Origin of the sequence: Flavobacterium sp. I3-2, assembly GCF_013389595.1 — a bacterium.
GTDB lineage: Bacteria > Bacteroidota > Bacteroidia > Flavobacteriales > Flavobacteriaceae > Flavobacterium.
In genome coordinates this window covers 2,133,549-2,248,891 of record NZ_CP058306.1, presented here as the reverse complement: position 1 = coordinate 2,248,891, position 115,343 = coordinate 2,133,549, and the positions used below count along the sequence as shown (strand labels likewise).

115 protein-coding genes, 3 tRNA genes, 3 rRNA genes and 1 pseudogene (2 of these 122 cut by a window edge) are annotated in these 115,343 nt (G+C 31.0%); 51 read left to right on the top strand and 71 right to left on the bottom strand.

Annotation, left to right across the window (positions count from 1 at the left end; genetic code table 11):
- The 3 genes from HW119_RS10630 to HW119_RS10620 form a co-directional block, all read right to left on the bottom strand.
- Positions 1 to 2,398, bottom strand: the 5' portion of a protein-coding gene (locus HW119_RS10630; RefSeq protein WP_177764222.1) for a bifunctional aconitate hydratase 2/2-methylisocitrate dehydratase. 365 nt of this gene lie to the left of the window's left edge; the window shows 2,398 of its 2,763 coding nt (coding positions 1-2,398); it begins with the start codon at positions 2,396 to 2,398; its stop codon lies off the left edge, out of view.
- Positions 2,399 to 2,780: 382 nt separating this feature from the next.
- Complete coding sequence (locus HW119_RS10625) at positions 2,781 to 4,148, bottom strand: peptidylprolyl isomerase (RefSeq protein WP_177764220.1); 1,368 nt, start codon at positions 4,146 to 4,148, stop codon at positions 2,781 to 2,783.
- 92 nt (positions 4,149 to 4,240) lie between these two features.
- Positions 4,241 to 6,196 carry a peptidylprolyl isomerase gene (locus HW119_RS10620; RefSeq protein WP_177764218.1) on the bottom strand — a complete coding sequence of 652 codons (1,956 nt, stop codon included), beginning with the start codon at positions 6,194 to 6,196 and terminating at the stop codon, positions 4,241 to 4,243.
- A 180-nt stretch (positions 6,197 to 6,376) separates the two neighbouring features.
- Between HW119_RS10620 and HW119_RS10615 the strand changes: the two genes are divergently transcribed.
- Positions 6,377 to 7,969: a peptide chain release factor 3 gene (locus HW119_RS10615; protein WP_177764216.1), complete on the top strand. Its 1,593-nt coding sequence runs from the start codon at positions 6,377 to 6,379 to the stop codon at positions 7,967 to 7,969.
- A gap of 49 nt (positions 7,970 to 8,018) precedes the next feature.
- On the opposite strand, the gene HW119_RS10610 is transcribed toward HW119_RS10615, so the two are convergent.
- The 8 genes from HW119_RS10610 to HW119_RS10575 form a co-directional block, all read right to left on the bottom strand.
- Positions 8,019 to 9,989, bottom strand: coding sequence for a M4 family metallopeptidase (locus HW119_RS10610; protein ID WP_177764214.1), 1,971 nt, complete (start codon positions 9,987 to 9,989; stop codon positions 8,019 to 8,021).
- A gap of 56 nt (positions 9,990 to 10,045) precedes the next feature.
- Positions 10,046 to 10,732: a DUF4919 domain-containing protein gene (locus HW119_RS10605; RefSeq protein ID WP_177764212.1), complete on the bottom strand. Its 687-nt coding sequence runs from the start codon at positions 10,730 to 10,732 to the stop codon at positions 10,046 to 10,048.
- Between the two features lie 11 nt (positions 10,733 to 10,743).
- Entirely contained in the window at positions 10,744 to 11,127 is a 384-nt protein-coding gene (locus tag HW119_RS10600) for a hypothetical protein (RefSeq protein WP_177764210.1), read from the bottom strand.
- 60 nt (positions 11,128 to 11,187) lie between these two features.
- Entirely contained in the window at positions 11,188 to 11,640 is a 453-nt protein-coding gene (locus HW119_RS10595; RefSeq protein WP_177764208.1) for a PepSY-like domain-containing protein, read from the bottom strand.
- Between the two features lie 55 nt (positions 11,641 to 11,695).
- On the bottom strand, positions 11,696 to 12,979 hold the full coding sequence (locus tag HW119_RS10590; RefSeq protein ID WP_177764205.1) for a sensor histidine kinase: 1,284 nt from the start codon (positions 12,977 to 12,979) through the stop codon (positions 11,696 to 11,698).
- A gap of 1 nt (position 12,980) precedes the next feature.
- Positions 12,981 to 13,652 carry a response regulator transcription factor gene (locus HW119_RS10585; protein WP_177764203.1) on the bottom strand — a complete coding sequence of 224 codons (672 nt, stop codon included), beginning with the start codon at positions 13,650 to 13,652 and terminating at the stop codon, positions 12,981 to 12,983.
- A gap of 88 nt (positions 13,653 to 13,740) precedes the next feature.
- Positions 13,741 to 15,501, bottom strand: coding sequence for an AMP-dependent synthetase/ligase (locus HW119_RS10580; protein ID WP_177764201.1), 1,761 nt, complete (start codon positions 15,499 to 15,501; stop codon positions 13,741 to 13,743).
- A gap of 90 nt (positions 15,502 to 15,591) precedes the next feature.
- The gene (locus HW119_RS10575) at positions 15,592 to 16,176 is read right to left on the bottom strand and encodes an NUDIX hydrolase (protein ID WP_177764199.1); all 585 of its coding nucleotides are present in this window, start codon (positions 16,174 to 16,176) and stop codon (positions 15,592 to 15,594) included.
- Positions 16,177 to 16,183: 7 nt separating this feature from the next.
- Here HW119_RS10575 and pyrE point away from each other — a divergent pair, with 7 nt between their 5' ends.
- Together pyrE and HW119_RS10565 are read left to right on the top strand one after the other, a co-directional pair.
- Positions 16,184 to 16,825: an orotate phosphoribosyltransferase gene (pyrE, locus tag HW119_RS10570; protein ID WP_177764197.1), complete on the top strand. Its 642-nt coding sequence runs from the start codon at positions 16,184 to 16,186 to the stop codon at positions 16,823 to 16,825.
- Between the two features lie 18 nt (positions 16,826 to 16,843).
- Positions 16,844 to 17,236: an SRPBCC family protein gene (locus HW119_RS10565; protein WP_177764194.1), complete on the top strand. Its 393-nt coding sequence runs from the start codon at positions 16,844 to 16,846 to the stop codon at positions 17,234 to 17,236.
- 62 nt (positions 17,237 to 17,298) lie between these two features.
- Here the strand turns inward: HW119_RS10565 and gcvT are convergent, their stop codons facing one another.
- The 6 genes from gcvT to HW119_RS10535 all read right to left on the bottom strand — a co-directional run bounded on the left by gcvT (position 17,299) and on the right by HW119_RS10535 (position 26,736).
- A complete protein-coding gene (gene gcvT, locus HW119_RS10560; RefSeq protein ID WP_177764192.1) occupies positions 17,299 to 18,381 on the bottom strand; it encodes a glycine cleavage system aminomethyltransferase GcvT in 1,083 nt (360 codons plus the stop codon).
- A 136-nt stretch (positions 18,382 to 18,517) separates the two neighbouring features.
- Entirely contained in the window at positions 18,518 to 21,313 is a 2,796-nt protein-coding gene (locus HW119_RS10555; RefSeq protein ID WP_177764190.1) for a gliding motility-associated C-terminal domain-containing protein, read from the bottom strand.
- A gap of 81 nt (positions 21,314 to 21,394) precedes the next feature.
- Positions 21,395 to 23,797, bottom strand: a complete 2,403-nt coding sequence (locus tag HW119_RS10550; RefSeq protein ID WP_177764188.1) for a heavy metal translocating P-type ATPase — start codon at positions 23,795 to 23,797, stop codon at positions 21,395 to 21,397.
- A 129-nt stretch (positions 23,798 to 23,926) separates the two neighbouring features.
- A complete protein-coding gene (locus tag HW119_RS10545; protein WP_177764186.1) occupies positions 23,927 to 24,643 on the bottom strand; it encodes a T9SS type A sorting domain-containing protein in 717 nt (238 codons plus the stop codon).
- A gap of 69 nt (positions 24,644 to 24,712) precedes the next feature.
- A complete protein-coding gene (locus tag HW119_RS10540; protein WP_177764184.1) occupies positions 24,713 to 25,426 on the bottom strand; it encodes a T9SS type A sorting domain-containing protein in 714 nt (237 codons plus the stop codon).
- 65 nt (positions 25,427 to 25,491) lie between these two features.
- Complete coding sequence (locus tag HW119_RS10535) at positions 25,492 to 26,736, bottom strand: PKD domain-containing protein (RefSeq protein ID WP_177764182.1); 1,245 nt, start codon at positions 26,734 to 26,736, stop codon at positions 25,492 to 25,494.
- A gap of 108 nt (positions 26,737 to 26,844) precedes the next feature.
- On the opposite strand from HW119_RS10535, the gene HW119_RS10530 reads away from it, so the two are divergent.
- Positions 26,845 to 27,108 (top strand): hypothetical protein, encoded by a 264-nt coding sequence (locus tag HW119_RS10530; RefSeq protein WP_177764180.1) that lies wholly within the window; start codon positions 26,845 to 26,847, stop codon positions 27,106 to 27,108.
- Between the two features lie 48 nt (positions 27,109 to 27,156).
- Here HW119_RS10530 and HW119_RS10525 read toward each other — a convergent pair whose 3' ends face one another.
- Complete coding sequence (locus tag HW119_RS10525; RefSeq protein ID WP_177764178.1) at positions 27,157 to 27,813, bottom strand: HAD family hydrolase; 657 nt, start codon at positions 27,811 to 27,813, stop codon at positions 27,157 to 27,159.
- Between the two features lie 128 nt (positions 27,814 to 27,941).
- Between HW119_RS10525 and HW119_RS10520 the strand changes: the two genes are divergently transcribed.
- Both HW119_RS10520 and HW119_RS10515 read left to right on the top strand, forming a co-directional pair.
- Entirely contained in the window at positions 27,942 to 29,156 is a 1,215-nt protein-coding gene (locus HW119_RS10520) for an RsmB/NOP family class I SAM-dependent RNA methyltransferase (RefSeq protein ID WP_177764176.1), read from the top strand.
- A 19-nt stretch (positions 29,157 to 29,175) separates the two neighbouring features.
- A complete protein-coding gene (locus HW119_RS10515; RefSeq protein ID WP_177764174.1) occupies positions 29,176 to 30,231 on the top strand; it encodes an endonuclease in 1,056 nt (351 codons plus the stop codon).
- A gap of 39 nt (positions 30,232 to 30,270) precedes the next feature.
- Here the strand turns inward: HW119_RS10515 and HW119_RS10510 are convergent, their stop codons facing one another.
- The 4 genes from HW119_RS10510 to lpxK form a co-directional block, all read right to left on the bottom strand.
- Positions 30,271 to 30,993 carry a hypothetical protein gene (locus HW119_RS10510; protein WP_177764172.1) on the bottom strand — a complete coding sequence of 241 codons (723 nt, stop codon included), beginning with the start codon at positions 30,991 to 30,993 and terminating at the stop codon, positions 30,271 to 30,273.
- A gap of 179 nt (positions 30,994 to 31,172) precedes the next feature.
- Complete coding sequence (locus HW119_RS10505; protein WP_177764170.1) at positions 31,173 to 31,607, bottom strand: hypothetical protein; 435 nt, start codon at positions 31,605 to 31,607, stop codon at positions 31,173 to 31,175.
- Positions 31,608 to 31,820: 213 nt separating this feature from the next.
- Positions 31,821 to 32,633 (bottom strand): purine-nucleoside phosphorylase, encoded by an 813-nt coding sequence (locus HW119_RS10500; protein ID WP_177764168.1) that lies wholly within the window; start codon positions 32,631 to 32,633, stop codon positions 31,821 to 31,823.
- Positions 32,605 to 33,630 (bottom strand): tetraacyldisaccharide 4'-kinase, encoded by a 1,026-nt coding sequence (lpxK, locus tag HW119_RS10495; RefSeq protein ID WP_177764166.1) that lies wholly within the window; start codon positions 33,628 to 33,630, stop codon positions 32,605 to 32,607. Before lpxK ends, HW119_RS10500 begins: the two co-directional genes overlap by 29 nt.
- A gap of 57 nt (positions 33,631 to 33,687) precedes the next feature.
- Between lpxK and HW119_RS10490 the strand changes: the two genes are divergently transcribed.
- On the top strand, positions 33,688 to 34,782 hold the full coding sequence (locus HW119_RS10490) for a Nif3-like dinuclear metal center hexameric protein (protein ID WP_177764164.1): 1,095 nt from the start codon (positions 33,688 to 33,690) through the stop codon (positions 34,780 to 34,782).
- Between the two features lie 2 nt (positions 34,783 to 34,784).
- On the top strand, positions 34,785 to 35,564 hold the full coding sequence (locus HW119_RS10485; RefSeq protein ID WP_177764162.1) for a zinc ribbon domain-containing protein: 780 nt from the start codon (positions 34,785 to 34,787) through the stop codon (positions 35,562 to 35,564).
- A 72-nt stretch (positions 35,565 to 35,636) separates the two neighbouring features.
- On the opposite strand, the gene HW119_RS10480 is transcribed toward HW119_RS10485, so the two are convergent.
- Positions 35,637 to 36,695 carry an acyl-CoA reductase gene (locus HW119_RS10480; protein ID WP_177764160.1) on the bottom strand — a complete coding sequence of 353 codons (1,059 nt, stop codon included), beginning with the start codon at positions 36,693 to 36,695 and terminating at the stop codon, positions 35,637 to 35,639.
- A gap of 71 nt (positions 36,696 to 36,766) precedes the next feature.
- Between HW119_RS10480 and HW119_RS10475 the strand changes: the two genes are divergently transcribed.
- Positions 36,767 to 37,117 (top strand): 4Fe-4S dicluster domain-containing protein, encoded by a 351-nt coding sequence (locus tag HW119_RS10475; RefSeq protein ID WP_177764158.1) that lies wholly within the window; start codon positions 36,767 to 36,769, stop codon positions 37,115 to 37,117.
- 160 nt (positions 37,118 to 37,277) lie between these two features.
- Here HW119_RS10475 and HW119_RS10470 read toward each other — a convergent pair whose 3' ends face one another.
- From HW119_RS10470 to rocD, 3 genes are all read right to left on the bottom strand, one after another.
- A complete protein-coding gene (locus tag HW119_RS10470; RefSeq protein WP_177764156.1) occupies positions 37,278 to 37,751 on the bottom strand; it encodes an adenylyltransferase/cytidyltransferase family protein in 474 nt (157 codons plus the stop codon).
- A 175-nt stretch (positions 37,752 to 37,926) separates the two neighbouring features.
- Entirely contained in the window at positions 37,927 to 38,406 is a 480-nt protein-coding gene (locus tag HW119_RS10465; protein WP_177764154.1) for a hypothetical protein, read from the bottom strand.
- A 19-nt stretch (positions 38,407 to 38,425) separates the two neighbouring features.
- A complete protein-coding gene (gene rocD, locus HW119_RS10460; protein WP_177764152.1) occupies positions 38,426 to 39,664 on the bottom strand; it encodes an ornithine--oxo-acid transaminase in 1,239 nt (412 codons plus the stop codon).
- Between the two features lie 166 nt (positions 39,665 to 39,830).
- Here rocD and rlmD point away from each other — a divergent pair, with 166 nt between their 5' ends.
- The 3 genes from rlmD (at position 39,831) to HW119_RS10445 (ending at position 42,524) form a co-directional block, all read left to right on the top strand.
- The gene (gene rlmD / locus HW119_RS10455) at positions 39,831 to 41,243 is read left to right on the top strand and encodes a 23S rRNA (uracil(1939)-C(5))-methyltransferase RlmD (protein ID WP_177764150.1); all 1,413 of its coding nucleotides are present in this window, start codon (positions 39,831 to 39,833) and stop codon (positions 41,241 to 41,243) included.
- Between the two features lie 83 nt (positions 41,244 to 41,326).
- A complete protein-coding gene (locus tag HW119_RS10450) occupies positions 41,327 to 41,839 on the top strand; it encodes a DUF6452 family protein (RefSeq protein WP_177764148.1) in 513 nt (170 codons plus the stop codon).
- Positions 41,820 to 42,524: a DUF6048 family protein gene (locus tag HW119_RS10445; RefSeq protein WP_177764146.1), complete on the top strand. Its 705-nt coding sequence runs from the start codon at positions 41,820 to 41,822 to the stop codon at positions 42,522 to 42,524. Before HW119_RS10450 ends, HW119_RS10445 begins: the two co-directional genes overlap by 20 nt.
- Positions 42,525 to 42,596: 72 nt before the next feature.
- Here the strand turns inward: HW119_RS10445 and HW119_RS10440 are convergent, their stop codons facing one another.
- Positions 42,597 to 43,583 carry a lipoate--protein ligase gene (locus tag HW119_RS10440; RefSeq protein ID WP_177764144.1) on the bottom strand — a complete coding sequence of 329 codons (987 nt, stop codon included), beginning with the start codon at positions 43,581 to 43,583 and terminating at the stop codon, positions 42,597 to 42,599.
- 267 nt (positions 43,584 to 43,850) lie between these two features.
- Between HW119_RS10440 and HW119_RS10435 the strand changes: the two genes are divergently transcribed.
- From HW119_RS10435 to HW119_RS10425, 3 genes are all read left to right on the top strand, one after another.
- Positions 43,851 to 44,111 carry a hypothetical protein gene (locus HW119_RS10435; protein ID WP_177764142.1) on the top strand — a complete coding sequence of 87 codons (261 nt, stop codon included), beginning with the start codon at positions 43,851 to 43,853 and terminating at the stop codon, positions 44,109 to 44,111.
- 411 nt (positions 44,112 to 44,522) lie between these two features.
- A complete protein-coding gene (locus HW119_RS10430; RefSeq protein WP_255497860.1) occupies positions 44,523 to 45,335 on the top strand; it encodes an RHS repeat-associated core domain-containing protein in 813 nt (270 codons plus the stop codon).
- The gene (locus HW119_RS10425; RefSeq protein ID WP_177764140.1) at positions 45,304 to 45,798 is read left to right on the top strand and encodes a hypothetical protein; all 495 of its coding nucleotides are present in this window, start codon (positions 45,304 to 45,306) and stop codon (positions 45,796 to 45,798) included. The genes HW119_RS10430 and HW119_RS10425 overlap by 32 nt, the downstream gene beginning before the upstream one ends.
- A gap of 206 nt (positions 45,799 to 46,004) precedes the next feature.
- Here HW119_RS10425 and rrf read toward each other — a convergent pair.
- The 7 genes from rrf to ribD form a co-directional block, all read right to left on the bottom strand.
- Positions 46,005 to 46,116 (bottom strand): 5S ribosomal RNA (gene rrf / locus HW119_RS10420).
- A gap of 141 nt (positions 46,117 to 46,257) precedes the next feature.
- Positions 46,258 to 49,141, bottom strand: a 23S ribosomal RNA gene (locus tag HW119_RS10415).
- Between the two features lie 227 nt (positions 49,142 to 49,368).
- Positions 49,369 to 49,445, bottom strand: a tRNA-Ala gene (locus HW119_RS10410).
- A 121-nt stretch (positions 49,446 to 49,566) separates the two neighbouring features.
- Positions 49,567 to 49,640 (bottom strand) — tRNA-Ile (locus tag HW119_RS10405).
- A 59-nt stretch (positions 49,641 to 49,699) separates the two neighbouring features.
- Positions 49,700 to 51,215 (bottom strand): 16S ribosomal RNA (locus HW119_RS10400).
- The 16S, 23S and 5S rRNA genes sit together here with 2 tRNA genes alongside, the layout of an rRNA operon.
- A gap of 850 nt (positions 51,216 to 52,065) precedes the next feature.
- The gene (locus HW119_RS10395; RefSeq protein ID WP_410503992.1) at positions 52,066 to 52,677 is read right to left on the bottom strand and encodes an IMPACT family protein; all 612 of its coding nucleotides are present in this window, start codon (positions 52,675 to 52,677) and stop codon (positions 52,066 to 52,068) included.
- The gene (gene ribD, locus HW119_RS10390; protein ID WP_177764138.1) at positions 52,677 to 53,714 is read right to left on the bottom strand and encodes a bifunctional diaminohydroxyphosphoribosylaminopyrimidine deaminase/5-amino-6-(5-phosphoribosylamino)uracil reductase RibD; all 1,038 of its coding nucleotides are present in this window, start codon (positions 53,712 to 53,714) and stop codon (positions 52,677 to 52,679) included. The genes HW119_RS10395 and ribD overlap by 1 nt, the downstream gene beginning before the upstream one ends.
- Before the next feature lie 63 nt (positions 53,715 to 53,777).
- Here ribD and prmC point away from each other — a divergent pair, with 63 nt between their 5' ends.
- Entirely contained in the window at positions 53,778 to 54,626 is an 849-nt protein-coding gene (prmC, locus tag HW119_RS10385; protein WP_177764135.1) for a peptide chain release factor N(5)-glutamine methyltransferase, read from the top strand.
- Between the two features lie 57 nt (positions 54,627 to 54,683).
- On the opposite strand, the gene HW119_RS10380 is transcribed toward prmC, so the two are convergent.
- The 3 genes from HW119_RS10380 to HW119_RS10370 are packed head-to-tail and all read right to left on the bottom strand — an operon-like array spanning position 54,684 to position 57,619.
- A complete protein-coding gene (locus HW119_RS10380; RefSeq protein WP_177764132.1) occupies positions 54,684 to 55,421 on the bottom strand; it encodes a tyrosine-protein phosphatase in 738 nt (245 codons plus the stop codon).
- Positions 55,422 to 55,439: 18 nt separating this feature from the next.
- Entirely contained in the window at positions 55,440 to 56,546 is a 1,107-nt protein-coding gene (locus HW119_RS10375; RefSeq protein WP_177764130.1) for a DUF4105 domain-containing protein, read from the bottom strand.
- Entirely contained in the window at positions 56,546 to 57,619 is a 1,074-nt protein-coding gene (locus tag HW119_RS10370; protein ID WP_177764128.1) for a PorV/PorQ family protein, read from the bottom strand. The genes HW119_RS10375 and HW119_RS10370 overlap by 1 nt, the downstream gene beginning before the upstream one ends.
- Positions 57,620 to 57,742: 123 nt before the next feature.
- Here HW119_RS10370 and HW119_RS10365 point away from each other — a divergent pair, with 123 nt between their 5' ends.
- The gene (locus HW119_RS10365) at positions 57,743 to 58,480 is read left to right on the top strand and encodes a CDP-alcohol phosphatidyltransferase family protein (protein ID WP_177766625.1); all 738 of its coding nucleotides are present in this window, start codon (positions 57,743 to 57,745) and stop codon (positions 58,478 to 58,480) included.
- A gap of 138 nt (positions 58,481 to 58,618) precedes the next feature.
- Here HW119_RS10365 and HW119_RS10360 read toward each other — a convergent pair whose 3' ends face one another.
- The 11 genes from HW119_RS10360 to HW119_RS10310 form a co-directional block, all read right to left on the bottom strand.
- On the bottom strand, positions 58,619 to 58,921 hold the full coding sequence (locus HW119_RS10360) for a DUF3861 domain-containing protein (protein ID WP_177764126.1): 303 nt from the start codon (positions 58,919 to 58,921) through the stop codon (positions 58,619 to 58,621).
- A gap of 74 nt (positions 58,922 to 58,995) precedes the next feature.
- Positions 58,996 to 59,514 (bottom strand): GNAT family N-acetyltransferase, encoded by a 519-nt coding sequence (locus HW119_RS10355; RefSeq protein ID WP_177764124.1) that lies wholly within the window; start codon positions 59,512 to 59,514, stop codon positions 58,996 to 58,998.
- 405 nt (positions 59,515 to 59,919) lie between these two features.
- Positions 59,920 to 60,507, bottom strand: a complete 588-nt coding sequence (locus HW119_RS10350; protein ID WP_177764122.1) for a hypothetical protein — start codon at positions 60,505 to 60,507, stop codon at positions 59,920 to 59,922.
- Between the two features lie 25 nt (positions 60,508 to 60,532).
- Positions 60,533 to 60,922, bottom strand: coding sequence for a hypothetical protein (locus tag HW119_RS10345; RefSeq protein ID WP_177764120.1), 390 nt, complete (start codon positions 60,920 to 60,922; stop codon positions 60,533 to 60,535).
- A 3-nt stretch (positions 60,923 to 60,925) separates the two neighbouring features.
- Positions 60,926 to 61,441: a hypothetical protein gene (locus HW119_RS10340; protein WP_177764118.1), complete on the bottom strand. Its 516-nt coding sequence runs from the start codon at positions 61,439 to 61,441 to the stop codon at positions 60,926 to 60,928.
- 220 nt (positions 61,442 to 61,661) lie between these two features.
- Entirely contained in the window at positions 61,662 to 61,982 is a 321-nt protein-coding gene (locus HW119_RS10335) for a hypothetical protein (RefSeq protein WP_177764116.1), read from the bottom strand.
- Positions 61,983 to 62,312: 330 nt separating this feature from the next.
- Positions 62,313 to 62,549 carry a type II toxin-antitoxin system HicA family toxin gene (locus tag HW119_RS10330; RefSeq protein WP_177764114.1) on the bottom strand — a complete coding sequence of 79 codons (237 nt, stop codon included), beginning with the start codon at positions 62,547 to 62,549 and terminating at the stop codon, positions 62,313 to 62,315.
- A 5-nt stretch (positions 62,550 to 62,554) separates the two neighbouring features.
- Positions 62,555 to 62,935 (bottom strand): hypothetical protein, encoded by a 381-nt coding sequence (locus HW119_RS10325; RefSeq protein WP_177764112.1) that lies wholly within the window; start codon positions 62,933 to 62,935, stop codon positions 62,555 to 62,557.
- A gap of 247 nt (positions 62,936 to 63,182) precedes the next feature.
- On the bottom strand, positions 63,183 to 63,743 hold the full coding sequence (locus HW119_RS10320; protein ID WP_177764110.1) for a DUF4276 family protein: 561 nt from the start codon (positions 63,741 to 63,743) through the stop codon (positions 63,183 to 63,185).
- Positions 63,744 to 63,746: 3 nt separating this feature from the next.
- Positions 63,747 to 64,922, bottom strand: a complete 1,176-nt coding sequence (locus HW119_RS10315; protein WP_177764108.1) for an AAA family ATPase — start codon at positions 64,920 to 64,922, stop codon at positions 63,747 to 63,749.
- Between the two features lie 75 nt (positions 64,923 to 64,997).
- Entirely contained in the window at positions 64,998 to 65,651 is a 654-nt protein-coding gene (locus HW119_RS10310; RefSeq protein ID WP_177764106.1) for a helix-turn-helix transcriptional regulator, read from the bottom strand.
- A gap of 376 nt (positions 65,652 to 66,027) precedes the next feature.
- Between HW119_RS10310 and HW119_RS10305 the strand changes: the two genes are divergently transcribed.
- The 3 genes from HW119_RS10305 (at position 66,028) to HW119_RS10295 (ending at position 67,235) form a co-directional block, all read left to right on the top strand.
- Positions 66,028 to 66,103 (top strand) — tRNA-Leu (locus HW119_RS10305).
- A gap of 14 nt (positions 66,104 to 66,117) precedes the next feature.
- Positions 66,118 to 66,270: a hypothetical protein gene (locus HW119_RS10300; protein WP_177764104.1), complete on the top strand. Its 153-nt coding sequence runs from the start codon at positions 66,118 to 66,120 to the stop codon at positions 66,268 to 66,270.
- A 380-nt stretch (positions 66,271 to 66,650) separates the two neighbouring features.
- On the top strand, positions 66,651 to 67,235 hold the full coding sequence (locus tag HW119_RS10295; RefSeq protein WP_177764102.1) for a hypothetical protein: 585 nt from the start codon (positions 66,651 to 66,653) through the stop codon (positions 67,233 to 67,235).
- On the opposite strand, the gene HW119_RS10290 is transcribed toward HW119_RS10295, so the two are convergent.
- A complete protein-coding gene (locus HW119_RS10290; protein WP_177764100.1) occupies positions 67,192 to 67,464 on the bottom strand; it encodes a hypothetical protein in 273 nt (90 codons plus the stop codon). The two genes, HW119_RS10295 and HW119_RS10290, sit on opposite strands and share 44 nt — an antisense overlap.
- 101 nt (positions 67,465 to 67,565) lie before the next feature.
- Here HW119_RS10290 and HW119_RS10285 point away from each other — a divergent pair, with 101 nt between their 5' ends.
- Positions 67,566 to 67,883 carry a hypothetical protein gene (locus tag HW119_RS10285; RefSeq protein WP_177764098.1) on the top strand — a complete coding sequence of 106 codons (318 nt, stop codon included), beginning with the start codon at positions 67,566 to 67,568 and terminating at the stop codon, positions 67,881 to 67,883.
- On the opposite strand, the gene HW119_RS16935 is transcribed toward HW119_RS10285, so the two are convergent.
- Positions 67,816 to 68,040: a helix-turn-helix domain-containing protein gene (locus HW119_RS16935; RefSeq protein ID WP_177764096.1), complete on the bottom strand. Its 225-nt coding sequence runs from the start codon at positions 68,038 to 68,040 to the stop codon at positions 67,816 to 67,818. The two genes, HW119_RS10285 and HW119_RS16935, sit on opposite strands and share 68 nt — an antisense overlap.
- Before the next feature lie 112 nt (positions 68,041 to 68,152).
- On the opposite strand from HW119_RS16935, the gene HW119_RS10275 reads away from it, so the two are divergent.
- From HW119_RS10275 to HW119_RS10140, 28 genes and pseudogenes are all read left to right on the top strand, one after another.
- Positions 68,153 to 68,296: a hypothetical protein gene (locus tag HW119_RS10275; protein WP_177764094.1), complete on the top strand. Its 144-nt coding sequence runs from the start codon at positions 68,153 to 68,155 to the stop codon at positions 68,294 to 68,296.
- Position 68,297: 1 nt separating this feature from the next.
- The gene (locus HW119_RS10270; protein WP_177764093.1) at positions 68,298 to 68,588 is read left to right on the top strand and encodes a hypothetical protein; all 291 of its coding nucleotides are present in this window, start codon (positions 68,298 to 68,300) and stop codon (positions 68,586 to 68,588) included.
- 390 nt (positions 68,589 to 68,978) lie between these two features.
- Entirely contained in the window at positions 68,979 to 69,197 is a 219-nt protein-coding gene (locus HW119_RS10265) for a hypothetical protein (RefSeq protein WP_177764091.1), read from the top strand.
- 11 nt (positions 69,198 to 69,208) lie between these two features.
- Positions 69,209 to 71,233 carry an AAA family ATPase gene (locus HW119_RS10260; RefSeq protein WP_177764089.1) on the top strand — a complete coding sequence of 675 codons (2,025 nt, stop codon included), beginning with the start codon at positions 69,209 to 69,211 and terminating at the stop codon, positions 71,231 to 71,233.
- A gap of 44 nt (positions 71,234 to 71,277) precedes the next feature.
- Positions 71,278 to 71,568, top strand: coding sequence for a helix-turn-helix domain-containing protein (locus HW119_RS10255; protein WP_177764087.1), 291 nt, complete (start codon positions 71,278 to 71,280; stop codon positions 71,566 to 71,568).
- Between the two features lie 9 nt (positions 71,569 to 71,577).
- Positions 71,578 to 72,468 (top strand): recombinase RecT, encoded by an 891-nt coding sequence (locus HW119_RS10250; RefSeq protein ID WP_177764085.1) that lies wholly within the window; start codon positions 71,578 to 71,580, stop codon positions 72,466 to 72,468.
- A gap of 2 nt (positions 72,469 to 72,470) precedes the next feature.
- On the top strand, positions 72,471 to 73,205 hold the full coding sequence (locus tag HW119_RS10245; RefSeq protein WP_177764083.1) for an MBL fold metallo-hydrolase: 735 nt from the start codon (positions 72,471 to 72,473) through the stop codon (positions 73,203 to 73,205).
- A 184-nt stretch (positions 73,206 to 73,389) separates the two neighbouring features.
- Positions 73,390 to 73,779, top strand: coding sequence for a hypothetical protein (locus tag HW119_RS10240; RefSeq protein WP_218620352.1), 390 nt, complete (start codon positions 73,390 to 73,392; stop codon positions 73,777 to 73,779).
- 11 nt (positions 73,780 to 73,790) lie between these two features.
- A complete protein-coding gene (locus HW119_RS10235; RefSeq protein WP_177764081.1) occupies positions 73,791 to 74,054 on the top strand; it encodes a helix-turn-helix domain-containing protein in 264 nt (87 codons plus the stop codon).
- 2 nt (positions 74,055 to 74,056) lie between these two features.
- On the top strand, positions 74,057 to 74,863 hold the full coding sequence (locus HW119_RS10230; RefSeq protein ID WP_177764079.1) for a hypothetical protein: 807 nt from the start codon (positions 74,057 to 74,059) through the stop codon (positions 74,861 to 74,863).
- Positions 74,832 to 75,683: a hypothetical protein gene (locus tag HW119_RS10225; protein ID WP_177764077.1), complete on the top strand. Its 852-nt coding sequence runs from the start codon at positions 74,832 to 74,834 to the stop codon at positions 75,681 to 75,683. Before HW119_RS10230 ends, HW119_RS10225 begins: the two co-directional genes overlap by 32 nt.
- 2 nt (positions 75,684 to 75,685) lie before the next feature.
- A complete protein-coding gene (locus HW119_RS10220; protein WP_177764075.1) occupies positions 75,686 to 75,847 on the top strand; it encodes a hypothetical protein in 162 nt (53 codons plus the stop codon).
- Between the two features lie 19 nt (positions 75,848 to 75,866).
- On the top strand, positions 75,867 to 76,922 hold the full coding sequence (locus tag HW119_RS10215) for a nucleoid-associated protein (RefSeq protein WP_177764073.1): 1,056 nt from the start codon (positions 75,867 to 75,869) through the stop codon (positions 76,920 to 76,922).
- A gap of 150 nt (positions 76,923 to 77,072) precedes the next feature.
- The gene (locus tag HW119_RS10210) at positions 77,073 to 77,315 is read left to right on the top strand and encodes a hypothetical protein (RefSeq protein ID WP_177764071.1); all 243 of its coding nucleotides are present in this window, start codon (positions 77,073 to 77,075) and stop codon (positions 77,313 to 77,315) included.
- Positions 77,316 to 77,358: 43 nt separating this feature from the next.
- Complete coding sequence (locus HW119_RS10205) at positions 77,359 to 77,742, top strand: PcfK-like family protein (RefSeq protein ID WP_177764069.1); 384 nt, start codon at positions 77,359 to 77,361, stop codon at positions 77,740 to 77,742.
- Positions 77,739 to 79,022, top strand: coding sequence for a PcfJ domain-containing protein (locus tag HW119_RS10200; protein WP_177764067.1), 1,284 nt, complete (start codon positions 77,739 to 77,741; stop codon positions 79,020 to 79,022). Before HW119_RS10205 ends, HW119_RS10200 begins: the two co-directional genes overlap by 4 nt.
- Position 79,023: 1 nt before the next feature.
- Positions 79,024 to 79,398, top strand: coding sequence for a helix-turn-helix domain-containing protein (locus HW119_RS10195; RefSeq protein WP_177764065.1), 375 nt, complete (start codon positions 79,024 to 79,026; stop codon positions 79,396 to 79,398).
- 3 nt (positions 79,399 to 79,401) lie between these two features.
- A pseudogene (locus HW119_RS10190) lies at positions 79,402 to 79,665 on the top strand (DUF3127 domain-containing protein); the annotation flags it as partial.
- A 92-nt stretch (positions 79,666 to 79,757) separates the two neighbouring features.
- Positions 79,758 to 79,991 (top strand): hypothetical protein, encoded by a 234-nt coding sequence (locus HW119_RS10185; protein WP_177764061.1) that lies wholly within the window; start codon positions 79,758 to 79,760, stop codon positions 79,989 to 79,991.
- A gap of 91 nt (positions 79,992 to 80,082) precedes the next feature.
- Positions 80,083 to 80,385, top strand: coding sequence for an ASCH domain-containing protein (locus tag HW119_RS10180; protein ID WP_218620350.1), 303 nt, complete (start codon positions 80,083 to 80,085; stop codon positions 80,383 to 80,385).
- A 32-nt stretch (positions 80,386 to 80,417) separates the two neighbouring features.
- The gene (locus HW119_RS10175) at positions 80,418 to 80,600 is read left to right on the top strand and encodes a hypothetical protein (RefSeq protein ID WP_177764059.1); all 183 of its coding nucleotides are present in this window, start codon (positions 80,418 to 80,420) and stop codon (positions 80,598 to 80,600) included.
- 32 nt (positions 80,601 to 80,632) lie between these two features.
- Positions 80,633 to 80,773, top strand: coding sequence for a hypothetical protein (locus tag HW119_RS10170; RefSeq protein WP_177764057.1), 141 nt, complete (start codon positions 80,633 to 80,635; stop codon positions 80,771 to 80,773).
- A gap of 62 nt (positions 80,774 to 80,835) precedes the next feature.
- Positions 80,836 to 81,216, top strand: coding sequence for a hypothetical protein (locus tag HW119_RS10165; protein WP_177764055.1), 381 nt, complete (start codon positions 80,836 to 80,838; stop codon positions 81,214 to 81,216).
- Between the two features lie 219 nt (positions 81,217 to 81,435).
- Positions 81,436 to 81,861 (top strand): hypothetical protein, encoded by a 426-nt coding sequence (locus HW119_RS10160; protein ID WP_177764053.1) that lies wholly within the window; start codon positions 81,436 to 81,438, stop codon positions 81,859 to 81,861.
- 256 nt (positions 81,862 to 82,117) lie between these two features.
- A complete protein-coding gene (locus tag HW119_RS10155) occupies positions 82,118 to 83,662 on the top strand; it encodes a T9SS type A sorting domain-containing protein (protein WP_177764051.1) in 1,545 nt (514 codons plus the stop codon).
- Positions 83,663 to 83,670: 8 nt separating this feature from the next.
- Positions 83,671 to 86,538: a hypothetical protein gene (locus HW119_RS10150; RefSeq protein ID WP_177764049.1), complete on the top strand. Its 2,868-nt coding sequence runs from the start codon at positions 83,671 to 83,673 to the stop codon at positions 86,536 to 86,538.
- A 5-nt stretch (positions 86,539 to 86,543) separates the two neighbouring features.
- Complete coding sequence (locus HW119_RS10145) at positions 86,544 to 89,993, top strand: DUF6443 domain-containing protein (RefSeq protein ID WP_177764047.1); 3,450 nt, start codon at positions 86,544 to 86,546, stop codon at positions 89,991 to 89,993.
- Between the two features lie 64 nt (positions 89,994 to 90,057).
- Entirely contained in the window at positions 90,058 to 90,708 is a 651-nt protein-coding gene (locus HW119_RS10140) for an HpaA family protein (protein WP_218620348.1), read from the top strand.
- 214 nt (positions 90,709 to 90,922) lie between these two features.
- Here the strand turns inward: HW119_RS10140 and HW119_RS10135 are convergent, their stop codons facing one another.
- The 7 genes from HW119_RS10135 to HW119_RS10105 form a co-directional block, all read right to left on the bottom strand.
- Positions 90,923 to 91,402: a hypothetical protein gene (locus tag HW119_RS10135; RefSeq protein ID WP_177764043.1), complete on the bottom strand. Its 480-nt coding sequence runs from the start codon at positions 91,400 to 91,402 to the stop codon at positions 90,923 to 90,925.
- Positions 91,403 to 91,412: 10 nt separating this feature from the next.
- Positions 91,413 to 92,000, bottom strand: coding sequence for an N-acetylmuramoyl-L-alanine amidase (locus HW119_RS10130; RefSeq protein WP_177764041.1), 588 nt, complete (start codon positions 91,998 to 92,000; stop codon positions 91,413 to 91,415).
- Positions 91,990 to 92,448 carry a holin gene (locus HW119_RS10125; protein WP_177764039.1) on the bottom strand — a complete coding sequence of 153 codons (459 nt, stop codon included), beginning with the start codon at positions 92,446 to 92,448 and terminating at the stop codon, positions 91,990 to 91,992. Before HW119_RS10125 ends, HW119_RS10130 begins: the two co-directional genes overlap by 11 nt.
- A gap of 115 nt (positions 92,449 to 92,563) precedes the next feature.
- Positions 92,564 to 93,067 (bottom strand): HIRAN domain-containing protein, encoded by a 504-nt coding sequence (locus HW119_RS10120; protein ID WP_177764037.1) that lies wholly within the window; start codon positions 93,065 to 93,067, stop codon positions 92,564 to 92,566.
- Between the two features lie 386 nt (positions 93,068 to 93,453).
- On the bottom strand, positions 93,454 to 95,856 hold the full coding sequence (locus HW119_RS10115; RefSeq protein ID WP_177764035.1) for a pyocin knob domain-containing protein: 2,403 nt from the start codon (positions 95,854 to 95,856) through the stop codon (positions 93,454 to 93,456).
- Between the two features lie 20 nt (positions 95,857 to 95,876).
- Positions 95,877 to 96,599, bottom strand: coding sequence for a hypothetical protein (locus HW119_RS10110; protein ID WP_177764033.1), 723 nt, complete (start codon positions 96,597 to 96,599; stop codon positions 95,877 to 95,879).
- 4 nt (positions 96,600 to 96,603) lie between these two features.
- Positions 96,604 to 97,389 (bottom strand): hypothetical protein, encoded by a 786-nt coding sequence (locus tag HW119_RS10105; RefSeq protein WP_177764031.1) that lies wholly within the window; start codon positions 97,387 to 97,389, stop codon positions 96,604 to 96,606.
- Between the two features lie 158 nt (positions 97,390 to 97,547).
- On the opposite strand from HW119_RS10105, the gene HW119_RS10100 reads away from it, so the two are divergent.
- Positions 97,548 to 99,221, top strand: coding sequence for a T9SS type A sorting domain-containing protein (locus HW119_RS10100; RefSeq protein ID WP_177764029.1), 1,674 nt, complete (start codon positions 97,548 to 97,550; stop codon positions 99,219 to 99,221).
- Positions 99,222 to 99,252: 31 nt separating this feature from the next.
- On the opposite strand, the gene HW119_RS10095 is transcribed toward HW119_RS10100, so the two are convergent.
- Both HW119_RS10095 and HW119_RS10090 read right to left on the bottom strand, forming a co-directional pair.
- A complete protein-coding gene (locus tag HW119_RS10095; protein ID WP_177764027.1) occupies positions 99,253 to 101,241 on the bottom strand; it encodes a hypothetical protein in 1,989 nt (662 codons plus the stop codon).
- Positions 101,241 to 103,439: a hypothetical protein gene (locus tag HW119_RS10090; RefSeq protein ID WP_177764025.1), complete on the bottom strand. Its 2,199-nt coding sequence runs from the start codon at positions 103,437 to 103,439 to the stop codon at positions 101,241 to 101,243. The genes HW119_RS10095 and HW119_RS10090 overlap by 1 nt, the downstream gene beginning before the upstream one ends.
- Positions 103,440 to 103,584: 145 nt before the next feature.
- On the opposite strand from HW119_RS10090, the gene HW119_RS10085 reads away from it, so the two are divergent.
- Positions 103,585 to 104,073, top strand: coding sequence for a lipocalin family protein (locus tag HW119_RS10085; RefSeq protein WP_177764023.1), 489 nt, complete (start codon positions 103,585 to 103,587; stop codon positions 104,071 to 104,073).
- Positions 104,074 to 104,103: 30 nt separating this feature from the next.
- Here HW119_RS10085 and HW119_RS10080 read toward each other — a convergent pair whose 3' ends face one another.
- From HW119_RS10080 to HW119_RS10025, 12 genes are all read right to left on the bottom strand, one after another.
- Positions 104,104 to 107,976 (bottom strand): phage tail tape measure protein, encoded by a 3,873-nt coding sequence (locus HW119_RS10080; protein ID WP_177764021.1) that lies wholly within the window; start codon positions 107,974 to 107,976, stop codon positions 104,104 to 104,106.
- Between the two features lies 1 nt (position 107,977).
- Positions 107,978 to 108,574 (bottom strand): hypothetical protein, encoded by a 597-nt coding sequence (locus HW119_RS10075; RefSeq protein WP_177764019.1) that lies wholly within the window; start codon positions 108,572 to 108,574, stop codon positions 107,978 to 107,980.
- Positions 108,571 to 109,038, bottom strand: coding sequence for a hypothetical protein (locus HW119_RS10070; protein WP_177764017.1), 468 nt, complete (start codon positions 109,036 to 109,038; stop codon positions 108,571 to 108,573). The genes HW119_RS10075 and HW119_RS10070 overlap by 4 nt, the downstream gene beginning before the upstream one ends.
- Positions 108,986 to 109,189, bottom strand: a complete 204-nt coding sequence (locus tag HW119_RS10065) for a hypothetical protein (RefSeq protein ID WP_177764015.1) — start codon at positions 109,187 to 109,189, stop codon at positions 108,986 to 108,988. Before HW119_RS10065 ends, HW119_RS10070 begins: the two co-directional genes overlap by 53 nt.
- Positions 109,189 to 110,067 carry a hypothetical protein gene (locus HW119_RS10060; protein WP_177764013.1) on the bottom strand — a complete coding sequence of 293 codons (879 nt, stop codon included), beginning with the start codon at positions 110,065 to 110,067 and terminating at the stop codon, positions 109,189 to 109,191. The genes HW119_RS10065 and HW119_RS10060 overlap by 1 nt, the downstream gene beginning before the upstream one ends.
- Positions 110,068 to 110,069: 2 nt before the next feature.
- Positions 110,070 to 110,573, bottom strand: a complete 504-nt coding sequence (locus HW119_RS10055) for a hypothetical protein (protein WP_177764011.1) — start codon at positions 110,571 to 110,573, stop codon at positions 110,070 to 110,072.
- Positions 110,567 to 111,148, bottom strand: coding sequence for a hypothetical protein (locus HW119_RS10050; protein WP_177764009.1), 582 nt, complete (start codon positions 111,146 to 111,148; stop codon positions 110,567 to 110,569). The genes HW119_RS10055 and HW119_RS10050 overlap by 7 nt, the downstream gene beginning before the upstream one ends.
- A complete protein-coding gene (locus HW119_RS10045; RefSeq protein WP_177764007.1) occupies positions 111,148 to 112,440 on the bottom strand; it encodes a major capsid protein in 1,293 nt (430 codons plus the stop codon). Before HW119_RS10045 ends, HW119_RS10050 begins: the two co-directional genes overlap by 1 nt.
- 7 nt (positions 112,441 to 112,447) lie before the next feature.
- On the bottom strand, positions 112,448 to 112,834 hold the full coding sequence (locus HW119_RS10040) for a hypothetical protein (RefSeq protein ID WP_177764005.1): 387 nt from the start codon (positions 112,832 to 112,834) through the stop codon (positions 112,448 to 112,450).
- A 16-nt stretch (positions 112,835 to 112,850) separates the two neighbouring features.
- Complete coding sequence (locus tag HW119_RS10035; RefSeq protein ID WP_177764003.1) at positions 112,851 to 113,462, bottom strand: hypothetical protein; 612 nt, start codon at positions 113,460 to 113,462, stop codon at positions 112,851 to 112,853.
- Positions 113,463 to 113,542: 80 nt separating this feature from the next.
- On the bottom strand, positions 113,543 to 114,958 hold the full coding sequence (locus HW119_RS10030) for a phage portal protein (RefSeq protein ID WP_177764001.1): 1,416 nt from the start codon (positions 114,956 to 114,958) through the stop codon (positions 113,543 to 113,545).
- Positions 114,959 to 114,960: 2 nt separating this feature from the next.
- Positions 114,961 to 115,343, bottom strand: partial view of a phage terminase large subunit gene (locus tag HW119_RS10025; RefSeq protein WP_177763999.1) — the end only. The gene runs 1,063 nt beyond the window's last position; 383 of the gene's 1,446 nt are visible here — the last part of the coding sequence; its start codon lies beyond the right edge, outside the window; the stop codon is at positions 114,961 to 114,963.

The following is a 115,343-nucleotide window of genomic DNA, read 5'->3' as shown; positions in this document are numbered from 1 at the left end:
TTAACTCATCGATGATGTTGTACGTTGGAGCAGCAACAACTAAAGGTGCGTTGAATTTAACTTCACCATTTTGCTTTTCTACATTACGTAACATTTGAGAAACGATTTTTAAATCGTCTTTATGAACCATACAAGAACCTACGAATCCTAAATCAACTTTCTTATCACTTCCGTAGTAAGATAATTCACGGATTGTATCGTGCGTATAACGCTTAGAAACATCCGCATTGTTTACGTCTGGATCAGCAATCATCGGTTCTTCGATTAAGTCTAAATCGATAACAACTTCAGCGTAATATTTAGCATTTGCATCTGGAGTTAAAGCTGGTTTATCACCCGATTTAATTTCCTCGATACGTTTGTTTGCTTTGTTGATTAATCCTTGTAAAACTGCATTGTGATTATCCATACCTTTATCAATCATGATTTGGATACGAGATTTAGCAATTTCTAACGATTGGATTAACGTATCGTCTTGAGAAATACAGATAGAAGCTTTCGCTTTCATTTCTGCAGTCCAATCTGTAAATGTAAACGCTTGGTCCGCTAATAAAGTTCCGATATGAACCTCAATGATACGACCTTGGAATACGTTTTCACCATCGAATTGTTTTAACATCTGAGCTTGTGTCGCGTGAACCACATCACGGAAATCCATAAATGGTTTCATTTCACCTTTGAAAGTAACTTTTACAGACTCTGGAATTGGCATAGAAGCCTCACCTGTTGCTAAAGCTAAAGCTACCGTACCTGAATCGGCACCGAAAGCAACACCTTTAGACATACGTGTATGTGAATCACCTCCGATAATGATAGCCCATTCGTCGATTGTGATATCATTTAATACTTTGTGGATAACGTCAGTCATTGAATGATAAACTCCTTTAGGATCACGTGCTGTGATTACACCAAAGTCATTCATAAATTTCATTAATTTAGGGATGTTTGCTTGTGCTTTTTTATCCCAAACTGATGCTGTATGACATCCCGATTGATATGCTCCGTCAACAATTGGAGAAATAACTGTAGCAGCCATTGACTCTAATTCTTGCGCTGTCATCAAACCTGTAGTATCTTGAGAACCTACGATATTAACCTCAACACGAACGTCAGAACCTGCATGTAATACTTTACCGTCTGCAACACCAACTGCATTTTTGTTGAAAATTTTCTCCACAGCAGTTAATCCTTGACCTTCGATAGAAACTTCTTTAGAAGGAGCGAAAACTACAGGAGCAGTAACACCTAAAGTTTTAGCTGCAAACGTTTGTATTTTTTTACCGAAAACAATCGCATAAGATCCACCAGCTTTGATAAACTCCATTTTTTGAGGAGTCAAAGCTTTAGAAATATCGATTAATTCTTCAGTTCCGTTATATAATTTTTTTGTTTTTGTATTGATTGTTAAAACCGTTCCAGTTGCAACCGAATATACTTCTTCTAAAACTGGATCACCAGCTTCGTTACGAACTACATCACCGTTAGCATCTGTTTTTTTAACCCAGTTTTTAAGGTCTAATCCAATACCACCAGTTACATCAACTGTAGTTAAGAAGATTGGAGAAATTCCGTTTGTACCTGCAACAATTGGCGCGATGTTCACGAAAGGAACATAAGGAGAAGCTTGTTTACCTGTCCATAAAGCCACGTTGTTAACACCTGACATACGAGAAGAACCAACACCCATTGTCCCTTTTTCAGCAATTAACATTACTGAAGCCTCTGGATGTAATGTTTGTAACGCTTTGATTTCAGCCTGAGCTTCTGGTGTAATCATACATTTACCGTGTAATTCACGGTCAGAACGCGAGTGCGCTTGATTTCCTGGAGATAATAAATCTGTTGAAATATCACCTTCAGCGGCTACAAAAGTAACTACTTTAATTTCTTCGGCTACGGCTGGTAATTCAGTAAAGAATTCAGCTTTTGCATAGCTTTCTAAAATATCTTTTGCGATAACATTATCCGCTTGGTAAGCTTCTTTTAAACGATCCATATCTGCATCGTATAAGAAAACTTGTGTTTTAAGAACTTTAGCAGCTTGCTCTGCTATTGCCACATCATTTCCTAAAGCTAAGTCTAAAAGAACCTCGATTGATGGTCCACCTTTCATATGAGATAATAACTCAAATGCATAAGCTGGTGTAATCTCTGCTACAGCAACTTCGCTTAAAGCGATTTCTTTTAAAAATTTAGCTTTTACACCTGCTGCAGGAGTTGTACCTGGTAACGTGTTGTAGATAAATAATTTTAAAGATTCTGCTCTATCTGCATTATTAACATCTTTAATTTGTGCAATAATTTCTGATAATAATTCTGCACCATCAATTGGTTTTGGGTGTAAACCTTGACCTTTTCTCTCTTCGATTTCGTTTAAATAATCCTTGTAAAGGTTCATAATTGTTTATTTGTTGTTTATGTAGTTAACGATAAAGTAGGTCCTCAACCATTAACCGTAAAATTATTTACTTCAGTTATAAATTCAATTTTAAACTTTAGAAAAAAACCAGAAACTAATTGTTTAAAAAATTGTTCTAATCTTTTACGAGTGCAAAATTATAAAAAGTAATTGAGATTTAAAAATTTTTAATAAAACCTTAGTTTAAAAGAATTATTAATTACAATACTCACATTTCTATACTTATTATATAATTTTTTTAGACCTATAATTATTGATAATTAAAAAATTTATTGTTTTTTTAACTATTAAATATTAGATGGTTACTCTTTTTATGAAAATAAAAAAAGTCACCAAAATTACATGGTGACTTTTCTAAAATTTATTTTATCCAATTTGCTGATAATTCACAATTTTTATAATCATCGGCAATTTTAATGTAGGTATCTTCTATGACACTTTCAACCCATTTATCAACAGCTTCTTTCTTTTTATTTCTTAAAGCTACTTCACGAATTTTCATATAATCCAAAGTATAATCTGCTGGATGTTCTTCAAACTTATCCGTTACTTGGATGATTCTATAATAATCTCCAGTTGACCCTGGTCTATCTGCAACAAACCTAGGAAGTGAAATCTCATTAACTTCTAAATTAGAAACCATTGAATAAAAAATAGGATCTTCAATACGATTGATTTCAAATTTTGGGTCTCCTGTCGATGGGTTTGTAACTAAACCTCCGTTTAATCTATTTTCTTTTTTATCTGAAACAGTTAACGCTGCTTCTGCAAAAGTCATTTCTTTATTTAGGATACTATTTCTAATCTTTTCGATTTTTTCTTTTGCTTCTACAACTGCTTCTGCACTTGCTTTTGGTGTAATTAAAATATGACGTAATGTCAATTTTGGACCTTCAATTTTTTCTAAATAAATAATGTGATATCCAAATTCTGTTTCAAACGGCATAGAAATCTCGCCTTCTCTCAAACTAAAAGCAACTTCTTTAAATTCTTTTACAAAAGGATCTTTCTTTGTCATGGTCATTAAACCTCCTGTAGAAACCGAACCTGTATCTTCTGAATAAGCAATTGCTTTGTTATGAAAACTAGATCCATATTGAATAACATCGTCTCTAATTTCATTTAAACGATCTATTACCTTTTGTTTTTCTGCTTTTGAAATTTCAGGTTTTATAATAATCTCTGCAAGTTCAACTTCTTTACCAACAACAGGTAACTCATCTTTTGGAATTCCGTTATAAAAACGTCTTACTTCTTCTGGTGTAATCTGAATATCTTTAACGATTTCATTTTGCATTGCTTCTGCTAACTTATTTGTACGAACTATATCAAAAAAATAAGCTCTAAAATCTTCATATGATTTTTTGTTGTAAGCTTTCAATGTATTTTCCATCGAACCGAAATTCTCAACCATTCGATCAGCTTGAGTATCTATAAATGCATTAACTTCAACATCTGTTACTACCAAACTATCTTGAATTGCTTGATGTGCCATCAATTTACTTTCTAATAGAATATTAAGAAAATAACATTTCGACTTATCTGAAACATCAACGCCTGATGCTTTTGCTTGGATGTATCCCTGCTCGATATCAGATTCTAAAATAAAATTTTCACCTACTACAGCTATAACTCCATCGATGCGTTTTTTTTCTTGAGCGGAAAGTGAATTTATCACCAAACCAAAGAATACTGCAATAAGAGCAATATTTTTATTAATTAAATTCATATTCTATTTCTTAATTCTTTTTCTTATTTGAATAATGTACAAAGATACACGAGGATTTGGTTTCTTAACTTGTTTTTTGATTTTATTAAGAATTAATTCTGATTATATTTTGCTTTTAGTTGTTCTAAAACAGCTTTATTGATTTCGACCTTAGCATTTTCTTTCAAATCATTTGTCCATTGATTTTCATAAACTTGCTGATATTCGTAAATCACATTTTGTTTTACATCCTCTAAATTTTCATAACCTTCAGGAATATACTTATCTGCAACCACAAAATAATATTTTCCGTCTTGTTCAAAAATTTCAGAAATTCCTTCTTTAAGAACATAATTCTTAGGTAAACTTTTATCGCCTTTTTTAAATTTACCACTTTTAGAAACTAATAAATCTACATGAAACATTCCTTCAATTTCTTCAGGCTTTTTTCCAAAATGTTTAGTGTAAAACTTTAAAGCTTTTTTAATATCCGATTTTTTTTCTGCTGAATAAACAACACCTTCAATAGTTTCTTCTTGTTTGAAATTATTTAAATGTGTTTGGTAATAATTTGAATAACCTAGAGTATCTGTTTTTACCTTTTGCCAAACTTCATTTTCCATCAAATCAAACAGAAGTAAACCTTCTTTAAATTCTTTGGTTGTATTTTTAAATTCAGGAAATTCATTTTCTAAATTTTCGTTATAATAATTTAATATTTTTTCTGAAACAAAATCATTAAACACATGGTTTACACCATTAATTATTGGAGAAATAGCAGCGAAATTCACTCCTTTTTCTGTAATAAATTTTGAGAAATCTTGTTCAGTAATTTTTTGATTGGCGAATTTTGCTAATTCATTATTCGTTTTTAAACCATTTAAATATTCTGGTTTTGCGACATTCTTTTCCACAAATTTCACAAAATTCAAATAGTTTTTTTGATTTTCTTTAAATTTATATTGCTGTTTTAGATGCGCAACTAATTGTTCATTGATAATTCGTGAACGGCTATCAGATTGAACTTTTCGTTTATAGAAAATTTTTCTTTCATCAAAAGTTGGAATTCTATCTTCAGAAAGCAATTTAACAATATGCCATCCATATTGACTTTTGAATGGTTTCGAATAATCTCCAGCTTTCTTTAATTTATAAACTTCGTCATCTAAATGTTCAATACCTATAATTCCTGGTTCATAATTTCCGAATTTCCCTTTATTTGTTTTACTCGTCTGATCATCTGAAAACTGCATCACCAATTCTTCAAAATTTTCTCCGTTTTGAAGTCTTTTATAAATGTTATCAATAATCACTTTGTTTGAATCCATCAATTCTGAAGATTCATTATTCAAAATAACGATTTGAGCAACTTCTTGCTTTCCGCGACGTAATCTTTTATCGTCAACTTTAATCAAATGATACCCAAATTGCGAACGAATTGGCATAGAAACTTGTCCAATTGGCGTATTATAAGCTCCTGTTTCAAACGGATAAACCATTCGTAAAACAGAAAAATAACCTAAATTTCCCTTATTAGTTTTAGCTGTTGGATCTTCTGAAAATTCAATTGCTGCTTCGCCAAAATCTTTACCGTTTATAATTTGATTGCGAATTTCGATTGCTTTATTATACGCTTTTAAAGAATCTGCTGGAGTAACAAATTCATCTGCTAATACAATGATATGTGAAGCGTTTACTTCGTATAATGATCGTTCGTAAGCTTCTTTAGCCAAACGTTCAAGCGTTTCTTCGTTTGTTAAATATTGCTCAGCTAATTGTTTTCTGTGTGAGTCGAATTCATTTATATGAGCTGTTCTCTTATCTAAACCCAAATCATAAGCTTTAGCAACTTTTAATTTATATAATACAAATAAATCTAAATAATTTTCGATGTTTTTTTGTTGATTATCCTTTATAAGGTCTAAATTTTTGGTATAAATACGCTCAAATTCTCCAACAGTATAAGGAATATCATTAATTTTTAAAAGTTCGTCAGTAGCATTTTGTGCATTTCCGTTAAAAGAAGCAAATCCAAATAACGAAAAATAGACAAGTGATTTTAAGTTCATAATTTTTTATTTTAAAAAACTAAATTAAATATTCTAAACAAAAATAGCAATTTCAAAATTCTATTTATGTTCAAAAATCATACTTAACAAAATATTATCGCTTTTTTATCCAAATCTACTTTGAAAGTATTTATTATCTGAAATAAAAAGTACTATTTTTGCAGTCCTAATTACAAGATAATGAGTTTTAAAAACGAAATATTACGCAGAAGAACCTTTGGTGTTATTGCGCATCCAGATGCCGGTAAAACTACTTTAACAGAAAAATTATTATTATTTGGTGGAGCTATTCAAGAAGCTGGAGCCGTAAAAAGTAATAAAATTAAAAAAGGAGCAACTTCCGATTTCATGGAAATTGAACGTCAAAGAGGAATTTCTGTTGCTACTTCTGTCTTAGCTTTTAATTATAAAGATAAAAAAATAAACATCCTGGATACACCAGGTCACAAAGATTTTGCCGAAGATACTTTTAGAACTTTAACCGCAGTTGATTCGGTAATTGTTGTTGTTGACGTTGCTAAAGGTGTTGAAGAGCAAACCGAAAAATTGGTTGAAGTTTGTAGAATGCGTAACATCCCAATGATTGTTTTCATTAATAAATTAGACCGTGAAGGTAAAGACGCTTTTGAATTACTTGATGAAGTTGAGCAAAAATTAGGTTTACGAGTTGCTCCTTTATCTTTCCCAATTGGGATGGGTTATGATTTTAAAGGAATTTACAACATTTGGGAAAAGAACATTAACCTTTTCTCAGAAGATAGTCGTAAAAATATCGAAGATGTTATCACTGTGTCTGATTTACAATCTAATGAATTAGACCAATTAATTGGAGAAAAACCTGCAAATCGTTTACGTGAAGAATTAGAATTATTAGAAGAAGTTTATCCTGCTTTTAATAGAGACGAATATATCAATGGAGATTTACAACCGGTTTTCTTTGGATCGGCTTTAAACAATTTTGGAGTTCGCGAACTTTTAGATTGTTTCATAGAAATCGCTCCATCGCCAAGACCAAAAGAATCTGACACACGTTTAGTTCAACCTGATGAAAATAAATTCTCTGGTTTTGTATTTAAGATTCACGCTAACATGGACCCAAAACATCGTGACCGTTTAGCTTTTATTAAAATTGTTTCTGGAACATTTGAACGTAACAAACCATACACACACGTTCGTTTAGGAAAGAATTTAAAATTCTCATCGCCAAATGCTTTCTTCGCTGAGAAAAAAGAAATTGTAGATATTTCGTACGCAGGAGATATTGTTGGTTTACACGATACCGGAAACTTTAAGATTGGAGATACATTAACTGAAGGAGAAATTATGCATTACAGAGGAATTCCAAGTTTCTCACCAGAACATTTCCGTTATATCAATAATGCCGATCCTTTAAAATCAAAACAATTAGAAAAAGGTATCGACCAATTAATGGACGAAGGTGTAGCGCAGTTGTTTACTCTTGAAATGAATGGTCGTAAAATTATCGGAACCGTGGGTGCTTTACAATACGAAGTTATTCAATATCGTTTAGAACACGAATACGGAGCTAAATGTACCTACGAAAACTTCCCTGCTTTTAAAGCTTGTTGGGTAAGACCGGAAAATCCAAAGAACGAAGAATTTGCTGAATTTAAACGTGTAAAACAAAAATTCTTAGCAAAAGATAAATCGGGACAATTGGTTTTCTTAGCAGATTCTGAATTCTCAATTCAAATGACGCAAAGCAAATATCCAACAGTTAAGTTAGACTACGTTTCGGAAAGAATTTTATAAACAAAAAAACGACCAGCTGGTCGTTTTTTTGTTACTATCTTATATAGAATTAATTTTTAATAAGTTTTTCTGTATGAGTTTTTCCTTCTGATTTGAACACTAAAAAGTAAATTCCATTTGATAAATTAGGAATATCAATTTGATTTGAACCTTGTTGTAAAGAAAAAACAGAACTTACTTGCTTACCTAACAAATCATAAACCTGAACAGTTGTATTTCCTTCTAATTGAGATTCGATATTTAGCTTTCCGTCTTTTGTTGGATTTGGATAAACCGATAAGTTAACTTTTAATTCATTTTTATCAACACTTAACAACGATGGTCCAACTCCAACTGCATACCAAGCATTGACTAATTGATTATGCTCGTTAGAACCCGGTCCATAAAGTGCCAAAGCTGCTTGTCTTGTTGCGTTATAAGCATCAAAATATGTTGCAGAAGGAGTCAAACCTTCCATTAATGCTTTGTAAACTATTTTTTCTGCTTTGTTAATTCCGATCCCTTGAACACTATAAGCATTTCCTAAATCATTTGTTCCTGTGTGTAACGTTTGATCACTTAATAAATAAAACCAAAAATTACCAACCCCACTGTTTATGTGAACTCCACCATTATCAAAATCGAAATCCGTTGGATCAGCCCAATATGTTCCTGTATATGTATCGGGTTGTTGACTTTCTAACATATCAGAAACATCATTTGGATTAGACATATTTCTTAAATAAGATGGGGTTATAAACGGTTTTACAACTCCTTCTCCAATGGTCCAATTGGGACTTAAATTAACATAAAACTCAATCGAAGTTCCAAAGATATCAGCAAATGACTCGTTTAAAGCACCCGATTCCCCTAAATATTCCAATCCACCATTTCCGTTTCTTCCAATCACAAGATGAGAAAATTCATGACCTGCTACATCAATTCCTACAACAGGATTAAAAATATTTCCTCCGATTCCGAAGAACATAGCAACTTGATCTCCAAAATCTGCTGCAAAGGCATTTTGTGGATCTTCAAAATCCTCTGGAAAATTATAATAATTAGTGATAATTGAACCTAATCCATCATAACTATTTCTGTTATGAACATTTTTATAATAATCATATGTTTTTGACATTCCCCAATGAACTTCAACAGCTGGTCGCATCGGAATTGCAGTAAAAGAAGTAGATGTATTTAAAAAATCCTGACTTCCGGAAATTTCCCAAGTAAATTCATCAAAATATAAATTTGCAGCATTTAGTGTATGTATATTTCGAAAATTATCTTTTAAACGATATTGTCCATTAAAACTATCAACTGTAAAGTTTTGAGTTCCTCGATAATAAGTTGTTCCTGAACCTGGAAGATCGGCGGTATGAATGGCTTTGTATTTTTTTACAATTTCCCCTTTTGGATTTATGAAATAAAAATAGCTTTTAATTGGTTTAAACGAATTCAGTTTAACTTTTTTAGTTGCTATTATTTCAACTCCTTTTTCAGAGGGAATTTTTGTTATTACCAATTCTATTTCAGAATTTTTTACTTTTGAATTTACATTAAAATCAGTGATTGCAATATTTAAAAATTCTTCGTCTGTTAAATCAAACGATATATCAAAATCATAAAAGCGAACCATTTGACCGTTTGCTGAAGTTACTTTTCCTGATTTACTATGTACAAAAACTAAGTCATTTTCTACTTTTAAACCTTTATAAATATGTTGAAAGGTTTCATGTTTATAACCAATTTCGTCTACAAATTCTCTCACTTTCTCGAAACTATGGTCAGAATCTAAATCAAACCATTGAATCAATTGATTATTAAAATTTTCGGTAGTAATATTATAATTTGACAATTCTTCATAGAAAGTTCCCAAACTATTTTGGTAAATAGGTTTTGGTAAATTATTCTTATTTATCGTTTGAGCGAACTTTACTGAACTTGCGTACGAATTTTGAAGTGTTCCAATAAAAAAAGTAGTAGATAAAATAAAAACTCCACACGAAGTTTTTATAATAGAATTAAATTTTCTTGACATAATTGGTTAAATAGATAAATGTGTGAAATCACAAATAATAAAAAACCAAAGATACACTATTCCGAAAACATTTTTCCAAAAAATATTTCAATATCAAAATACAAACCGTCGATTTTTAATTCTTTGTTTGGATCAGCTAAATGTAATAAATCACAAGGTCCTTCAACCAAACTTTGTCCTTTTACATTCAATCCAAATGTGTCTAAAATGATATATTCGTCTGAAACAGAGATAACCTTGAAACCTGACATACAAGATAAACCGTCGCCACTTGAAATAATTGCTTCAATGATTCCGTTGAATCTCATGATTAACTGTTCCGTTTCTGTTTTTTTATCTAACGAATCCGAAACATAAATCAAAAGACGTAACATTTTTAAATTAAATGGATTATCTTGTAATACTTCTTTTAATTTGACTTCAAGTTTATTAAAATCTTTAGTTGATAAGTCTGTTTTTTTATTTAATGTTTTTAAAATTTCATCCTCAAAATCGTGTGTTTTATAACCTGAATAATTTGATTGTTTTGTAAATCCGTAATACAAAAAACGATAATCTAAAGTGGTTAACGTTTTATCAAAATCGTCAAAACGTTTCATCAATTTAGGGTAATAATTTATCGAATTCTCATCCGCAATTTCAGTTGCTATGAATTCCATATTGACAGGTAAAACAAAAGCTTCATCTTGAGCAACACCGTGGAAACAAACAAAAAAACAAATTGCTAAAAAAATCTTTTTCATATTAAAATTATTTAATTTAAAGACATCGGAAAATCACCAAATAATTCATCGTTAGCTTCATCATCATCTTCATCAAACTCATCATCAAATTGCATTTCGTCATTAATAAAATGAAAATCTAATTCATCTTCAGTAATTTTATTTTTTTTAATTAATGCTTCAATTTCATCCTCGATTTTCTTATAAACTTCTACCAAACGAATTAGATTTGGATCAGTAGAATTTTCAAACATTGAAATATTGAAATCTAATATATATCCATTTTCAAAATCTTGTCTTAAATTAGGATATTCATTTTGAGATGCTAAATTTAAAATTTGAGCAAATAAATTCCCTGAAGTTTCTTCTAGAAACAAAATAGTCTTCATTAAAAAATCTCTGTATGATTCGTCCATGTTTTTATTTTCAATATACAAAAAAAGCAGACAAAATTGCCTGCTTCCTGATTTTTATTATTAATCGTCAATTCTTGTAAAATTTCCTTCAGAATCAAAAAGTAATTCTAATCCGTTCGAAAGTTCTACTTCATATTTCCATCTCGATTTTTCGATTTTTGTTACAAATGTATTCGGAAAACTTTTGGTACAATAACTCAAGATATTTTTAGGTATAAAGTTCGTTTTTAAAGCTTGTGTTTTATTCGAAACTTCTTTCCAATTTCCTTTCGAATCAAATTCAATTTTTGTTCCATTTCCCAAAACTACTTTATATTCATCAACCGTTAAAAACTCTTCTTCTTTTACAACATAACTAATATTTTCGTTTTTAAAATTTTGATTGATAAACGTTTTAGCAATTTCTGGTAATTGATTGATTTGAATTTGAGTTTTCTGAGCAAATGATTGAATTGAAAAACCTAAGGTCATTACTAAAATTAAAACGGTATTTTTTAAATTTAAAGTCTTCATAATTTCTATTTTTTAAAATTTATAGTACAAATTTCAAAAATCAATTAGGAAAGATTTAGGAATTTACACGAACAATTTTAAAATGATGTTTATTTTTTGTGAATTGATATTGTATCAACAAATCATCATATTGTTTAATGATAGATTGAACAATCGAAAGTCCCAATCCGCTTGAAGTTTCATCGGTTTCGGCTTTGTAAAATCGATTGTAAATATAATTAGGATTCAAAGCAATTTGATTTCCTGAATTTTGAATTTCGAACGAATTTTCAGAAATATGTACAACAATTTCTTTCTCTTTTCCGATATATTTGATTGCATTTCGAAGCAAATTGGAAAGTAAAATCTCAATCAAATATAAATTTGCTTTGGTTTCAAAAATGCCATTTTCTTTTAACTCAAACTGAATTTCTTTAAACGAAATCACATCTTCAAAATCTTGAAAAACTGTTTTAAAAACTTCGTTCCAATTTACAAGTACTTTATCTTCAAACTGATTATTTTCGATTTTAGAAAGCATCAAAAGCGACTTATTTAAATTTTTCATTCGCTTTAAAGACTTTTTAATTTCTTCAAAATCTGTTACCGTTTTCGCATCCAGATTTTCATTCTCTAAAACCAAATCAATTTTATTTAAACTAATTGCTAAAGGCGTTTGCAATTCGTGTGAAGCATTTTCGATAAAACTTTTCTGTGATTCAAACATGTGTTCGTTACGTTGAACCAAAGTTTGAAGTTCGTTCTGAAGTTCATAAAATTCTACAATTTTTTGATTATTATCTTTTAAAGAACGTTTACTACCAAATTGATATTGATTCATTCGTTGTAAAATATCGTAAAATGGAGCCCAAACACGGTCTAAAACAACTTTATTAATAAAGAAAATTCCGATTATGATAAATACATAAAGTACAAAGAGTGCAATTAATAGATTGATTCCAAAATCATCTTCTTCAACAGTCGATGTTCTAATTTCGAGTTTTCGATAATCACCATCTTTGTCGATAAAACCAGTAGTTAAAACACGATAAGGTTCATATTCACCATCATATTCCATAAAAACCATTTGGTTAACAATCCTATTTAACGGTTCATAATCAGCAGAATCTATTTTTGTTATTCGAAATTGGTTGATGCCGAATTCATTTGTATTTAAAATCGAATCGTCGATATAAGCTTCACGAATAATATGAATTTTTTGGTCTTTTAAACCGTCATCAATATTATCGTTTACTTCATCTAAAATAAAAGCGTAAAATATAGCAGACCAAATAGCAATTACAGCCAAAAGTGCAATGATTAAATACTTTAAAGTATAATTTTTTAACGAAACACGCATCCTAAATAAGTTTATATCCAATTCCGTAAACAGCCTGAAAATCAATATCTGCTTGACTTTGTTTCAGTTTTTTACGCAGGTTTTTTATTTGCGAATAAATAAAATCTAAACTATCGGCATCTTCAATATGGTCACCCCAAATACTTTCTGCCAAAGTTGTTTTTTGTAATGTTTTTCTAGGTCGAATCATAAAATAATACAACATATCATATTCTTTACGATTTAAATTTATCAGATTATCATTCACAAAAACACTGCGTTCTTCTGGATTTATTTTTACGTTTTTAAAACTAATAAATTTTTCGCCATTTTGATTATTTCGTCTCATAATCGAATTGATTCGTGCATGTAACTCAGCCAAATGAAACGGTTTAGCTAAATAATCATCGGCACCTAAATTTAATCCCAAAACTTTATCATCTACAGAATCTTTAGCCGAAACAATAATAACGGCATCTTGCTTGTGAAGTTTTTTAATTTCGCGAAGTAAATCCATACCATTTCCGTCTGGTAGATTAATATCTAACAAAATACAATCGTAATCAAAACTTATGATTTTATCTAAAGCAGATTTGAAATTATTTGCTGATTCAACTAAAAACTTTTCTTTTTCTAAAGCTTGTTGAACTACTTTTTGTAATTCGATTTCGTCTTCAATAATTAATATTTTCATTGAAATTTTGTTTTAATAAACAAATTTACGTTTAAAGTTAGGAAGGATTTAGGAATAAAAAAACCTTTCTTTACAGAAAGGCATTTTATTAAGCATATATTTTTTGGAAAAGTGTTTTATATTTTTCGATAATCACTTTACGTTTCATTTTTAAAGTTGGCGTTAATTCACCAGTTTCTATCGTAAATTCATCTAAAATTAATTCATAACGTTTGATTTGTTCCCAATTTCCAAAATGAATATTCATATTATTTACTTCTTCTAAAATTTTATTGGTGATAATTTCATTTGCAAAAAACGTTTCTTTATCTAAATTATAAATATCAAAACCATTTGATTTAGCCCAATCTTTTAGATTTATATAAGATGGAACAATGAACGCTGCAGGAAATTTTTGATTTTCGCCAATAACCATCATTTGTTCAATAAAAGGAGATTCTACAAACTTACTTTCTATTTGTTGCGGCACAACATATTTACCACCAGATGTTTTAAACATTTCTTTTTTACGGTCGATGATTTTTAGATATTTACCATCAATCCACTGACCGATATCACCAGTATGCAACCAACCGTCTTTTAAAACTTCGTTCGTAGCTTGTTCGTTTTTATAATAACCTTGCATAATATTATCTCCTTTGGCCAGGATTTCGCCATCTTCTGCAAGTTTAATTTCGATATTAATTAATGGAACACCAACCGTACCAATTTTCATTCCACGTTTATAACAGTTCACTGCTAAGCAAGGTCCGGCTTCGGTTAATCCGTAACCTTCAAAAATGGGAATTCCGGCAGCTAAGTACAATCGGATTAGTTTTTGCTGTAAAGCAGCACTTCCAGAAGCAATACCAAGGATTTCGCCACCGATTGCTTCGCGCCATTTTGAAAAAATAATTTTGCGTGCAATATTTAATTGAAAATCGTACCAAGCCGAACGATTTTCTAATTCATATTTCTCACCTAATCCAACAGCCCAAAAGAATAACTTACGTTTAATCCCTGTTAGTTGCTCGCCAGTAGCCATAATTTTTTCGTAAACCTTTTCTAAAACTCGAGGAACAGCAGAAAAAATATGTGGTTTAACTTCTTTCATATCTGCACCAATGGTTTCCATCGAACCTGCAAAATAAATCGTTAAACCTTTATAAATATAAACATAATGAAAAACACGCTCGTAGGCATGACAAACAGGTAAAAATGTTAAAGCACGTTGTCCTTCACTAACCGGAAATGAATATTCGCTACTCATCACATCGGCTAATAAATTTTTATGCGAAAGCATTACACCTTTTGGATTTCCGGTTGTTCCAGAAGTATAAATTAAAGTAGCTAAATCATCTGTTTGAATTGCATCTTTTCTTATATCAACTTCAGATTGATTAACATTAGATGCTAACTCAAGAAAAGATTTCCAATTCGGATAATCTGAATAAACGTTAATGGTATAAATGTCTTTTAACGAATCGACCTCATTTTGTATACTGATAATTTTATCATATAAAACATCTGTACTCAAAAAACATAGTTTTATCGAGGCATCGTTAAAAATAAATTTGTAATCATTTTCAGAAATATTTGGATAAATTGCCACCACTACTGCCCCAACCTGCTGAATTGCAAAATCTAAAGCATTCCATTCCCAACGATTTTCTGAGATTAAACCAATTTTATCATCTGGCTGAACTCCATAAGCAATTAACGCACGTGAAATTTGATTTACTTTTTCAATAAAATCAACAGTTGGAATGGTTTTCCAAGATTCGTTTTCTTTATATCCGAACAAATCAATGTTAGGAAATTTTTCTTGTTGGTAGTAAATTAAATCAAAAACGCGATAAGGCTTATTCATAGATGGGATTTTTACAATTTTAATTTACAAAATTCAAAACAATTATCAATAAAAAAATGATAATTGTTTTGATTGTTTTTAAAAATATATTTATTCAAACAGTAGTTTAATATTTTCGTAAGAATTTTCAAGAGCTGCTGGAATTTCTTTAGGTTTTAACCAAACAACTTTTTCAATTCCTTCTTCGATTTGACCATGAAGTGGACCATCATAATCCGTAAACATTTCAAACCAGTGCGTGATTTTTAATTTATACTCACCATTTCGTTTAAAAATATGGTATGTTTTTTGAAGCTTTTGTACTATTTTCAAGTTTTTACAACCGGTTTCTTCTTCTACCTCTCGAATAGAAGTTTCTTCGATGGTTTCATGTTTTTCGATTCCACCTTTAGGTAAATCCCATTTATCGTTTCTGTAAATAAAAAGAATTTCGCCTTTTTTATTCTTCACTAAACCACCTCCTGCTTTATTAACTGGAATTTTTTCTTTCAATTTTTTTAAAATTTCCTTTTCATCAGGATGATATAAAATAGCCTTATCAATTTTATTTTGATAGTATTTTAAAATAATTTTATTAATGTCAGCACTTTCTAACAAGAAAAGTTGAAAATCAGTTTCTTTTTCAATCTCATTTGTCAAAAAAAGTGGTTTGTCGTTTATAAAAACTTTATACATTTGTAATATGATTTTTAATGACAACACAGCACAGAAAACGGCCGAATTGCTTTTACAAATAAACGCAATTAAATTAAATCCTAAAAGTCCTTTTACTTGGGCGTCAGGATGGAAATCGCCAATATATTGCGACAATCGCATAACTCTTTCATTTCCAGAAGTTCGTAAATTTCTACAAAATGAATTTGCTACAAATATAGTAGAAAAATTTGGTAAACCAGATGTAATTGCTGGAGTTGCAACCGGAGCCATTGGAATTGGTTTATTGGTAGCAGAAGCTTTAGATTTACCTTTCGTTTATGTTAGACCAGAAGCTAAAAAACACGGGCGTCAAAATCAAATTGAAGGACATTTTGAAGCAGGACAAACCGTTGTAGTAGTTGAAGATTTAATTAGTACTGGAAAAAGTAGTTTACAAGCTGTTGAAGCTTTAAACTCTGGAGGTGCAAATATTTTAGGTATGGCTGCAATTTTTACTTATGGATTTGATGTAGCTTCTGAAAACTTCAAAAATTCAGGAATTGAATTAATGACTTTAAGTAATTATCCTACGTTACTAAAAACAGCAATTGCTAAAAAATACATTGCAGAAGAAGACCACGAAACATTAAAAGTTTGGAGTTCAAACCCATCTGAATGGGGAATTTAATTAATAAAAACATAAATTATGAATTTAGAAAGTTCTAAAGTTACCGTTTCAAAATCGGCAGCATATCTTTTTAATGCTTTAATAGATATTAAAAATTTTGAAAAATTAATGCCAGAAAATATTGCAAAATTTGAAGTAATTGACGAAAACTGCTTTATGTTTGCTTTATCTGGAATGCCAGAAATTAAATTAGTCAAAAAAGAAGCACATCCAAATTCAAAAGTAGTTTTAGGTGCAGCAAGTAGTAAATTACCATTTACATTAACTGCAAATATTGGAGAAATTTCTGAAAATGAATGCTCAATAAAATTAGATTTTGAAGGTGAATTTAATGCAATGATGGCCATGATGATAAAAGGGCCAATCAGTAAATTCATTGAAACTTTAGCAACTAACATGAATAAATTATAATAAAAATAAATAAAGGCTTTTCTCACGAAAAGCCTTTATTTATTTTTATTCATCTAAACAATTTATTTTTTATAAAATGGAGTTTTAACCACTTTTGCTAAAACATCGTTTTTACGAATTCTGATGAAAATTTCACTTCCTTCAGCAGCAAATTCTTTTGGAACATATCCCATTCCAATTCCTTTTCCTAGAGATGGAGACTGTGTTCCAGACGTAACTTTACCAATTACATTACCATCTTTATTTACGATTTCATAATCATGACGAGGAATTCCTCTATCGATTAACTCAAATCCGATTAATTTATTTTTAATTCCAGCTTCTTTTTCAGCTTTTAAGTTTTCTGAATTTACAAAATCTTTAGTGAATTTAGTAACCCATCCTAAACCAGCTTCCAAAGGAGAAGTTTCGTCTGTGATTTCGTTTCCGTATAAACAGTAACCCATTTCTAAACGTAAGGTATCACGAGCAGCTAAACCAATTGGCTTAATTCCCCAAGCTACACCTGCTTCAAAAACTTTATTCCAAATAGTTTCTATGTCTTCGTTTTTAGCATAGATTTCGAATCCTCCAGAACCTGTATATCCTGTTGCAGAAACAATAACGTTTTCAACACCAGCAAAAGTTCCAGTTTCAAAATGATAAAATTTAATGGCTGCTAAATCTAAATCAGTTAAACTTTGCATAGCTTCAACAGCTTTTGGACCTTGAATAGCTAATAAAGAATAAGCATCTGATAAGTTTTCCATTGTCGCGTTTACATCATTTTTAGATGTAACCCAATTCCAATCTTTATCAATGTTTGATGCATTAACTACCATTAAAAACTCTTGGTCATTAACTTGATATGTGATAATGTCATCAACAACTCCACCATTATCGTTAGGGAAATAACTATATTGAGCTTTACCATTGATTAGAGTAGAAGCGTCATTTGAAGTAACTTTTTGAACCAAAGCTAAAGCATTTGGTCCAGAAATTTTGAACAATCCCATATGAGATACATCAAAAACACCAACACCATTTCTAACTGTATCGTGTTCTATATTTACGCCTTCATATTGAACTGGCATATTAAATCCTGCAAAAGGAACCATTTTTGCACCTAAAGCTTCGTGTACGTGGTTTAAAGCAACTTGTTTCATTGTGTTGTTAACTTAAATTTTGAAAGCGAATGTAAGTCTTTTTTTAGATTTTTAAAAATTTTAAATTCTAGTTAATGTGAATCTTTTTTGAATTAAAAAAAACGGTTTCCAAAAAATGAAAACCATTAATTTTATATTATTTTTCTCTTACAATTTGTATCCAACCTGTAATCAATTCTCTTGGTGTTTGAATGGCGTAAAAATAAGTACCGCTTGGTAATTGATTTCCATTTTTATCTTGACCTACCCATTCGTTTCTATATCCATGACCGAATACATAAACTTCTTTTCCATATCGATTAATCACTTTCAATCCCAGAACTTCCAAATTATTCAAAACAAAAGCATCATTTAAACCATCTCCGTTTGGAGAAATTCCTTTAGGAATCAAACAATTTACATCTGCCAAATCTATTGAAGTCGTTTGTGTACAACCTTCCGGAGTTGTAACTTTCACATTATAACGTCCATCTTTATCAACAAAAAATTCATTTTTCGTTGAATTTAATCCATTTCCAGACCATTCGTAAGTTAAATTATTCCAAACACCGTTTTCACTAATATCTAAAATTGAAAGTAAATATTTATTCTCAAAACAACCACCTTGAATTACAATATCAATATCACGAGTAATTTTTATGTTCGTTTCAAACTCTTTAGATTCGCCACATCTTGGTTCAGCTACAGTATATTTATATTTAACAACGTAATCACCAGGTTCAGATAATTCAACATTAATTTCACCTGTTTGTGCGTTGATTTCTAACCCTTCAGTACTGCTAAAAATTCCACCAAAAGAAAAATCATTGGGTAAGATTGGAGAAATTTTATCATGGTTACTTTTACAAATTGGATTTTGATAAGCAAAATTTACAATCGGAATTTCAAAAGCTTTAAAATTTAAAACTATTGGTGCAATGGTAACACAATTTGTAAATCCTACAGTTGAAATTCTTACATAAATGGTTTTCGATTGCGTAATTGTATAATTCTGAATATCAATTGGACTTAGATTATCGATTGCATTTTGATTTGTATTGAAATAAGTTACTTGATAATTAGCTAAATTTTGAGTTGAAATAAACGTATTTGTTAACGCTTGAAAATCTACTTGTTGAATACCATCAGGTTCTAAATCACAAACTAAAAAAGGACTTGAAATTTGTGTAGCATCAAATGGATCAATAAATTTAACCTCTATTTCATCGCTGATACTCGGTTGTGTACAATTATCTTTTTCAATAACAATTTTGTATGTACCCGATTCTGTAACATTGATATTTAATGTATTATAAAGATTTACATCCATCAAAATATCATTTTTAAACCACTGAATCGAAGTAATTGCTCCATCACCTACAGTATCCACTTGTCCTGATAAATTAACACTAGCGGTATTACAAACGGTAATGTCTTCTCCTAAATCAATTTCGCAAAGAAAATCACAATTTGTTGAACCTGAACCTGGTGCATTCGAATTGGTTTGTTCTAATTTTATAAAACCAGGAAGTCCATCCCAATTCGCAATTAATACGGCATATATTTGTCCAACTTGAGCATTTGGAATCGATAATGTTTCAATAGCCGCTGGACTTGGACTACAATCAACAATATTTCCAAAAGGATAAAAGTTTGGATTAACACTTCCTGGATCAACAACTTGTAAATAACCTGGGCAAGTAGAACAATATTCAATTTCAATATTTGAGCAAGCTTGATCTAATGAATTGAAAGGTCCAAAAGCAACATAATCAACATCTAATGGAATTCCTACTGGATCACCATTGACATTAAATTGTGTGTTTTGAACAATATTAAATTCTAAATTTCCAGGAGTATCAACTTCAAAATAATACCAAATGGCATTTGGAGTAAATCCTAAACAACCAATTGGACCGTAACCAGAAGTATTACTTGAACCGAAATTATTTTGAAATACAATTGCACCAGAATCTCCACAAAAAGGATTTGCTTGTACAGCACTAGGAATGGTTTTAAAATATTCTGGTGTCCAATTACTTTTTGAATTTGGTCCACAAATAGCCCGAACCCAAACTGTGTACCATGTATCTGCAGTTAATCCCGTTGTTGAAAAACTTGCTGTCGTTGTAGTTGTACCCGCTGGTAAAGGTGGTAAACCAGCACTAACAATACAATATTCCCACTGCGTTTCATTTTGTCCAGTATTCCAACTAAAATCAACAGAAGTTTGATTTACACATGAAACCAGATGAGTGATATCTTTACAAGTTGGCTTTGCATCAATAATTACATCGTCTAAATAAACTCCTCTTCCTAATGGATAACTATTTCGATTTACATGAAATCCGACATTTATTACACCTGTCAATGGAAGATTGGTTTGAATATTTACCAAATCCAATTTAACCTCAACATAAAAATCATTTTGAAATGTTTTTCCTGGATGAATTGTTGATGTAAAATTTGCTAAATTGGATCCTCCGGTTGTTGAAACAGCAACTTTAACTACTTGGTCAACTTGCCAATTTCCATGTAAATGTGGAGATAATTTCACATAAAATTTTAATTCTTTTGTTCCAGGTATTGCATCTAAATTTATATTTGGAGAAATCAACCAATCGTTTGTTGAACCAAAAGTCAAATTATGAACAGGTAATTGCTTACATCTATTACCTTCGTAAGTATTTGTCTGGCTATCAATCCAAGAAACGTTATCATTATTCAAATTAAATGCATTCCAACAATTGGCTGATGTTGAAGTAGTATTAAAAGTTTCATTAAAAGGAACTGGAAAAATTGTTGAACATTGGTCAAAAGCTCTCATTTCAGCAATTTGTCTTTTAAATGATTCAAGTAAATTGTTATCATTTGTAATCTTATCAGAAGCAAAAGCCTTCAAACAAAATAAAGATATTATTAGAAATATTATTAATAAAGTAGTTTTTTTCATGTTAATCGATTTGTTTTCTGATTTAAAAATTGCGATTGCCATAAAAATAGCTAAAAATACTTAAATATACTTTTTTTACTTCTATAATTTTAATTGTTTTAATCGTAGTGCATTCGAAATTACTGAAACCGAACTTAAACACATTGCCAATGCAGCAATCATCGGAGAAAGTAATAAACCTGTTGTTGAATACAAAACACCTGCAGCTACAGCAATTCCAATAATATTATAGATAAACGCAAAGAATAGATTTTGCTTGATGTTTTTAATAACTTTTTCACTCAACTTAATAGATTTTTCAACATTAGAAAAAGCATTATTTAACAACGTAATTTTAGAAAAATCTTGAGCCAAATCAGAGCCACTTCCCATGGCAATTCCAACGTCTGCTTTTGCTAAAGCAGGAGCATCGTTAATACCATCGCCAATCATGGTAATAATTTTTCCGTCGGATTGGATTTGTTCAATCATTTTTAATTTATCTTCAGGAAGTTGAGAAGCAAACACCTTATCAATTCCAATTTGATTAGCGATAGCTTGAGCTGTTTTTTGATGGTCGCCAGTTAACATGATTACTTCAATATTTTTTGAATGTAAATACGAAATAGTTTCTGCAACATCAGGTTTTATCGCATCATGAATAACCGCTAAACCTACAATTTCGTTGTTTACAGCTACATAAGAAACGGTTTTACCTAGGTCTTGAATTTCTGTAACACGATTTTTAATTTCGTCAGAAACCTGAATATTATTCTGATTTAAAAGCGCTTCGTTTCCTAGCAAAACCTTTCTAGAATCAATCATTCCTTGAATTCCTTTTCCAGCGATATTCGCAACCAATTTCGAGGGTTTAATTTCTAAATCTAAATGTAGGGCTTTTTCTTTAAATGCTTTTGCAATCGGATGTTCACTTCTTGCATTTAATTGCGCTGTTAAGTAAACCAATTCGGTTTCAGATAAATCGGTTAACGAAATTATCGTTTCTAATGATGGTTTACCTTCGGTTAAGGTTCCGGTTTTATCGGTGATAACTACATTTGTTTTTTGTAACAATTCTAAAGCTTCTGCTTTTTTTATTAAGATTCCGTATTGAGCACCTTTTCCAATTCCCATCGAAATAGAAACTGGCGTTGCTAATCCCAAGGCACACGGACAAGCGATAATTAAAACTGCAATGGCATTTTGTAAACCAAATAACCATGAATTTTCTAAAGAAAAATAAGTCCAAAAAATAAAAGTCAACACAGCAATTGCTACGACGACCGGAACGAAATATCCCGAAATTCTATCGGCTAATCGTTGAATTGGCGCACGAGATAAACTTGCTTTATTTACCATTTCGATAATTTGCGCAATGGTTGTTGTTTGTCCGATTCGTTCTGCTTTCATGGTAAACGATTGGTCGGTATTGATGCTACCAGCTAAAACTTTATCGTTCGTTGTTTTTTCGACAGGTAAAGGTTCGCCAGTTAATAAAGCTTCGTTTACTGAAGTTGTCCCAGATAATATAATGCCATCAACTGGAATTTTTTCACCTGGTTTTACTAATAATTCGTCGTGAACTTGAACTTTATCAATATCGATTTCAGTTGTTGTACCGTTTACTAAAAGTGTTGCTTTTTGCGGAATTAGATTTAATAAATGCTCTAAAGATGATTTTGTTTTTTGATGTGCTTTAGCTTCTAACCATTGTCCTAAAATCATTAAGGTAAAAATCACTGCTACACTTTCAAAATAAATGGGAAGATGCGCCGCTGTGTGAAAAGCATGCGGATTTAGTAAAACGTAAAACGAAAATAGATAAGCTGCAATTGCTCCTAATCCAATTAAAGAAAACATATTTAAATTCCAAGTTTTAAAAGAAATCCAAGCGCGTTTCAAATAATTTTTACCTAAATACAAAACTGCTGTTGCGCCCATAAATTGCAACCAAAGTCCTAATTGAAAAGGAATAATTTTATAGATAAAACTATCGTGACTCATACCAAACATGGCAATAACAAATACGGGAATTGTTACAAATAGCGATTGATAAAATAGTTTTTTTAGATGATTTACTTCTTCGTTATCAGACGGATTTGCACCGATTTTTACCAAATCCATTCCACAAATTGGGCAACCTACATTTGAGTCGTAAACTTTATCACCTTCACACAACATTGGACAATAATATTTACCTGCCAAATGTTCTAAGTTTTTTGGAGTTTCGTTGTGTTTATCTGAGCTGTGAATGGCATCATGAGCAATTTCTGAATACGTTTCTGTGCCATCGGAATTTTCGATAATTTCTTGAATGGTGTACGGACCTTTGTGCGAAAGTGCGTGTTGAAGTTCTTCTAAAGGAATTTTCTTTTTAGATTCGATTATTGCTTCCGCAGGATTTAAATGCACTTCGATATTTTCTGTAACCGATTGCAATGCCTGTGTAACTTTAGCTTGACAACCGCTACAAGTCATTTCATTGATTTTATATCTCGTTTTCATATTTGTACCTTTTAATATGGTAAAATTACAAGGCTTTATGCTAATTAAAGTTATATAATTTCTGAAATAATTTACATAATTTCAGAAAAGTAAAAAATAAAGGCAGTGAAAATATCCACCGCCTTTGTTTTATTTTTTAATAAACTTCAAACTTTCTGTTTGATTGTCTTTTGAAATCTGTAAAATATAATTTCCTTTTGCTAAATGTTGAATGTCAATTTGTGTTTCTTGTGCATTCGTATTAAACTTCGTTTCGATTCGTTTTCCTTGTATATCAAAAATCAAAATTTTATCTAAGTTCCCAATTGATACATTTAAGAAATCGGTACTTGGGTTTGGATAAATTTTTAATAATTGGCCATTAAACGATTTTGTATTTGCTGTAGCCTCATTGTAATAAAAAGCTTTGTTTCCGTTTGCTCCCGTCAAAACTAATTGTAACAAATCATTTTCGGATGTAATAGTATATTGAAAATCAAATTCCATATTATTCCAAAAAACATCCGTATTTAAAGTTGCGAAAAAGATTTCTAAATCAAGATTTGGACACATCATTGCTGTGACTGCAAATTGTGAAATATGTAATGTATTTTCAGTTAAAAACGCATAAGAACCACCAGCTCCATTCATACATTGACCTTGAGAAAAACTTATATTTCCGTCGTTTTGGAAATGTTGAAAAGAAGAATATTCTGTTGATTCTTCAAATGGTGGAAAAATCATTTCATCATCTACTTCAATTTTAGCTAAAAACCAAGTGTTATTTAAAAGTGTTTGTTGATTTGTTTGAGCTTGAACTCCAAAATTTGTCAAAATGTATAACAAGATAAAAGTAATTTTTTTCATAATGATTTATTTTTGATTTTTATAAAGATAAAAAAAAAGCATCTAATTTAATCTAGATGCTTCATTTTCTTAATTTTTGATGAACTTCAAACTTTCTGTCTGATTATCATTTGAAATCTGTAAAATATAATTTCCTTTTGCTAAATGTTGAATATCAATTTGTGTTTCTTCTGCATTGGTTATAAACTTCGTTTCGATTTGTTTTCCTTGTATATCAAAAATCAAAATTTTATCTAAGTTTCCAATTGAAACATTCAAGAAATCGGTACTTGGGTTTGGATAAACTTTTAATAATTGGCCATTAAACGATTTGATATTTGCAGTTGCATTGTTATAATAGGTTGCTTTGTTTCCATTTGCACCAGCAATAACCAATTGTAAATTACCGTTTGAAGAAGTCACGGTAAAATCAAAATCACTACCAATGTTAAAGCCAAAAATATCTCCAACATAAGAGGTGAAATACGCTCCTAAATCCATATCGGTACATGAATCAAAAGGAAAAGTAAAAGATGTGAAATTTATTGAATTATCATCTACGAGCGTAAAATATCCGACTGAATTTCCATTACATTGAGTTTGAGTAAAATATCTGTTTCCATCAGTTATGTAATGTGTAAGTACATAACTAGTAGAAGTTAAACTTGATAGTTCAAATTCTTCGTTATTAATTTCAATTTTAGAAAGATACCAAATATTATCTAAAAATTGTTGTTGATTCGTTTGTGCAAAAATTCCAAAATAAATGAAAATGCAAAAAATAAGGGTTGTAATTTTTTTCATGATGATTATATTTATAATTAATTACATAAATATAAACAAAAAATGTTAAAAATATTGTATTAGTTTTATTTTTTTGTGAATTTAAAATTTTCTGTTTGATTATCTTTTGAAATCTGTAAAATATAATTTCCTTTTGCTAAATTTTGAATGTCAATTTGTGTTTCTTCTGCATTGGTTATAAACTTCGTTTCGATTTGTTTTCCTTGTATATCAAAAATCAAAATTTTATTTAAGTTTCCAATTGATACATTCAAGAAATCGGTACTTGGGTTTGGATATAATTTAATTTGATTTTTAGCAAACGTATCATTAGATAAAGTCGAAATTGTAATTTCTTTTGCTTTTGTATAAGTTTTACCACAAGATGTAACAGTTAAAGTTACATTGTAAGTTCCTGCAACAGTAAAAATATGTGTTGGATTTTGTTGATTTGAAGTTGTTCCATCTCCAAAATTCCACTGAAAGTTTGAAGCATTTGTTGATGAATTTGTAAATTGAAAATTTGTTCCAGATGTATTATTGAATTCAAAATTTGCAAAATTATCGTTTACATCTACATAAAAATTCTCTAAATTATTATAAACAATAGTTTTTATAGCATTTTTTAAAGTTGCAGCGGTTGTAGCATTTAAACTCGAATTAAAAGTAATTAAAGTAGGATCTTTTCTATAAATAACAGTATAAAAAGTATAAGCTGCTGCCATTGAACCCGCTAAAGAAGGATGCGAATTATCTGAATCATATAACTCAATTGTTGGATGATTTTCTCTTATATATCGCCAAACTTGAGAAACAGGAGAAATTACGCCCTTATTTGTATCTGCCATAGTTCGATAACGTTGTTGTAATAAATCATCCATTACTTCATAAGTACATTGACCATTTTGACAAATTTGCGGATCTCCATTTTTTTTACCCCACGTAGTGTAAAACAAAGGAACCGAACAAGCATAGTTTTGTTTAATAAGATTTGTCAATTGAATCGCATAAGGAAAAACGTATGTATTTACATAACCAATCGGAAATGCAGGTTTTTGACTTTGATCTTGCAAAACCACATAATCCCATTGATTTCCGTTGATTTTTGTTAAACTTGTTTGATTTGAAGCGTGTTGTTCTAAACTATAACCACCAATTAAATTGCTATCATGAATCAAAACATCATTTGTTGACGTTGCAGATTGAGCGACTAAACTTGGTAAATTATTATATTGAGAATAACTATTTCCTAGAAAAAGAACTTTTTTAGTTGTTTGTGCATTTATTGAAAAAGATGCAAGTAATAAAAACAAAAAGTATTTATTTTTCATTAAATATCAATTAAAGATTAATAAAAGTTGTTTTCTCAAACGAAGTTGTGAATATATTATTTTTTTTTCGAAGTTAAAATTAAAATTTACTTTTGTAAAAAAATTACCATGAAATTCAATCTTGAAGAAACACAAATCCTATTGCAAATTCTAAAACACAAACTTGAATCACCAAATTTAATTGAGATCAATAAAGAAACAACTTATCTAAATTTGATAGAAAAGCTTGAAAACGGAGAATATATAAAAGGTCGGTTATTAAATTTTTTACAAATTGAAATTACCAATTCAGATTTCAACGTTAATTCTTTAAATAAAATAATAGTTGAAACAATTTTAAAGAAAGTAAAATTTAAAGCAACTCCGAGATAAAACAAAAGCCAAATGAAATAAATCAACTGGCTTTTTTAGTATTATCAACTATTTTAGTTTTTTTATAAAATGAGCATCAATCTCATTAAAATCATTAACTAAAATACTTGCTCCTTCTAAATTTTGAAGTTTGGAATTTTCGCTATTATAACCCAAACAATAAATTCCAGCACCAACAGCAGCTTTTACACCATTTGTACTATCTTCAATTACGATGCATTCGTCTTTTGGATTTTTAGATAATGAAGCTGCATGAATAAAAATAGTTGGATCTGGTTTTGATTTCGGAAAATCTTCTCCACTCACTTTATGGCTAAAAAATTCATTTAATTTAAAACGATTGAAAACACGCTCAATAGTTCCTTTTGAAGCCGATGATGCCAAAATTAATTCTACATCATTTCTATGTAAATCAACGATTAAATCATAAACTCCTGAAATCAATTCCAAATCTGGTTTGGTATCAAAAGCATCGTTAAATAAACTTCTTTTTCTAAGTATTAAATTTTCAACTTCTTCTTGTAATTGAAATTTATCCTTTAATTTTTGAAAAACATTTCGAGTAGAATTCCCTGTAAAAGTAGCATAAAGTTCTTCTGTTACATCAATTCCTAATTCTTGAAAATGTTTAAAATAGGCATATTTATGAACTGGCTCTGTATCAACAATTACGCCGTCCATATCGAAAATTACCGTTTTAATCATGAGTTGTATTGTTTGTGCAAAATTAGAATTATTGTGCTTCAAAAAAAAATATTATTAAACCAATATCAAATCAAATAACTTTAAATTAACATAATAATGCGTTATCTTTGCAGACTGATTTAACAAAAATGAGATTACACAGAAACTTAGTTTTTACAGTTATCGATTCGCTAATGGCGATTTTTAACGAAGGACAATATGCAGATAAAGCAGTTGCTTTTGCACTAAAAAAGGATAAAAGATGGGGAAGCAGCGATAGAAAATTCGTTGCCGAAACAATATATGAAATGGTTCGTTGGAAAAGACTTTACGCCGAAGTTGCTGAAGTCAAAGACAATTATGACAGAGATGATATTTGGAGAATGTTTGCGGTTTGGGCAGTTTTAAGAGGAATAAAATTACCTGATTGGAAATACTTTGAAGGAACACCAGAACGTAAAATAAAAGGTCGCTTTGACGAATTATCTAAAATCAGACGCGTAAAAGAATCTATTCCGGATTGGATTGATGAGTTAGGTGAAAAAGAATTAGGAACAGAAGTTTGGAGTCAAGAATTAAAAGCACAAAATCAACAAGCAAAAGTTGTTTTACGCGTAAATCGTTTAAAAACAACTAAAGAAAAGTTACGTGCACAATTGATGGATTTAGAAATCGAAACGGATTTCCATGAACAATATCCAGATGCTTTAATTTTACGTGAACGCGCCAATGTTTTCATGACCGATTTATTTAAAGAAGGTTTATTTGAAGTGCAAGATGCTTCGTCACAAAAAGTAGCTTTCTTTTTAGATGTAAAACCTGGAATGCGCGTGGTTGATGCTTGTGCTGGAGCTGGTGGAAAAACACTTCACATTGCATCTTTAATGGAAAACAAAGGTCAAATTATTGCGATGGATTTGTACGAAAGTAAACAACGTCAGCTTAAAATTAGAGCAAAACGTAACGCTGCTTTCAATATTGAATATCGAATTATTGATACTACAAAAGTGATTAAAAAATTACACGATAAAGCAGATCGTGTTTTGATTGATGCACCTTGTAGCGGTTTAGGTGTTTTAAAAAGAAACCCTGATAGCAAATGGAAACTTCAACCTGAGTTTATTGAAAACATCAAAAAAACACAAGAAGAAGTTTTAGCTAATTACTCTAAAATGGTTAAAGTTGGTGGTAAATTAGTTTATGCAACTTGTTCAGTTCTTCCATCAGAAAACCAAGAACAGATTGAAAAATTCTTAAAAACAGAATTTGGACAAAATTTCGAGTTCATAAAAGACGAAAAAGTTTTAGCTAAAGATTCTGGTTTTGATGGATTTTATATGGCTTTATTAGAAAGAAAGAAATAAATTATTACTCTTAATTATTATGAAAAAAATCGTTACTGGTTTTACATTATTATTTGCTACAATCATAGGTTTCGCCCAACCTCAAGCTTATTATAATGGTATTGATTTTGACCTAAATGGTCAACCGTTAAAGAATGCCTTAGCAACAAAAATTACGAATACACATTCAAACCAAATTTCATATAATGGGGTTTGGACAGCGTTAAAAGCAACAGATGTAAATCCAACAAACAACAATCAAGTAATGTTGATTTATGGACATCAAAACGTTACAACTGGTAAATATTCTCGTATACGTGCTAAGAATGACAACGGTGGGAATAACGGTGATTGGAACAGAGAACATGTTTATGCACGTTCACTTGGAACACCAAATCTAGAACAAACTGCGGCAAATTCAGACGCTCATCACTTACGCGCTTCTGATGTACAATTAAATGGAGATCGTGGAAACAAAAAGTTTGCTGCAGGTTCAGGTAATTCAGGTTCAGTTGGTTCTAACTGGTATCCTGGAGATGAATGGAAAGGTGATGTTGCTCGTATGATGATGTATATGTATTTGAGATACCCAAGTCAGTGTATACCTACAAATGTAGCAGTCGGATCAGTTTCAAGTTCTTTTGATCAAATGATAGGTTTATTCTTACAATGGAATGCTGAAGATCCAGTTTCTGATGTTGAAATTCAAAGAAACACATACTTAGCAAATGCTTCAAACAGTGCAGGTCAAGGTAATAGGAATCCATTTATTGACAATCCGTATTTAGCAACTAAAATTTGGGGTGGACCAATCGCACAAGATCGTTGGGGATTAACGTTATCTAATGACAAATTTGATAAAATTGAATTTGGAATTTATCCTAATCCTGCGTACGATAGCAAAGTTTATATTCAAACAACTGAAATAGTAAATACAATTTTGATTCACTCAATCGACGGAAAATTAATTCAACAAATTAATAATCCTCAATTTGACAACAATCAATTTGAAATTAATAACTTAAATTCAGGTTTTTATATCATCACACTTAAATCCGACAACAAATCAACAGCTAAAAAGTTGATTGTGGAATAATAAAAAAATACCGTTTCAAATTTCGAAACGGTATTTTTTTTACACCTTAATTAACTCTCTTTCAGAAATTAATGCTTTATCCCCATTAACAAGTTTATATTTTTTTGTCCAAATACAATCTGAATTATATTCATAAAAATAAAAATCAGATTCATTCTTAGTTTCGCCTCCAATAATCACAATCGGATATGCTCTTTTGGGATTTGATTTTCTAGTTATTTGAATGATGTTTTTACAATCATCGTAAATATAATTTTCAATTTCAATTTGAAATTGCTTATTTAAATAAGTGGATTTTTCTAATTGGATTAAGCTACCCGAATCATCATAAATATATTTTTCTGACCAACCTTTTTTACCTTTCCATTCTTCAAAAACATCTAAATATTGCCGAATTAATTTTCCATTATTATCATATTCAAAGTGAATATTATTTTGAGCAACTAACTGACCTAATTCATCATATTTTAATTTATTTTTAACTTCAACTCCATTCATTTTAATTTTCTCTAAATTAGATTTATCATAATAACTAAAATAATTTTCAGACCTTAATTCATTATCAAAATAAGTTTTTAAAACACTTATTTTTCCATTTTTTAAATCATATACAAAACTCCAAGATTGCTTCTTTTCGGGATGTTCTTTTTCTATTACTTTTTGATATTTATTCCAATTAGAATTTTCTTCAAGTTGACGAAATTGATCATTTAGATTGATTGAAGTACAAAACAGTACAATTAATAAAGTATAGTTTTTCATAAATAACATTTTAATGGTAGAATTAAAAAAATTAACAAAAAACACACCAAACTAGCAGCACAAAATTATGAAACAAAAAAATCCATTTCATTAACGAAACGGATTTTCAAAAGATTTGTTTGTTGTAAACTGTTGCAATAAAATTCAAAAATTATATAAAATGTGCTATGTAATAATATTTATGATTTTAATTTGATGGCTAAAACACCAAAATGTTGTTTATCTTTCCACAATATTTTCGGATTGAAAAATAAATTAAGACTGTACAATAATGCGAATGATAAATAAATGATAAGAAAAATTAATGAGGCTGTTGAGGGGAAATTATTTTCGATATTCCATTTTAATAAAGCTAATCCTCCAACCAAAAAATGGACCATATTTCCCAGATAAATTGCTCTCCCGTATATTCCACCAATAAGAATTGTTCTTGAAGCCCAATTCGTAATTGAAAAACCAAGAAATAATCCTCCAAGAATTTGCATCATTAAGATAACGTAATCATTATTTGGTATTTCAAATAATTTCAATGCTAAATCTGGAATCAATATACAAAAAAAAGCAATTATTCCTAAAAAAACACTACTAATCGATTGTATTAATCTTGTATTCATAATGTGAATGTTTTAGATATATTATTTAAAAAGAATTCAAAACCATTAATAACATTCGCAATTTAATTCATATTTCAGTAAAAAAAACTAAGGGTAAACCCTGAATTTCAAATATTTAAAATTTAGCACTTCAAATGATTTTTTTTATTTAAATAAAAAAAAAAAGAAGCCTTGAAAAGCTTCCTTTGTAATTTTGGATCAAATAAAAACTAATTACAAATCAATAATTAATTCATTTATCAATTTTCGAAGTTTAGGTTCAGTAGCATTTACAGCAGCTAAAACTTCATCGTGATTTACATCCTTAATAGATTCTTCGTTTCCCATATCAGAAATAACAGAAACACCAAAACAATCCAAATTCATGTGTTTGGCAACAATTACTTCAGGCACGGTTGACATTCCTACGCAATCTGCGCCGACTTTATAAATCATTTTATATTCAGCCAAGGTTTCAAAAGTAGGTCCACTTAAACCGTAATAAATTCCATTTTGAACTTTTATATCTAAATCATTTGCTAATTGATTCGCTTTATCTAAAATTTTAAAACTATACGGTTCACTCATATTTAAAAAACGTGGGCCAAATCGTTCGTCATTAATTCCGCGTAAAGGATGTTCCGGAAACATATTGATATGGTCTTTAATCAACATAATATCTCCAACCTTAAAATTCGGATTTACACCTCCAGAAGCATTAGAAACAATCAAGGTTTGAACACCTAAATATTTCATTACTCGAATCGGAAAAGTAACTTGTTTCATATCATAACCTTCATAATAATGAAAACGACCTTGCATGGCAACAACCTGTTTCCCTCCTATTTTACCGAAAATTAAATTTCCTTTATGGCCTTGAACCGTTGAAACTGGAAAATTGATAATTTCTGAATAAGGAATTGAAATTTCAATTTCCATATCATCTACTAAATTTCCTAAACCAGAACCCAAAACAATTCCAATTGATGGTTTACCTTTTATTTTATTCTGAATTTGCTTAACTGTTTCTTGAACTTTTTCCCACATAATTTAAAATTTTTGCATTGAAAGAATCGGCTTTGTTCAAAAATTGCGTTTTAATAGGCAAATAATATAATTGTTCTATTGGCAATTTTCCTTTTAAACGCACAAAATCTTTCTCTGTAGTTATGATTTTTTTACCATCGGCTCTCTTCAAAATTAAATCAATATCTTTTTCAGAAAAATGATGATGGTCAGGAAAAGTTACAAAATTATTACTTAATACATTTAAATATTTATAGAAATATTCGGGTTTAGCGATTCCAGCAACAGCGAAAAAGGAATTGTTATCTAATTCGTTAAATGTAATAAAATCAGTTCCGTTTGTAATTTGTTTATCGTATCCAATTGTAGTAAAATAAACATCTTGATTTGGTTTAAGATTTAATTTTTGCTTGATTTTATTTTGATTTTCCAAACTCAAATCCATCGGACATTTAGTAACCACAACCACATCGGCACGGTTTGCTCCCGATTTAAATTCACGTAAATTACCTGCTGGTAAAACCAAATCGTCAGAATAAAGTTCATCAAACTTGGTCAAAAGTACATAAAAACCTGCTTTTATGTGACGATGTTGAAATGCATCATCTAAAAGAATGACTTCTGTTTGAGGTAATTTTTTCAAAATCGTTTGAACACCATTAACTCGTTTGGCATCAACAGCCACGTGAATATTCTTGAATTTAGAAAAGTATTGAAAAGGTTCGTCACCAATATCTTCCATTTTTGTGGAATCATCAGCCAAATTAAAGCCTTCTGTTTTACGTTTATATCCACGACTCAAAATTACTGTTTGAAATTTATTATTTAGCAAACGAACTAAATATTCAATTTGAGGAGTTTTTCCTGTTCCGCCCACGCTCAAATTTCCTACACAAATTATAGGCAATTCAAACGAAGTCTGTTTTTTCCAACCAAAGTCAAACATTAAATTACGAATAGCCGCAATGCCACCGTAAATAAGTGAAAACGGAAATAATATTTTTCGAAGCCTTTTCATGTTACGAAAATAGCTATTTTTTCTATCTTTGAAGATATAAATCTGAAGCAAAATTGTATGAAAATTTCAAATGTAATTCAAATTTTAGAAGAATTAACTCCACTCGCTTACGCAGAAGATTTTGACAACGTAGGTTTGTTAGTCGGAAACAAAAATAACGATTGTACCGGAGTTTTAGTTTGCCACGATGCATTGGAAGAAGTGATTGATGAAGCAGTTACTAAAAATTGCAATTTGGTGGTTTGCTTTCATCCTATTTTATTTTCGGGTTTTAAGAAAATCACCGGAAAAAATTATGTCGAACGTTCGGTTATTAAAGCGATTAAAAATGATGTAGCCATTTTTGCGATTCATACCGCTTTGGATAATCATCGCGAAGGCGTAAATCAAATTTTTTGTGATACGTTGGGATTAATCAATTCTAAAATTTTGATTCCTAAACAAAACTTCATTTATAAACTAACCACTTTTGTTCCGAAAGAACATGCCAAAAATCTACAACAAGCTTTGTTTAAAGCCGGTGCAGGTTCGATTGGAAATTATGACGAATGCAGTTTTTCTTCAGAAGGAATTGGTTCTTTTAAAGGCAATCAATACAGCGAACCGGTAATTGGAAAACCTCATATTTACGAAGAAATTGAAGAAACGAAATTAGAATTTACTTTTGAAAAACATTTGAAAGGAAGCATATTAAAAGCTTTATTTGAAAATCATCCGTACGAAGAAGTTGCTTACGAAATTATTAAAACAGAAAACGAACTTCAGAATGTTGGAATGGGAATGATTGCGGAACTTCCGACAGCAATGGATGAAAAAGATTTTCTTTTAATGGTTAAAGAAAAAACACAAACAGGAGGAATTCGTCATAGTAACTTTATAAATAAAAAAATTAAGAAAGTTGCAGTTCTTGGTGGCTCGGGAAGTTTTGCCATTGGCGCTGCAATTGCTCAAAAAGCAGATGCATATATTACTGCTGATTTAAAATATCACGATTATTATCAAGCAGAAAATGCGATACTTTTGGCAGATATCGGACATTTTGAAAGTGAAAGATATATAAAAAATTATATTGTTGATTATCTTACGAAAAAAATTACTATTTTTGCAATTATTTTATCTGAGATAAACACAAATCCAGTTAACTACATATAGATATGACAAATAAAGCAGAACTTACTGTAGAGGAAAAATTGAGAGCATTGTACGATTTGCAATTGATTGACTCAAGAATTGATGAAATTAGAAACATGAGAGGTGAGTTACCTCTTGAGGTAGAAGATTTAAAAGACGAAGTTGCTGGACTTACAACTCGTTTAGAAAAATTAAATACGGAGGTTGAGGCTATTAATGAGCAAATCAAAGTAAAGAAAAATGATATTGATAGTTTCAAAGAAGCAATCAAAAAATATACAGAACAACAAAAAGATGTTCGTAACAATAGAGAATTTAACTCTTTGACTAAAGAAATTGAATTCCAAAATTTAGAAATTGAATTAGCTGAAAAACACATTAAAGAGTTTAAAGCTTCTATTGAACATAAAAAAAGCGTAATCGAACAAAATTCAGAAAAATTAGATGGCAAAAAAGAACATCTAACTCATAAAGAATCTGAATTAAATGGAATTATGGAAGAAACTAAACGTGAAGAAGAAATTTTGTTAGCAAAATCTGAAGAATTTTCTGCTTTAATCGAAGAACGTTTAGTTACTGCTTACCAAAGAATTAGAAATGGAGTTCGTAATAAATTAGCTGTTGTTTCTATCGAACGTGGAGCTTCTGCTGGTTCTTACTTTACAATTCCACCTCAAGTTCAGGTTGAAATCGCTGCTCGTAAAAAAATCATTACAGATGAGCACAGTGGTCGTATCTTAGTTGATTCTGCTTTAGCTGAAGAAGAAAGAGAAAAAATCAATGCATTAATTGCAAGTTTATAAAAAATAAAGTCTCGAATTAAAACGGGATTTTTTTTGTATAAAAAAACGAGATAGTTTTCTATCTCGTTTTTGTTATAATGAAAGTAAAAATTTCATTGTATCGATTCCATCAGCGTAATCCCATAATTGAGGATTTTGTGTTTCACCAAACGCAATTTTATTTTCGATGGGTAAGTTAGAAACTACACATTGAATTTTTTCATGATCGTTTTCTAATTTTTTCATCAACTGATTTTCGTTATCATAAAATTCATAAAAAACAGACGAAATTGGTGAAGCGTAACTTGTATCTTCACGAATGGTTAAAAATCCGTTGTCTAAAATTTTGAAATTACTCATCAAATATACCGCTTTATTATAGTCGTAATTATTTGCATAACGTTCGTATTTGATTACTTCGCTATATTCATACATGGCTTCAAAAAATGCTGTGAAATTATAATCAGTCGGAACGAATAATTTAGAAATACTTCTACATCCTAATCCATAAAAAGTAAAAATATCTCTACCTAAAGCTTGTAATTCTTCTTTAGATTCATTTCCGGTTAAAACGGCAACTGAATTTCTGTTTTTACGAATAATATTAGGTACTTTTCCGAAATAATATTCAAAATAACGAGCCGTATTATTACTTCCTGTTGCAATAACGGCATCAAAATTTTCAAATCCTTGTTTTGTAAATCCAATTCTTGATTCGAACTCAGGTTCAACAGCAACAAGATATTTTAATAAAAACGGAATAATCAATTGATCGTTTGATGAAGTTTTAATCAATGCTTTGTTTCCACTAATTAAAACCGAAATCACATCGTGAAATCCAACCATTGGAATATTTCCTGCTAATATTAAACCAACCGTTTTCAGAGGTTCAACATTTAAATTATAGTTAGAAAGCCATTGATTTAAATTCGTTTGCGTTAATGCATTTGACCAAGAATTCAGAGCAAAAACAACTTGATCTTTTGTAAACCAGCCGTTGTGATTTTGAGCTTGTTCAATAATCATTGCGAAATTCGAAAAGAATTCTTCATTTTTTAAAACATCGTTATTATATTCGAAATCTTCTGTAGCAAATTGTCTGATAAAATCACCTAAAGCTACAAATGCGTTTTTTTTCTGTTCTAAAATCATATAGATTTGTTTGTAATTTCTTTAAATCGTACTTTTGTACAAAGTTACTATTAATAAAATAAATATTAGCTATGGCAATCATAATAACTGATGAATGTATTAATTGCGGTGCTTGTGAACCAGAGTGCCCAAATACTGCGATATATGAAGGCGCTGACGATTGGCGCTATAAAGACGGAACTGCTTTAAATGGTAAAATTGTTTTACCAGATGGAACTGAAGTAGATGCAGATGCTGCGCAAACACCAATTTCTGACGATTTATACTATATTGTTCCTAGTAAATGTACTGAATGTAAAGGTTTTCATGAAGAACCTCAATGTGCTGCTGTTTGTCCTGTAGATTGTTGTGTACCTGATGACAATCATGTTGAAAGTGAAGAAACACTTTTAGAGCGTCAAGCTTTTTTACATAATGAATAATTAAATTATTATAAAACTGAGTTCAAATATATTATAGAACTCAGTTTTTTGAATTATAAAAAATTTTAAACAACTCAATTTAAAAAAGGGATAACTCCAAAAAGTCATCCCTTTTTATTTAAATTAATACTTTATTTATATTCTTTACATAATTAAAAATTTATTTTTCTTTTTTTAACTCAAGAACGGCAACTTCTTTTCGCAAACTTGAGCTTGAAAAACGATGATCTCTTGTATTAAAATAAAAATCAATTCCTTTTTCTTCGCAATACTGTCTTCCTGTAAATTCTTTATCTGCATATTCATCTCCTAAAATACGTACATCAATTTTAAACGAACGTAAAATATCTTCTAAATCTTGCTCGGTAGCATACGGAACAATTTCGTCAACAAACTTGCATCCTTTAAGTTGAATATAACGTTCAACAACAGTTTGCGAAGGTTTATTCTTTTCAGGACGATCAAGAGTCGGATCGGTTTGTAAACCGCAAATCAAGTAATCGCACTGACGTTTTGCTTCTTCTAACATCTTGATATGCCCAGCATGCAGCAAATCAAAAGCGCTAAAAGTAATCCCAACTCGAGGATGAATTTTAATGCTATTTTCTATATTGTTAATTATTTTATTTTCCATGTTTTTAAATCAATAACCTATAAAAAAGTTTCTAAGCGAAACTAAATTATATAAAAAGTATTTTCAAATTTAATAAAATTAATTAGTGTATCAAAATGATATATTAAATCCCAAAAGAACAAAAAAGCACTTCAAAATAAAATGAAGTGCTTAAATTTATTTGAAATTTTATCAATTAATTCATTGCTGCAGCCGCCATTCCTCCAATAATAGATATAATCATCATCAAAATATAGAATGAAAAAACAATAATCATCAATATTCCAATATATTTATAATGTGCCTTTAATTTTAAAATAGCATCATTAAACAGCATTTGATCTTGGATTTCAAATGCTTTTTTAACTTTCGTAGAAAAATCATACAAATATTTAATTGGAAAATAATAGATTAATGCTATCGCTAAATATAGTATGACAAAAAAAACTCCTCCTATCATCCCAAAAGGATTAGGTGTATTACTATAACTACTTAATGAACCTAGAGAACTCATTATTGCTCCCATAAAAAATCCCATAATCACCATTATCCCCATTCCTACAAAACCTAAAATAGCCAAAAACTTAGCCCATTTTGCGGTTTCTAAGAAAACTAATTTAGTCACATGAGTAATCTCTAGATTTTTTTGATTTGAATTTGAAAATTCAGTATTCATATTAATTTATTTAAGTTTATTATTTTTCGAATTCGGCTAAAGTTTTAGTTATTATTGCAACACATTCTAATAATTGTTCTTCTGTCATGACTAACGGCGGAGCAAAACGAATGATATTTCCATGAGTCGGTTTTGCTAATAAACCATTATCTCGCATTCTTAAACAAATTTTCCAAGCTGTATCACTATCTTCAGTATCGTTGATGATAATTGCATTTAATAATCCTTTTCCACGAACTAAAGTACAAATGTTAGAATTTTGAATGTACTTATTCAATTCAAAACGGAAAATTTCTCCTAAAACTTCAGCATTTTCAGCTAAATTTTCATCTAAAACCACATCTAAAGCTGCCATCGCAACTGCTGCTGCAATTGGATTACCACCAAAAGTTGATCCGTGTTGACCTGGTTTAATTACATTCATAATTTCATCGTTAGCTAAAACAGCCGAAATTGGGTACATTCCGCCAGAAAGCGCTTTTCCTAAAATCAAAACATCAGGTTGCACATTTTCATGATCCACTGCTAACATTTTTCCTGTTCTTGCGATTCCTGTTTGAACTTCATCAGCAATAAACAAAACATTGTTAGCTTTACAAAGTTCTTTAGCTTTAGCTAAATAACCTTCAGTTGGAACATAAACACCTGCTTCTCCTTGAATCGGTTCTACCAAGAAACCTGCAACATTTTTGTTTGTAAGAACTTCTTCTAGAGCTTGTAAATTATCGTATGGAATTCTAACAAATCCGTCGGTATAAGGACCGTAACTTTTTCTTGCATCCGGATCGTTAGAAAACGAAATGATTGTAGTTGTACGTCCGTGGAAATTATTTTCGCAAACTATTATAATAGCTTCATTTTCTGGAACACCTTTTACTTCGTATGCCCATTTACGAGTTAATTTCAAAGCCGTTTCCACAGCTTCAGCACCCGAATTCATAGGAAGAACTTTATCAAAACCAAAAAGTTCAGTTATTTTTTTCTCGTAAACACCTAGTTTATCGTTATAAAAAGCGCGAGAGGTTAATGCTAAAGTTGATGCTTGTTTAGAAATTGCTTCGACTAATTTTGGATGACAATGTCCTTGATTTACAGCAGAATAAGCCGATAAAAAATCGAAATACTTTTTGCCTTCAACATCCCAAACATAAACACCTTCACCTTTAGATAATACAACAGGTAATGGATGGTAATTGTGAGCACCGTATTTATTTTCTAATGCAATAGCTTCTGTAGAGGTTAATTGTGAATTTGACATTTTTGATGGTTTAATATTTTATTTTCAGTAATTCCTACTTAAAAAACGGAGAGAAATCATCCATTCACGAAATTACACATTTTACATAATAAAAAAAATTAAAATGAAAACATTCTAAATAACATATTAAGATACAATTAGAAAAAACTATTATTATTTTTGCGTCATGGCAAGAAAAAAAACAGACAGAATCGTATTCGAAAACGTAGAAGTCCTTGATGCAGGTGCAAAAGGCGTTTCGGTTGCGAAAGCTCCAGACGGAAAAATTATTTTTTTACCAAATGTGGTTCCTGGAGATGTAGTTGATGTACAAACTACTAAAAAACGTAAAGCTTATTTTGAAGGAAAAGCAACCGTTATTCATAAATTTTCTGAACATCGTGTAGATCCAATTTGTGAACATTTTGGAGCATGTGGTGGATGTAAATGGCAAAATATGTCTTACGACAGACAGTTGTTTTACAAACATCAAGAAGTTTATAACAACTTAAAGCGAATCGGAAAGATTGAACTTCCTGAATTTGAACCCATTTTAGGTTCAAAAGAACAGTTTTTTTATCGTAATAAAATGGAATTTTCGTTCTCTAACGCTCGTTGGTTAACTGAAGATGAAGTTAAATCTGATGCGGAATTAGTACGTGAAAATGCTTTAGGTTTCCATATTCCAAAAATGTGGGACAAAATTCTTGACATCAAAAAATGTCACTTACAGCAAGATCCTTCAAATGCAATTCGAAACGAAATCAGAACTTTTGCGAATGCAAATAATATGGAATTTTACAATCCGCGTGAAGCTTCAGGATTCTTAAGAACATTAATGATCAGAACAGCTTCTACTGGAGAAATCATGGTTTTGATTCAGTTCTTTAAAGAAGATAAAAAACAACGCGAATTGTTGTTGGATTTTTTAATGGAACGTTTCCCTGAAATTACTTCATTACAATATGTAATCAACGGAAAAGCCAACGATACTATTTATGATCAAGATGTAAAACTTTACAAAGGTAGAGATTACATTTTAGAAGAAATGGAAGGTTTAAAATTCAGTATCAATGCGAAATCATTCTACCAAACAAACTCAGAACAAGCTTATGAATTGTATGCAATTACAAGAGATTTCGCAGGTTTAACAGGTGAAGAATTGGTTTATGATTTATATACCGGAACAGGAACTATTGCGCAATTTGTTTCTAAAAAGGCGAAAAAAGTAGTTGGTGTAGAAGCTGTTCCTGAAGCAATTGCTGATGCTAAAGTAAATGCAGAACGTAACAATATTACAAATTGTGACTTCTTTGTTGGAGATATGAAAAATGTCTTCAATGACGAATTTATCGCACAACACGGACATCCAGATGTAATCATTACCGATCCGCCACGTGATGGAATGCACAAAGATGTCGTTGAACAAATCTTAAAAATTGCTCCAAAACGTGTGGTTTATGTAAGTTGTAATTCGGCAACTCAAGCACGTGATTTAGCTTTGATGGATGAACTTTACCAAGTGGTTCGAGTTCGCCCAGTTGATATGTTCCCGCAAACGCATCATGTTGAAAATGTGGTTCTTTTAGAACTTAAATAAATATATAAAAGCAATGTTTCTTTAGCATTGCTTTTTTTATGAAATATCTTTGTATTTTTGAAGTATTAATTGAATACAACTAAATGATAAATTTAAAAAAAACATATCTGATTGCATTTGTAGGTATTGCATCTTTTTTTTCATGTGAGAAAGACGACATTTGCGATGGACAAGCAGTTACACCAAACGTTAGAATCGAATTATATGATAAAGCAAACAGTACTGTTTTAAAACCTTTCTTTAAAATTGAATGTTTTGTCAGTCCTGAAATTGAGAATGACTCTATAAAAGTTATCGAATATTTTAATAAATCAGAAATTCAGTTACCTTTAAACATAGCTTCAAATAAAACTATTTGGAATCTTAAATTATTTGAAATAGTTAATAACGATACGATAATAAAAACGAATCAATTAACGTTTAATTACACACCAAAAACAGAATATGTTTCTAAAGCTTGTGGATATAAAACAGTTTTTGAAAACGTTTCAACAACAGTTAATAATAATGAAGTTGACTATTGGATAACAAATTATACTCCTTTGACAAACAACATCACTAACGAAGAAAATCCGCATGCCAAAATATATTATTAGTTCTATTTTCCTTTTTATTGGATTCATAACTCAAGCTCAAGATACCATAACCAAACCGAAATATTTAGATACGTACGGTTTACGAATTGGAACCGATTTAATTAAAGCTTCAAGAAATTTTTGGGATAAAAATTATACAGGTTTTGAAGTAAGTGGAGATTATCGCTTGGACAAAAAAAAATATATAGCCGTTGAATTCGGAATAGAAGATAAATTTACTGAAGAGGATCAACTTTCTTTTACTACAAAAGGAATGTTTATTAGAGCTGGATTGGATTATAATGTTTATGAAAATTGGTTAGATATGAACAACATGATTTTCGTTGGCGGAAGATATGGATTTGCAAGTATGTCACAAACTTTGAATTCATATAACATTTATGAAACAAGTTCATATTTTCCAAATCAAACAATATATCCAAATACAACAACAAATGCATTGTCTGCACATTGGTTAGAATTTGTGGCTGGAGTAAAAGCCGAAGTTGCCAAAAATCTTTACCTTGGATTTACCTTCAGGATGAAGTTATTATTGGCGCAAAAACAACCAGAAGATTTTGAAAATTTATATATTCCAGGTTACGGAAAAAAATTTAGTGGAAATATTGGTGCAGGTTTTAATTATTCTGTTTCATACAACATTCCTCTTTTCAAAAAATACAATAAAAAAGAACCTAAAGAATAAACTACTTGCAAAAGTTTAGAAAGTTTACAAATAAATAATCATAAAAATGAGTCCGAAAAAATCGGACTCATTTTATTTAAAAACAGTTAAAATTTCATCTATCGTAACTTTTCCAAAAAATTCTGTAACATCTACTGATTCTAATACAGCACGTATATCGTTTAGATTATGATTTTTTCCGATAAATAAAACTTCAAGTTCTTCAATTGGTTTCGAAGCAAAAAAATCACCAAAGATTTTAACTTTTTCAATCGTTCCACCACGAAGAACATCTAAATGTAATTCGATAAAACCAGCAGGAATCTTAATAGCATTCTGAAAACTATATTTAGGAGAAAAACCAAAATTCCAATCCCAAGTTGCATATTTTTCTGAAATTAATTTTTGAACATCTTCAATATCTTCAGTAGATAATTCATAAATAAAAGAAGATGCATTTGTTTTCAACATTTCATCAATCAAAGTTTGCTTTAAATCGTCCAAAGTCATTTCTTTAGGCAAAACATCTTTCAGATTAATAACTCTAGCACGATTCGATTTTATAGCTTTATCATTATATTTCAATGGATTTATCTTTAGAGCATCTCCAAGAATTGACATATTCGAATCAAATAAAATTGTTCCATGCTGAATCATTTTACCATTACGAGACAATTTTGCATTACCACTAAATTTTTTTCCATCAACCAACAAATCATTTCTACCTTCAAGTTTAGCAGGAACATTCAAATCGTTTAAAACTTTCAGAACTGGCTTTGTAAATTGAGAAAAATCCATAAAATCATTTTCTCCAAGTAAATTATGAAACGAAAAATTCAGATTTCCTAAATCGTGATAAACTGCACCACCTCCAGACATCCTGCGCACAACTTTTATCTTGTTTTCGCTTACATAATCCAAATTAATTTCAGCTAATGTATTCTGAAATTTTCCAACAATAATAGAAGAAGAATTTACATACAAAAGAAAGATAGATTCCGTTGGATATTTATATAACAAATATTCTTCTAACGCAATATTAAAATAAGCATCATTAGAAGGAGAATCAATAATCATCATAACAAAAAAGTTTAAACAAAATTAATTAAATGAAGTCAATAAGCAGCTTCATCAACAGTAAAAAAAAGTAAAACATAATCGTTAATTATGATAAACTCATTCTAAATTAAAAAAAAGTATATTATTAATAACAAAACAATTCAAAACAAAAACATAAAACAAGAATCTCCAAAAAACAGCATTTCAAAAAATCAGGGTTTCCCGCTATTAGACTACTCTAAATCAAGCAATTAAAATAGATAACTTTGTCCATATAAAAAAATCAATATGAAAAGTACACTAACCATTTCGGATGTACTTCAACTAACAGAAGTAGTATCTCAGAGTGTTGAATTTGAAATGAATATAAAAACTTATTTCAAACTGATGGGCTTAGAAAACGTTACAACCAACAAAATTCCACAAATACAAAACAAAATCAATGGAGTTCGCATTTACATCAATAACAGTCTAAATCCAAACCACATAAAGATGAATTCAAAATTCAAATCATCTTCAAAAAAATCCGTACAAATAATTGTTGAATAAAAGCATTCAACCGAAATACTATATAGTACTAACAACTAATGGCAATCCTTCCACTCCGTTTCAGGTCGGGCTGTCCGCACTCGCTTTTTACAAATTAAAAATTTGCAAAAGAGCTCAAACAAAGCTTCCATCCCTTTTGCAAGGTTTTGTTTCTAATACATCATTTGGTGGTACCATACCGACCATTTAGACTCTTGTGATTAGAACTTTAAGAAAGTTTAAATCAAAAAGATCCGAGCAAAGCGAGTTCTTCGTATATTACCGACAACTTTGGAAGACCGTCTCACTACTACGATCAACTACCATTTGGTGAAATCGAAGATTCACCGAAAACCAAAAAAATAATATTTGTGAGGTATAGTATGGTGGAACATAACCAAAGTAGTTATTATAATAACGGTTATAAATTTAATGATTTCGAAGAATAAAGTGTTAGCTTTATACGAACGAACCGAGCAAAGCTCTGAGTTAGATGAAGCGACTGGAATGTATTATTATGGCGCACGCTATTACGATCCAAGAATAAGTATATTTGTAAGTGTGGATCCGCTGGCGGAGCAGACCATGGAGCCGTATTCTTATGTTGGAAACAACCCAATTAATTTTATTGACCCTACGGAGATGAGTAAATGGATTCCTGGTGAGGACGGTGAAAATAGGGTAACATATACTGAAGACAAAAAAGGAAATGTAACTTTTCAAAATCTTCAAGAAGATTTAAAACCTATATTTGAAGAATTAGTAAAAACTGATACTGGCAAAGAAGAATTACTATCATTAATTAATGATGATAATATGAAAGTTTCTTTTCATGTGAGTCACGAAAAGAAAATTAATTATGATAATAATTATAAAAAAGATATGCCAGTTAATGGTACTTTCCATCCAACAAAATTTAATGAAGATAATACAGCCATATTAGAAGCAAATATATACCTATATAAAGGTTGGATAAAAGCTGATTATGATGCAAATAAAAATTCAGATGGAACATATTTTATACTAATGGGAAAAGGTTATTTTTTTAAGGATTTTAATTTAAATCAATTATATGCAGGCACTGTTGGACATGAAATTAGACATAGATTTCCAAATAATTCAAAAGCTTTGGCACCAGAAGGTACAAATACAGAATTTAATCCAAATCTGATACAATCAATGATATATGATGAGATGTTAAAAAATAAAGAAAATGAAAAAGGAAATAGAAAGAAAAGGCGTTAAAATTTTTATAATATCATTATTATTAATTATGTCTTTTAACTGTTATTCTCAAAATAAAGGGAATATTAACCAGCCAAATAAGTATATTAAAGACACGCATTTAAGATCGATGTTGAATTTTCTTGTGGAAAATAACTATTACGATGAAATAGGGATAAATTATATTTATGAACACTATCTTGATGCTAACCAAGGCTTTTTTATCGCGAAAAATATTGGTACAGAAAAGTTAGGGATATATAGTTATCATTTTTTTTCTAGTGAAGCTCATGCTGCAGAATTTATAATGTTGATAAATAAAAAGGCTGATAATATTTTAGTTTTAGGCTATGGGGATTTCAATACTAATAAGTCTAAATTAACTTTTTTTTTAAATAATAATATACTTAATGCAATAGATAGAGATGAAGCCTTATCAGTTATATTAAAAAAATTAGAGCAAATTTACCCTAATCACGGGTAATGCCTCAAAAGTGGTGTTATCACTGTAAACACTTAGTAATACTACATTTTTTAAGGTTTATAAACCCGAACCAAAAATCGAGCTGACCGTAAAAAAGTCAGCTCTTTTTATATAAAACACTTACTGCTGTTTCACTTAAATAGTATAACAACTCAAATTTAGTAAACAAAAAAAGTCCTTTACTTTTCAGTAAAGGACTTTCAAAAAAAAGGCAGCGACATACTCTCCCACATTAAAATGCAGTACCATCTGCGCAATCGGGCTTAACTTCTCTGTTCGAAATGGGAAGAGGTGAGCCCCGACGCAATAACCACCTTAAATCGGTTTGCTAGGTTTCTCTAACAATATTTTGTTAACATATTTCCGATACTTTTCATTTTTTTTCGTAGAGGATTCTTTCTTTAGTCTTCATACTTAATACTCAAATCTTAATACTATACTTTATAAGCAACTCCTTAGAGCACATAAGCTTACGGGCTATTAGTACTACTCGACTATGACATTACTGCCTTTACATCTGTAGCCTATCAACGTAGTCATCTTCTACGACCCTTTAAAGAAATCTCATCTTGTGGTGGGTTTCGCGCTTATATGCTTTCAGCGCTTATCCCTTCCCAACGTAGCTACTCAGCGATGCACCTGGCGGCACAACTGATACACCAGAGGTTAGTCCAATTCGGTCCTCTCGTACTAGAATCAGATCCACTCAAATTTCTAACGCCCACAGTAGATAGAGACCGAACTGTCTCACGACGTTCTGAACCCAGCTCGCGTGCCACTTTAATGGGCGAACAGCCCAACCCTTGGGACCTTCTCCAGCCCCAGGATGTGACGAGCCGACATCGAGGTGCCAAACCCCCCCGTCGATATGAGCTCTTGGGGGAGATCAGCCTGTTATCCCCGGCGTACCTTTTATCCTTTGAGCGATGGCCCTTCCATACGGAACCACCGGATCACTATGCTCTACTTTCGTACCTGATCGACCTGTATGTCTCTCAGTCAAGCTCCCTTATACCATTGCACTCTACGCACGGTTACCAAGCGTGCTGAGGGAACCTTTAGAAGCCTCCGTTACTCTTTTGGAGGCGACCACCCCAGTCAAACTACCCACCAAGCAATGTCCTCATGTATCACGAGTTAGATCTCAAATAAGCAAAGGGTGGTATTTCAACAATGACTAACCTACGCCTGGCGACGCAGGATCGAAGTCTCCCACCTATCCTACACATCACTTATCCAAGAACAATACTAAGCTATAGTAAAGGTGCACAGGGTCTTTTCGTCCCACTGCGGGTAATCGGCATCTTCACCGATACTACAATTTCACCGAGCTCATGGCTGAGACAGTGTCCAGATCGTTACACCATTCGTGCAGGTCGGAACTTACCCGACAAGGAATTTCGCTACCTTAGGACCGTTATAGTTACGGCCGCCGTTTACTGGGGCTTCAATTCAATGCTTCTCCGAAGATAACATCTCCTCTTAACCTTCCAGCACCGGGCAGGTGTCAGGCCCTATACTTCATCTTACGATTTGGCAGAGCCCTGTGTTTTTGATAAACAGTCGCCTGGACCTTTTCACTGCGGCCAGCATTGCTGCTGGCGACCTTTCTCCCGAAGTTACAGGTCTATTTTGCCTAATTCCTTAGCCATGAATCTCTCGAGCACCTTAGGATTCTCTCCTCGACTACCTGTGTCGGTTTACGGTACGGGTTGTTATAATCTAGGTTTAGAAACTTTTCTTGGAAGCCCTTAGGCACACTATCTAATTGCCCGAAGGCGCTCAGTACTATCGTATTTCCCCATCCTTAACGCATTTTACTATTAAAGATATAGGTAGGTACTTCAACGAACTATTCCGTCAGTTCGCGGTGCTTTCATCACTCCGTCATTCCATCACAACTATAACAAGTACGGGAATATTAACCCGTTGGCCATCGACGTCCCCCTTCGGGTGTGCCTTAGGTCCCGACTAACCCTAAGCTGATTAGCATAGCTCAGGAAACCTTAGTCTTTCGGTGTGCGGGTTTCTCGCCCGCATTATCGTTACTTATGCCTACATTTTCTTTTCTAAACAGTCCAGCAATAGTCGCCTATCACCTTCTACCCAGTTTAGAATGCTCCCCTACCACTTGACAACTAAATGTCAAATCCATAGCTTCGGTAGTATACTTATGCCCGATTATTATCCATGCTCGTTCGCTCGACTAGTGAGCTGTTACGCACTCTTTAAATGAATGGCTGCTTCCAAGCCAACATCCTAGCTGTCTATGCAAACAAACCGCGTTTTTTCAACTTAGCATACATTTGGGGACCTTAGCTGATGGTCTGGGTTCTTTCCCTCTCGGACATGGACCTTAGCACCCATGCCCTCACTGCTTATAAGCATTTATTAGCATTCGGAGTTTGTCAGGAATTGGTAGGTGGTGAAACCCCCGCATCCAATCAGTAGCTCTACCTCTAATAAACTCTATAAGCGCTGCACCTAAATGCATTTCGGGGAGTACGAGCTATTTCCGAGTTTGATTGGCCTTTCACCCCTACCCACAGATCATCCCAAGACTTTTCAACGTCAACGGGTTCGGTCCTCCACGGTGTGTTACCACAGCTTCAACCTGTCCATGGGTAGATCACACGGTTTCGCGTCTACCATTACTGACTCATGCGCCCTATTCAGACTCGCTTTCGCTTCGGATCCGTGACTGAATCACTTATCCTCGCCAGCAACGGTAACTCGTAGGCTCATTATGCAAAAGGCACGCCGTCACCCAACGAATGGGCTCCGACCGCTTGTAAGCGTATGGTTTCAGGTTCTATTTCACTCCGTTATTCACGGTTCTTTTCACCTTTCCCTCACGGTACTGGTTCACTATCGGTCTCTCAGGAGTATTTAGCCTTAGCGGATGGTCCCGCCAGTTTCAATCAAGGTTTCACGTGCCCCGACCTACTCAGGATACCACTATCTAATACATCGCTTACCTATACGGGACTATCACCCTCTACGGTTAACCTTTCCAGGTTATTCTAATTCGCTTTGCTTAAAATATCGTGGTCCTACAACCCCAATATTGCCGAAACAACATTGGTTTGGGCTAATCCGCGTTCGCTCGCCACTACTTACGGAATCACTTTTGTTTTCTTCTCCTCCGCCTACTTAGATGTTTCAGTTCAGCGGGTTTGCTCATCTATCGATGTACTATGTCTTCAACATAGTGGGTTGCCCCATTCGGATATCTACGGATCTATTCGTGTGTGCCAATCCCCGTAGCTTTTCGCAGCTTATCACGTCCTTCTTCGCCTCTGAGAGCCTAGGCATTCCCCATACGCCCTTATTTTGCTTATTGTGCTCTATTTCAGTCTTCAAGTTGAAAGTCTTAAGGTCTAAAGTCAGAAGACTTTTAACTTTTTGACTTTCGTCTTTCGACTAATTTTGTGCTTATATTATTTCTAATATTTTTCTACTTTTTAATTTGTATCTCAATATGTCAATGAACTTTTATTAGTATTAAGATTTTTGTATAAAGCATTAAGACTTGATCTTAATTCTTGATACTATCATCTTGATACCATCTGGTGGAGAATATCGGAGTCGAACCGATGACCTCCTGCGTGCAAGGCAGGCGCTCTAGCCAGCTGAGCTAATCCCCCAATTTTTATTAATTGTGAATTACGAATTACGAATGTTATAATTCATAACCTCTCAACTTCTAAAATTTCCTTTGTAATAAAATACTTTTAATTCGTAATTTCTAATTCGTAATTAAAATTGTAGTCCCGGGCAGACTCGAACTGCCGACCCCTACATTATCAGTGTAGTACTCTAACCAGCTGAGCTACGAGACTCTGTATTTTATTTTTTTTTGAATCAACAGTAAAGAGTAAGAGACTTGAACCATCTCTAGAAAGGAGGTGTTCCAGCCGCACCTTCCGGTACGGCTACCTTGTTACGACTTAGCCCTAGTTACCAGTTTTACCCTAGGCAGCTCCTTGCGGTCACCGACTTCAGGCACCCCCAGCTTCCATGGCTTGACGGGCGGTGTGTACAAGGCCCGGGAACGTATTCACCGGATCATGGCTGATATCCGATTACTAGCGATTCCAGCTTCATGGAGTCGAGTTGCAGACTCCAATCCGAACTGTGACCGGCTTTATAGATTCGCTCCTGGTCACCCAGTGGCTGCTCTCTGTACCGGCCATTGTAGCACGTGTGTGGCCCAGGACGTAAGGGCCGTGATGATTTGACGTCATCCCCACCTTCCTCACAGTTTACACTGGCAGTCTTGCTAGAGTTCCCGACATGACTCGCTGGCAACTAACAACAGGGGTTGCGCTCGTTATAGGACTTAACCTGACACCTCACGGCACGAGCTGACGACAACCATGCAGCACCTTGTAAATTGTCCGAAGAAATATCTGTTTCCAAATACGTCAATCTACATTTAAGCCCTGGTAAGGTTCCTCGCGTATCATCGAATTAAACCACATGCTCCACCGCTTGTGCGGGCCCCCGTCAATTCCTTTGAGTTTCAAACTTGCGTTCGTACTCCCCAGGTGGGATACTTATCACTTTCGCTTAGTCACTCAGCCTTGCAGCCAAACAACTAGTATCCATCGTTTACGGCGTGGACTACCAGGGTATCTAATCCTGTTCGCTACCCACGCTTTCGTCCATCAGCGTCAATTGTTTGTTAGTAACCTGCCTTCGCAATTGGTATTCCATGTAATATCTAAGCATTTCACCGCTACACTACATATTCTAGTTACTTCACAAAAATTCAAGCTCTACAGTATCAATGGCAATTTTACAGTTAAGCTGCAAACTTTCACCACTGACTTATAAAGCCGCCTACGGACCCTTTAAACCCAATGATTCCGGATAACGCTTGGATCCTCCGTATTACCGCGGCTGCTGGCACGGAGTTAGCCGATCCTTATTCTTACAGTACCGTCAATATACCACACGTGGTACTTTTTCTTCCTGTACAAAAGCAGTTTACAATCCATAGGACCGTCATCCTGCACGCGGCATGGCTGGTTCAGAGTTGCCTCCATTGACCAATATTCCTCACTGCTGCCTCCCGTAGGAGTCTGGTCCGTGTCTCAGTACCAGTGTGGGGGATCTCCCTCTCAGGACCCCTACCCATCATCGTCTTGGTAAGCCGTTACCTTACCAACTAACTAATGGGACGCATGCTCATCTTTTACCAATAAATCTTTAATTACAAATCGATGCCAATTCGTAATACCATAAGGTATTAATCCAAATTTCTCTGGGCTATCCCTTAGTAAAAGGTAGATTGCATACGCGTTACGCACCCGTGCGCCGGTCTCAACATCCGAAGATGCCTACCCCTCGACTTGCATGTGTTAGGCCTGCCGCTAGCGTTCATCCTGAGCCAGGATCAAACTCTTCATCGTATAATTTTTAATATTTTTTGATGTTCGTTCAAGATTTTCTTTTATCTCTAAAAGATTAATCTTACTCTTTAATTCTCTGTTAATCCAATATATCTATGAACTTATTTTCTCTTTGTTCGCTCATCTTCTAAGCGGTTGCAAAAGTAGAAACTCTTTTTGAATCTCGCAAATTTATTTTGATAATATTTTTGAAAGATTTTCAACATTTAAAGAACTTTTGCGCCGCTTCTTGTTTCAGAATCGGATTGCAAAAGTACAACCTTTAACCCTTATCTTCCAAATTTATTTTTGTTAATTTTTTAAATTTGTTTTCGTGATTTGTATGAACTTCTGTTTTTCAACGGTGCAAATATACCGTCTTCTTTCTATGCCAAACAAGCTTTTTTAAAGTTATTTTTTGATTATTTTTTACCGCTCTGAAATTGAATGATTTGGAAATTGATTTTTAGTAGTGAGTATTAATATTTGAGTATTGAGAGATTCCTCCTATCGTCGAAATAACATAAAAACAAATATTGGTTTCAAAAAAACTCAATCAGAGTTTAGGATAAAATTTCTACAGTTGCAGGAATAACAGAAAAAAATATTTAATCACCAAAGATGCAAGTTACAATCAATTAAAATTTTAATCTAAAGATTATAAAAAACTTATTTTCTTTGACAATAGCAATCAAACAAGAAACATTTTTTTTGTTTTAAAATAGGAAAATAAAAAATCTAGCACAATAACATATATACAAGCAAGTGGCACTATATTAAAAAAAAGATGTCAACTTTAATTAAAAATAAAACCTCATTCTTTTAAAACTTACACACTTTTTAGGATAGTGTCGTAAATAAGTAAAAAACTCTATTCTTTTTCTTTTATATCAACTTCATATATTGCGTCAAAAGCATCAAAAATATCTGTTGCAAATTGTTTGCGAATAGCAATTTCAAATTCACAACTCATTTCCATTTTCTGCTCAATCAACTTGACATTTTTTTCTTTGATTACACGCATCACTTTATTCATGTTTTTATAGTCAAACGAAACTATAAAATGAATATCAATGGTGCGTTCTTCTATATCAGCAAGTTCTAAAGCCATTTGTGCTCCGGTTTTGTAAGCCTGAACCAATCCGCCAACACCGAGTTTAATTCCTCCAAAATAACGAACAACCACAACTAAAACATTCGTTACTTCAAACGATTGAATTTGACCGTAAATAGGCATTCCAGCACTATTATTAGGTTCGCCATCATCGTTTGCTCTAAAATATATTTTTGAAGTTCCAATTTGATAAGCATAACACCAATGACGTGCCGTATAATGTTCTTTTTTTATTTGTTCTAAAATAGGTTTTACTTCATCTTCCGATTCAATCGGGAAAGCATATCCGTAAAACTTACTGTTTTTTTCTTTAAACATGACTTCCTCTGTCGGAGATGCTAAAGTTTTATAAGTATCTTTTTCCAAAATCAATAGTTTTTGAATAGAAATAATTGGTCATTAATAATTGATTTTATTTCGAATGGATTATTATTAAAAAGCGGAGCTTTCGTTCCTTCGTTTAATAAAACCGAGCTTTTAAAAACAAAAGCTTCGTCCCATAAATCTGCGTTGATAAATTGTTGAAGTGTAAAACTACCACCTTCAATAATTACTGATTGAATATTTCTTTTAAATAAAACTTGACAAATTTGTTTGTGTACGTTTTGATTAAAATCAAGAATTTCGAAATCTAAATTCGTTTGATTTTTTTGTACTTCAGATGTAAAACAAATTGTCGGAATCGACTTGTCTTTTAGATGAACATCCTTAGGTATTTTATTTTCTTTATCGATATACAATCGAATCGGATTTTTCCCAAACCAATCTCTTGTATTCAACGTTGGATTATCATCAAAAACAGTTTGTTTTCCAACTAAAATAGCCATTTCTTCACTTCGCATTTTATGTACCAGTTGACGTGAATAAACATTGGTTAACCAAACTGGTTTTTGTTCATTCTTGTTTTTAGGACTCAAGAAACCATCTTGAGATTCGGCCCATTTCAAAATAATAAATGGACGTTTTTTGGTATGAAAAGTAAAAAAACGCTTATGCGATGTTTTACAAGCTTCTTCTAAAACACCAATAGTAACATCAATCCCGTTTGCTCTAAGTTTGGCAATTCCTTTTCCGGCAACTTCAGAAAACGGATCAATGCAACCAATAACTACTTTCGGAATTTTTGAATGTACAATTAAATCACTGCAAGGTGGCGTTTTTCCGAAATGATTGCAAGGTTCTAAACTTACATACAAAGTACATTCTTTAAGTAGATCTTTGTTTTTAACGCTGTTAATTGCATTCACTTCGGCATGAGATCCGCCAAAAGCAGATGTAAAACCTTCGCCAATAATTGTATCTTTGTACACGACAATGGCTCCAACGCTCGGATTTGGCATTGCGTCAACCAGACCTTTTGCTGCCAAGTCTAAACAGCGTTGCATGTAAATTTCGTTTGTAGTCAAAATCAAGAAGTTTACGCAAATTTACATTTTTTAACCCGATTATTAAACCCTTTTATCAATCGTATGGAATTAAAATCATTTAAAAACGAATTCACTAGTTCGTTATCTAAAATTTATGATTCGGCAGAAGCTGAACAGCTTTTCTTTATTGCTTTGGAAGAAATTTTAGATTGGAAACGTATCGATTTTGTTATGAAAACTCCATTTGAATTACCGATTGATAAAGCTTCGCAATTTGAAAATGTTTTAGCTGATTTAGTTTCAGAGAAACCCATTCAATATATTTTTAACAAAGCTTATTTTTATGGATTGGATTTTTATGTAAATGAAAACACCTTGATTCCAAGACAAGAAACAGAAGAATTGGTTGAATGGATTTTAAATACAATTGCTAAAAATCCGACAAAAATCTGGCGTATTTTAGACATTGGAACAGGAAGTGGATGTATTCCAATCACAATTGCAAAAATAGCAAAGAACGTTAATGTTTCAACGATGGATATTTCAGTCAAAGCAATTGAAGTCGCGAAACAAAATGCTCTAGTAAATAATGTAACTATTCATTTTATACATCAAAGCATTTTAGAAACTGATTTTTTAGAAAATTATGATTTGATAGTATCTAATCCGCCGTATGTTCGCAATTTAGAAAAAATAGAAATCAAAAATAATGTTTTAGTTCACGAACCACATTTGGCTTTATTCGTTCAAGATGACGATCCGCTTATTTTTTATAAAAAAATAGTTGCATTAGCCGAAAATAGTTTGACTGAAAATGGATATTTGTTTTTTGAAATCAATCAATATTTAGGAAAAGAAACTCTAGAATTATTTAACGAACATTTTTCGGATATTGAACTGCGAAAAGATTTTGTTGGAAATGATCGAATGATTTGTGGTATAAAAAAATAGAATTTGTCTTAAATCAAATTGCCCCTAAAAGTCTAAACTTGTTAGGGACAATTCTTATTAACCAAAAAATTTAATATTATTTTCTATAACTTTTTCAAAAGTTTTGACATTCTTAATTTTAAGTTTGTTCGAAAAACCACGAATGTGATTATCGTGATGAATATCTGAACCTACAAAATCGTACATGTCATTTTTTAATATTTCATCTGCAACACGTGCTATTCCGCTACCATAATAACCCGTTACAGATAATAAATTTAACTGAAATAAACATCCAGCTTTTTTTAATTTTTTAAACGAATTAAAATCATTTGCATAGAAATTATATCGTTCAGGATGCGCTAACACAGGTTGATATCCTAAACTTACCAATTTAAAAAGAATATCATACAAATGAATTGGTGAATTGATGTAAGACATTTCTACTAAAACTACATTGTCTTTTAATGTCAATAATTTTTCGTTTTCTAAACGTCTCAAAAAACTTTCATCCATCAAATATTCTGATGCTACATCCAAAGAAACTGATTTTGCAAGTTCCGGAATTTCAGATTTAACCTCTTGTAATTTTGATGTTATTCCTTCTTTTGTATTTTCCCAAACTAACGGCGTAGTATGCGGTGTTGTCATAATTTTTGCGAATCCAAAATCTTTCATAGATTCGATTAAATATACTGTATCTCTCAATGTTTTAGCACCATCATCTAATCCGTGTAGAACATGAGAATGTATATCAATAAATCCTTCAGGAATCAGATCCTTCAGAATGGGTTTTGATTTAAATATTGAAAACATTTACTTTTTTTTCTTTTTCTAATTTTTTTTTCTAAATAATTGAAACAAATAGCAAATTTCCAACAAAAGTAACGGCAATACAATGAGCACTTTTTCAAAAGATGCAATTATTAAAAATAAAACAATCGATGCCCATAATATTTTTACAATAATGCTTCTAAACTTCTTTAAAGCTAAAAAGAAATACAATGGATTAAATAATAATAAACTTTCATTCCATACCAATTCTGAATGATTTGTAAACAAACTAACAACTAAGATTACAGTACCAAGAATTCCTATTAAAAAAAAGATAAAATATTGCATAAACTTTAATCTCGATAAAAAAGCTAGAATTAAGCAAATAATCGAAAAAAAGTAAATTGTATTCCAATTTGTTTTTGATGAATCTTCTATTTTTTCATAGTGTAAAAGATTATTTTGCTCTAATTTTTGATTTCCATTTGTTGTTTTAGAAATGGAATGCATTAATTTCTCAGGCAAAAAAACTTTCTGATTATCTTTATCAACATTTATACCAAAAAGTAGATTTATCCCTAATTTTTCAAAATAATGATTCTTTAAAAAAGAATTTAAGATAATTCTTTGTGAATCAGCATTGCCTTCAAAGTCATGTTCTAAAGGCTTTTCTAATACATTATCTAATAAATTAACAACTTTAGTAGTACAATTATTTTCTATAAATTTATATTGATAATCACGTTCTTCTGAATTTAATTGATGTTGAATTTTATCAAAAATTGCTTGTTTCTGATTTAAAGTAAGATTTAAGTATTGTTCATTTATCGATCGATTATAATATTTATAAGCTGCGATAAAATCGTTATAATTTTCTTGACCGATTGAATATAACAAATCACCTTTTATAAATTTTGAGTAAAAATTTGGTGTAGAAAAATCGAACATTCCGTAGTTATAAACCACATCTAGTCCGTTTAAATCATCAGTAACTCGAATGGCAGTATGACCGAAAATAGAATACATTTCATCTCCTGATCCACAAGTTAAAACACTTATTTGAGCATTGTCTGAAAGTTTTAAGCTTTGGGCATAACTAACAAAAGAAAAACAACAAATCAAAAGTAAGATTTGCTGTTTTATGTATTTAAAAATTTTAGAATTCATTATTTACTAAATATACTTAAATCCAATTTTAAAGAAAAAATATTTGAATAAAGAGCTGCACTTTGTTCACCAATATTGGTTAGTGCATAATCAACCTGAATTCCTTTATATCTAAAACCTACTCCTAAATTGGGTTGAAAAGTTACTTTCTCATTACCATCAATTTGCAATTCGTTTTGGAAATTTCCAACACCTCCACGAACAAAAACCATGTTTGCATAACCAAATTCAACACCTGCCGAAGGTTGTAAACTAAAACCTTTAGTAGAAATAACTGCATTGGTTTGAGCAAATTCTGAGTGTAAAACCAGGGCTGCCATTAAATTTAAATCTTCTGTTAAACCAAAATTTTTAGCTGCACCTAATTGAAGTTTTGGCAATGTAATTTCGTTAGTTTCAGGTAAATCTTGATTTTGACCTGGAACTGCATCTTTGATTTTATCAAATTCTTTTTTGTTGATACTCCAAGTATTATAAGTTGTTGTTATATCTCGAACCATCGCACCAAATTGCCAATTTGATGCTGTTTTATATTGCATACCAACATCAAATCCAAATCCCCAAGAATTAGCAAATTTACCAATTATTCTACGAACCACTTTAGCATTTGCTCCAACAGATAAACCTTCGATGTTTAATTTTCTGGCATAAGAAGCAGTAAAAGCATAATCTGCAGTAGAAAACAAACTGATACGATTATAATCTATATTTCCGTTTTGATCAATCAGTTCAGTTGTATTCAAAATATCATCAACTCCAAAACGAATCATCGAAAGTGCAACAGCACTTTTTTCATCAATTGGCATTGCAAAAGCAGCATAATCATATTGTGCGATGTTTGCAAAATAACTGGCGTGCATTAAAGCCACTTCTTTAGATTCTAAATTAACCAAACCAGAAGGGTTCCAATATGCCGAATTTACATCACCTGTTTGCGCAATAACACTATTAGCCATACCTAAAGCAGCAGCATCTACTCCAATATTCAAAAACTCATTTGAATATTTTCTTGCTGTTTGTCCGTAAGAAACACAACCAACTGATAATAAAATATATAAAATTTTTTTAGTCACTTTTTCAAATATTTTTACAAAGATGAAATAAAATTCTCAAATAGTAAACTCAAAATATGTTTAACTTATTGCGTACATTTGTTTTTTATTAAAAGTAATAAAATATATTTAAATCACATGAACATAAAAAAACAGATTCCTAACTTAATTACACTTTTAAATTTACTTTCTGGATTAATCGCCTTAGTTTATGCATTTGATGACAATTTACAAATGGCTTTTTTCTGGGTTAGCATGGGAATTTTCTTTGATTTTTGGGATGGTTTTGCCGCTCGTACTTTGAAAGTTTCAAGTCCGTTAGGCGTTCAATTAGATTCGCTTGCAGACATGGTTACTTCTGGTGTTGTACCTGGAGTTGCTATGTACCAAATGTTGGCGCACATTCAAGAAAATCATGAACAATACAATGTTACTGACGAAACATTTTACATGAAATTGGTTCCTTTTATTGGTTTTATCATTACTCTAGGTTCATGTATGAGATTAGCAAAATTCAATATTGACACTAGACAAACCGACAGTTTTATTGGTTTACCAACTCCTGCAAATGCATTATTTATTTTGAGCATTCCAGTGATTATGTCAACAACGCAATTTGAATTTTTAATTGATCTTTTTAGCAATCCTTATGTTTTGGTTTTTATTAGTCTATTTAGTGCTTTTATTATGAATGCAGAATTACCTTTGTTTTCATTAAAAATAAAAGGAAAGAAATTCAGCGACAATAAATTAAGCATCATCTTCTTGAGCATTTGTCTTATATCGATAATATTATTTAAATATACTGCTGTTCCTTTTATTATTGGCTTTTACATTTTATTATCGCTTATCATAAATAAAACTACAAACAAAACAATTTAATGTTTTAACGTTAAGATTATAATTTCATTTCAAAAATAAACTGCCCTCAAAAAGTTAAATCTTTAGAGGGCAGTTTATTAATATTTGATTTTAATTTTTTAAAACTATTAATCAAATAAATTCATAAATACTTTACAATTACTTACGTCCTTTTAATTCTTTCATAAATTCACCTACGGCATCAGAAAGACCTTTAGTCATTGGATTTGGAGATTTTCTATTTCTTAACAAAACCTCACTAAATAATTTTAATCCTAAGAAGAATTCGGTATTATCATTTGGGTTCTCAAAAAGACCCTTATTTTTAATTACTTCAAAAATTTTAAACAAATCATCGTGATTCGTAAATTCTAAATCTAATGGTTCATTCTCAATTTCTTCGCCTTTTGGATTTGTAATTCCTTCTAAAGTTAATTTATAGCTATATGCTTTTTTTTCCATTTTTTATTATTTTAAATTTAATTATAACTTCAACAAATATGTAAATTCGAAAAAGTAGTTTTTTTTAATCGTGTTTAAAGTTTTAGTTTCATCATGATGTCAATCTGTTCATCATCTCCCAAATTAAAGATATGTTTATCAAACTCGACAAAACCATTTTTCTTATAAAAAGCAATTGCTCTTAGATTTTCTTCCCAAACTCCCAACCATACAAAATCTAAATTCATTAGTTTTGCTTGCTCAATTGCTTTATCGTACAGCATTTGCCCAACTTTTTTACCATGATATTCTTTTAGCACATAAATTCTTTCAATTTCTAGTGCTCGATTATCTTTTAATTCAGTTTGTGAGTTACCTGAATTAAGTTTCAAATATCCGATAACATCATGATGTAATTTAGCAAAATAAAAAGTAGTACTTGGGTTTAATATTTCTGAAGTAAGCTTTTCGATTGAAAAATTCATTTCCAAATACACGTGCATATTTTCTTCAGAATTACTTTCAGAAAATGTTTCGAAAAAAGTTTCTTTCCCTATTTTTTGTAACTGATGAATATCAACAATTGAGATTTTGAGTATTGTAATTTCTTCCATCTTCACAATTTAGTGCATTTTTAAACACTAAATTTTTTTTTAAGATTTTTTTAATTTAATTAAAGTCAAAGTAATTTCAGACTGAATAGAACAAAAAAAACAAGTTTATAAAAGAAACAATCATACAAAAATTGTTCAAAAATAATCAACAAAAAAAACCCAACTATCTAAAATTAAGATAATTAGGTTTTTATTTTGTGGAGCCGCAGGGAATCGAAATACATTCCGCGGATATTACACTTTTTACAAAACTGATAAACCCTTAAAAAACAAGAACTTAACCACTAACGAATTTTATTACAATACAAAAATACTCATTTATTTTTTACTTTGGTCAGAAAATGGACAGAGTAAAAAACCTTTAAAACATCGAAATTCAATGGGTTATTAGAAGATAACTAAAAATCAGTGGTCAGAAAAATTATGCTCTAAAATATTAGAGTAGTCATTTCCTGGATAGTCTTTCAAATACTCCTTTAAAAGGTCGCTAATCAAATACTTTACTGTCTTATGGTAGAAAGACTCACCAATACTATAATAACTTAATGTATCCTGAATTTGAGAGTTTATATAGCCTAATTCATTTCGTTTAGAAACAATTTGAATAAATTCTAAATCTTCTAATAAAAACAGTTTTACTTGTTCAGGCTTAATTATAATAGTTGAAGAATATCTTCCATGAAAGTCTTTAATAGATCCAACAAGTAATTTAAACTCTAACTCCTCCCCGTTTTTAAATCCAAAAGTAATTATATCGTTTTTAAAAAACTTTCTATTCCGATTTGAGTACGCAACTTGCATAAAGAATTTATTATTCACTACGCGAAAGGAAAAGCCGAAAGTGTGATTTGGTAAGTATTGAATCGGAATATAATCAAGAGCTGATTCGAATATATTTTTATGATATAACATATAAGATCCTAACGCATCATAATCTTGTCCAACGAGTTCGATTTGATTTAAGATTTGTATTTCTTTTTCGGTTAGGATCATATCTTAAAGATACAAAAAAAACACTTTAAGTGGTTTTGTAACAAATATTATATATTTCTTCTAAATATTGTTTTGCTTTACTAGCTTGGGCGGAACTTATTTTATAAGTAGTATATCTTGAATTCCTAGAATTATCATCTAACCATTGATATTTAGCACCAATACTAATCCCTAAGCTATCATAAACTAACTTCAATCTTGCTGAGTGTCTCCCATTTAAATTGTAAGCAGATTTTACGTCAGATATATTTTTACATTCTAGACCATTAATCTTTTTTGGTAAAATAAAATCCTCAACAAAATGAATAGATGAATAAAAGGCCGTTGTCACAACCCAATCTAAATATTGTTTTTCATCAAGAAGCTTAAAAGAAAGATTCATATTTCTTTCACCAAATTCTTTTTTAGAAGCCATAATTTAAAAACTTTCTATATAGCCGAAACCATCAGATATCAATAACTCTTCATCAATATTATCAGAAGTAATTAAACTTAAATCTAAAGAATTTTGGAACATCGTATTAAAAGCACACTTCACTTCATAAATTTTTGCGTAGGCAAACTCTACAAAAGTATCATCTAACAATTGCTCTTCAGGTAAGGATATAATTACTTTTGGTTTGTTTAAAGAAGTATTAATATAAAGCTTATCAACCTTATAACCATTTTCTTGAAAATAAGTGGAAACAGCCTTACTGGCTACATAGATTTGGGCCAAGTGATCAAATATTCTATCAGTCAATTTTTCTAATAGAACATCTGAAAGTTTCTCCTTACCCTGTTTCTCACCTTTTGAAAATCCTTCGGTATATGCCTCAGCAACTACGTTAACATGATAGTAAAGGTCATTTTTTTTATTAGGCTCAGCTTGTGCCGCATTATTTTTTAAATAGTTATAAAAACTATCCACTCCTACTTTAATTGTTGGTTCCATAGAGTTTTAAAAAAATTAATTATCAGCCGCATTTATATTGGTAACAAATATACAACATTTTAAAATACGTTTCACTTCTTTTCTCTACTTTACTATTATAAACAACTAAAAATTAGATATTTTAAAACAAAAAAGCAACCCAAACGGATTGCCCTTAATTGTAAATTAATTTATTGTTATACCTCAGGGCAAGACGAAAGTTTAATTATTTAATGTGGGATTATTTTTTCAATATTGAGTTGAACTCTGAAGGAAAATAAACAAATATTATTTCACAAAATCTTCCATAATAATAACCTTCAAAATCTTTCACGTCAACTTCAACATTTTGGAATTTAATTACTTTTGCTTCTAGCTTTTTATTCAAATCAACTGGAGTCAAATCTATAACACCCTTTTCTCCCCATTGACCAATATGTTTTAAATATTTACGAGATTCATGTGTAAAAATTTCCCAAGTTTTCAGCTCTCCATCTTCAACCATTTTGATTATATCATTTCGTAAATTGGTCGGATTCGTTGTAATAAAGTCTAATTTCATATTCAATTATCGTTGTTTAGGTTAATATTTTATGCTAGTTAAGTTGATTTTTACTATATCTATATATATATTATGAAAATTAGCAATAAACATTGTTAAAACTTCAGACCTTCCAGCAAGTTTTTTTAATATATCAGCTAACATTTATATACACGCAATACACACAATTCAGAAAATCAAAAGCCCCTCACCTATTTAGTATATCACGTATTTTATAAATGTTCTTTTTGGTTATTCCACAAACATACACTTTTTCTCCATATTTTAACATTTATTTTTATCAGGGTAAACCCTGATTTTTGGGCGTAAAAAAACACCCTAGTTGGGTGTCTATCTATTTTCTTTTATCCAATTATACAAATCATTCAAGTCTAATCCTAAAGTTCTCAAATTTGTCCTTAAATGTATGGCTGGAATTTCTTTATCTTTTTCTCTATGAGTTATTGTTCTTAAACATTTCGGACATCTATAATGGTCATGCGATGCCGAAGTTCTAATATAGTTACAACCTAAATGCTTTAAATAAGCAACCCAATCTGAGGTTTTAAGCGGTCTATTGTTACCCATATTAACTAGGCAACAACTTCTGTTGCTTCAATAAAAGAAGTTTTGGCTGTTCCTTTATCAAGCCCCTGTAATATTCCATCAGAATCAACAAAAAGCTTTGAGAAGTTCTTATTTTTAAATTTCTCTTTCGAAAACCCTAAGCTATACAAATACTCCTCTCGTTTTTCGGAACTTAATCTTAAAATATCTTGACAAAAAAGAATTAAGTTTTCTTTAAAAGAGTTATCAGCTTCTTCTTCGGTATCTCCATAGCCACTAACCAATATTGAAGGAGAAACAACCACGAAGTAATCACCATCTTTACCAGAGGCAATAAAAGTTCCGACATGAACATTTTGCCCTTTTACTCTTATGAATTCACTTAACTCAGTTTTTTTAATTTCCATTTCTATTCATTTAAAACATAGAAGAATTTATATATACAAATATACAACATTTAAAAAATGATTCACTACTTTTTAATACTATTTACTACTTTTTCATATTAATAGATTAGATTAGTTATGTTACAATACCGTTGAATAGCAACGTTTAATGATGCTTTGTTATATTTATAACAAGTATAAATAGAATTTACTAAATATTTTAAATTTAGTAATAAAAAAAACACCCTGGTTGGGTGTTTATATTAAACTAAACATCAGAAATATACTTATCAAGTCTAAATATAAACTTTTCAAAATAAGGGCAATTTCTAACCACTGTTTCAAAATCTAATGCCTTTATTATATCTCTATTATGCCCCTCCTTATATCTAAACTTAGTAAATTCTTTTAAAGCCTGTTTTGGATTAATATATTCCATAACAGGCTTATCCAATTTAAACGTACATTTATAAATAGAGTTAAATGTCTTGATATCAGCTAAAATTAGTGCCTCAATCATATAAATATTCAAAAATAATATACCACGATGTTTAACGGACCCTTTAAATTCATTAAAATAATTTTTCCTTAATAAAATTTGTGCTCTATCCTTTTCATGTGAATCTAAATCCCTGACAAAAATAGTAAAATCTAATTTTTCGGATAGAAATTGCTTAGCCAAAATATGCTTAGTCTTGGGATCTTCTAACATATCACCCGTAACATCTGAAAGTAGTGGTACAAATTCAAAACTAGTATATTTTTTTAATAATAAAAATTTTATGCTTTCAGTATCATGAGGGGCTTCGCCCACTAAACCAATTCTCATACTCTAAAAATCCGTATTTGTAAATAACCAATAATCACTTAAATAAAGTCCACTATCTTGTTTAAATTGATTGATCTTCATTTTTTCTTGGTCACTTAAATTTGCAGCTATAGTTTTATTATTATCTTTTCTAAAAATAATAATCTTATCTAAATCTTTATACCCTACAATATTTAAAGATAATGGTGAATGAGTAGTAAATAAAATTTGCTTTGTTTCAGATTCATCTTTCAAAAATTGTAACAATGAATTGAACTGTTTAGGGTGTAGCCCAATCTCTGGTTCTTCAATTAGAACAATAGTTCTATTGAAAACACTTAATGCCTCTTGAAATCCATAAGGTGTAAAAATAATAGTCGTAGTATCTAAAGAACTCAAAACTTCACTTACAATATAAAAAACTCTTTTAGTTCCGTCAGATAGATGGTCAAAATCAAGCCAAACTCCATCAACTTTATATTCTAATTTTAAATTTTTAATAGAAATTGAATTGGCATCAGTATAAATATCAAAACCTTTATTTACCCTAATTTCCTCAATCGATGTAAGGTTTTTAATATTTAAATTAAGGTCATAAAGAACATCCTCGATTTTATTAGCTAGATAGCTTTTAAAATTTTTATCCTCCAAATTCGTGATATAAGTCATCTCCCTATACACAAATAACAACAAATTTTTTGTAAATGAAGTAACACTAGGGTCTCTCATAATTTTGAAGAAATCTTCATCAAAATCAGATTTTGAATGTTTAAAATATACATCGTCGCTTATGAAAAGTTTATTGCTTGGCAAACCATGGCAAACCTTTATCACTTGGAAAGGTAAATTATCAGAGTCTGTAATAAATTCTTTGAAAGTTATAGAACGATCAAAAAACTTGTCGTTAAAATTAATTTCAATTTTACTACTCGTAGTGAAAGATTTAGATTCATTCTTTTCTAAAGTAAAACTCTTTTCTATTTCAAATCTTGAATCATCAGAAAATAAAATTTCGGAGTCAAAATTTGCTATATCGTCAAGATTGATGGTTAATATTTTATGAAAAAAATCTAAAAAATTTGATTTACCAACAGAATTTTTCCCAATAATTAAATTTAAACCTCCCTCTAATTTAATATCAATATCTTTAATCGATTTATAACCATTAAGTTTAACCGATTTTATAAGTCTATTACTCATTAATTTTTTTTTTAAAGATAAGTATTTTAATAAGACAAAAATAGTAAAACGTATTTATACATTAGTAGTTAAATTCTACAAATGTTTTCTATGTATTTTTCCCTTAATTAAATAAAGGTGCAATATATCAACTTTATTAATAACTGTATCCCCCTTATAATTTGGGTTTGAAGACCTCAATATAATTTTAGAGCCCTCATCATGTGGAAACAACAATTTCGCTGCACGAATATCATTTGCATTCCCATTAGTTACAACGAAGTACGCCTCACCCCACAATATAACATCCAAATTAAATACTTTCTTAATTGCAATTATTTCTCCAGAACAAAATGTTGGATACATACTATCCCCAACAATTGGTACATAAGCTGTACAATCATTAAAGTGTTCGTAATCTATATAAAAGGTTGGCATTTCTTTAAAATCGGTATAGCTTGTAGTTATTCCGGCGGTTCCCTCTATATCTTCAAAATATGGAACGCCATTATGAGGTGTATTAACTGCGTCAGAATTATTAATAATACTTAAATCAGTAATACTATCATCTAGTAACAATTTGATATCTAAATCAGGAAAATTTTCTCTAATTTTCTCTAATTTATCCCCTCCTATCCCTTTTGAAATGTTATTCACGTAACCATTAGTAACCCCAATAATGCTTTCAAACTCTCTTATCTTAATTCCTTTCAGCTTAAGATATTGCTTTAATTTATCTTTAACACTCATAATCAACTATTTAGGCGGTTTTAAAACGGGTAATAGATATTCTCTTTTAATTTTTTCTCTATTTTTCTCTATTTTTATTTGTTTATTAGAGTTTTCTCTGTATATTTGCTCTGTAATCAATAAAGCAATTCTAATACCAAATCGCTTAAGTCGATAAAGATACAAAAAATTAGAATACGTTTTTAAGCTTACCGTAGAGAGTAGAATACGATAGAGAACTTGGCGTAGTATGGGCGTCTGAACAGAATACCACACCTAGTAACATCAAATAGATGTGAACGCCCGAACGGGTACAGCGAGGACATTAACGATGATCGCTTTAAAAAGGAACGTAAAGACCTATTTATGATATTCTGCTGTGAAGCATTAATCATACACCCAAATACGCAAAATGGTAAAGCGGCTATACTTAGGATATAGTGACGGTACAAGTTCGAATCTTGTTTTGGGTACTAAAACTAAAATTATGGACGGAAATAAATTAATAGAAGTTAAACTAAGAAGCTTAGATATAGCAATGAAAATACACAAGGTAGAAGAAAATTCAAGTGAAGGTAAAATTTCATCAGCTGAGATATTGAAAACAGCTGATGAAATTAAAAAATGGTTAATCGACTAAATCATTAAAAAGTGAATCACAAAAAAATAACTCGTAAAGACATATACCCCAACTCATTTAAGAAATGGAATAAAAAATATCAAAAACTTTTAACAAAGGCAATTAAAACTGAAAAACGATTAAAAAAATTAATAGATAAAATTAATAACCATCAAGATAATTTAACTCGCTAAGAATATGAAAATAATTTCCTTTATGAAGGAACAACAAGACTTGTTTAAATATGCAATCTCAGTTTTTAGAGACAAAAGCGATCGAAATAAAGCTCTACGAAATAAAGCTATTGATTATTTAATTGCGATTATTTCATTATTTATTTCTACTACTTGTTTTTTGTTCACTTTGATAGTAATGATAATTAAATCAAAATAATAAAAAACATGGATACAGGCACAAAAAAACATAATTTATTATTTCAATTAGGAAACTATGTAAAATATAAAGGCGAAGTAGTTCAAATTAATAACGAACTATTAGCGAAACATCTTCTAAATCAATTAGACGAACCAATTGAACCAATTGAAATATGTAAAAAATGGCTTTACAGATTTGGATTTAAAACTATGTACAAAGATTGGTATATAATTCATAGTAAATCAGTCTGGGTTAAAATAAATATTAATTGGGAAAATAAAAAAGAAAATAATGAGCCTATAAATTGGTCATTTGGTTGTACAAAAATGAATGACTATGGTTGTGATATAAAATACATCCATGAATTACAAAACGGTATAGCGCCTATAAATCATTTATGCCTTAAAATAACTATTGATAACGAAATTGAAATTTTAGGTTCAAAATTATTCAATCTGTCACCATTACAACAACAGATTGAAATTTTAAAGAAACAGATTGAGCTTTACCACTACGAACATGGTTCGTATGATGAAAGTTATAAAAACCAACAAATTGAATTACTGACTACTCTTGAAAGCTTAGAATTGAAAAAATCAGAGAAAAAATAGACAACATCATTTGTTTTGAGTCTTGTCCTTCAGATACACAGAAATTACTTATTTGAGTTTTGTAATTCCTGTTTAATAGATTATTTATTATAACTAACTCTGGTTCGTTTTTTACATTTTCATCGATAAGTAGTCTAATTTTTTCAATAACGATGCCTTTTTGAGTATCATTTTCAAACAAGAAGCTATTTACTAAAACCAATAACTCATTTTTAAAATCATTTTTCATAATAATTATATTTTTAGTTAGAATCCAAATATAATTAAAAGCCACTGGTTTTGAAACAGGAACTTACTTCGATGTAGCAGTGGCACTAAATACATAAAACTATGCAACAAGAAGAAATTGAAAATTTGAAAAAAGAAAATGCGGATCTCAAACAAAGAGAAGCCGCACTAAAAAAAATTTTCCTTATAGCTCTTGTATATAACACAAACGAAACTAAAGATAATCTATTGGATTATTTTGAGCTAATTATCAGAGGATATATACAAGAAAAAGAATTTGAACGTAGAAATACTTTGATTAATCAACCGAATTGGATTGTAAATAAAAAAATTGAAGTTTTTTTATCAAATCTTAATCAATCGGACCAAAGTCACCAATCTCAAGATAATCCTCAGGAGTCTGATGAGGATGTTTCTTAAACATTTGATAACGTTTAAGAATTAATGCTGGAATAGCCTTTCCGCTTTCATAGCCTTCGATATCTTGAATTGTAACATGAAATGCACTTGCTAATTGTTTTTGAGTAAGTCCTAAAGAATTTCGAAACTGCTTAGCTTCATTTTTAAAAAATACCATACTAATTATATTATAAGGTTAGAAATCTAATATAATTAAAAATTCCGTTGTTGGAACAACCAATTTACAAGAGTAATACTTGCAACGGAACAAACCCTAAAAACCCAAACCTATGAATTACCAAGAATCAATCAACCGTATCAATAACGAGATGCAACAAATTAGAAAAGCAATGCAAACTCAAATTGAAAACAACTTATCAACCGATAAGTTCATTAAAAAGATGTTTAACAACTATAATATTATCTGTCTATAAAATGGAAGCAACATTAACTCATGCAGATCATGAAAGAATCGCAACACTAGCAGCAGCCAAAACTTTCGGTTTAATTAGAGATTTCTTAAAACCAGCCGAAGAAGGAAAAATTAAAGTAAATCAGTCATACTCAACAAAAGAAGTTGCAGGGATATTCAAAGTAACCGTTCATACCATCAGAAATTGGTATAGCGAGGATAAACATTGCTTACTTAAAAAAGTAAAAAATGTAAATAAATTTTCTGGAGTATCTGTCAAAGCAGAATATGAAAGAAGAAATGGTATAAAGTAAATCAATTGATTATGGAAATGTCGAAATTCTATATTGAGTTACAACTATTGAAAGGGCAAGTCGATAGCTTATGCAAAGCATTTGAAAAGGAGTACAATGCAAATAATGTTTCACAAAAAAAGAAGGAACAGCTAACAAGAAACTTCAACATCGAAAAGCACATTTCCAAATCAGTTGTTAAAAGAAAATTAAAAAACAAAAAAAGCGACGAATAATCGCCGCTTAAACCTAAATGATCTACCACAATCATTTGTTCAAACCCAATTAAAAAACTGAATTATATCGCAAATATAAACAATTACTTGATAATTGCAAATTTCTAAATAATCGCCGCTTAAACCTAAATGATCTACCACAATCATTTACTAAACCCAACTAAATAATTGAATTATGACAACAAATTTAAACAATTCCTCATTAAGCGGAAAGTTTCGTAGAGTAACTTTTTCGCAAAGTTCTGAACATAAAATTTCTAACCTAGTTGAAAAAGAGTTCAACAAAACTAAATGTAGTTCAAAATCATTTGAACTTATTCAAATAGCAAAACAACACAACCTTAGTATTGCTAAATCATTAAATGAAAAACATAATCTTAAATATCAATCCTAAATAGATCTACCATGAAATCAATTGTATTACAAAAATTAGTCTTAACTAATTTCAAAGGAATTAAAAACCTTGCTATCAACTTTTCTGAAATAACAGACATTTTCGGAGCTAATGGACTTGGAAAAACAACCATTTTCGACGCTTTTACTTGGCTACTTTTTGGAAAAGATTCTTTAGACAGAAAGGATTTTGAAATAAAACCTTTAGATGTAAATGGAAATATAATTCCTAAAATCGAAAATGAGGTCGAAGGAACGCTACTTGCAAATGGAGAAGAAATCGTTTTAAAACGAATACATCGTGAAAAATGGGTTAAGAAAAGAGGATTTTCCGAACCTGAATTTAGTGGAAATGAAACTGTTTATTTCTGGAATGATGTTCCAATGAGTGCAAAAGAATTCACCTCTAAAATTGATGATATTCTAAAAGAGGAAATTTTTAAACTTATTTCGAATCCGTTAGCCTTTAACAATCTTAAATGGCAAGACAGACGCAAAGTTCTTATTGATATCGCTGGAGAAACTAATGTAAACTACATCGATAATGATTTAGGACATATCCTGGAACTTACCAAAAAGAAAACCATTTCGGAGCTAAAGGCAGAAGTGAATGCTAAGGTTAAGAAAATCAAAGAGGAGCTAAAGCAAATACCAACTCGTATTGATGAAGTAGCCAAAGGAAAACCTGAAGCTGTTAACTTTGAATCATTAGAAAACGATTTAAAGAAATGGAAAATGGAACTTGAACGAATTGATAAAGAACTTCAGGATTCATCTTTAAAAAATCAATCTCTGTTAGATAGTAAAACACAAATTCAAAACGAAATTTTTGGATACAAATCAAAATTACAAGCTATCGAATTTGAACTTGGAAATACCGCAAGAGCCAAAACTCAAAAGGATACTTCGAAAATCGATTCTTTAAAGCAAAGATTGCAGAGTTTAAATTTAGAATTATCAAACGCTCAAGCTAATTTAAAACAAGTTGAATCAAATCGTGACTTTGAATCAAATCGTTTAAGGAAGATTCAGAAGGAAATGGAGTATAAACGTTTAGAATGGCAAAATGAAAACTCTCAAACCTTAATCTTTAATGAAAATGACTTTCACTGCCCTACTTGTAAAAGAGAATTTGAAAGTGGTGATGTTGAAGCTAAAAAAGCTGAAGCTTTATTAAATTTCAATACTAATAAATCTAAAAGGTTGAACGAAATCAACATACAAGGTGGAAATTTAAAAACTGAATCTGAAAACATTCAAAAATATATTGATGAGCAAACTTCAAGAATATTACAATTTCAAGCAAACATCAATAAATTACAAGAAGATATTAAATCTATTCATTCGGCAATTGAGTTAGAACAAAATATTTTAAACGGAACAGACACTCCTAGTTATGATTCTTTATTTACCGAACTTCTGCTATCGCATAAAGAATACAATTCAATTAAGGATTCTATTCAATCTAAAGAACAAGAACTTGCGAATATTCAACCTGTTTCAAATGCTGAATTAGAACAATTTAAAAGAGAAACTATTGGAAATATTAATATTGTTCAACAAGAACTTAACAAAAAGTTTCAAATTGCAGCTGCTGATAATCGTATTAACGAATTAAAACAAGAAGAGCAAAGTTTATCATCATCACTTCTTGAACTTGAAAAACAAGAATTTGATATTGAAAAATATATTCGTCTAAACATTGAAGCCTTAGAAAATAGCATTAATCAAAAATTCGAACATGTTACTTTCAAATTATTTGAAACTCAAATTAACGGCGGAGAGATTGAATGTTGCGAAGCTTTAATTAATGGAGTTCCGTTTCATAACGCAAACACAGCTTCAAAAATAAACGCCGGTATTGACATCATAAACACACTTTGTAATTTTTACAATACAGATGCGCCAATATTCATTGATAATAGAGAGTCTGTTTCAAACCTTATCAATTCAAAAAGTCAAATAATCAACTTAATTGTTTCGCCAAAAGATAAAAACATAAGAGTTGAATCTAATGTTCTTGTTGAACATTCGTAATCTACCCAAACCCAGTCCGTAGGTAAAATTAAAAAATTCTACTTATGGACTTACAATTAAATCAAATTTTAGAAGCAGTAACAGAATGTACGGGAACAAGTGCTGATGACTTAAAATCATCAAACAGAAACAGAAAGCTATCCGAATCAAGATTCTTATTCTTTTTCTTTTCATTGTATTTGACAAATAAGTCTTGTAGAGAAGTCGGAAGTTTTGTAAACCGTAAACATAACACAGCAATTCATGGCGCAAACAAAGCTGTTGAATTAAAAAAATATCATAAAGACTTTTATTTAAAATTAAAAAAAATTAACGATAAATTGACCCTAACCTAAATATCTATCATGAATACACAAAATCAAAACCCAAACACACAAGTAACTGAAATTAAAAAAGACATTTCAGCTCAAGTATTAGCAAAGGTTGATTCCTTTCAAAAGTCTGGAGAACTTGTACTACCAAAAGAGTACGTTGTAGAAAACGCTTTAAAGTCGGCATACATTATTCTTTCAGATCCAAAGAATAACTTACTTGAAAAATGCGATAAGTCCTCGGTTGCAGAGGCTCTTTTAAAAATGGTTGTATATGGAGTTTCACCAATTAAAAAGCAGTGTTACTTTATTCCGTACGGACAAAAATTAGAATGTTCAGTTTCTTATGCTGGAAATATTGCAATTGCCAAACGATATGGAAATCTAAAATCAATAAAAGCCAATGCAATTTTTGAGGGCGATACTTTCGAATTTGAAGTTGACGCAACAACTGGAAGAAGAAAAATTACAAAGCACAGCCAAACTTTAGAAAGCATCGGAAATCCAATCTTAAAAGGCGCTTATGCAGTTTATGAGTTAAACAATGGAGTTATTGACGTTGAAATCATGAACATCAAACAAATTCAAGCTGCTTGGGGACAAGGTGGTTCAAAAGGAAACTCACCGGCCCATAAAAACTTTGGCGATCAAATGGCTGTTAAAACGGTAATTAATAGAGCCTGCAAATTATTAATTAGTTCTTCAGATGATTCAATACTTTACGACCCACTTGAAGAAAACGAGTACGTTGATTCAGCTAAAGGAAATGTAGAGCAAGAGATCAAAGACAACGCTAATCACGAAACTATCGGCTTTGAGCATATTGAAGAAGCTGAAATCGTAGATGAAAACGAGCTTAGAAGGCAGCATCAAGAAATGGTTACTGAAACGAATCAATTTGAAATGTCGGGTCCTAATTTCTAAACATGAATCTTAAAGTAATTGGAACGGGAAGTTCCGGCAATGCATATCTCCTCTATAATAAAGAGGAGATTTTGCTTTTAGAATGCGGCGTATCCTTTAAGAAGATTAAAGAAGCCTTAAATTTTGACTTTAAAAAGGTTGTTGGTTGTTTGCTTAGTCATGAGCACGGCGATCATAATAAGGCGATTAAAGATATTCTTTCGGTCGGAATAAACCCTTATTCAAGCAAAGGAACGTTAGAAGCTTCAAATGTAATCGACCACCATAACTCAATAATTATCGAATCAAAAAAATGCTATCAAATTGGAAATTTTAAAGTGATTCCGTTCGATATAAGGCACGATGTAAAAGAGCCTTTAGGTTTTCTAATTAACCATCCCGAATGTGGCACTACCCTATTTTTAACCGATAGCTTTTATTCGCCGTATAAATTTAACGGATTGAATAATTTAATTATTGAAGCTAATTTTTGTGAGGATATCATCGACCAAAAGCTTAAAGCAAATAAAAAGTTTCTACGAGATCGAGTTTTGAAATCTCATTTATCAATTCAAAAATGCATTGACCTATTAAATGCAAATGATTTATCTCAAGTAAATAATATAGTCCTAATCCACTTATCAGATTCAAATTCAAATGAAGTTGAATTCCAACAAAAAGTTGCATCCGCTACCGGAAAAAATACAATTGTGGCAAATAACGGATTAGATATTCCATTTAACAAAACACCATTTTAATATGCCGTTACAGAATATTTCAATTAAAGGTTGGGCTGGATTTCTAATCTTTATAACTGCTTGTTCAGCATTTTTCAAATTAACTAAACTCATAAATATTGGTTGGGATTGGGTACTTGCCCCTATTTGGATTCCTATCTTATTAATAGCACTTTTTATCATTTTAATTAAAGTTATCAATTGAATGATTACGCCAAAAGATAAAATTCAATTAGAGCTTGAGGAAATTCAAAACTTCCTCGAGCTTACTCAAAGTGAAGATGTAAACGAGGCTGTTTATAGAGGAAACGAACTCGCCGTATATATGGCAAGATCCGGAAAGCTTTTAGCCGATGCAAAAATTCATAGAGACGAAAAACTAAACAGCGAAGTAATGCGAGAAATTAAGAGCCTTATTTCATTACCCGCAAGCACATCAAACAAATTCATCGATACTTTAACTAGAGAAGAAAATCATCTAGTAAATTGGGCTGATCGTTTAAATGCAGCTTGTTCCAGACAACTTGAATGGTGTCGGACTGTAATATCAAAAGGTAAAGCAGAAATGCAAGCCTTACAAATGTATCAAGGTTAAATATATCAATTATGATTGAACTTAAACACCATGAGAACTTACCCGAAAATCAAAGACATTTCACAAACAACAAAAAACATTTTTCTAAACAGTGTACTATCGTTTTACAAGCTTTGCAGCGTGGTGAACGACTTACTACTATTACGGCCTTAATCAACTATAGAATTGGTGATTTAAGACGAAGAATAAAGGATTTGAAAGACTATCATAAAATTGAAATCAAATCTTCATTTGTTCCTGGAACAAGATTTAAAGAGTATTATTTAAAAAATTAAATATGAACAGTTATGAACTTTCAAGATTATGGTTTGATTTCTGCTTTGAAAATCCGGAAAAAATAAAACCAACTCACACAGCGCTGTATTTTTTTATAATTGAACATTGTAACCGCTTAGGTTGGAAACCAAAATTCGGGCTACCTACAGATCTGGCTAAAGAAACAATTGGTATTAAATCATATAATACATACATAAACACATTAAATGATTTAGTTGATTGGGGGTTCTTAACTATGATAGAAAAAAGTAAAAATCAATACTCCTCAAATATTATTGCCCTATCAAAATTTGATAAAGCACTTGATAAAGCACTTGATAAAGCATTAATAAACCACGTAACAAAGCAAAGTGAAAGCACATGTCAAAGCACATGTCAAAGCATTGATAGTATAGATAAACAAATAAACAATAAACCATTAACAATAGAACCAATAAACATTTTTATAGAAAAAGAACAAAAAGAAAAGATTTTGAATTTTGAAATTTCAGAATTTGAAAATATAATACCTGCTAAAATTCTTGAAGAAGAAAAAGAAAAAAGTTCCGCAAAAAAAGAAAAAGATTTCATGGCGGAATTACTTCAAAATATAAGTTGGTGCGAAGTAATTTGTATGCAAAATAAAATACAACCTAATCAAATTCAACAGCAGTTAAATAATTTCGAAATTTTTCTCAAATCTACTCTAAAAACTCACAGAACTGTAAAAGATTATGCTGAACATTTTGTTAACTGGATCAATAGGCAATCAATAACTCTAGAAAAATCAAAATCTTATGGAAAACCAACCTTTTCAACAAACCGATAATTTAATTGGTAAAGAAATCGGTAGACATAAATATTCGGATTTAAAATCAAAAATCCCAGAGCTGCTTACAGATTTAGAAAAAAAACAAATTGAAATTTATGAAAATCGTCACAATCAGACTAAGCAAAACAGTCAATATCTACACGATTATTTCGAAATGATTAACAGACCTAAAGTAAAAACAGAAATTAAAATTGATGTAAATGAGCTTTTTACGGTTTTTAAAAATACATTTCTTGATCTTAATGGCAAAAAATTTGAGTTAAACGATGTTACTAGAGAAAACATAGCGCCTTTTTTATATTATTTTTCAAAAAACGAAAAATTTTTTAAATGTAAAAACCTAAGTAATCTTTCAAAACCGAGCTTTGATAAAGGTCTTTTAGTTATTGGGGATTTCGGAAATGGCAAAACTTCAGTATTTAAAACATTTGAAAAAATATTTAAAAATATACCTGGATATATTTTTACTGGATACTCTGCAAATCATGTTGTTGTTGAATATGAAAAATGTACTGACGATATCTTAAGAAAAGAATTTGAACAAAAAATGTTCAAAGGAAAAAGATATTTTGATGATGTAAAAACAGAAAGAACCGCCTCAAACTATGGAAAGGTGAATATTTTCAAAGAAATTCTAGAGGAAAGATACAATCAGAAATCACTTACTTACATTTCATGTAACTACAAAGAGGGTTTTCCAAACGACATAAACGAAGCGCTTAGTGAATTTGGAGAAAAGTACGGTGGACGTGTTTACGACAGATTGTTTGAGATGTTTAATATTATTGAATTTAAAGGGAAATCATTTAGAATTTAATTATGGCAGACGATTCAGAAAACAAACACACAAAGCAGCAGAAACAACGAAATGAGGCAATAAATGCCTTAGAAATGGCTAAGAAAATCGAAAAAGAACAAAAAAGAAGCGTAAAATACATTCGGGGAACTAACACTCCAAGAACGCTAAGAACAAATAAATAACCCAAATTTTTATACCACAATGATTAATTTATTTAACACTCAAATTGAGGAATTGTTTATTCATAAAGTAGGAAACAAAAGTCGAAATGAACCAATTTTCTTATCAGAAGAACCACTTAAACTTACGGATGAAATTACTCCGTTAATCAAGGAATTTTTCTTTAAACCCTTCAGAGAAAAAGAAGAAAACTACTTTCAATTTGTACATGATGCGGATTTAGATTATAACGAAATGTTTAATCTGGTTTCTGAAATATTCATTAACCCAAGTACGCTTGATAAAGTATCAAAGAAAATAACAAAACATTTATTTGATCAATCAAATCATCCACACATCAAAAACGGAGAGGTTTACGTGACCTACTTAACAAACGTTTCAATTGATAACAATATCGTTGATGCAATTGGAATTTTTAAGTCCGAAATTAAATCGGATTACTTTGAAATAAACGAGGCAGAAAGTCGTTTAGAACTGAATCTAAAGCAAGGAATTTCACTTGAAAAACTTGATAAGGGCTGCCTTATTTTCAATCATAAAAAAGAAGAAGGATATAAAATTTTATCGGTGGATAGCAATCGATACGATGCCCGTTATTGGTTGGAGCATTTTCTAAATGTGGATGCCTTTCAAGATGAAAACTTCAACACTAAAAAATATTTAAAGCTTGTTCAAGACTTTGCCAAGGAGGTTGTACTTCCGGCGGAGGATAAGAAAGAAGAAGTTTTATTCTTAAATCGTTCGGTAAACTATTTTGCTAAAAACGATGAATTCGAAGAAACAAACTTCTTAAATGAAGTAATCGAAAATCCAGACTTACAAGCCGAGTTTAAAAACTATAAGGCCGACAAAGGAGAAAAATATTCCGTCGAAGATTTAAGCAGTTTTGAAATTTCAAATTCGGCAGTAACAGACGCTAGAAAGAGAATCAAAAGTGTGATAAACTTAGACACCAACATATCAATAAAGCTTGATTTAATAAACCTAGAATCTGCCGAACAATTCATTGAAAAAGGCTGGGATGAAGAAAAGCAAATGTACTATTACTTAGTTTATTTTAATAAAGAACAGAAATAGTTATGGCGGATTGTTACGAAAATTCTGACGACACGTTTTTTGAAATATTAGAAAAAAATATCCCTTTTAATATCTCAGAAGAAATTGATTTATTTAAGGCTCAAATGCTCAGCAGGGGCTTTAAAGTTACCGTTGTTATAGAAGGATTTCATGGAGAAGAAAATATTAACTCCTGAAGAAAAGTATAATCTTCTCAAGGAATTTGTCGAATCTGACGGAAGAAATTTCGAGGAGGATTGTATGGCTGTCTATACCACGCCAACTAAACAAATTAAAAGAATTATGCCTTTGGAAGAAGGTTTCGATAAACTGATGAAGAAATTCAATAACGAAGAAGCCACCAAAGGAATTGATATCTGTATTAAACTAAAAATATATAAACCGAAAGAGTAGCTAACCCCTACTCTTTTTTTATTTCCTAAAATCTACCATAATCATGAAAGGATCTAATTACTTTAAAAATGTTATTCAAGACTATTTGAATAGCCAAACTGAAAAAGATGAGCTTTTTGCAAAATCACTTTCAAAAGAAAATAAAAACATAGACGATTGCATTACCTACATTTTAAATCAAGTTAAAGCCTCTGGCTGTAATGGATTTACCGACGAAGAAGTTTTTCAAATGGCAATGCACTACTACGATGAAGATGAATTAGAAATTGGAAAACCAATAAATGCACGAGTTGTTGTTAATCATTCGGATTTTGAAGGTAAAAAAGTTCCAACACAGCAAAAGGAGCAGGTAAAAGAAAGGAGCCCGAAAGTTGTGAAGTTAAAATCGAGTAACCAAGTTTCATTATTTGACTTTCCAGGCGTATGAAACCAAGAACTAAACTGCAGCATCAGTTAGTTCAGTACTCAAGTTGGCTAACTCTGGGCGTAGATAAAAAAATACTAAGCTATGCCCTATCGGATTGTAATACAAAGTTTGGATTTAGCACCGGTAAAACCTATTGGTGTGGTGTTTGTGGCAATTCTCACCCCGTTAAAGACGTTGTTCAGAATGAAACTATTTGCCCGTCGTGCAATAGCGAATTACATATTTACGAAACTAAAAAAAGGAAATTTCACGAAAGTTATTATATCGCTTTTGCCGAAGATATGTTCGAATACCAAGTGATTAGATATTTCCACGTAAATGTAAATTATCGAAAAGGAGAGTATTGGAAAACAAACGTATTGGAATGTATTCAGCAATATCACACAGACAATGATTTTCATTTAATAAGTAGGCTTACCCACTACGGCGATACACCGATTTACGGACCAATGGAAGTTAGAAATCCAGGCTACTACAAACAATACGCCTATAATCCTTACCCTTCTGCCTATCACCCGGAATCTGTATTCTTAGAACAATATTCTAAAAAAGGCTGCCAAGGAGATTTTGGAAATATTCGTTTTAATGGGCTAAAACGTCAATTGAATTTTGATTGTCCGAAAACCGAAACACTTCTTAAAGCCAAACAAACACAACTTTTGAAAGTAGCGATATCAGATTCTTACAAAGTTTCAAAATATTGGAGTACAGTCAAAATTTGTTTAAGAAATAACTATAAACCAATAGACGGAAGTATTTATTTTGATTACATTGAACTTTTAGAATACTTTCAAAAGGATATTAGAAATTCAAAATTCGTTTGCCCTAAAGACTTGCATAAGGCTCACAACAAACTTGTTGCAAAAAAACGTAAACTTGATAAAAAATTAGCTGTTGCCGAGCAAAAAAGAAAAATGAACTTTGATCAAAAACAATACGAAAAAGAAAAAGGAAAATTCTTTGGATTAGTATTTCAAAAAGGTAATATTTCAATCAAGGTTTTAGAAACTATTCAAGAGTTCATTGCAGAAAGTGAAAAGCACAATCATTGTGTTTATACAAGCGAATATTACGCTAAACAAGATTCGCTAATTCTATCAGCTAGAGTAAACAACGTATTGACAGAAACAGTTGAAATTTCATTAAAAGAAATGACAATTATCCAATCTCGAGGTTACGGAAACAAGGCGTCTAATCATCATAAAGAAATTGTAGAACTTGTAAACGAAAACCTTCACATTATCCAGGAGCGAATTTTATCAATAAGCCAATCAGCATAGCATGAAAAAATTAATTATAGAAGCAATCACTGAATTAATGGGGTTTGATGGAAACGAAATCTTCCAAAAATCAAGAAAACAAAAATATGTATTCGCAAGACAAATGACTTTTTACTATCTTAGGAATGAATTATTTTGGCAACAAACTAAAATCGGAGATTTATTCAAAGTCGATCACGCAACAGTAATTTTTGGTGTGAATAGTTTTAGATCTAAACTTGAAATTTACCATGAAGATAAAGATTTGTATATGCGATATAAAGCTGTTTTGAAACATGGAAAAATAGACGAAAAGGAACTTTTATCCGCATTTATAAACCAAAACAAAAAACATCTTAGCGAAAACTTAAAACAATACTTAAATGCAGCACTTTAGAAAATGGAAGTAACCGGATTTATAAAAATGATTGGGCTCGCACAACAAGTGAGTGCAAGTTTCAGAAAGAGAGAAATTGTTGTTACAACAGAAGAACAATATCCACAGCATATTTTAATCGAGTTTACTCAAGACAATTGCGATTTGCTTAACGGATTTCAGATAGGTCAAAAAGCAACTGTTTCAATTAATTTAAGGGGCCGTGAGTGGACCAACCCACAAGGAGAAACTCGTTACTTTAATTCGATACAAGGTTGGAATATAAAATAAATCAATGTACAAAAACAATAACAGATTCAACACACAAGGCTACGTTTTCGTAGCCTTTCTTATTTTATTAACTCTAGTAAAATTAATTTATGGATAGATTACAGACCCTTTTCAAAATATGCTATATAATAAATAGTGAAGGACAATATAAAACGTTGTTTAACCTAGCTGATACCAATTTCATTTCAATCTATATTTCTGAATTAGATGAGAATAATAATCTAAAAGGTATTTGCATTAATCAAGGCGATAATCAGGCCGTTTTAGACGGAATTGAAATTTTGAAAAAATACTTAAAGCCAGTTAAACCATGTTCTGCTTAATAATTGCGCTCTTAGTTTTTGCAAATATTGCGCTAGTTGTGGCACTGATTTTTGCGGTTAAATTTTTGATTCAAATAAAAAAGGAGCTAAAATGATGCTACACTTAACTCTAAATAAGAAATGGTTCGAAATGATCCTTTCTGGAGAAAAAACGGAAGAGTATAGAGAGATTAAAGATTATTGGAAAAATAGGTTTCTAATAATTGATGCCCCACTTGTTCACCGATTCAAGAAATTTAATAAAATAAAATTCACAAACGGGTACTCTAAAAATTCGCCTTCGCTTATAATTGAGTGCTCTGGTATTGACTACGGAAAAGGAAAAGAAGAATGGGGCGCAGAAAAAGGAAAGGACTACTTTGTAATCAAACTTGGAAAAATACTAACACAATAAAACTTCCCACTTGTAGAAAGTGGTTTTGATATATGGCTGAAAAACAAAGGAAATATAAATGTTTTAATATAACTGAAGAGGAATTAGATGCTATTATTCAAGGACAAGAGCAAATTAGAAGTTGCGCTGAATGTGCTGATGAAGGCTATGTGGAGTGGGTTAATAAACAAATTAGTTTAATAAACTCTTTCCATAGAAAAGTAAGAATACAATAAAACTTCCCTCTTGTAGAAAGTGGTTTATAATAATGACTGAATATGAAAAATTTACAAAACTAATTGCAAAAATTGAATTAGGATCAGCTCCAAGCGTTGGTTATTTTGAAGAGTTAATTTTAAAAGCAAGAAAAGCAATAGATATTGAAACAACTAAAACTTCCCACTTGTAGTAAGTGGCAAAATGATATGGAAACTGAGGATATAATCAATAATAAAAGAAAATAAATAGTTTATGAAAAAAGACGAATTAAGAATAGGTAATAATACCAAGCAGGGTAAGGTAATTGAATTAAGAGAAAACTCTGCGAGAATTGAATATTTTACGACTCATAAAAGAACCTCTTTAATATTTTATTCAAGTTTAGAGCCAATCGAGCTGACCCCTGACATAATGAAAAAAATTAAGGGGATTAAACAAAAAGAAGGTAGTTTGGGTTTATATTATTACATTGAACCATTTTCTGTTTTAAGATTCTTTTTTGATGGTACGCAATTAGTTATTATTAAAAAAGAAAACGGTAATATTTGGATTGCTAACAAAAAGTATCTTCATGAATTTCAAAACCTTTATTTTGCATTGACAAACGAGGAACTTGAAATTGATTTAGGATAGTAAAAGCGGGTTAATTACCCCCGCTTTTCTTATTTTTTAAAAGTCTCACAAAAGATAAAACTTTAATTAAAAGTTCTACAAACTCATTACACATTTCAAAAATAGACGTTAATTCACTCATAATAAATTGCTTTTAAGATTAAAGCACAATATTATTTCTATTGAAAAAATTTGACTGTGACATGAAAATTAGACCTTTTTAAAAATTTAAAAAGCATCATGATAAAAATAGGCATTGATCCCGATTGCGATAAATCGGGCTTTGCCCTAATCTACCAAAACCAAACCGAGCTAACCACACTTAGTTTCTTTGAGCTCTTTGACCGATTTAGTCAATTAATCAACTCCTTTGGAAAAGACAATATCAAAGTTTATGTTGAGTGTGGTTTTTTAAACAAGTCTAATTGGCATAGAAAAGTTCATGGCTCTTCGGCCATCAATGCAAAAATTGGGGAACGTACCGGTGCAAACTTTGAAACAGCAAAGAAAATATGTGAAATGTGCGAGTATTATGGCTTAAAGTATATCCAAGTTAAGCCTACAAGAAAAAAGCTAAACGCCGCCGAATTTAAGGCTATTACTAAAATAGAAAAACGCACCAATCAAGAAATGAGAGATGCGTTTATGTTGGCTTTTATTTGGTAAAAAATATTAAAACTAAAGTTACCTATTACCTACTTGTTTTAGATATTCCTTTAGAAGTACCGTTTTTGTAAAAAATCAAGATGAAATATATAGCACTCGTGAAGAAATCAGAAAAGCGATTAAATAAAATATAAATTCAAGACTGTTCAGAAATGAGCAGTTTTTTTTACTTAATTAAAAAATCATGGTTTACCACTATTTTAAATGAATTTTAAAAAACTATTTTTGGAGTTTTATTTTTTAAAATCATACACTTATGAAACAAAAATTACTCATTTTGCTCCTTGGAGTATTGAGCACCTACGGCTATTCACAAAAAATCCTATGGGAAAAAACAATGGGAGGTAAATATTCAGAATACCTTTTTGATATGACCCCTACTCCTGACAATGGATTTATTCTTGCTGGAAGTTCTCTTTCTAACAAATCTGGAAATAAAACTAAAGATGGAAACGGAAATCTTGACTATTTCATTTGGAAAATGGATAAAGATGGCGAAGAAGAATGGCAACTTTCTTTTGGAGGTTCTGGTGCCGACATGCTAAAAAATATCATATCTACAAACGATGGTGGATATATGTTAGGCGGTTATTCTAATTCTGACAAATCAGGAGACAAAACCGATACGCTTCGTGGACGAAATGATATTTGGCTTGTAAAACTTAATGCAAAAGGTGGTGTTGATTGGCAAAAAACCATTGGTGGTAACGGAGATGACAAGCTTGTTCAAATCAAACAAATAAAAGGAGGCGGATATTTAGTTGTCGCAAATTCTAATTCTACAATCTCAGGAGAAAAACAAGACAAAAACTTAGGCGGTTTAGATTATTGGGTTTTAAAGCTTGATAGCACGGGTAATATCATTTGGCAAAAAACTTTTGGTGGAATCTATAATGATGAAGTAAAATCTGTTTTGTTGACTAAGAATGATGAAATAATTATTGGTGGAAGTTCCAATTCTCCTATTAGTGAATATAAATATTTTGACACTAATGGCGGTTTCGATTTCTGGATATTGAAGCTGGATTCTGAAGGAAATTTAAAAAATCAAAAGGTCTTTGGTGGCGAATCAGATGATTTTTTAACGGATATTATAGAGACAGAAAAAGGTTTCATCATTGCCGGAACAAGTTCTTCAAACGGAGGTGGAAACAAATCTGTAAACTCTGAAAAGCACAATGATTTCTGGGTTATTAAAACAGATTTTAATTTCGAAAATGATCAACAATTCACTTATGATTTTAAAGGTGATGATTATTTAACAAGTGTGATTTATGACTCAAATGCAAACGAAATTTTACTTGGCGGATATCAGATGGATGAGAAAACTTTTAATAAAAGTTATATTTCTTTGATTACAAATGACAAAGGTGAAGAAATTTGGAACAAAAAACTTTCTACAGATGGTAGTGATTTACTTAGAAAAGTAACTCAAACTAGAGATGGCGGATTTGTATTTGCTGGAAATTCTAACGGAAAAATTTCTGCTGACAAAAAAAGTTCACAGGGTAGAGACGATTATTGGATTGTGAAATTAAAATCAAAAGAAAAAGAAAAGGAAACAGAAATTAAACTTGAAGCGTTTCCTAATCCAACCGAACAGTATTCTAATATTGTTATCAATCATGAATATGAAGAAGGAACGATTAGCATTGTTGATTTAGCGGGGCGTGTTCTATATACTGAAACTATTTCTTATGATATGGTACCGATTGACTTAGGTAATTATCCTGAAGGTATTTATGTGGTCCATGTCAAAACAGACGTTTTTAACGGGTCGGTTAAAGTAATTAAAAAATAAAACTTGTTATGAAATATATTTTACAAATACTATTACTTCTGTTTGCAATTAATAATTTTGGTCAAACGATGTATGAAGCCCCTCAAAATAATAATCTTGTTTTCAATACTGCTGAATTACCTGTTGAATATTGCTCTGGGATCCCAGATATTGGAATTGAATTATTTAATGTACAAACTGTTGATCCTAATTTTAGTTTAAATTTTAAATTACAATATGATTTATTTTCAAATTCATCTATTTATTATAGTACACAAGAAGTAGGTGATTTTTGGAGGTTATCAATCTCCTCTAAGATTACTAGACGTCATAAATGGCAACATTTACCCTTTTATAATATTGATCTTCCAAAAACCGATGAGATGTATTATGAGGTTACACCAAATAATGTGACTAGAGACGAGCCCGATACATTTATATATGATATTTTTGGATTAACTGGTAAATTTTATTTTAAGAGAGAAAATAACCAGTTTAAAATTGTTATTATAGAACAAAATGATTATGCAAAAATAGAGTTTATTAATACACCTTTAATTGTAGATCAAGACGGTTATACTAAATATAAAATAACTTCATTTACAATAACTGACAAGAATGGGTATAAATACTTTTTTAATACCTATTCCACCTACGATCTAGCGCAAGTTGATACTGAGGGGCGACCTTACTTATATCCTTTTGAATATTATTTGAGTTCCATTCAAAATAGATTTGGAACTACTTTATGTGAATATAATTATGATGGATCTCATAAAATTAGGTTATCGAGTAGAATCGAAAATTATTATTATAAGAGTAGACAAGTTTTACAAGAAATTAAAATTAACAACATTGGTAAAGTAGAACTTGAATTAGAATCCGAAATAAAAAACACAATTACACTAAAAAACACTATAAATCAACAATTAAAACATATCGATTTAAAGTATAATGGATATCAACACATAGCAAGTAATGGTGTATGGAAAAAAAATGCACTTCAATTTGTTGATATATACTCTAAAGATTTGTCCGATAAACAAACTTATTCTTTAGAATATAATTATAATCAATTGATTCCAAATGCAACAATAAATAGATCCGGATTTCTAGTAAGAGAGGATAAATGTCATAATTTTTCACACGCTCATAGAAACTATTTATATTATGATTATGGTGTATTGAGTCGAATCATAAATCCAATGGGTGGATTTACAATTTATGAATTTGAACCAAATGATTTTTACGATAAAACATTTGATGGGAGTAATGATTTAGATCCCATAAATACGGAAAAATATAGAAATAATAATTCAAATAACTTCACCTTTGTTAATGTACCTTTAACACATCAACCCCTAAAAAACAGATACATAGGAAATATTTCTCTAATTAATAATTCAAACTTTAATACAATTTTTGTTAATTATGATGCGCGCTTATATGATTCAGATCCACTTAGACCTAACCTTAATAAGTTTCCTAAATTAAAAGTTCAAACTCTTTTAACTCAATCTTCAACAGGAGCATTATTAAGTAATCTCGATAAAAAAAATGTTATTTGTGATTTAGGTTATAAAATTGATGTAATAAATACCCCATTAGTAGCATTAGAATATGATGCTGGTTATCATCATTTGTACAATTCTTTTACATTAAAAGTGATAAAATATAAACCAGATAATGAGTTACAAAGATTATTATATGGACAAGGTTTAAGAATTAAAAATGTTAAATATTATGATAAGATAGATCCCGATGAAGAGTGGAATCAGGAAGGGATTAGTTTTCCGCCTAGCAAAGAAATTACGTATAATTATAGAAATTTTCTAAACCCAAATGCAAGCAGCGGTGTTTCATTTTATGGCTCTTCACAAGGTGGATTTGTAGTAAGTAGCACAAAAAGTTATTCCGATTTAATTTTTTACGAAAATGTTTCTGTAGAAGTTTCAGGTTTAGGTAAAACAGAATTTACATTTTCTAATCCCCTAAATCAAAAAAGTCATTCAGAAAGAATACTTCCAGATAAAATTGTCAAAAAAGATCAAAACGGAAACATTATTGAGGAAAATATTTTTTCAAGAACTTTTAAAGAATTTAATCCGAGTGCTTCAGGTATAAATAAACAACCAATAAAAACTTACGAAAAAGTAATCAACCGAAATTATGTAAACGGTAATTCAACTCCTTTAGAATTGATTACTGAAAGTAGATTTGATACGATTTCTCGAAATTTGACATCTAAAAAAATCATCAATTCTCTTTTGAACGAAACTTTCGAAGAGCAATATACCTATGTAAAACATAACGATTCTTATTTACCAAAAACTGTAAGTAAGTTTAAAAACGGTATAGCTTTAAATCGTTCTGAAAATTTTTATGCTATTATAAATTGTATTCAAAATAATGTAGTGAATTCATACTATAATTTATCTAACACAAAAGTAGCAAAAGCAAATCTACCGTTGGAAGTCGAAAATGAGTACACCAAATATTCTTGTGCGGGTAAACTCTTAGAATATAAAACTAAAGATGGGGTTTATGTTTCTCAAATTTGGGGATATAATGGAGCTTTTGTAGTTGCAGAATTGCATAATATAAGGTATTCTGAAATTAACCAACAAATATTAACAAACTTAATTTCAGCTAGTAATTTAACTGATCTTAATTACAGTGAAAACAACATACGCAACTTAGTTGATGATTTGCGAACTGCTCATCCGAATGCGAAAATCAAATCATACACATTTAATCCTTTGGTTGGAATGACATCGATGACTGACGTTAACGGTAGAGACGAATTTTATGAATACGATAATTTCAATAGACTTTACCGTATCAAAGACCACAATTCATTGATTTTGAAAGAATATAATTATAACTATAAAAATTAATAATCATGGTAAATAAAATTTATATATATATCGCATTTTTTATAGTTTGTAATTTAGGATTTTCTCAATCTACAGACCAAAATTATATAAAAGAGACAATTTACGCTAACGAGAATAATGTTTCAAACCCAAGTTCCTCTAAAAATATTGTAACTACAACCTATTTAGATGGATTAGGACGAACGATTCAAGTCATAGAACAAAATGCTTCACCCGAAAGTGGAAAAAGTATTATAACCCACGTTGAGTATGAAAAGAACATTGGTAAAATTAAAAACTATTTACCATTTACAAATTCAGGAACTCAATTTGTAGCAGATGCTAAAACAAATACAATTAATTTTCATTCAAATCTTTACGCTTATGAATATATGGGAACAAACAATCCCTATTCTGAAGTTAGATTAGAAAAAAGACCTGATCCTAGAGTTCTTGAAACGGCTGCTCCTGGTAAAGATTGGGCAATGGGAAATGGACATACCATCAAAACAGAATATAATTTTAATGTTGCTAACGAAGTTAAAAAGTATAATATAAGTACAACGTGGGACGCAACAACTGAATCTTTTAAAAATTCCATTTCTGATAATGGATTTTATCCTAAAAGTGCTTTACACAAAACCATTGTAAAAAACGAAAATTGGACTTCAGGTAAAAACAACACAATCGAAGAGTTTAAAGGAGTTGATGGGAAAGTTATTTTAAAACGAACTTATAACAATAATGTCGCACACGACACATATTATGCCTATGATTTTCATGGTAATTTAGCTTTTGTGATTCCTCCTTTGGCAAATGGCGTAGTTACAGAAACTAATCTAAATACCTTATGTTATCGATACATTTATGATAAGAAAAACAGATTAATTGAAAAAAAACTACCTCAAAAAGATTGGGAATACATTGTTTATGACAAAGCAGACCGAATTGTTTTGACAGGACCTGTTTACAGTCCGTTTGGAAATAGTACTAAAGGATGGATATTTAGTAAATATGATGATTTAAGCCGTGTAGTTTATACAGGATTTTATAATGCGAGTACTTTTAGTTCTGCTGAGCGAAAAAATATACAAACTACAGTAAATAATCAAACAGTTGTAAATGAAACTAAACAAACATCTAATATTACTTTAGATGGTATTGCAATTCGCTATTCAAACAATGCATTTCCAACAACATCAACTCACTTATTGAGTATAAATTATTACGATGATTATCTTTATCCAAATGCACCAACTGCATTTCCTTCTATAGAAAGTGTTGCAACCATTCAAAAACCTAAAGGTTTACAAACTGGAAGTTGGATAAGAACTGTTACTACAGATGCAGAACGTAAAGGTGATTTATCTTATACTTTATATAATGCAAAATATCAACCTTTAAGAAGTTATACTATAAACAGTTTTGGCGGTTATATACAAACGGATAATGTAATGTTATTTAATGGCACACCAACCAAGTCAATCACTAAGTATAAAAAGACCTCAAGTGATGGTGAAACTGTGATAACAAATTCGTTTACTTATGATAATCAAAATAGATTATTAACACAAAAACAACAAATTGGAAGTCAACCTCAAGAAACGATACTCTCAAATGTTTATGATCAATTAGGAGTTTTGGTAACCAAAAATGTTGGAGCAACCTCAGGAAACTTACAAAAAGTTGATTATAAATACAATGTTCGTGGTTGGCTTACAACAATAAACAATTATCAATTTGATCCTTTAGACGAAAAAGACTTATTCAGTTTAATAATAAATTACAATAATGATGGATATCACATCTTAGATGACGAGATATTATACAATGGTGGAATTAGCAGCATTCTTTGGCAAACAAAAAATGACAATAAATTAAGAGGTTACACCTTTGATTACGACCATTTAAACAGGCTTACAAATGCACAAACTTTACGTAGTCTTGGTGGCGGTCCAGGAATGAGTAGAAAAACAGAGCACCAAGAAAGTTTAACTTACGACAAGAATGGAAACATTCTTTCATTATACCGTACAGGAGAAGAACCAGATGGACAATTAAATGAAATAGACGAATTGACCTATAGTTATACTGGAAATCGATTGATGAAAGTCACAGATGAAAATGGTAGTCCTGATGGATTTAAAGACGGAACTAATACAGGAGATGATTATGAATATGATGATTTCGGGAACATAACAAAAGATAATAACAAAAATATTTCAAATATTAAGTATAATCATTTAAATTTACCAACTGAGATTACTTTTAATACAGGTAAAATACTTTATACTTATGATGCTTCTGGCTCAAAAGTTAAAAAAGTAGTTCAACCGACAAGTGGTCTGGCACAGACCACCGAATACATTAATGGTTTTCAGTATTTAAACGGGAAATTGCAGTTCTTTCCGCACGCTGAGGGCTATGTGAAGCCAAAAGACGGCGGTGGTTATCTTTACGTATATCAATACAAAGATCACTTAGGAAATGTAAGGCTTAGTTACGCAGATTTAAACGGAGACGGAGAAATTAACCCAGCCGAGGAAATATTAGAAGAGAAAAACTATTATCCTTTTGGTTTACAGCACGACGGATACAACATGGGAGTCAGAGATGAAAGAAGTGTTGAAGCGGAGCAAATTAAATACAACGGTAAAGAATTTGAGGATAGTTTTGGGCTAAATATGTATGAAATGGATCTTCGTCAATACGACCCAGCTATTGGGCGTTGGATAGTTCAAGATCCTGTTGTACATCATGATTTTTCGCCTTATAGTGCGTTTGATAATAATCCTGTTTATTGGGCAGACCCGAGTGGAGCGGATGCCGTACCAATATTGGATGGTGATAAAACAATTGGTTGGTCATTTAGTGGGGATGATTTAGATGATTTTTATAACTATTATAATCAATATACAAATAACAATTTTGAAGCCACATACCAAAATTTCTACGAATTTGTATCGCTTAACGAAAGTGAAGGTGGTGGAGGTCAAGTTGGATTATCCTCTGAATCATTTAATTTTCAAACATTAACAAGTAATTGGCAAGCCGCAGGCGTAACAGGACTTGTCTTATCTGTTACTGATAGACGAGGTAAAATAAAGGAAGTGAAATTTGAGATAGAAGTTGGATTGCCAATAAAACTAAAAGACGGAACTATTATAAGTTCAAATTTAGCAAAAAAAGCAAGTACAATAGCTGCAAATCAAGCTGCAATAGATATCGGAAGTATGGCACAACTATCAAACGGAAAGTTCTATTCTGCTCCGTCATTGGTTCAAAAAGCATTTGCAACTTCTATGCAGGCTCATTTAAATTCTGAAATTAAAAACTTATTAGATTTGTCTAATGATATAAAAATTGGCTCTCGTGTTAATTCACCTATTCAAAGTAATATTTCAACACAACCAGCTGTTTGGAATAAAATAACAATCATTAACCAAATTATTTTAATATTAGATCGCTTCTTTTAAAATGAAACAAATTATTTTTTTTCTATTAAATATTATAATTATTACTAAATCATATAATCAAAATATGGAAAATACTATTCATAAGAAATGGATTGTTTATAATACTGAAATTATAACTGACAAAATTGGCTGGAATGTCGTCATAGATAGTTATATATTAGACTTTGAAGATTCTAAAAAATTATACATTAAAGATATTGGTGAAAAGCAAATTGAATCTATAGAATATTTAATTAAAAAAGATGTAATCTTGAATTCAAATGAGGAAAGAATTTATTTAATAAAAAAATTAGAAGAAAATTTATTAATTTTAGAAGACATAATGAGTAATACATTTGTGTACCTTTATCCATTACAGGAAAATCAACTAAATATTGATTCAGAAAATTTATTTAACTATTTATTAAATAAAGAATGGATGAAAGAAGAAAACTCAATAGTTTTCTTAAATGAAAAATATTTAATTGCCGATGAAATAGAAACTGATTACAAAATTTTTTTTGAAGAAAATAATCAAATTAAAATGAAAAACACAGGATTTTGGCGAATTGATAATTATAAAAGCATTTTTTTAATTGAACTTTATAGTCAAAAATCAAAGCATAAAGCCATTTATCAAATATTGAAACTTGATAAAGATTCATTAATTGCTATTTCAAAAGATAAAAATGGTAATGAATTATTAATTAAATGGAATTCAATTAAAACCAACTAAACAACTCAAGCTGACCGTAAAAAGTCGGCTTGTTTTATTATAAAAACAACTGCTGTTGCACTAAAATGGTTTCGACTTTACAAAGGACGCAGTAGTTTATTATGTTTTACAAAGGTAAAATACCTCAAAGCAACCCAAACAAACAACACTACTACAAAAAATTTTTTAAAATAAAGTAAACCGTACAACAGCGTAGCATTATAAAAGTCGGTGTTTAAAGTTTAAATTTCCTATACAAATAAATAATTCCAGCTACAACACAAATTCCAAACAGAATCCATAAAACAGAACCAAAATCAAAGTCTTTTTCTTTCTTGGATAGTTTTTCGAGTTCATTATATTTTTCTTGTAATTCTGAAAACTTTAATTCTAATTGACTATACTTTTCCGTCAATTCTTTTATGTTTTCCGAGACTTTCTCATCGGTTTTAACCTCAGTGTTGTAATTAGAAAATTCGTGAACTGTACCGTCCTTATCGGTGCGCTTGTAATTGTCTGCTTTCTCTTTTTTTTCTTCAGACTTTTCAATCACGCGTTCGGTGATTGTTTCTTTTTTCTCGTGAGTAATAACGAGCGAATCTCGAAGCGTGGTTACTAATTCATAATGAATTTCCTTTTGGGCTTCTTCTTTTTTAGAGCTACGACAACCTGTCAAGATTATCGCAGCTAAAACTATTAGTAATAAATGTTTCATTTTAATTAAATTAAAGTTTAATGATTTTTTTAATTGCTTCAACATGAGCTTTAGCTATTCTCGAACGCCCATATTCAGACATCAAAATTTTTAGATCTTGAAGATGGTCCATAAAAAAAGATTCTGTAAGCATTGCCGGACAATTTGTATTTTTTAAGATGTAGAAATTAGATTCTTTGTCATCATCACCATCAACTCTATCACTTCGCATTTTTTGTTCAGGAAATTCCTTTTTAAACGCATCAAACATAATCTGTGCGAATTCATCTGATTTGGTTTGACCAACCGAGGTAAAAACCTCGAACCCAGTCCCGCCTCCAGCGTTTGAGTGAACAGAAATCAGACAAGTATGTTTTCCACATTTAGCGTGATGAGCATTCGCACGTTTTACACGCTCAGCAAGCGAAACGTCTTTTAATTCGGGAACGAGAATCACATAATCAATTTGTTCTTTATCTAATGCTTTTGCGATTCGTCTTACAATATCACGGTTAAATTCATATTCAAACAGTTGAGAACCATCTTGTAATATAGGCGAACGTTTCCCAGCGGTTTCAATACCATGCCCGTTATCAAGTAGAATTAATCTATTTTTCATTTTCTTCATTTTTTAAATTTCTTAATTCATCAATCAATTCTCTATTTTCACGAATGAAATTGATGATGTCAATCGGATTGTTTTTTATAGCATAACGAAACTTCTCATCTGCTTTTTCTCGCACGGATTTCCATTCAGTATAAACCAAAACAATAGCTCCAAAAATTGATAACAAAGGCAATGCAGGAAAACTTAAATATGCCCAAATCGGATTTAAGACATCAATAAAAAGCATAAACATCATAAAGGCTAGATATTGAACAACCTTTTCGGATGTTTTACGCAAACCGTAAGAATGCGTTTTGAAAACACCAAGCTCTCTACTTTTTTTAATTCCAAAATGTAAATCGATTCCGATTGATGCAACTACGATTATCCAAGCCAACACCACAACGGCCAGCTGCATTACGATAGCATCGTAATTTTTGTTTAAAATTTCTATTATCATTTCATTGATTATTAATCTGTTTTATCTAAAATAGATTTTAAAGACTTTTTTATTTGCTTTTTAAACGTTGAGTTATTGACCAACAAAAAAGCCACCCATTAGGGTGGCTTTAATATTACATGAAAGGCATTTGTACTAAAACAAAGTAATCATTCTCGTAATTCATTATTTTATCTACATAGCAAATTTTATAACCTTTAGTATACAGGTGTTTAACTTGTAATGCACTTTCTTTGTCCACATATCCTATTTTCTCAGAATTATACGAGACAATCATTGCGTTTTTATCATGTCTATTGTCAGGTTCTGGCTTAACTTCTAAACGTGTACCTAGAGTAATAGAATGCTCATCTAACAATTTTTTAGCATTGGTATTATACATACCTTTAATTGGAAATTCTATTTCAGCATATGTATCATAATTTTTATTTAAGTTTTCTAAAACTTTTTTATCCTTTAAATAGAATTGATTTTTATGCTCATTTCTGTATTTAATCAATCCAACAATACCAGCCGAGATTAAAAAAAAAGAAATCAAATTCAATACCCACTGGTCAATAAAAAACAAGCAAAGCATTCCTGTAAAAATGGACAGAGCGCTTATTATTTTTACTTTCATAAAATATTATTTTGGTTAATTCGCTAAATCTACAAAAAAAGTAAAAAAAAAGCTACTCAATTGAGTAGCTTTCCCTCTTTTAATCAACTTGTAGATAATGCGTATTAACAGTGAATTGTTCTACGAAAACAATCAAATTTAGTAATATAATTTACATAAACAAATTATATTATGTTAAAATTTATTATTTTACCAATTCACAAAAGATCCCACTTACTCGTATAAAACACTATACTTTCATGGTTTTTACTATCGCAAATCAGGTTCCAACCGTAATAAGTCCCAAATAACGGATCTACTTTTTCAATTCTAACGCGTGCGACTTCAAACAAACCATTAAATAAGGACATAAAAAAACCTAGCGATTAGGCTAGGTTTAATCATTTTTACATATTCAAACACTCAAATGCAGCATAGAAAGTAGTAACTGAACGACTCCTAAGAGTCAATCTAAATGGTTGTTTTATTGAAAAATCTTCAAAATCTACAATCATTTTATTAGTTGCTGTCGAGTAAATATCAGTAGAAGTCATTTTGATATGCGGAATTACATCTCTGATCTCTGATTGCAATCTATTAATAATCAATTGCGGTAAATCAAACAACTTAACTATTGAATTTCCAGTTACAACATCAGTATCAGCAATTGATGAGTTCTTCAACGTAACAGAAACAATTAACGTTCTATTACGTCTATATGTTACTGCATTTTCAACAGTAACCTCTGGAATTGATGTTAAAACATCTGTAAACTCAGAAGAAATAACTAACGGAATAACACGTCCTGTATTTTGAAAATTATCAATCTTCAACTTCTCTTTAATTACATCGGTCTGTAGAGTAGTTAAGGTATCTTGAAGGTTATCAAGATTCTTGTCTGCTTTTTGACCTAACTGTCGAATCGAAACTGAGTGACTATCTTCGAAACCATCTGCAATAGTAATAGGCTTGTTAAACATCCAATCTTCCATTGCTGTTTTACTACCGTAAATTTCTTGATCACCACTAGTTCTAACTGCTTCTTCAGTCACCTTATTCCAAGTAAGTTGTTCAGCTGTTGTAAGTAATTGATAGCCTTGAGCAAATGCTACGTCAAATGTTCCTGTATCGGTTATTGACATTGTACCAGCAACAAGACCTTCAGGTAATGTGATAGAAACCGAATTTACCGTTCCAGCACCAACTTTATTTCTGAATGTCGATTTTTCTGTTGGATTTAAATCAGAAGCTACATTCGATAAACGAATATTTGACTTTCCATCCAAAGCGCTTGACAAACTCGGAATATCAGCTATTTCAAGAGTAATTACACCTTGACTGTTCGGAACTTTTCCGTTAACCTCTTTAACAACACCAACTAAAAGAGTATTCAACGGAACTGAAACCGTTGTGTTATCCTCGAAGGTAAAAACAAGATTGTTTCCATCTAAAGAAGCGTTCTTAATTAAACTTTCGATTGGTAAATCAACCTCAATATTTGGTGCATTTTGCTTAAAAAATGTGATTTTATGGTTCGAACTGTTGTAAGTTACATTATTCACAAAACCGTTCAAATCTTCGATATCTAACTTTGGAGCTAGTAAATCGTTAACTTGGTTTTTGGTATAGGTTTGAGAGATTAAAGCAAAGTTTGAATTTGCCCACGAGCGTAATGCCACAACATCTATAGGTGCATTTACAACATTTAATTTGTCAGATGTATCTAAACTATTCGCTTTGATTGTTGAATCAATAATATTAGAGTTGACAGCCTTTATCGCAAAATATCCATATTGACCTCTTGTTTCTACAGCAATATATCCAGTAAGATCATCTTCATAATAGATAACCTTAATACCTTGATCCGAAGAAACAGCTCTGATATCACTGCCGTAACGCCCAGTAATTGTTAAATTAAGCGGAACTAAATCTGAAAAATTCTCTCTTCCTTTAATCTCTATTAAATATCGAGTATTAGCAGAAAAAATCTTATTAGTTAATTTAAAAATTATAAATTTATTTTCACCGATTGATAGAAAATACTCAGAAGCTGTATTAACACTTGTCGAAAATTTATCTAAAAGTCTCATTTCTCCAGATTGAGAAACTTGTCTTCCTAAATTCACCATTTTATTTGCTCCTTCATATGGAATCCAATCTTTTATATCTGACGATAGGGCTGTAGTTTTCCATGCTGACCAAGAAGCACCTCCCCAATTTCTTATATAAATTTTATTAAGACTGTGGTCTGTAATTCTTTGAAAAACCTTTCCTGCACCATATCCAATAACCTCAAGTGAAAACGCCATTACAGTTGGACAATTTGTTAAACTCGCTGCTACTACATTTGTAGAACATATGAAAATCCCTGTCGTTGTGTTGAAGATATTTAAATCAGAATTGATTAGTATATCACCTTTAATCATCATCTGACTAGATATCGAGGCAACATATACTGGGTCGGTCTCAGTTTTTAAATAACCAGCCTGAGCATGATTTCCCCAACCTTGAGCTTCTACTCCCTTAGCTATATCATTCTTAACATCTTGTCCAAGCTCGTGGGTATGTCCCGTTTCATTTTTTTGATTGGTCGATGTTTTTGTGATGGTTTCAGGTTTAACTTCAAACGCTTCCGCAAGATTTAAATCCTCAATAATTTGAGCACCTGTTCGCTTTTTAAGTTCTTTTGTCTCTTCATCGTAAATTACGATAGAACCAGCACCATTTTCAACTTCTTTGATTTTTACCGAACCCGAAACTTCGAGATCGCCATTTACATAATGAATCGGTTTTAGAATTTCTTCTGGCATAATTTATTGTTTTAATTTGATTATAAAATTTTGAAAATATCCACCTGATAATCGTTCTTTCTTGGCGGCTCTTTAAGTGAAATAATTATTGTTTTTTCATCGATTGGTTTCGATGCGCAATGAACTTTAATTCCATCGCTGAGTCGTGTAATCCGAATCAGAACATCAATTGAATTAAGCTGATGTGGAATCTCAAAAAAAGTACTATTATCATCTCCAATGATTACCGTTTCTTTCCCTGATTTCGAATCTACATAAGCCTTGTCAACCAAACTTCTAGCGGTGTAACTCGCCGAAAAATCAGATTGATAATTCAGAACATTATTTACAATACCACCTTCTTTACTCAAAAAATCAGATGGATTTAAATTAAGGGTATTCCAGATATAACCGACATCTCCATTTCGCAATCGAATCATCAGATTATTAGCATCTTCATTCAAAACAAACAAATGGCGAATCAAATCCTCATTACCATATTCTATGGTATCTCTTGAAGCTAAAACTCGCAAAATCCGATTATTTCGAGCCAGCAAATCCGACATCAACGCATCAATGAACCAAGCACCTCCTTCCGTGTTACTTCCGTTTTTATTTGCCTTATTATTAACATCAAAAACAGAAGGGATTGCTGGAATAGTTGGGTTCTTTGGATCTGTTTGATCGACTGAAGGTCCTGAAACGGAATTAACTATAACACCATCGATTTGTTCTTGTGAGATTTTACTTGTTTCATGTCCCATAGAATCAATATTTATAGTTCACCGTAATTTTCATCCCTACTTTAAATTCATATTCGATTGTTTTTTTGTCGATAACAATAAAATTATCCGATACATTAATTCCATCAGGATTTAGCAATACTCCATTACAAAAAGTGAATAGGAATTCATTTTCTGATGGAATATTTTTTAATTCAAAAACAACTTTTTCAGTTTCTAAATGTTCTTTTTCAATTCGATAAACTTCAGATTGTGGCTTTAATGGTGTAATCGCACAAAAATCATAGATACTTATTTCACATCTATTTCTTTTTAATGAATATTTAAAACTCAAAATTTCATTAGGTTTAATGTTGTAATCAGAACCATTTGACAGAAAGAAAGGAATTGTCACTTCTGGATCACTAAGAAGATTATGTTTTAGAGTTATTAATTCTGAACTATCATTTCTTAGAAATCCATTCAAGCCATCGATTGGCTCCCCGTTTTTAAAACCTCTTATGTAAGGAATTGTACTCCAAGAATTCCTATTTACACTTAAATTAAATGAGGCATTATCTTTATTTAAAATAACGCTAGATGTAGGTAAAAGATCAACATCTCTCCAAGCGTCAGAAATCGTATTAGGTGAGTCTGGATTTTGAGATGGTAATAAAATTTTGCCTGTTTCACTTCCGTTACTAGCCGCAACAAAAATTTGTTCGCCCGAAATATCAGATAACTCATGTATTTTTTTTGAAGATGATCGAATTGAATTTACCGCCCTTGTAAGTTCTTCAACTTTTTTTATTAATATATCTATAACTGACATAAAAAAGAGATTTAATCTAATATCATTAAATCTCTTTCGTTATTAAAGAAAACATAGATTGAGTTATTGACCAATAAAAAACAAATTTTTTATGTTAAAAAACAACAATTACAAAATATTTTATTATTTTAGTCAAATAACAACTAAAATTTTACATTATGATTAAAAAATTACTTGTGCTTTTAGCACTTGGGCAATTCTATTCGGCAAGCTCGCAGGTAATAGAAGATTTTGAAAACGGTCCAAATATCATTCCTGTTTCTGACTTTAGAAATCAAAACAATCAAGTTTTTAGTATTGTTAATTGCAATATTTCCCCCCAGTTTGGAATGCCGATTTTTCCAACTCCTGGAGTAAATTTAAATAACGAAAAAGCAACAATTGTAGTTGATGGTACCAATGAACCAATACTAGCACAATATAATATTTTTCAGAATGTTGTTAGTTCAAATGGAAATAAGTATGCATTACGCCTAAATGATATTGATACTCCGGGACAAGATATAACATCATACAAAAAAAAATTTAAAGCTAAAGAACCATATTTGAGTTTTGAATATTTATCAGTATTAGATTCAGATTTTAATGGACATGGAATTGATAGACAACCATTTTTCACGGCTAGACTTTTAGATATTAATCAAAATATTATACCTAATACGCAATTTTGCTTAATAGCTGAACCTAACGACCCTTTGTTGATAAATCAAAACGGACATCTATTTTTTACTAAAGGATGGTACTGTCATACTATAAATATTCCTAATCAATATATAGGTCAAACAATTTTTGTAGAATTTATAGCTGCTGACTGTGGTAAAGGCGGAGACAAAGGTGTAACGTATATAGATAATATTGTAAATAAAAATACTTGTGAAGAACCACCTTATGGCTCTATTGCATTAGATTATCAGGAGTATCCTTGCCCTGATGAAAAATTTAAGGTTTGTGGAACATATTCAATGCCTTGGGGGACACAACTAGATTCAATATTCTTAGAAATTAAACAAAATGGTATCGTAGTTAATACCTTAGATGCAAATTCATTAATACATTTCGCTAACGGAACATTTTGTTTTATAGTTTCCCCTAATGATTTTGGAAATCTATCGGGCAATTTTGAATTTAATGTAATTGCAAATTTTATAGCTGGTAACGGATTTGTTTATACTTTATCATATGAATCTACATTTGATGGACCTGATGTAAAATGTGAAGAGGTTGAATGCCAGCCAATGCAAACATATATCGATTTTGATAATGATACTATTTCTTGGAATAGTACAGATGGACCATTTGAATTTGAAGCTATTGGTGATTTAGTTTGCTGCCCAGGAAGAATACCTCATTACTCTGGAAATGGAATCACAGGTATTGTATTCAATTATACTACAAATCAAAATTCAATTTCATTCTATGATCTTATTGGAGTAGTTGGAGCTAAATGTTTGAAGTTTAGAATGAGATCGCAATGCTCTGAATGGACTGATTGGTGTTGTATCACATCTGATGGCCCAGGTCCTAATGATGGACAATATGAAATTACAACTCCTGGGTTATCATTCCATTGCGAAAATGTATTAGTAATGCCAATCATGCCACAAAATAGACCAATAATTGCTGTACATCCAAATCCAACAAGTAGTAAATTGACTATAAATAATTCTACAAGTAAAACTTTCATTATCTACAACTATCAACAAAAAGAAGTTTTCAGAAAATCTATTTCTGAAATTGAAGAAGTAGTTGAACTTAATTTAGACAATCTTGAAAAAGGAATTTACATTCTTAAACTTGACGATGGAAGTGATTATAAAATTATAAAAGAATAATTTTTAGAAAAGGAGCAGAATTGCTCCTTTTTTAATACCCTACAAATCCATCTAAATTATTTTCAATCAATCCAGGAATATTTGTAACTGGATTTTCAATTATAATTTCATTTGAATTCATGTTAGAATTAAACATGAAGCCATTCTTTATTAATTGTGCTGTAACCTTATATAAATTTGAACTACCTAATGTTTCTTTGGTGAATTCTGCGTTTTTCGAATACCCTACTCCGTCAATGAAAATTGTATCAACAGACAGAGCTATTTTTACTTTTCGCCAAAGTTCAAGGGGTAATGGCATAAAGTCAAATTCAGTTATTTCATAGATTTTTGAACCTAATAAATAAGTATTTGTGTCTGTATTGTAGTTTTCACTAGAATCTGAATCAACGGCTTTAATTTTATTATATGGGATTCTTAACAAATGCTGAATATCTGTTGAATAAATCACATTTGTATTTGTTGAATTTTGATAACGTATCTCAATATGATTTTCTAAATTTACATAAGATCTAATTACTTCTGAAGTCCAATTGTATTCACCAAAATTAGGATCGGTATTTCTAATTTCAATTTGAATTTTTGAATTTGAAAAATAACTAAAATCTAAATCAAATTCATATACTTCATATTCTTGAATATTATAAATACAAGAAGCCACAACTTCTTCTTCTAAATTTGACATAAAGCCATCAAATATCAAAACTTCAGCATTTACATTTTCATCAAAACCAATTGAATTGATTTGATAAAAAGCACCATCTATATTGATGAAATTTCCAAGTTTAGCCCAGATAGGCAGCGACCCGTTTAATGTATAGTTTTGTTCTGGTGTGTTTGTATCGTAATTTAAGATACTTCCTGATTCAAAGTAAACTCCAAATTGAAAATTAGATATTTTATATTTTTTAACACCTGACATTTTCTGCTTAAGTCCAATGTTATTTGTCTTTTTGGTTACAACTAATTGAGATATTTCATTTGAATTTAAATCTCTAACAAAAATATCAATATTTTGAAAGTTTGATTTAAACTGAGTAGTAACAACATCATTATTCAAAAAATTTTGTTCAAAACAATAATTAATAGCGTTAAAACTTTGATTAAAAAATTGATTTTCGTCATTTAAATAGTCGCTATCAGGTTCTTTAAATCTGAACGAATTTTCTTTTGAAATAAACACATAAGGTTTAGTTCCAAAACTATTTTCTAAAACAGTAAATGTTTTGCTTTTCAAACATCCTAACTGGTCTTTTATATATAAGGTATAACTTCCGACATCAAGCCCGCTAAAAACATTCGAATCTTGCCAATTAATGTTATCTAAAGAAAATTGAAGAGTTAATCCACTAAAATTTTGAGTTGTTGCTGTTGCTGTTGCGCCAAACGGTGAGTTAAAAACAGATATTTGTGGCTCATTTAATAAGGGAGGTATATTTATATTTATTGTTCTTGATACATTATTTCGTATCGCTTTAAATGCAATTTGTGAACCTCTTATTGATGTAAACTCAACAATTGCGCTATTAACGGCTGTACAAGATAAACTTCTACAATACGATGTCATTGCAATAGAAGTTCGGACTCTAACTTTAACCTGTGAACATGGGACAACTTCTGCCTTTAAAAATGTAATAGATAAAATTTCGAATACTTCAATTGGTGTAACAATGATTTGACTTTCAAAAATAGGGAGTCTTGTTTCTGGATTAAATGAAATTATATCTGAAATCACTAATTTTGGATCAAGCACTCCAATTTTCACTTTTGAACCTTCTAAAACTTCTGCTTTAAAAACAAGAGGTAAATCTAAGTTTATCGCTCTTGTTAAATTTATCATTGTAAGCTCTGGCTTTTCTGAAATAGTTACAGAATTCGGTTTTACTCTGTTTTTTACAAAATAAAATTCATGAGCTGTTCTCTTTTCAGAATTAGGGTCTGTAAGTAGAATCTGAAGATAACTATTTTCAACGATTGAATCAATCGGATTTAATAATAATTCTGTAAGTTGTTCGTCCATTATTTGTAATATTTTAAAAGCTCCCATTGTCCAACTCCATTTGGTTTTAAAGACAATAAATAACCTTTTTCAATTTCATTATTCTCGTTTATAAATTCTATTAGTCCATAAACATTTAAAATTTCTTCTCCAAAAATCACAGTTTTACCTTCAATTTGTTTCATAATAGTGTCTGAACAAATGTGTTCAAACTTTATAATTTCTGGAACAAATCGTGGACGTTCTAACTTGGAATTTAGTATACTTCCGTTTTCTTTTTGAACTGTTTTTAAATTACTATTTCCTGAACTGCTGGAATATTTTATTTTATCAGTCGGATATTTTGTTAATCCTCCTCCAAAACACCAAGAATGTCGCATTAAACTATTGAAAGGTGTAATCCTTAAATTAAATGCAGTTTCTGGCGAATAAATTCCAGTTGGTTGATTCTGAAAATCATCTTGCCATAAACGTACAGTATAATTATTTGTGAGTCCTATCGGTTTCGCATCTATAAAATAAACATTTTGATCATAATCAGTGTCTTCTGTTGCATAGTTTGAAAAAGGTTTTCTCCTAGCAAATTCAATACCCGTTGAATCTCCATTGTATTTTGAAAGCGCATTATAAACATTGGTTAAACGATGAATACAAGTCGTGTAACTATTTTTTAAATTATATTCATCAAGACCTTGAGCTTCTTCGTAATTACCACCTTTTTCAAATCCAATATCTATAGCACTATAATATCGTGAACTATCAACTGACCGCTCAACATTCTTTACTTGATAAGGTAGTCTTATAGTTGTGTTTCTGCTATAGAAATATTTTAAATCTTCAATAACAATCACTTCCCTTTGTCCGTTTCTCTGAATCCCCATTCCTAGATTAGCAACAGCAGAAAAAGAAGTCATAAAGTCTTTAAACGATGTCGTTAAAGGCTTGTATCTGTTATCTTCCTCATTCTCATTTTGTTCTAAGTCTTTATCAAAACCACGAATCCAAAAACCATGTGTGACAAGTAAGTTTCTGAATATTCCGGAAGAAAGAATTTTAGATTTTAAAACATTCTTTCTGTTTGTAGCAATTTCAATTAATCGTTCCGCTAAATGAAAAGGTCTAACTGCTTTTGTAATGGTTTTATCAAAGTGTGAATCTTCAGTTATAATTATTTTACCTTCTGTAAACTTATACCAAAAATCAGCCTTAACCACTCCAGTTCCTCCACCACTTCTTAAATCAGCATGTAGTAACACTTCAATTCCTAAGCTTTGATTTATGTCTAACTGAATTGTTTGATAGATGTTGATAGACTGAATTCCGCCATAATTTCCACCATAAATTGGTGGATTAGTATATCCAGAGTCAGCTCGCCACAATTCAATTCTTTGTGCTATATTATAATTTGAACCGTCACTACATTTAATCAATGAAATTGTAGCTCTCCCCCAATCTACAGATTTATAAATGGAATAACATTGAAAAAGCAAGTTTGTAATTGAAATTTCAAACTCTCTTGGTCGATTTACGGGACGAATTAACATCATAGTTGTTGTAGCGTTAGAAACACCTCCTGTTTGCCCAGTGTATGTATTTTCTGCTTCCTCATGAGATTGCTTAATTAATTTTAAAGGAATAGAATCAGAAATACTTCTTGTATTACCATCCTTACTTTCGACCTTTAATTCTTGGTAGTAATTCATTGAATCAACTTCCCATTTTGATTCAAGAAAAATTCGTCTTCCTGCAAGTTCTAACTCAACTGTTTGCAATGCATCGATTGGTTTCTCGTCAATCGTATCGATGCGATCAATTTCAACCTCATTTCCTTCTCGAGTTTTCAAAATACTTTCTAATCCACCAGAATTAAACTTGCACGAAACTTGGTTATTTTCTAATTCAAAAGTTGATAAATCAAGATAACCGTTATAGGATTGCTCCCAAATATCTGTAATTGAATTTTTTGTTTCTTTAACCAAACGTAAATCTGCATTGATTCCTAAAGTATCATAAACTAGCTTTATAAAATCTTTCGCATCTTTAGTAAACTTTAAGCTATTTGAAAGTGTGGTAAAAATCCCGTGATAGGTTTTATTTCGTGAGAATTCTTTTTCGTCCTCATCCCAACCTATCGGATCAGTTATTTGTATTGTTCCGTAAGTATTGTTATGCAGCGTATAACGAACCCTATCGCTATATTCAGTTAATATATTTGCCATTATAAAAAAGATACTTTTATCTAATTTATTGTTTAAGAATTAATCTATTAGTTAATAATACATTCAGTTATTGACCACTCATTTTTTCAAAAAGTTTGAATTAATAGTTATTTATGTTATTTTTGAAAAAATTTAAAATACATTTATGAAAAATTTAAAATCAATTCTTCTAGCATTAACATTAGGTCTGACAACTTTAACTTCATGTTCAAGTGACGATAACTCTTCTGACAATCAAGTTCAACCACAACCTCAAAACGAATTATTAGGGAAATGGGATCTTGAAAAAGTTGACATGAAAATGATTATTGATGGAGAAACAATGATTGACGAAAAAGATGTTCCAGTTAAACAAACAGGATTAATTAATCAATATGAATTTTTTGCTGATAATACTATGGAGTATTATCTTTATAATCCAGCATCAGGAACCAATCCAGCAACTGAAGAATCTGGTGAGGGTACTTACGTTAAAAATGGTGACCAACTAACTTTAACGATTACAAATGGTAATACCTTTACTATAAAACTATTAGATTCGAATAATTTACATCTAAATATTTCTCAAGAGGAGATCGAGGAAGGGGTTAATTATTCAATGGATATGACTCAAAAGTTTGTAAAAATGAAATAACAAAAAACCACCCAATCGGGTGGTTTTCTTTTACCAGTTCTTTTGTTTTTCAAGCCATAGCTGATGAGCAAAATCCACTTTTGGAACATTTACAACTGGAGACATGTTTTTTCTTTTAAGAATTTCCTGTAAAACAATTATTTCCTTTTCCAAGCTAGAATAATCATTTGCAACTAACGAATGATAAGAATCGAAAGTCAATTTATCTTTATAAATATCATTATTGATTTTGTTTCGTCTTGATTTTCGATACAAATCTAAAGAAGCGTGAACGGTGTCACCTTCTAATAGTTTTACAAGCGTATCTCGTTTTGGTGTAAGCTCCACAGAGCCATCCTTATGCTCAATGACCTCATGAACTCCACCGTCTCCAACAATTGCAATTTCTTCTTTACCGCCTTTACGACCAGTTTTGTATTTTGGTATTGGCTGATTTTTAATTTGATTGATTTGAACTGCGCCAAGAGTACCAACCAAAACAGCAGCTATTGTTCCACCAATTGGACCTAATTGAGCATAAGCTTGCATGATTGCGGCTGCGGTATTCCAAACTGCCTGAGCAATATTAAAAGCTTTCTCTGCATTAGCTTGTTTAGTTCGCTCTTTTCGTTTTTTTTCCTCTAATTTTTGTATTTCAGCATCTTGTTTAACTCTTAAAGCTTCTTTTTGATATTCTGTTCCTGTGAAGTTTTCAAGCTCTTTATCGTGCTTTTCTTGAGTTAAATCTATTTCGTATTGTATTTCATCAATTCGTTGCTGAAATATAGAATTAGTAAACTCTTTCATAAACATAAACGTAGCTTTAATTTTATCTTCAAGAGATTGGAAACTATCAAAAGCAACCATTATAAAATCTTCAACTACTTTTCCGTTCATTCCCATTGTTTCAGCAAATCCATTTGAAAATTCACTTAAAGATTCTCTTAGTTTTTCTATAGCTTCTTTTTGCTTTTTTATTTTTTCTAGTTCATCATCGTTTGTGTTATCGTTTTCATTTTTAACCAATTGATTTTGAAGATCTGCTAATTTCTTTTTAAGCTCAATTGTTTTTTCATTTTCAATACCTAAAATTTCAAGAGTTTGAATCATTTGTTTGATTTGATCCTCTGTATTTATTTTGTCATATTTTCTATTTATTTCTAAAATATCACGTTCTCTCTTCTCGTTTGCTTTTACTCTTTCCTCATTGTTTTTAAAAGATAATTTTTTAAAATCTTCTTCAACTTTCGTTAGCTCTTTAAGTCTATTTATGTCATTTCCTGATATTATAGCGGCAGTATTAGCTGCAATTATTTTAGCTTCAAATTCTGCATTATCTTCTAAACCTTTTTGATTATTCTTTCTAAGCTTTTCTTGTGCAGCATAGAATTTTTCTAAAATTAAAAGTTCTTCATTAGTCAATGTATTAACTCCTTCTAATACTTCTTTTCGAGACATTAAGTAGTTTAAATCATCTTTTACAAATGCTTCTTTACCTTTTTGAAATGAGCGCGAAAGAGTTAATTGCTTTTCGACATTAAGCTTTAAAGATTCTTCTTCTGCTTTATGTGAAGCAATCAAAGCGTTATATCTTTCATCTTGAGTGCTTTTTTCATTAATAGATTCAGCTTTGTATATTTCTGCTAAACTATCAGCTTTCCAAACTTTTAAATCAATTTCAGCTTCGTAAGATTCTTTTAATTTTTTCAATCGTTCGTCTTCTCTTTTTTCAGCTTCCTTTTGAGCTTTTTTTTCGGCAGTTTCGCGTTTTTTTCTTTCTGCTTCAGTTTCTTCCGGAGTTAGTCCAGTTATTGTAGTTTCTTTGTTATTATTTTTTTTACGATTTTTAAAATCGGCGAACATTTTATCAATTGTATCTATTCTACCTTTAACATCAGCTAATGATTTTTTAGACTCTTCTATTCTTAAACTTACTGCGTCAACAGCCATTCCTGCATCTAAAGTTTTAGACGCCCAATTTCTTTTATTTAATTCTTCTAGCTTTTGTTCATCTTTTAGAATTGATTTTAAAATGTTTTGCTCATCTTTTGCAAATTTTTGTCGATCTAACATTGCCTTTCTTCTTTGATTTGAAAATTTGTCAAAATCTGTATAATTTAGTTTGGCAGATTCTTGTGCGAAGTCATAAGATTTTTGATAAGATTGCTCCCATATCGCGCTCCAAGAATCAGATAACCTAGTAATGCCTTCAATCATAGAAGTTATACTATTTAAAAAAATTCTTGTAAAATTACCAATTGAATTATCACTTGTATTAATTGCTAAAATGAAATTATCCCAAGCTACTTCCATTTTACTCACTTCGTTCTTAAGCTTACTACTAGCAGTTTCAAACTCTTCTGTCATTGCTCCAGCTGCATCTTTAACATCGTACATTGCACGTTTTAAAGTTTCGAAACCTCCAGTTGCTAGAGAAGAAAGAACTCGTTCTTGACGTTCTTCTTTAATACCTAGCTCATTTAATGTTCCAATAACAGACCCCCCAGCTTTATCAATACCGTTTAATCCTTCAATAAATTTGAATAAAACACCTCCTGAATCTTCTTTGAATTTTACTTTTAATTCATCAACTGACATTCCTGTTAATTGCATTACAGCAGAAATGTTTTCACCTGTACGAATGCTAGCTTCTAGAAATTTCATTGCTTTACCTATCTTAGAACCAGCAAGTTCAGATTCTATTCCTACAGCTTTTGTAGCTGTACCAAAAGCCAATACTTCTTGTCGTCCTGTCTTGTACACAGAAACGTTTTGAGCAATAGAAGTAGCATTAGAAAGAATCTCTTTTTCAGTCGCTGCGAAATTGTTTCCTAAATGAACAATTTCATCTCCAAAATCTTTAACATTCTGAACTCCGCCATCAATTAATGTCAGCATTCGTGCTATTTCAGCACCTCCTTCTTCTCCTGTAATATTTGATGCTGTTTCAAGTTTTGCTAAAGATTCAGTAAACATCATAATGTTATTAGACCCTTTTACACCTAGTTGACCAGCTACTGTTGCATATTCTAATAGTTTATTAATCGGAACAACCTTTAGTTCTTGTGATAGTAAGCGAATATTTACACCCAGATTTTTTAATTCTTCATCTGCTATACCTGTTGTTTTTGAAACGTTTAATAATCCATCATCGAAATCAAAAATCACATCTTTAAACGATTTCATTAACATTGCGGCACCCGCTATAGCTCCAGCCCAACCAAAAGCTCCAGCTAATTGTCTCGTTAAATTTCCTATACCATCAACTGCAGATTTATAATTACCTACATTCTTTGTAAAGTCACCTACAGCTTGATCAGCTTTACGAACTTTCTTATCAAGAACATCAAACTCACGTTGTGCTTTTTTAATTTCTGAAGTAGAAGCTTTTTCAGAAGCAATTAAATCTAGAAGTTTCTTTTTTGCCTCTGTACGTTGTGCATTTAATTTTTGATAAGCCCCGATTAATCCCATTTTAGAGAGAACAGCTTCCTTTTCAGCTTTGTTTGCAAGTTGACGTTGTACGCGCTCTTCCATTGTCAGAGTTTTATTTTGTCTTTGAGCTTGATTTTGCATTTTTGACAGCCTAACGTTTTCCTGAGCCACTTTGTACATTTCTTTTTCTGTACGAAGTTTTTCTTGTTTTATGCGTTCAAGAGCTCTTTCTGCTTGCTCCATTTCTTTAATCAAGTTTAATATATCTTGATTTACTTTTTGTTCTTTAGCTTTTTGTTCTCTGTAATCACCTGTATTTTGAGCCTTACGATATTCAGTGGTGATTTTTAATAAAGTTTTAAATTGATTAATTAATTCATCATTAGCCTTTATAGCTTCATCTACATTTTTACGATATTCTTTACCAAAAGCTAAAGCCTCATCGGTAATAATGTCTTTTCTTGTAATTACTCCGTCACCCGATGCCATACTACTTGTTTTTTAATTTATTTAAACTTTCTTCTTGAGCTTTAACCTTTTGCTTGGTTTGTTTAATTAATGCAGCGTAAGCTGTGCAACTAAGCATATTAAAATCAAATGAAACTCCTGTTATCATTGAAATTGCAGCAAGTGTATCATCTATAGAGTCGGATTTAGTTTGGTCTTTCTTAGGTAGTTGGTCACGAAGCTTTTCAATGGATTTATTAATCAATCTAGCTTTACTTTCAGCTCTGTCTAAATCCTTATAGTAGTAATCTGTTCGATTTGTTCTTATGTTCAGATTTAATAATTCACATAAGGCAATCATAACAGAATTATTTGCTTCAAATCTTAATATTTCAATTCCGCACATGGCAGTTTTTAACTTCGCTTCTAAATGTGAAATTTCCTTTAAAAGCATAAAATTTCTTACTGAATTATCTTCAGCATTTAATTCTTGAAATTCATCTGACAATTTATCAAATAGAACTTCTAAATCTTTTTCAGAAATATTTTCTTCTGCTGTTGCTAATAGCTTAAAATTTCCTGTTTGTTGTATTTTAAAGAATGTTTTAACTGGAAGATAATCTAATGTATCGTGTATCATAATTCTAAAATATTTCTAATGTTTTTTAATAAAAAAGGGAGAATGTCCTTTGTTACAATCTCCCTTAAATCATTATCGGAAAGTCCGAAAATTGACTCACTACCCCAAGAATCTAAAATCTCGTGTGTTTTTGGGTCCTTTGAAAAAATCCTAAAAGCATCGCCTTGAATATCTAAGTAAAAACCTTTAAAGAAATCCCCAGTATCTTGAGCTGTATAAGGTGTACCGGCTTTTTTAATATCCTTCCGTTTACCTGTGAAATAATCATGAGTGGTGATAGCTTCTGTAGCTTTGGAATAAAGTCCAATGGTTTTATTATAAACATCTTTTCCAGCGCCTAATTGCTCTTGATTTTTTTGAATGATTTCTTTTTGAAGTTGCTTGATGATTCTAAATAGCAGAGATTCAATTTTACTTGTTTCTAGTTTCTTCGCTAGGTTTAACGCTTGTTTTAATGTTGCCATGAGTTGCAATCTTATAAGCTTTCTTTAACTCCGATTCTCTGTTTTCTTCTGGGATATTTTTAAAGATTTCTAAATCGGAATATTGCTCTTTAAAATCTGCAAAGGACATGGTAATGCCCTCTGCAAATGTTATCCCTTTGTACTTACGCATTAGGAAATGGTAACTTTTAAAGGTTCTGGACTTTCGTAATGTTGATTATCAATAGACACAACTCCCGCTAAAGCAACCGTATGATTTGTTGCAAATGCAGTTCCCGTCAAAGTGTAAATTCCTTGTGAATCTGCTTCTACAAAGGTTGTTGTAACTAAAGCTCCAGCAGCACTTCTAACTTCTAAATCTCCACTTTGTAAAGTAGTAATCAATTCATCCCCGGCACCGCAACCTGTTCTAACTTTTACTTTTATTTGAGTTGCAGAAGCAGAAACTAATTCTAAATGTGCATCAAAGATTCCGAACAATTCTAAATGGGACCAATCCGTTTTTAAATCGGCACCTGAATTTTCTCTTTCGTTAAAATCCTTGTAGTTAACTGTCACTACAGCATTTTGTGGCATATCGCCTGTTGAATCTTGTAAACGCCCTACATTTAATGTCGCTGTTTGCCCTTTAACTGTTCCATCTTCATTTACAATTCCTTTTACACCAGGATCATTTGTAAACTCAAAAATCTGTCCTTCTTGCCCATCAAATGATTTTAAAGCAAAGTAGGAACATAAGCTTAAAATTGAACGGAATGTTCGAATCTTTTTGCCTTTTGATGTTTCAATTCTTGTGTTTTCTCCTTCCCAATAAGTTGGTTCTGTATCTGCAACGGCATATTCTTCCGCATCAAACAATGGAAATATTTTCTTTTGTGCGATTGCTTCATTCCATTTTGTTTCGTCTTTTGCATCTTCAATAGAAGCAAATTTGAATCCTGGAATACCAAATGCAAACTTTACAGTTTTACCTAACACACATTGCTTTTTAGCTCCAGTATTTCTAAAGCCTGTTTTGTTTTCGTGACACTCCACGTATGGTCTGTTCATGCTTAACAATTATTAATTTTATATTTTATTTTACCTGTAATCGAAAAAACGTGATAGGGTTGCATATCACTTAATTTAATTTTTGAAGTATCAAATTCTTTCAAGGTATCTAAACCTTTTGAAAGCTCTGAAATTTCAAATTGAGTAGTTTGTTTTAATGTTGATAGTACCTCTTGTTGAACCAATGCATCTAATCTTGAATGGTTATTTCCTTTAAGCTTAACTAAATCAACAATGAAAAAAACGGTTAAATCGGTTTGCATTTCAAGCGAATTCACTTTGGTATGCTTATCAGAATCTATGAAGAAAACAGTAACTGATTTTAAATCATTAGTAAGAACTTCCCTATATTCTCCTTTTCCGATGTAAACTTCTGGAATTAATTTTCCGTCTTTTGAAACATTTTTATAAGCTCTTCCAAACATTTCAACACCTAACCAATTCAAGTGTTTTAAAAGATGTTTTCGAATCTTTTCAATTTCAATATCAATTCCATATTCTACCATACTTTATCACTTATTATTTGAATTTGTCTAGGAAATATTTTCTTTTGAGCCTTTTTAATCGAAGTATGAAACTTTGAATTTAAGCCCTCTGAAATTAAATGTCCGTTGTCGTTTCGAACACCTTCCAGTTCCACTTTAAGCATTTGAAAACTAAGTTTTGAATTGCGTTCAACAGCATTACTTCGATTAGAACTAACAAACAATTCAATAGCTTTTATTGCTAATAAATAACCTAATGGCTCATCAAATAACGATTGATATTTATTAACGATTGAATCATAATCCTTTTCAAAATCGTAATCTTCATGTTGGTCAAGAATTTTGTTTAAGACTTCAATCGCAGCTTGTTTTCGCATTGCTTCAAGAAAAATATTAAATGTTTCTTCTCCAGTCTGATTTTCATTGATTGTAAAAAAGATGTTTTCTAAGTTAGCTAATTGGTGAAAAGAGTTCACATACCTTCCAGAAGTAGCAGTTTGGTTTTCTTCTGAAATTTCAACAGAAGATAAAGAGTCAGTTGGAATACTCCAACCAACTCTTTTACTTATTAATACTATGCTACTTTCAGAATACATTATGTTGCTAAAGTTATGTTTGCCTCAAATACTGCAATTTGTTCTTCGTTGAATTTATTGATGATTGTTGCTAATGCTGAATCCTTAGTCGCAACAGTTACCGTAGAAGTTGGGTTTACGATTTTAATTGCAGCAACTACCGAAGCTTTAGTATAATTTTTACCATCATAAGCGAAATTTGCATCGCCTTCTGTTTGAGTATCCTCAACATTGGCAATCTTAGTATCAAGTAATGAGATGAATGCCCCGTTATCAATTACCGGCAAACACAAAGCCTCCGATGAAGTCCACTCTGAAAAGGGTTTATTCTCAGACCATTTTTTGACCATGATATAAGCCCCGGCCTTTTGATATGATATTGACGGATTTTTACGAGTTTCTTCCGCTAGAGTTCCATAAACTAAACGCCCAACTTTTTCACTTTGTAGGAATGTAATGATTCCAGATTCCCAAGGAGTTAAAATAGTTCTTATTCCATTTTTCTCTGAAATAACCGTACGATCAACAATAATCACCTTTAATTTAAAGTTTAAAGAAATAAAATTCATCAACTGTTCTTCACTTAAAGTTGGAACAACTCCTCCCTCAGCAACAATACCCTTAACAAATGCAAAATGATTTTTTACTTGTTCATTTTCACGTAAATAACCCAATGTGGTATCATCTAACATAATAACCTTGTAAGAAATCCCTTCAGACTTAGCAGCTTTTAAAACTCTATTGATATCGTCAACAACTTTGGCTGTTGGATCACTCCAAGGCTTCGAGGCGTTATGTTTACGCTTATCCTGAAAACCGAAGTCAACTCGAATACCTAAACCAACGTTATCTTTATCCTCTAATAAAGTTTGCCCTGTTGATAGAGCTTGTAAAAACATATATTCATTGTTTTCATGAATACCCAGTATTGATTTTTTAACTTGTTCAAAAACCTTTTTCACGATATTAACCATTTCAAACCCTTTGGCAATCATAGTATCGATATCGGATAATTGCTTTTCTGTAAGCTTAAACATCATACCTTGCTTTGGAATATCTCCAGATGCGGTTGATAAAGAATCTTGTTTTTTCAATGCAAGTTCCGAATCCATAGCCACGATATCGGCTTTTACAATCGACCCGTTATAAGTTGAACTTCCCCATTTTAAGTCCGCAGAGTGCTCCTCCGAAAGCATTCTTTTATGAAGATATTCTTGCTCTTCATTTTCTAATTTTCCGTTAGTAAAAACAGATAATCTCCCAACGATTCTACCGAACCAGTCTTTTAGATGTATAAAAATTGATTTTTCCATTTACTGATTATTCTTTAATGAAACGAATTAATGGCAATGCCGATTTGATTGCCGATGTTGGCGGGTATAAAGACGCTGCCTCATTTACTGTACCTCTAACACAAATACCAACAAATGGTTTCTTTGTGTCTACAGTGGAAATAACTACCCCTACTACAGTATGATTAGCTGGCATAGATGCGTAAGCCACACCATTTACAGGCATTGGCTTGTGGTTTCCTGTTGCATCTTCTTTGATTACAACATGCCCAGCAGGTATAACCTCTGGAGCGTAATCGGTCGTGTCCAATGTGCGACCTCCAATTACTGTTTCTAAAACTTTAGGAACAACGATTGTATCGTTACCCGAATCGAAACTTTGTTTTTGATTGTTTAATGATCCTACTACTGACATTTTCTTGTTTTTAGATTTATAAATTTCCCATAACAGCATCTAAATCCGCATCCGATACTGAATTACCCCCTTCTGTCTTTTTAAATGGTGCACCTGCATAATCACTTGAATCAACAATCGACTGTTTTAATTCTGTGTATTCCGTTTCAAGTGAAGAAATTTCAGAAGCTAAATCCTCAGCTTCTAAATTCACACGTTTCATCCAAGATTGTTTTTGATTTTCGGGAAGACTTTTCAATACTTCCGATTTAGAGAATAGCTCGGCAACAGTATTCGCTTTTGATTTTGTGATTTCGCCTTTTTCGATGTTTTCCATCTTTTCCATCATAGCCTTAGCCCAAGCTGGCGTTTCTTCGTCAGGTTTTGGATTTGGATTTGGAGTTTCTTCTCCAGCTGGTTTCTTTTGATTAGCTTCTAAAGTTCTGATTCTGTCGTCCTCTTTAGCTAAAGCCTCAAAGTCCATAAAATCATTAGCTTGATTAATCACATCGTCAATAGCTGTTTCGTCTGCATCGTCTGCAACTTTTGGTTCAAGTTTAGCCACTATAGCGTCTATCCTTTTTTGAGAGAAGTTAGCCTTAGGGAATAATACCTTAAGTCTACCTATAATCATTTGTTTTTTATTCATATTAGATACTGTTATGTTAATTATGATTTGTATCTAATTTAAGTGAGAGTGGCTTTGGGGCAAAAAAAAAGCTGGTCGAGTTATTGACCAGCTTTATTGTCTAATTTATTTTGATTTGTTATAGATTGAATTTCGTTTTTTTTATCCTCTACCATATCCAAGTAGTTAATAGCAGTTTCTTTACTCATTACGCCTCCTTGAACTGCAGTTGTTGCAATTTCAACAGCCTCTTTTAAATCATTTGGAAGGATTGAATTAAATTGAACAGAGATTAGTAACTCTTGTTTTGATAACTTGGTACTTACAGTGCTTTTAATTCCAGAAGCAATGATATTTAAACAACGTTCTATCATCGTTCTGTTATCGCCTTCATTCATCTTTGCTTTGATTATTGCATCTAAAAACATAAGCTTTAAGGCAACTCCAGACATTGATCCTAATCCTTTTAAATTATCGAAAGCGATGTCGGGAGTTGAACTCATCGCGAGAATTAAGGAGTACAATTTCTCTAATTCCAACTTAACAGATTCGGCTGCGTTATTAGCTGTTAAGAATTCAGCATCGCCATGAATAGTTTTTCCACTTGTATCGTCAACTTCTTTCATTGGGAACCGAAGGGTTTTCCCATCATCATTTCGGTCGGGCATATTAACAAGTTCTCCGTATAACTTTAGCAAAGGATAACCTGCATAATCATTCGAGCCACCAAGTTTTGAAAGCGCAACCTCAAAGCGATCAATGATTGTTTTTACATCTTCCCACTCTGGCACATCTTGCTGAAGATAAACAACTGGAATTCTATCAAATCCGTGTGGTTTACTTTCAATTTGAGAATAAACATTATTAATCGAATTATTAATAACGATTCTTTCTTTATCGGTATAGATCCAAATATTATCGACTTCGTTATTGTTAATTTTGGTTTTGAATCTCCAAACAAACTGAATCATATTTCCAAATTGGTTCATAATCGGGTACATTTTACCCTCTTTGTTTGTTTTTAAGGTTGATTTGATTCGTTTCTTTTCTGTTTTGAATAGCTTTGTAATCCAACCTTTATCGCTTGGTATATCCTCAATATGGAAAATCAAACAACTTTCAAGTTCTGATTTCTTTTTCTTTAATGCTTCTTGAAGCTTATTATCTAATCGATTTAGCTTCCAAGTTTGCTTAACCGCTTCAAACAATTCATTTTTATCATCTGAAATTAATGTAATTGGTTCGCCTAGTTCAAAAGCCACAGCAGTATTTACAATCTTTTTAGCAAAAGGGATAGATAAACGAATTGCTGTTACATTTTTAGCTTTTTCGCCAGTACCAACAATCTTATCCTTTTGAATATTTCCAACCTGTGACGGTCTTAAATTACGTTCATTCTTATTGAACTCGTTGTTTAATTCCTCCCATGATAAAGAATCATTTCTGTACATTTGATTCGTTTCAATAAAGCCAATCGCTTTTTGAATGTCTTTTTTAATTAACTCAAGTAAATCCATTTCTAATAGTTTATACCTAATTCATTAAGAGACTGTGTTGTTTGGTGTAGCGTTAATGGGTTGTTATATGCCATGTGAGCGTATCTTCCAGAATCCCACATGTGATTAAATTTATCTATCGGTTGATTGATTGGTATTCCGTTTACTTCTTTGAATCGGTAGTTTTGTTGTTCGATTTTAGCAAACTTCCCAAGCTTTTCATTACGAATGACAATATGAATTTTCTTTTTCTTCATTGACCCAATCCAAAAAACAACACCTTTATTTTTAGAAACTTTTCGAATGGAATATCCTTTCTTTTTTAAAGAACGAACCATTTCAACCGTTCCTTTATTTTCTCCGGTATATTTATCAGATGAATCTGCGGTTATGGGGATATTCTTTT

Bases quoted from the DNA above. Each gene is read 5' to 3' on its own strand.
- HW119_RS10625 (WP_177764220.1), bottom strand. From the start codon at position 4,148: ATGAATTTAATTAATAAAAATATTGCTCTTATTGCAGTATTCTTTGGT.
- HW119_RS10620 (WP_177764218.1), bottom strand. From the start codon at position 6,196: ATGAACTTAAAATCACTTGTCTATTTTTCGTTATTTGGATTTGCTTCT.
- HW119_RS10615 (WP_177764216.1), top strand. From the start codon at position 6,377: ATGAGTTTTAAAAACGAAATATTACGCAGAAGAACCTTTGGTGTTATT.
- HW119_RS10610 (WP_177764214.1), bottom strand. From the start codon at position 9,989: ATGTCAAGAAAATTTAATTCTATTATAAAAACTTCGTGTGGAGTTTTT.
- HW119_RS10605 (WP_177764212.1), bottom strand. From the start codon at position 10,732: ATGAAAAAGATTTTTTTAGCAATTTGTTTTTTTGTTTGTTTCCACGGT.
- HW119_RS10600 (WP_177764210.1), bottom strand. From the start codon at position 11,127: ATGGACGAATCATACAGAGATTTTTTAATGAAGACTATTTTGTTTCTA.
- HW119_RS10595 (WP_177764208.1), bottom strand. From the start codon at position 11,640: ATGAAGACTTTAAATTTAAAAAATACCGTTTTAATTTTAGTAATGACC.
- HW119_RS10590 (WP_177764205.1), bottom strand. From the start codon at position 12,979: ATGCGTGTTTCGTTAAAAAATTATACTTTAAAGTATTTAATCATTGCA.
- HW119_RS10585 (WP_177764203.1), bottom strand. From the start codon at position 13,652: ATGAAAATATTAATTATTGAAGACGAAATCGAATTACAAAAAGTAGTT.
- HW119_RS10580 (WP_177764201.1), bottom strand. From the start codon at position 15,501: ATGAATAAGCCTTATCGCGTTTTTGATTTAATTTACTACCAACAAGAA.
- HW119_RS10575 (WP_177764199.1), bottom strand. From the start codon at position 16,176: ATGTATAAAGTTTTTATAAACGACAAACCACTTTTTTTGACAAATGAG.
- pyrE (WP_177764197.1), top strand. From the start codon at position 16,184: ATGATTTTTAATGACAACACAGCACAGAAAACGGCCGAATTGCTTTTA.
- HW119_RS10565 (WP_177764194.1), top strand. From the start codon at position 16,844: ATGAATTTAGAAAGTTCTAAAGTTACCGTTTCAAAATCGGCAGCATAT.
- gcvT (WP_177764192.1), bottom strand. From the start codon at position 18,381: ATGAAACAAGTTGCTTTAAACCACGTACACGAAGCTTTAGGTGCAAAA.
- HW119_RS10555 (WP_177764190.1), bottom strand. From the start codon at position 21,313: ATGAAAAAAACTACTTTATTAATAATATTTCTAATAATATCTTTATTT.
- HW119_RS10550 (WP_177764188.1), bottom strand. From the start codon at position 23,797: ATGAAAACGAGATATAAAATCAATGAAATGACTTGTAGCGGTTGTCAA.
- HW119_RS10545 (WP_177764186.1), bottom strand. From the start codon at position 24,643: ATGAAAAAAATTACTTTTATCTTGTTATACATTTTGACAAATTTTGGA.
- HW119_RS10540 (WP_177764184.1), bottom strand. From the start codon at position 25,426: ATGAAAAAAATTACAACCCTTATTTTTTGCATTTTCATTTATTTTGGA.
- HW119_RS10535 (WP_177764182.1), bottom strand. From the start codon at position 26,736: ATGAAAAATAAATACTTTTTGTTTTTATTACTTGCATCTTTTTCAATA.
- HW119_RS10530 (WP_177764180.1), top strand. From the start codon at position 26,845: ATGAAATTCAATCTTGAAGAAACACAAATCCTATTGCAAATTCTAAAA.
- HW119_RS10525 (WP_177764178.1), bottom strand. From the start codon at position 27,813: ATGATTAAAACGGTAATTTTCGATATGGACGGCGTAATTGTTGATACA.
- HW119_RS10520 (WP_177764176.1), top strand. From the start codon at position 27,942: ATGAGATTACACAGAAACTTAGTTTTTACAGTTATCGATTCGCTAATG.
- HW119_RS10515 (WP_177764174.1), top strand. From the start codon at position 29,176: ATGAAAAAAATCGTTACTGGTTTTACATTATTATTTGCTACAATCATA.
- HW119_RS10510 (WP_177764172.1), bottom strand. From the start codon at position 30,993: ATGAAAAACTATACTTTATTAATTGTACTGTTTTGTACTTCAATCAAT.
- HW119_RS10505 (WP_177764170.1), bottom strand. From the start codon at position 31,607: ATGAATACAAGATTAATACAATCGATTAGTAGTGTTTTTTTAGGAATA.
- HW119_RS10500 (WP_177764168.1), bottom strand. From the start codon at position 32,633: ATGTGGGAAAAAGTTCAAGAAACAGTTAAGCAAATTCAGAATAAAATA.
- lpxK (WP_177764166.1), bottom strand. From the start codon at position 33,630: ATGAAAAGGCTTCGAAAAATATTATTTCCGTTTTCACTTATTTACGGT.
- HW119_RS10490 (WP_177764164.1), top strand. From the start codon at position 33,688: ATGAAAATTTCAAATGTAATTCAAATTTTAGAAGAATTAACTCCACTC.
- HW119_RS10485 (WP_177764162.1), top strand. From the start codon at position 34,785: ATGACAAATAAAGCAGAACTTACTGTAGAGGAAAAATTGAGAGCATTG.
- HW119_RS10480 (WP_177764160.1), bottom strand. From the start codon at position 36,695: ATGATTTTAGAACAGAAAAAAAACGCATTTGTAGCTTTAGGTGATTTT.
- HW119_RS10475 (WP_177764158.1), top strand. From the start codon at position 36,767: ATGGCAATCATAATAACTGATGAATGTATTAATTGCGGTGCTTGTGAA.
- HW119_RS10470 (WP_177764156.1), bottom strand. From the start codon at position 37,751: ATGGAAAATAAAATAATTAACAATATAGAAAATAGCATTAAAATTCAT.
- HW119_RS10465 (WP_177764154.1), bottom strand. From the start codon at position 38,406: ATGAATACTGAATTTTCAAATTCAAATCAAAAAAATCTAGAGATTACT.
- rocD (WP_177764152.1), bottom strand. From the start codon at position 39,664: ATGTCAAATTCACAATTAACCTCTACAGAAGCTATTGCATTAGAAAAT.
- rlmD (WP_177764150.1), top strand. From the start codon at position 39,831: ATGGCAAGAAAAAAAACAGACAGAATCGTATTCGAAAACGTAGAAGTC.
- HW119_RS10450 (WP_177764148.1), top strand. From the start codon at position 41,327: ATGATAAATTTAAAAAAAACATATCTGATTGCATTTGTAGGTATTGCA.
- HW119_RS10445 (WP_177764146.1), top strand. From the start codon at position 41,820: ATGCCAAAATATATTATTAGTTCTATTTTCCTTTTTATTGGATTCATA.
- HW119_RS10440 (WP_177764144.1), bottom strand. From the start codon at position 43,583: ATGATGATTATTGATTCTCCTTCTAATGATGCTTATTTTAATATTGCG.
- HW119_RS10435 (WP_177764142.1), top strand. From the start codon at position 43,851: ATGAAAAGTACACTAACCATTTCGGATGTACTTCAACTAACAGAAGTA.
- HW119_RS10430 (WP_255497860.1), top strand. From the start codon at position 44,523: ATGATTTCGAAGAATAAAGTGTTAGCTTTATACGAACGAACCGAGCAA.
- HW119_RS10425 (WP_177764140.1), top strand. From the start codon at position 45,304: ATGAAAAAGGAAATAGAAAGAAAAGGCGTTAAAATTTTTATAATATCA.
- prmC (WP_177764135.1), top strand. From the start codon at position 53,778: ATGGAATTAAAATCATTTAAAAACGAATTCACTAGTTCGTTATCTAAA.
- HW119_RS10380 (WP_177764132.1), bottom strand. From the start codon at position 55,421: ATGTTTTCAATATTTAAATCAAAACCCATTCTGAAGGATCTGATTCCT.
- HW119_RS10375 (WP_177764130.1), bottom strand. From the start codon at position 56,546: ATGAATTCTAAAATTTTTAAATACATAAAACAGCAAATCTTACTTTTG.
- HW119_RS10360 (WP_177764126.1), bottom strand. From the start codon at position 58,921: ATGGAAAAAAAAGCATATAGCTATAAATTAACTTTAGAAGGAATTACA.
- HW119_RS10355 (WP_177764124.1), bottom strand. From the start codon at position 59,514: ATGGAAGAAATTACAATACTCAAAATCTCAATTGTTGATATTCATCAG.
- HW119_RS10350 (WP_177764122.1), bottom strand. From the start codon at position 60,507: ATGATCCTAACCGAAAAAGAAATACAAATCTTAAATCAAATCGAACTC.
- HW119_RS10345 (WP_177764120.1), bottom strand. From the start codon at position 60,922: ATGGCTTCTAAAAAAGAATTTGGTGAAAGAAATATGAATCTTTCTTTT.
- HW119_RS10340 (WP_177764118.1), bottom strand. From the start codon at position 61,441: ATGGAACCAACAATTAAAGTAGGAGTGGATAGTTTTTATAACTATTTA.
- HW119_RS10335 (WP_177764116.1), bottom strand. From the start codon at position 61,982: ATGAAATTAGACTTTATTACAACGAATCCGACCAATTTACGAAATGAT.
- HW119_RS10330 (WP_177764114.1), bottom strand. From the start codon at position 62,549: ATGGGTAACAATAGACCGCTTAAAACCTCAGATTGGGTTGCTTATTTA.
- HW119_RS10325 (WP_177764112.1), bottom strand. From the start codon at position 62,935: ATGGAAATTAAAAAAACTGAGTTAAGTGAATTCATAAGAGTAAAAGGG.
- HW119_RS10320 (WP_177764110.1), bottom strand. From the start codon at position 63,743: ATGAGAATTGGTTTAGTGGGCGAAGCCCCTCATGATACTGAAAGCATA.
- HW119_RS10315 (WP_177764108.1), bottom strand. From the start codon at position 64,922: ATGAGTAATAGACTTATAAAATCGGTTAAACTTAATGGTTATAAATCG.
- HW119_RS10310 (WP_177764106.1), bottom strand. From the start codon at position 65,651: ATGAGTGTTAAAGATAAATTAAAGCAATATCTTAAGCTGAAAGGAATT.
- HW119_RS10300 (WP_177764104.1), top strand. From the start codon at position 66,118: ATGGACGGAAATAAATTAATAGAAGTTAAACTAAGAAGCTTAGATATA.
- HW119_RS10295 (WP_177764102.1), top strand. From the start codon at position 66,651: ATGGATACAGGCACAAAAAAACATAATTTATTATTTCAATTAGGAAAC.
- HW119_RS10290 (WP_177764100.1), bottom strand. From the start codon at position 67,464: ATGAAAAATGATTTTAAAAATGAGTTATTGGTTTTAGTAAATAGCTTC.
- HW119_RS10285 (WP_177764098.1), top strand. From the start codon at position 67,566: ATGCAACAAGAAGAAATTGAAAATTTGAAAAAAGAAAATGCGGATCTC.
- HW119_RS16935 (WP_177764096.1), bottom strand. From the start codon at position 68,040: ATGGTATTTTTTAAAAATGAAGCTAAGCAGTTTCGAAATTCTTTAGGA.
- HW119_RS10275 (WP_177764094.1), top strand. From the start codon at position 68,153: ATGAATTACCAAGAATCAATCAACCGTATCAATAACGAGATGCAACAA.
- HW119_RS10270 (WP_177764093.1), top strand. From the start codon at position 68,298: ATGGAAGCAACATTAACTCATGCAGATCATGAAAGAATCGCAACACTA.
- HW119_RS10265 (WP_177764091.1), top strand. From the start codon at position 68,979: ATGACAACAAATTTAAACAATTCCTCATTAAGCGGAAAGTTTCGTAGA.
- HW119_RS10260 (WP_177764089.1), top strand. From the start codon at position 69,209: ATGAAATCAATTGTATTACAAAAATTAGTCTTAACTAATTTCAAAGGA.
- HW119_RS10255 (WP_177764087.1), top strand. From the start codon at position 71,278: ATGGACTTACAATTAAATCAAATTTTAGAAGCAGTAACAGAATGTACG.
- HW119_RS10250 (WP_177764085.1), top strand. From the start codon at position 71,578: ATGAATACACAAAATCAAAACCCAAACACACAAGTAACTGAAATTAAA.
- HW119_RS10245 (WP_177764083.1), top strand. From the start codon at position 72,471: ATGAATCTTAAAGTAATTGGAACGGGAAGTTCCGGCAATGCATATCTC.
- HW119_RS10240 (WP_218620352.1), top strand. From the start codon at position 73,390: ATGATTACGCCAAAAGATAAAATTCAATTAGAGCTTGAGGAAATTCAA.
- HW119_RS10235 (WP_177764081.1), top strand. From the start codon at position 73,791: ATGATTGAACTTAAACACCATGAGAACTTACCCGAAAATCAAAGACAT.
- HW119_RS10230 (WP_177764079.1), top strand. From the start codon at position 74,057: ATGAACAGTTATGAACTTTCAAGATTATGGTTTGATTTCTGCTTTGAA.
- HW119_RS10225 (WP_177764077.1), top strand. From the start codon at position 74,832: ATGGAAAACCAACCTTTTCAACAAACCGATAATTTAATTGGTAAAGAA.
- HW119_RS10220 (WP_177764075.1), top strand. From the start codon at position 75,686: ATGGCAGACGATTCAGAAAACAAACACACAAAGCAGCAGAAACAACGA.
- HW119_RS10215 (WP_177764073.1), top strand. From the start codon at position 75,867: ATGATTAATTTATTTAACACTCAAATTGAGGAATTGTTTATTCATAAA.
- HW119_RS10210 (WP_177764071.1), top strand. From the start codon at position 77,073: ATGGAGAAGAAAATATTAACTCCTGAAGAAAAGTATAATCTTCTCAAG.
- HW119_RS10205 (WP_177764069.1), top strand. From the start codon at position 77,359: ATGAAAGGATCTAATTACTTTAAAAATGTTATTCAAGACTATTTGAAT.
- HW119_RS10200 (WP_177764067.1), top strand. From the start codon at position 77,739: ATGAAACCAAGAACTAAACTGCAGCATCAGTTAGTTCAGTACTCAAGT.
- HW119_RS10195 (WP_177764065.1), top strand. From the start codon at position 79,024: ATGAAAAAATTAATTATAGAAGCAATCACTGAATTAATGGGGTTTGAT.
- HW119_RS10185 (WP_177764061.1), top strand. From the start codon at position 79,758: ATGGATAGATTACAGACCCTTTTCAAAATATGCTATATAATAAATAGT.
- HW119_RS10180 (WP_218620350.1), top strand. From the start codon at position 80,083: ATGATGCTACACTTAACTCTAAATAAGAAATGGTTCGAAATGATCCTT.
- HW119_RS10175 (WP_177764059.1), top strand. From the start codon at position 80,418: ATGGCTGAAAAACAAAGGAAATATAAATGTTTTAATATAACTGAAGAG.
- HW119_RS10170 (WP_177764057.1), top strand. From the start codon at position 80,633: ATGACTGAATATGAAAAATTTACAAAACTAATTGCAAAAATTGAATTA.
- HW119_RS10165 (WP_177764055.1), top strand. From the start codon at position 80,836: ATGAAAAAAGACGAATTAAGAATAGGTAATAATACCAAGCAGGGTAAG.
- HW119_RS10160 (WP_177764053.1), top strand. From the start codon at position 81,436: ATGATAAAAATAGGCATTGATCCCGATTGCGATAAATCGGGCTTTGCC.
- HW119_RS10155 (WP_177764051.1), top strand. From the start codon at position 82,118: ATGAAACAAAAATTACTCATTTTGCTCCTTGGAGTATTGAGCACCTAC.
- HW119_RS10150 (WP_177764049.1), top strand. From the start codon at position 83,671: ATGAAATATATTTTACAAATACTATTACTTCTGTTTGCAATTAATAAT.
- HW119_RS10145 (WP_177764047.1), top strand. From the start codon at position 86,544: ATGGTAAATAAAATTTATATATATATCGCATTTTTTATAGTTTGTAAT.
- HW119_RS10140 (WP_218620348.1), top strand. From the start codon at position 90,058: ATGGAAAATACTATTCATAAGAAATGGATTGTTTATAATACTGAAATT.
- HW119_RS10135 (WP_177764043.1), bottom strand. From the start codon at position 91,402: ATGAAACATTTATTACTAATAGTTTTAGCTGCGATAATCTTGACAGGT.
- HW119_RS10130 (WP_177764041.1), bottom strand. From the start codon at position 92,000: ATGAAAAATAGATTAATTCTACTTGATAACGGGCATGGTATTGAAACC.
- HW119_RS10125 (WP_177764039.1), bottom strand. From the start codon at position 92,448: ATGATAATAGAAATTTTAAACAAAAATTACGATGCTATCGTAATGCAG.
- HW119_RS10120 (WP_177764037.1), bottom strand. From the start codon at position 93,067: ATGAAAGTAAAAATAATAAGCGCTCTGTCCATTTTTACAGGAATGCTT.
- HW119_RS10115 (WP_177764035.1), bottom strand. From the start codon at position 95,856: ATGCCAGAAGAAATTCTAAAACCGATTCATTATGTAAATGGCGATCTC.
- HW119_RS10110 (WP_177764033.1), bottom strand. From the start codon at position 96,599: ATGGGACATGAAACAAGTAAAATCTCACAAGAACAAATCGATGGTGTT.
- HW119_RS10105 (WP_177764031.1), bottom strand. From the start codon at position 97,389: ATGTCAGTTATAGATATATTAATAAAAAAAGTTGAAGAACTTACAAGG.
- HW119_RS10100 (WP_177764029.1), top strand. From the start codon at position 97,548: ATGATTAAAAAATTACTTGTGCTTTTAGCACTTGGGCAATTCTATTCG.
- HW119_RS10095 (WP_177764027.1), bottom strand. From the start codon at position 101,241: ATGGACGAACAACTTACAGAATTATTATTAAATCCGATTGATTCAATC.
- HW119_RS10090 (WP_177764025.1), bottom strand. From the start codon at position 103,439: ATGGCAAATATATTAACTGAATATAGCGATAGGGTTCGTTATACGCTG.
- HW119_RS10085 (WP_177764023.1), top strand. From the start codon at position 103,585: ATGAAAAATTTAAAATCAATTCTTCTAGCATTAACATTAGGTCTGACA.
- HW119_RS10080 (WP_177764021.1), bottom strand. From the start codon at position 107,976: ATGGCATCGGGTGACGGAGTAATTACAAGAAAAGACATTATTACCGAT.
- HW119_RS10075 (WP_177764019.1), bottom strand. From the start codon at position 108,574: ATGATACACGATACATTAGATTATCTTCCAGTTAAAACATTCTTTAAA.
- HW119_RS10070 (WP_177764017.1), bottom strand. From the start codon at position 109,038: ATGGCAACATTAAAACAAGCGTTAAACCTAGCGAAGAAACTAGAAACA.
- HW119_RS10065 (WP_177764015.1), bottom strand. From the start codon at position 109,189: ATGCGTAAGTACAAAGGGATAACATTTGCAGAGGGCATTACCATGTCC.
- HW119_RS10060 (WP_177764013.1), bottom strand. From the start codon at position 110,067: ATGAACAGACCATACGTGGAGTGTCACGAAAACAAAACAGGCTTTAGA.
- HW119_RS10055 (WP_177764011.1), bottom strand. From the start codon at position 110,573: ATGGTAGAATATGGAATTGATATTGAAATTGAAAAGATTCGAAAACAT.
- HW119_RS10050 (WP_177764009.1), bottom strand. From the start codon at position 111,148: ATGTATTCTGAAAGTAGCATAGTATTAATAAGTAAAAGAGTTGGTTGG.
- HW119_RS10045 (WP_177764007.1), bottom strand. From the start codon at position 112,440: ATGGAAAAATCAATTTTTATACATCTAAAAGACTGGTTCGGTAGAATC.
- HW119_RS10040 (WP_177764005.1), bottom strand. From the start codon at position 112,834: ATGTCAGTAGTAGGATCATTAAACAATCAAAAACAAAGTTTCGATTCG.
- HW119_RS10035 (WP_177764003.1), bottom strand. From the start codon at position 113,462: ATGAATAAAAAACAAATGATTATAGGTAGACTTAAGGTATTATTCCCT.
- HW119_RS10030 (WP_177764001.1), bottom strand. From the start codon at position 114,958: ATGGATTTACTTGAGTTAATTAAAAAAGACATTCAAAAAGCGATTGGC.